General features: G+C 64.5%; 66 protein-coding genes and 1 tRNA gene. 41 read left to right on the top strand and 26 right to left on the bottom strand.

What is annotated here, in order from left to right; translation table 11 throughout:
• From NCT05_RS21435 to xylB, 5 genes are all read left to right on the top strand, one after another.
• The coding region (locus tag NCT05_RS21435; RefSeq protein ID WP_250436093.1) for a hypothetical protein at positions 1-191 on the top strand (191 nt) is incomplete at its 5' end.
• A gap of 50 nt (positions 192-241) precedes the next feature.
• A complete protein-coding gene (locus tag NCT05_RS21430; RefSeq protein ID WP_250503120.1) occupies positions 242-886 on the top strand; it encodes an SEN1982 family lipoprotein in 645 nt (214 codons plus the stop codon).
• A 13-nt stretch (positions 887-899) separates the two neighbouring features.
• Complete coding sequence (locus NCT05_RS21425; protein WP_250503119.1) at positions 900-1,940, top strand: LacI family DNA-binding transcriptional regulator; 1,041 nt, start codon at positions 900-902, stop codon at positions 1,938-1,940.
• Positions 1,941-2,044: 104 nt separating this feature from the next.
• Positions 2,045-3,829, top strand: a complete 1,785-nt coding sequence (locus NCT05_RS21420) for an IlvD/Edd family dehydratase (protein ID WP_008352778.1) — start codon at positions 2,045-2,047, stop codon at positions 3,827-3,829.
• Positions 3,830-3,839: 10 nt separating this feature from the next.
• Entirely contained in the window at positions 3,840-4,607 is a 768-nt protein-coding gene (gene xylB / locus NCT05_RS21415; RefSeq protein ID WP_008352779.1) for a D-xylose 1-dehydrogenase, read from the top strand.
• Positions 4,608-4,634: 27 nt separating this feature from the next.
• On the opposite strand, the gene NCT05_RS21410 is transcribed toward xylB, so the two are convergent.
• Positions 4,635-4,904 carry a hypothetical protein gene (locus NCT05_RS21410; RefSeq protein WP_239294385.1) on the bottom strand — a complete coding sequence of 90 codons (270 nt, stop codon included), beginning with the start codon at positions 4,902-4,904 and terminating at the stop codon, positions 4,635-4,637.
• Positions 4,905-5,234: 330 nt separating this feature from the next.
• Between NCT05_RS21410 and NCT05_RS21405 the strand changes: the two genes are divergently transcribed.
• From NCT05_RS21405 to NCT05_RS21370, 8 genes are all read left to right on the top strand, one after another.
• A complete protein-coding gene (locus NCT05_RS21405; RefSeq protein ID WP_250503118.1) occupies positions 5,235-6,410 on the top strand; it encodes an MBL fold metallo-hydrolase in 1,176 nt (391 codons plus the stop codon).
• Between the two features lie 110 nt (positions 6,411-6,520).
• Entirely contained in the window at positions 6,521-8,146 is a 1,626-nt protein-coding gene (locus tag NCT05_RS21400) for a methyl-accepting chemotaxis protein (protein ID WP_250458043.1), read from the top strand.
• Between the two features lie 12 nt (positions 8,147-8,158).
• Positions 8,159-8,629 (top strand): chemotaxis protein CheW, encoded by a 471-nt coding sequence (locus NCT05_RS21395; protein ID WP_250503117.1) that lies wholly within the window; start codon positions 8,159-8,161, stop codon positions 8,627-8,629.
• Entirely contained in the window at positions 8,626-9,918 is a 1,293-nt protein-coding gene (locus NCT05_RS21390; protein WP_250503116.1) for a CheR family methyltransferase, read from the top strand. Before NCT05_RS21395 ends, NCT05_RS21390 begins: the two co-directional genes overlap by 4 nt.
• Positions 9,915-10,610 (top strand): chemotaxis protein CheW, encoded by a 696-nt coding sequence (locus NCT05_RS21385; protein WP_250503115.1) that lies wholly within the window; start codon positions 9,915-9,917, stop codon positions 10,608-10,610. Before NCT05_RS21390 ends, NCT05_RS21385 begins: the two co-directional genes overlap by 4 nt.
• The gene (locus NCT05_RS21380; RefSeq protein WP_250503114.1) at positions 10,607-12,832 is read left to right on the top strand and encodes a hybrid sensor histidine kinase/response regulator; all 2,226 of its coding nucleotides are present in this window, start codon (positions 10,607-10,609) and stop codon (positions 12,830-12,832) included. The genes NCT05_RS21385 and NCT05_RS21380 overlap by 4 nt, the downstream gene beginning before the upstream one ends.
• The gene (locus NCT05_RS21375; RefSeq protein ID WP_175979552.1) at positions 12,829-13,812 is read left to right on the top strand and encodes a chemotaxis response regulator protein-glutamate methylesterase; all 984 of its coding nucleotides are present in this window, start codon (positions 12,829-12,831) and stop codon (positions 13,810-13,812) included. The genes NCT05_RS21380 and NCT05_RS21375 overlap by 4 nt, the downstream gene beginning before the upstream one ends.
• A gap of 36 nt (positions 13,813-13,848) precedes the next feature.
• Positions 13,849-14,967 carry a diguanylate cyclase gene (locus NCT05_RS21370; RefSeq protein ID WP_008352792.1) on the top strand — a complete coding sequence of 373 codons (1,119 nt, stop codon included), beginning with the start codon at positions 13,849-13,851 and terminating at the stop codon, positions 14,965-14,967.
• Between the two features lie 68 nt (positions 14,968-15,035).
• Here the strand turns inward: NCT05_RS21370 and NCT05_RS21365 are convergent, their stop codons facing one another.
• From NCT05_RS21365 to clcA, 5 genes are all read right to left on the bottom strand, one after another.
• On the bottom strand, positions 15,036-15,197 hold the full coding sequence (locus NCT05_RS21365) for a DUF1328 family protein (RefSeq protein WP_008352793.1): 162 nt from the start codon (positions 15,195-15,197) through the stop codon (positions 15,036-15,038).
• A gap of 220 nt (positions 15,198-15,417) precedes the next feature.
• A complete protein-coding gene (locus NCT05_RS21360; protein WP_160172929.1) occupies positions 15,418-15,585 on the bottom strand; it encodes a hypothetical protein in 168 nt (55 codons plus the stop codon).
• A 284-nt stretch (positions 15,586-15,869) separates the two neighbouring features.
• Positions 15,870-16,484, bottom strand: coding sequence for a LysE family translocator (locus NCT05_RS21355; protein ID WP_250503113.1), 615 nt, complete (start codon positions 16,482-16,484; stop codon positions 15,870-15,872).
• Between the two features lie 134 nt (positions 16,485-16,618).
• Positions 16,619-17,647 (bottom strand): aldo/keto reductase, encoded by a 1,029-nt coding sequence (locus NCT05_RS21350; protein ID WP_008352795.1) that lies wholly within the window; start codon positions 17,645-17,647, stop codon positions 16,619-16,621.
• 68 nt (positions 17,648-17,715) lie between these two features.
• Positions 17,716-19,041, bottom strand: a complete 1,326-nt coding sequence (gene clcA / locus NCT05_RS21345; RefSeq protein ID WP_250503112.1) for a H(+)/Cl(-) exchange transporter ClcA — start codon at positions 19,039-19,041, stop codon at positions 17,716-17,718.
• Positions 19,042-19,175: 134 nt separating this feature from the next.
• On the opposite strand from clcA, the gene NCT05_RS21340 reads away from it, so the two are divergent.
• The 3 genes from NCT05_RS21340 to NCT05_RS21330 all read left to right on the top strand — a co-directional run bounded on the left by NCT05_RS21340 (position 19,176) and on the right by NCT05_RS21330 (position 22,885).
• Entirely contained in the window at positions 19,176-21,461 is a 2,286-nt protein-coding gene (locus NCT05_RS21340; protein ID WP_250497290.1) for a VTT domain-containing protein, read from the top strand.
• On the top strand, positions 21,458-22,225 hold the full coding sequence (locus NCT05_RS21335) for an endonuclease/exonuclease/phosphatase family protein (protein ID WP_250503111.1): 768 nt from the start codon (positions 21,458-21,460) through the stop codon (positions 22,223-22,225). The genes NCT05_RS21340 and NCT05_RS21335 overlap by 4 nt, the downstream gene beginning before the upstream one ends.
• Before the next feature lie 198 nt (positions 22,226-22,423).
• Complete coding sequence (locus tag NCT05_RS21330; protein ID WP_008352802.1) at positions 22,424-22,885, top strand: HU family DNA-binding protein; 462 nt, start codon at positions 22,424-22,426, stop codon at positions 22,883-22,885.
• Positions 22,886-23,026: 141 nt separating this feature from the next.
• On the opposite strand, the gene NCT05_RS21325 is transcribed toward NCT05_RS21330, so the two are convergent.
• Positions 23,027-23,929 (bottom strand): LysR family transcriptional regulator, encoded by a 903-nt coding sequence (locus NCT05_RS21325; protein ID WP_033536698.1) that lies wholly within the window; start codon positions 23,927-23,929, stop codon positions 23,027-23,029.
• Positions 23,930-24,050: 121 nt separating this feature from the next.
• Between NCT05_RS21325 and NCT05_RS21320 the strand changes: the two genes are divergently transcribed.
• Positions 24,051-24,794, top strand: coding sequence for an SDR family oxidoreductase (locus NCT05_RS21320; protein ID WP_008352806.1), 744 nt, complete (start codon positions 24,051-24,053; stop codon positions 24,792-24,794).
• Here the strand turns inward: NCT05_RS21320 and NCT05_RS21315 are convergent.
• Positions 24,791-26,365 (bottom strand): 3'-5' exonuclease family protein, encoded by a 1,575-nt coding sequence (locus NCT05_RS21315; protein WP_250503110.1) that lies wholly within the window; start codon positions 26,363-26,365, stop codon positions 24,791-24,793. The genes NCT05_RS21320 and NCT05_RS21315 overlap by 4 nt on opposite strands.
• Positions 26,366-26,504: 139 nt before the next feature.
• Here NCT05_RS21315 and NCT05_RS21310 point away from each other — a divergent pair, with 139 nt between their 5' ends.
• The 4 genes from NCT05_RS21310 to NCT05_RS21295 all read left to right on the top strand — a co-directional run bounded on the left by NCT05_RS21310 (position 26,505) and on the right by NCT05_RS21295 (position 30,583).
• On the top strand, positions 26,505-27,911 hold the full coding sequence (locus NCT05_RS21310; protein ID WP_033536712.1) for a circularly permuted type 2 ATP-grasp protein: 1,407 nt from the start codon (positions 26,505-26,507) through the stop codon (positions 27,909-27,911).
• Position 27,912: 1 nt separating this feature from the next.
• On the top strand, positions 27,913-28,866 hold the full coding sequence (locus tag NCT05_RS21305) for an alpha-E domain-containing protein (RefSeq protein WP_008352812.1): 954 nt from the start codon (positions 27,913-27,915) through the stop codon (positions 28,864-28,866).
• 3 nt (positions 28,867-28,869) lie between these two features.
• Entirely contained in the window at positions 28,870-29,649 is a 780-nt protein-coding gene (locus NCT05_RS21300; protein ID WP_250503109.1) for a transglutaminase family protein, read from the top strand.
• Between the two features lie 67 nt (positions 29,650-29,716).
• A complete protein-coding gene (locus tag NCT05_RS21295) occupies positions 29,717-30,583 on the top strand; it encodes a proteasome-type protease (protein WP_008352816.1) in 867 nt (288 codons plus the stop codon).
• A 6-nt stretch (positions 30,584-30,589) separates the two neighbouring features.
• Here NCT05_RS21295 and NCT05_RS21290 read toward each other — a convergent pair whose 3' ends face one another.
• The 3 genes from NCT05_RS21290 to NCT05_RS21280 form a co-directional block, all read right to left on the bottom strand.
• Positions 30,590-31,522 carry a glycerophosphodiester phosphodiesterase family protein gene (locus tag NCT05_RS21290; RefSeq protein ID WP_008352817.1) on the bottom strand — a complete coding sequence of 311 codons (933 nt, stop codon included), beginning with the start codon at positions 31,520-31,522 and terminating at the stop codon, positions 30,590-30,592.
• A 241-nt stretch (positions 31,523-31,763) separates the two neighbouring features.
• Positions 31,764-32,927: a porin gene (locus NCT05_RS21285; RefSeq protein ID WP_008352819.1), complete on the bottom strand. Its 1,164-nt coding sequence runs from the start codon at positions 32,925-32,927 to the stop codon at positions 31,764-31,766.
• Between the two features lie 325 nt (positions 32,928-33,252).
• The gene (locus NCT05_RS21280) at positions 33,253-34,587 is read right to left on the bottom strand and encodes a YihY/virulence factor BrkB family protein (protein WP_008352820.1); all 1,335 of its coding nucleotides are present in this window, start codon (positions 34,585-34,587) and stop codon (positions 33,253-33,255) included.
• Positions 34,588-34,837: 250 nt separating this feature from the next.
• Between NCT05_RS21280 and fdnG the strand changes: the two genes are divergently transcribed.
• From fdnG to NCT05_RS21230, 10 genes are all read left to right on the top strand, one after another.
• Complete coding sequence (fdnG, locus tag NCT05_RS21275; protein ID WP_144403755.1) at positions 34,838-37,906, top strand: formate dehydrogenase-N subunit alpha; 3,069 nt, start codon at positions 34,838-34,840, stop codon at positions 37,904-37,906.
• Between the two features lie 10 nt (positions 37,907-37,916).
• Positions 37,917-38,861, top strand: a complete 945-nt coding sequence (gene fdxH, locus NCT05_RS21270; RefSeq protein WP_008352823.1) for a formate dehydrogenase subunit beta — start codon at positions 37,917-37,919, stop codon at positions 38,859-38,861.
• Positions 38,848-39,498, top strand: a complete 651-nt coding sequence (locus tag NCT05_RS21265; protein WP_008352824.1) for a formate dehydrogenase subunit gamma — start codon at positions 38,848-38,850, stop codon at positions 39,496-39,498. The genes fdxH and NCT05_RS21265 overlap by 14 nt, the downstream gene beginning before the upstream one ends.
• Before the next feature lie 103 nt (positions 39,499-39,601).
• Positions 39,602-40,576, top strand: coding sequence for a formate dehydrogenase accessory protein FdhE (fdhE, locus tag NCT05_RS21260; protein WP_250436075.1), 975 nt, complete (start codon positions 39,602-39,604; stop codon positions 40,574-40,576).
• The gene (gene selA / locus NCT05_RS21255; RefSeq protein WP_008352827.1) at positions 40,573-42,018 is read left to right on the top strand and encodes an L-seryl-tRNA(Sec) selenium transferase; all 1,446 of its coding nucleotides are present in this window, start codon (positions 40,573-40,575) and stop codon (positions 42,016-42,018) included. Before fdhE ends, selA begins: the two co-directional genes overlap by 4 nt.
• Positions 42,015-43,922 (top strand): selenocysteine-specific translation elongation factor, encoded by a 1,908-nt coding sequence (gene selB, locus NCT05_RS21250; protein ID WP_250503108.1) that lies wholly within the window; start codon positions 42,015-42,017, stop codon positions 43,920-43,922. Before selA ends, selB begins: the two co-directional genes overlap by 4 nt.
• 27 nt (positions 43,923-43,949) lie before the next feature.
• Positions 43,950-45,953 (top strand): VTT domain-containing protein, encoded by a 2,004-nt coding sequence (locus tag NCT05_RS21245; RefSeq protein WP_008352831.1) that lies wholly within the window; start codon positions 43,950-43,952, stop codon positions 45,951-45,953.
• 22 nt (positions 45,954-45,975) lie between these two features.
• Complete coding sequence (locus NCT05_RS21240) at positions 45,976-46,593, top strand: DedA family protein (protein WP_008352832.1); 618 nt, start codon at positions 45,976-45,978, stop codon at positions 46,591-46,593.
• Positions 46,594-46,660: 67 nt separating this feature from the next.
• Positions 46,661-46,756: transfer RNA gene (locus NCT05_RS21235), tRNA-Sec, on the top strand.
• 70 nt (positions 46,757-46,826) lie between these two features.
• Positions 46,827-48,626: a RecQ family ATP-dependent DNA helicase gene (locus tag NCT05_RS21230; protein ID WP_250503107.1), complete on the top strand. Its 1,800-nt coding sequence runs from the start codon at positions 46,827-46,829 to the stop codon at positions 48,624-48,626.
• Here NCT05_RS21230 and NCT05_RS21225 read toward each other — a convergent pair.
• The 7 genes from NCT05_RS21225 to NCT05_RS21195 all read right to left on the bottom strand — a co-directional run bounded on the left by NCT05_RS21225 (position 48,592) and on the right by NCT05_RS21195 (position 55,531).
• Complete coding sequence (locus NCT05_RS21225) at positions 48,592-49,593, bottom strand: HEAT repeat domain-containing protein (RefSeq protein WP_250503106.1); 1,002 nt, start codon at positions 49,591-49,593, stop codon at positions 48,592-48,594. The two genes, NCT05_RS21230 and NCT05_RS21225, sit on opposite strands and share 35 nt — an antisense overlap.
• Positions 49,590-50,420: an ABC transporter ATP-binding protein gene (locus NCT05_RS21220; RefSeq protein ID WP_175979536.1), complete on the bottom strand. Its 831-nt coding sequence runs from the start codon at positions 50,418-50,420 to the stop codon at positions 49,590-49,592. Before NCT05_RS21220 ends, NCT05_RS21225 begins: the two co-directional genes overlap by 4 nt.
• Positions 50,417-51,235, bottom strand: coding sequence for an ABC transporter permease (locus tag NCT05_RS21215; RefSeq protein WP_208456974.1), 819 nt, complete (start codon positions 51,233-51,235; stop codon positions 50,417-50,419). Before NCT05_RS21215 ends, NCT05_RS21220 begins: the two co-directional genes overlap by 4 nt.
• A 4-nt stretch (positions 51,236-51,239) precedes the next feature.
• Positions 51,240-52,646: an ABC transporter substrate-binding protein gene (locus tag NCT05_RS21210; protein WP_250503105.1), complete on the bottom strand. Its 1,407-nt coding sequence runs from the start codon at positions 52,644-52,646 to the stop codon at positions 51,240-51,242.
• A gap of 17 nt (positions 52,647-52,663) precedes the next feature.
• Entirely contained in the window at positions 52,664-52,909 is a 246-nt protein-coding gene (locus NCT05_RS21205) for a 4Fe-4S dicluster domain-containing protein (RefSeq protein ID WP_008352838.1), read from the bottom strand.
• 10 nt (positions 52,910-52,919) lie between these two features.
• Complete coding sequence (locus NCT05_RS21200; protein WP_250458028.1) at positions 52,920-54,656, bottom strand: fumarate reductase/succinate dehydrogenase flavoprotein subunit; 1,737 nt, start codon at positions 54,654-54,656, stop codon at positions 52,920-52,922.
• Between the two features lie 68 nt (positions 54,657-54,724).
• The gene (locus tag NCT05_RS21195; RefSeq protein WP_250436068.1) at positions 54,725-55,531 is read right to left on the bottom strand and encodes a GntR family transcriptional regulator; all 807 of its coding nucleotides are present in this window, start codon (positions 55,529-55,531) and stop codon (positions 54,725-54,727) included.
• A gap of 159 nt (positions 55,532-55,690) precedes the next feature.
• Between NCT05_RS21195 and NCT05_RS21190 the strand changes: the two genes are divergently transcribed.
• The 3 genes from NCT05_RS21190 (at position 55,691) to NCT05_RS21180 (ending at position 58,771) form a co-directional block, all read left to right on the top strand.
• Complete coding sequence (locus NCT05_RS21190) at positions 55,691-56,290, top strand: RBBP9/YdeN family alpha/beta hydrolase (protein ID WP_250436067.1); 600 nt, start codon at positions 55,691-55,693, stop codon at positions 56,288-56,290.
• Positions 56,291-56,385: 95 nt separating this feature from the next.
• Positions 56,386-57,387 (top strand): sulfate ABC transporter substrate-binding protein, encoded by a 1,002-nt coding sequence (locus NCT05_RS21185; protein ID WP_250503104.1) that lies wholly within the window; start codon positions 56,386-56,388, stop codon positions 57,385-57,387.
• Positions 57,388-57,478: 91 nt separating this feature from the next.
• A complete protein-coding gene (locus NCT05_RS21180; protein WP_250503103.1) occupies positions 57,479-58,771 on the top strand; it encodes a chloride channel protein in 1,293 nt (430 codons plus the stop codon).
• Here the strand turns inward: NCT05_RS21180 and NCT05_RS21175 are convergent.
• From NCT05_RS21175 to NCT05_RS21165, 3 genes are read right to left on the bottom strand one after another with little or no spacing between them, the layout of a single operon-like run.
• Entirely contained in the window at positions 58,696-60,231 is a 1,536-nt protein-coding gene (locus NCT05_RS21175) for an efflux transporter outer membrane subunit (RefSeq protein ID WP_250458026.1), read from the bottom strand. The two genes, NCT05_RS21180 and NCT05_RS21175, sit on opposite strands and share 76 nt — an antisense overlap.
• On the bottom strand, positions 60,228-63,350 hold the full coding sequence (locus NCT05_RS21170; protein ID WP_250503102.1) for an efflux RND transporter permease subunit: 3,123 nt from the start codon (positions 63,348-63,350) through the stop codon (positions 60,228-60,230). The genes NCT05_RS21175 and NCT05_RS21170 overlap by 4 nt, the downstream gene beginning before the upstream one ends.
• A complete protein-coding gene (locus NCT05_RS21165; RefSeq protein ID WP_175979529.1) occupies positions 63,347-64,468 on the bottom strand; it encodes an efflux RND transporter periplasmic adaptor subunit in 1,122 nt (373 codons plus the stop codon). The genes NCT05_RS21170 and NCT05_RS21165 overlap by 4 nt, the downstream gene beginning before the upstream one ends.
• A 272-nt stretch (positions 64,469-64,740) precedes the next feature.
• Between NCT05_RS21165 and NCT05_RS21160 the strand changes: the two genes are divergently transcribed.
• The gene (locus NCT05_RS21160) at positions 64,741-65,364 is read left to right on the top strand and encodes a TetR/AcrR family transcriptional regulator (protein WP_008352853.1); all 624 of its coding nucleotides are present in this window, start codon (positions 64,741-64,743) and stop codon (positions 65,362-65,364) included.
• A gap of 96 nt (positions 65,365-65,460) precedes the next feature.
• On the top strand, positions 65,461-67,767 hold the full coding sequence (locus tag NCT05_RS21155; RefSeq protein WP_250503101.1) for a mechanosensitive ion channel family protein: 2,307 nt from the start codon (positions 65,461-65,463) through the stop codon (positions 67,765-67,767).
• A gap of 1 nt (position 67,768) precedes the next feature.
• Here the strand turns inward: NCT05_RS21155 and NCT05_RS21150 are convergent, their stop codons facing one another.
• Together NCT05_RS21150 and NCT05_RS21145 are read right to left on the bottom strand one after the other, a co-directional pair.
• Positions 67,769-70,165 (bottom strand): phosphoketolase family protein, encoded by a 2,397-nt coding sequence (locus NCT05_RS21150; RefSeq protein ID WP_008352857.1) that lies wholly within the window; start codon positions 70,163-70,165, stop codon positions 67,769-67,771.
• A 76-nt stretch (positions 70,166-70,241) separates the two neighbouring features.
• On the bottom strand, positions 70,242-70,499 hold the full coding sequence (locus NCT05_RS21145; protein ID WP_033536715.1) for a hypothetical protein: 258 nt from the start codon (positions 70,497-70,499) through the stop codon (positions 70,242-70,244).
• A 267-nt stretch (positions 70,500-70,766) separates the two neighbouring features.
• Here NCT05_RS21145 and NCT05_RS21140 point away from each other — a divergent pair, with 267 nt between their 5' ends.
• Positions 70,767-71,174 (top strand): hypothetical protein, encoded by a 408-nt coding sequence (locus NCT05_RS21140; protein ID WP_008352859.1) that lies wholly within the window; start codon positions 70,767-70,769, stop codon positions 71,172-71,174.
• 117 nt (positions 71,175-71,291) lie between these two features.
• A complete protein-coding gene (locus NCT05_RS21135) occupies positions 71,292-72,470 on the top strand; it encodes a porin (RefSeq protein WP_008352860.1) in 1,179 nt (392 codons plus the stop codon).
• On the opposite strand, the gene NCT05_RS21130 is transcribed toward NCT05_RS21135, so the two are convergent.
• Complete coding sequence (locus NCT05_RS21130) at positions 72,406-73,125, bottom strand: hypothetical protein (RefSeq protein ID WP_250503100.1); 720 nt, start codon at positions 73,123-73,125, stop codon at positions 72,406-72,408. The two genes, NCT05_RS21135 and NCT05_RS21130, sit on opposite strands and share 65 nt — an antisense overlap.
• Positions 73,126-73,268: 143 nt before the next feature.
• Between NCT05_RS21130 and NCT05_RS21125 the strand changes: the two genes are divergently transcribed.
• Positions 73,269-74,831 carry an MFS transporter gene (locus NCT05_RS21125; RefSeq protein ID WP_250503099.1) on the top strand — a complete coding sequence of 521 codons (1,563 nt, stop codon included), beginning with the start codon at positions 73,269-73,271 and terminating at the stop codon, positions 74,829-74,831.
• Positions 74,832-74,894: 63 nt separating this feature from the next.
• Here the strand turns inward: NCT05_RS21125 and NCT05_RS21120 are convergent, their stop codons facing one another.
• Together NCT05_RS21120 and NCT05_RS21115 are read right to left on the bottom strand one after the other, a co-directional pair.
• On the bottom strand, positions 74,895-75,818 hold the full coding sequence (locus NCT05_RS21120; protein WP_250503098.1) for a sterol desaturase family protein: 924 nt from the start codon (positions 75,816-75,818) through the stop codon (positions 74,895-74,897).
• Positions 75,819-75,988: 170 nt separating this feature from the next.
• On the bottom strand, positions 75,989-78,154 hold the full coding sequence (locus NCT05_RS21115) for a TonB-dependent siderophore receptor (protein ID WP_502800887.1): 2,166 nt from the start codon (positions 78,152-78,154) through the stop codon (positions 75,989-75,991).
• Between the two features lie 257 nt (positions 78,155-78,411).
• On the opposite strand from NCT05_RS21115, the gene NCT05_RS21110 reads away from it, so the two are divergent.
• Together NCT05_RS21110 and NCT05_RS21105 are read left to right on the top strand one after the other, a co-directional pair.
• Positions 78,412-79,629: a PepSY-associated TM helix domain-containing protein gene (locus tag NCT05_RS21110; RefSeq protein ID WP_175979524.1), complete on the top strand. Its 1,218-nt coding sequence runs from the start codon at positions 78,412-78,414 to the stop codon at positions 79,627-79,629.
• A gap of 241 nt (positions 79,630-79,870) precedes the next feature.
• The gene (locus tag NCT05_RS21105; RefSeq protein WP_250503097.1) at positions 79,871-82,087 is read left to right on the top strand and encodes a TonB-dependent receptor; all 2,217 of its coding nucleotides are present in this window, start codon (positions 79,871-79,873) and stop codon (positions 82,085-82,087) included.
• Positions 82,088-82,226: the final 139 nt, after the last annotated feature.

Here is an 82,226-nt window from a genome sequence, read left to right as displayed (position 1 = left end):
GGACCGTGAAACGACTCCACGCCGATGATAGTGCGGATACCCGTGTGAAAGTAGGTAATCGTCAGGCTCCTCATGCTTCAAACAAAAACCCCACCCCAAAAGGTGGGGTTTTTGCGTTGGGGCGCGGCATTTGCATCAACGAAGTCTGTTCCGGTGCCGTTCCAACTCCGATGCGCTGCTTCAGTCGGTAGAATGGCATCGAAAGGTTGTACCCATCATGCCGACCCATCCCGGAGCGCATATGAGAACGAGCCTGTTGATTGCCGCCGTCAGCGCGACGCTGCTTTTTGCGGCGTGCGGCAAGAAGAACGATGCAAGCGAGTCCAGCCTCGGCGAAGCGATTTCCGCCGACATGAAAACGAATCGCGGCTTGCTATGCCTGAATCGCAGCGGCCGCGGCCCCTACGCGTTCCCATCGGCCTATAGCAATCGGGACCTCAACGAATATTCGGCTGCCGCGCTGCGCGAACAGCTCGCTGCGCTCGAAAAGAGCGGGCTCATCGCGCGAGCGGCCCCGACATCCGCGAACGCTAACGCCAAACAGAACGGCCTCGCGTACAGCCTTACGGGCGAAGGGCAAAAGTACGCGGTCGAAACCAACCGGCCCGCCGGCGATCCAAACGCGACGAGCGATCCGCGCGCCTGGATGCTTTGTTACGCGCACGTCAAGCTGGACAAGGTCGTGAGCTGGACCGAGCCCGATCCCACCGCTCACCGTTCCGACGTTACCTACACCTACAAGCTGGAGAGCGTGGCTCCGTGGGCCGACGATCGCGACATCAAGCGCGCTTTCCCGGAGGTAACCGCCTCAGACCGCGAAGCAGGCGCGACGAAGCTGCATGTCATCCTGGAACAGCGTGAAGACGGCTGGGTCCGCGTCGACTGAGGACCATCGCCGCATGTCCGAGCAAGACTTCGATCCTTCCGCCGGCCCGCCGCGCATGTCCGACGTCGCGCGTCTCGCCGGCGTGTCGAAGATGACCGTATCGCGCGTGCTCGCCGGACATAGCGTTGCGTTGGCGACGCGCGAACGCGTGCAGCAAGCTATCGACGAACTCGGCTACGTCGCCGATGCCGCTGCCGGCGCGTTGTCGTCCGGCCGTTCGGAATTCGTTGCCGTGCTGGTGCCGTCGCTTGCGAGCTCGAATTTCTCCGACACGGTGCGCGGTCTTTCCGCGTCGCTCGAACCGCACGGCCTGCAATTGCTGATCGGCGACACGGACTACCATCTGGATCGCGAGGAACGGCTCGTGCGCTCGATGCTGCGTCATCAGCCGCGCTGCATCGCGTTGACGGGCTCGCGTCACACCGAAGCGACGCGCGCGCTGTTGCGCCGCTCGGGCATTCCTGTCGTGGAGATGTGGGATTCGCCTTCCGATCCGATCGATGCCGCCGTCGGTTTTTCCAACGTCAGCGCCGCGCGCGCAATGGTGCGGTATCTGGCGGACGCAGGCTACCAACGCATCGGCTTCCTTGGCGGGGCGAGCGAGCTCGACCGTCGCGGTCTCGATCGTCTGAAAGGCTTTCGTGCGCAGATGAAGGCGCTCGGCCTCGACGATCGACGCATCATCCGTCTCGGCGATTCGCCCATCACGATGAGTCACGGCGGCCCGGCGATGGCCGCACTGTTCGAAGCATGGCCCGACACGCAGGCCGTGATGTGCGTGAGCGACATGTCCGCGTTCGGCGCGATAATGGAATGTCACCGGCGCGGCCTCACCGTACCGGACGATATCGCCGTCGCGGGCTTCGGCAATTTCGAGGTTGCCGCATGCTGCACGCCATCGATCACGACGGTTTCCGTCGACGCATACGGCATCGGCCTGCGCACCGGAGAGACCTTGCTCGCGGCGCTCGAAGCGCGCGATCAGGGCGTTGCTGCACCGCCGGCCAAGCGCGTGCGCGTGGCCTATTCCGTGATAGCGCGCGAAAGCGCTTAAGCCGAAGCAGTAACGCGATTGCGTGCTAACATTGATCGCGATGTTACCGGTAACACCACTATGAACACAGCGTCGAACGACTGTGAATGATGGAGAGACACCTCATGCCCCAACAGAATCCCAAGCGCCTGCGCAGCCAGGAGTGGTTCGACGATCCCTCGCACGCCGACATGACCGCGCTATACGTCGAGCGCTTCATGAATTACGGCCTGACGCGCGAGGAATTGCAATCGGGCCGCCCGATCATCGGCATTGCGCAGACCGGCAGCGATCTCGCGCCTTGCAACCGCCATCACATCGAACTGGCCGCGCGCACGAAGGCGGGCATTCGCGATGCCGGCGGCATCCCGATGGAGTTCCCCGTGCATCCGCTCGCGGAGCAGAGCAGGCGTCCGACCGCCGCGCTGGATCGCAATCTCGCATATCTCGGTCTCGTCGAAATCCTGCACGGCTTTCCGCTCGATGGCGTCGTGCTCACCACCGGATGCGACAAGACCACGCCCGCATGTCTGATGGCGGCCGCCACCGTCGACATGCCCGCGATCGTCCTCTCGGGCGGTCCGATGCTCGATGGCTGGTACGAAGGCAAGCGGGTCGGTTCGGGCACGGTGATCTGGCACGCGCGCAATCTGCTCGCGGCGGGCGAGATCGATTACGAAGGCTTCATGCGCCTGACGACCGCATCGTCGCCGTCGATCGGACATTGCAACACGATGGGCACCGCGCTCTCGATGAACAGTCTCGCCGAAGCACTCGGCATGTCCTTGCCGACGTGCGCGAGCATTCCCGCCGCGTATCGCGAGCGCGGACAGATGGCGTATGCCACGGGCAAGCGCATCGTCGACATGGTGCGTGAAGAGTTGAGGCCGTCGAAGATCATGACGCGCGAGGCGTTCATTAACGCGATCGTCGTTGCATCCGCGTTGGGTGCATCGACGAATTGCCCGCCGCACTTGATCGCGATCGCGCGGCACATGGGCATCGAACTGAGTCTCGACGACTGGCAGCGCCACGGCGAGCAAGTGCCGCTCATCGTGAACTGCATGCCCGCGGGTGAGTATCTCGGCGAGAGTTTTCATCGCTCGGGCGGAGTGCCTGCGGTCCTTAGGCAACTCGACGAGGCCGGACTCATCGCGCGCGATTGTCTGACGGTGTCGGGCCGCACGATCGGCGAGATCGCGAGCGATGCGCCCGCCGCCGACAACGAGGTCATCCGCACGGCGGACGATCCGCTGAAACACGGCGCGGGTTTCATGGTCCTGTCGGGCAATTTCTTCGATAGCGCCATCATGAAGATGTCGGTCGTCGGCGATGCGTTCAGAAAGACCTATCTGAGCGAGCCGGGCGCGGAGAACACGTTCGAAGCGCGCGCGATCGTCTTCGACGGTCCCGAGGATTACCACGCGCGCATCAACGATCCGTCGCTCGAGATCGACGAGCACTGCATTCTCGTGATTCGCGGCTGCGGCACCGTTGCGTATCCCGGCAGTGCGGAGGTCGTGAACATGGCGCCGCCCGCCGAGCTCATCAAGCGCGGCATCGATTCGCTGCCCTGCATGGGCGACGGCCGGCAAAGCGGCACGTCCGCGAGTCCGTCGATTCTGAACATGTCGCCGGAAGCGGCAATCGGCGGCGGTCTTGCGATGCTGCGCACGAACGACCGGATTCGCGTCGATCTGAACGCCCGCAGCGTGAACGTGCTGCTCGACGAAGCCGAACTCGAAAGCCGTCGCGCGCAATCGTCGTTCGCCGCGCCGGTTGCGCAGACGCCGTGGCAGGAGTTGTATCGGCAGACGGTCGGACAGTTGTCGACGGGCGGATGCCTCGAACCCGCGACGCTGTATCTGAAGGTCATCGAAACGCGCGGCAATCCGCGTCATTCACATTGAGCGAGCCGCCATGTCCTACGCCATCTATCCGAGTCTTGCGGGCAAGCGTGTTGTCGTGACGGGCGGCGGCAGCGGCATCGGCGCGGCGATCGTCGAGGCGTTCGCGAAGCAGGGCGCGCGCGTGTTTTTCATCGATGTCGCCGAGGCCGATTCGCGTCAACTCGAACAGACGCTCGCGAGCGAGCAGCATGCGCCGAAGTTCCTTCGTTGCGATTTGCGCGATGCCGGCGCGATCGAGCAAGCCTTCGATGCCATTGCGAGCGAAGCCGGTTCCATCGACGTGCTGATCAACAATGCCGCGAGCGACGACCGCCATCATTGGGACGATGTGAGCGCTGCGTACTGGGACGAGCGCATGGCCGTGAATCTGCGGCATCAGTTCTTCTGCGCGCAGGCGGCCGCGAAGCGCATGCGCGCGCAGAAGCAAGGCGCGATCGTGAACATGGGCTCGATCTCATGGCATCTCGCGCTGCCCGATCTCACGCTTTACATGACCGCGAAGGCCGCGATCGAAGGGCTCACGCGCGGCCTTGCGCGCGAACTCGGCGAGCATGGCATTCGCGTGAACACGGTGATTCCCGGCGCGGTGCGTACGCCGCGCCAGATGAAGTTGTGGCAGTCGCCGGAGAGCGAGGCGCAGCTGCTTGCGCAGCAATGTCTGCATGAGCGGATCGACCCGGAACACATCGCGCGCATGGTGCTGTTCCTCGCATCCGACGATGCGGCGCGCTGCACCGCGCGCGACTATTACGTCGATGCCGGATGGTTCGGCACCTGACGCGTCGCCCGATGCGTTACCTGATGGTTACGTCACGCGCACGTCGCGACGCCGCACCACTTTCGGCGTTGGCTTGACCGTCGGCATCGTGCCGCTTTCGATGTAGTGCTGCACGGCGTCGGCGGCTTCGTGGTAGTCGCGTTCATCGAGCCAATGCCAGACCGCAGCGAGAAAGAGGCCGAGCCCCGCGTTTCCACAATGGGCGATGACTTCAGTAATGCCCTCCGCGAGCGCTTCGTCGCGGCCTTCGGGCCGCATCGCGCTCGCGATGTGCGATGCCGCGCGGGACACCAGCATGGCGTGCATCGTATGCAATTGCGGGTTGAACGTGTTTGTTGCGTTTCTTCTTTGACTGCCACTCATGACGCCCCCGTCTCTGGCACCGGCCTGCTGCGTGCTGGGATGCGATGTCCGCATCGAAAAAGCAGCACGCGCCGCGATTGGATTTCGAAAACGCCTTGTTTCGGCGCTGGGGCAGTTGAACGCAAGAAGCGGGCCGACTCCGGCTTAGAGCGATGAATTATCTGGCCCGGCCTTGCGGGACGAGGCGCAACGCAATTTTCCGATGATCGGACCAGAGCGCGCACAGCGTGCTCTCCATGCATTCCGTACAATCGACTGCCCGCGATGCGCGCACTTCGTCAAAACATGCATCTCGTCTTCGCTTTTTGCTCCGATGTGTTCGCGCGACGTCCTCATGTCGCGTTGTGCGCGCTCGCGTTGCTCGCGGGTTGCGCATCAGGCACGCCGGCGCGCAGCCAGGAAGCTGCATCGCACGAGCCGCAGCCGCTGCATCACGCAAAACGCACTTCGTCGGGCTACGAGAACAACTATGGAACCTTGCCGCGCGAATCGTTCCTGAAGTGGCGCTGGGAGCGCTTTAAGCAAGGCTTGCCGAAGCCGCCGGCGAACGGCTATCACTTTCCGATGGCGCATCCCGACATCGCCTGGCTCAAGGCCAACCGCACCGCCGACACGCTCACCTGGATCGGTCATGCAAGCGCGCTCGTGCAGATCGACGGCGTGAACATCCTCACCGATCCGGTGTTCTCGGAACGCGCGTCGCCGTTCTCGTTCATCGGCCCGAAGCGCAAGACGCCGCCCGGCCTTACGCTCGACGAGCTGCCGCATATCGACATCGTGCTGATCTCGCACAATCACTACGATCACCTCGACAAGCCGAGCGTCGAAGCGCTCAACCGTCAGGCGGGCGGGCCGCCGCGCTTTCTCGTGCCGCTCGGCATCGAACAGTGGATGAACGCTATCGGCATAACGAATGTGGAAGAGCTCGATTGGAGCGACGAAACGCACGCGGCCGGCCTCGATATCTGGTTCGTGCCGAGCCAGCACTGGTCCGCGCGCACGCCATTCGATCGCGCGGAAACGCTGTGGGGCGGCTGGGTGGTGAAAACGCCGGCAGGCGCGGCGCGTCCGTATTCGTTTTACTTCGCGGGCGATACGGGCTACTCGCCGGACTTCCGCGATATCGCCGCGCGTTTCGGCGGCTTCGATCTCGCGCTCATTCCGATCGGCGCGTACGATCCGCGCTGGTTCATGCAGGCGCAGCACGTCGATCCCGAAGAAGCCGTGCGCATCTTCCAGGACGTGCATGCGAAAAAGGCGATCGGCATTCACTGGGGTTCGTTCGAGCTGACCGACGAACCGCTCGACGAGCCGCCGCGCCGTCTGGCCGAAGCCGTGCGCCGCGCCGGCCTGCCCGCGGACGCGTTCACCGTGCTGAAACACGGTGAAATGATTCATCTCGACACACCGGATTCAAGCGCAGCCACAATCGGCCGTTAACACGGTGTGGCAGCGCGTCTTTCACGCGCGGAAATCCATCTGCATCCGCGACGCCTCGCGTTTCTCGCGCGGCGCGCGGTCGTCCTTTTCCAGTTATAGGGCTCAAACGCGTGAAGCAACTGTCCATCCGGCATCGCATTCTGGCGAGCTTCGGCATCATCCTTACCCTGATGCTCGTCATGGCCGCATTGTCATACACGCTGCTCGGCGGAATCGATCGCGAAGCAAAGAGCCTCGAAGACGATTCGATGATCGGCTTCTCGGTCTCCAACGACCTGCGCGCGGCCTGGATCGAGAACTACACGCTGACGCAGCGGCTCGTCTTCATCGACCGCGACGAAGAGCAGATACGCCGCGACACGCAGCATCTCGCCGAAACGCGGGCGAGCATCGACAAGCTGCTGGAAACGTACGCGCCGACCATCTTCGAAGAAGACGACCGTCGCCTCTTCAACGAATTCAAGCGCCAGCGCGACCTCTACCTTCCGGTACAGGATCAGACGCTGCGAGAGCTCGCGAGTGCGAAGGACGCGGCCGTCGCGACCTTCAATACGCGTCTCACGCCGGCGTGGGAAGCGGGTCAGGCCGCGACGCGCGCGCTCGTCGAGCATAACGAAGTCTTCAACGCGAAATCGGTGCAAAGCATTCGCGGCTCGGTGCAGAAATCGGAAACGACGCTCATCGTCATCATGGTCGTGGCGATCGGGGCGGCGGCGGTGCTCGGCTTCATGCTGATGAAGGCGCTGACGGTGCCGATGCTGCGCATGGTCGACGTCGTCGACAAGATGCGTACCGGCGATCTCACGCAGCGCCTCGCGCTCGCGCGCCGCGACGAGTTCGGCACGCTGGAGGCGGGCTTCAACCGCATGACCGATGAACTCACGGGCCTCGTCGGCCAGGCGCAGAAATCGGCCGTGCAGGTGACGACGTCGGTATCGGAGATCGCCGCGACCGCGCGCGAGCAGCAGGCCACGGCGAGCGAAACGGCCGCGACGACGACGGAAATCGGCGCGACGTCGCGGGAAATTTTCGCGACCGCGCGCGATCTCGTCCGCACGATGAACGAAGTCTCGGGCGTGGCGGAGCAATCGGCGGCGCTCGCGGGCACCGGTCAGGCGGGGCTTACGCGCATGGAGGAAACCATGCGCCTCGTGATGGAAGCGGCAGGCTCGGTGAACGGCAAGCTCGCGATCCTCAACGAGAAGGCGGGCAACATCAATCAGGTCGTCGCGACCATCACGAAAGTTGCGGATCAAACCAATCTGCTTTCGCTGAACGCGGCGATCGAAGCGGAAAAGGCGGGCGAGTACGGGCGCGGCTTCGCGGTGGTCGCGACGGAAATCCGCCGCCTCGCCGATCAGACGGCGGTCGCGACGTTCGACATCGAGCAGATGGTGAAGGAGATTCAATCGGCGGTCGCGGCGGGCGTGATGGGCATGGACAAGTTCTCGGAGGAAGTGCGCCGCGGCATGCTCGACGTGCAGCAGGTAGGCGGACAGCTTTCGCAGATCATCCATCAGGTGCAGACGCTCGCGCCGCGCTTCTCGATGATCAACGAAGGCATGCAGACGCAGGCGACCGGCGCGGACCAGATTTCGCAGGCGCTCTCGCAACTCTCCGAGGCCGCGCAACAGACGGCCGAGTCGCTGCGCCAGTCGTCGCAGGCAATCGACGATCTCACGCACGTCGCGAACGGTCTGCGCACGGGTGTGTCGCGCTTCAGAATCGCCGCTTAAAGGCGCGCCGCGATGCTCTTCGTCCAGTTCACGCTCGACGCCGACCGCTATCTTCTCGACAGCGCGCAGGTCGAGCGCATGCTGCCGCTCGCGCCGCTGAAGACGCTGCCGGGCGCGCCCGCATGGGTCGCGGGCGTGCTCGACTACGAAGGCGCCAACGTGCCCGTCATCGATCTCGCGGCGCTCGCGCTCGCGCGTGCCTCGCACGAGAGAGTGTCGACGCGGCTCGCGCTCGTCGCGTATCCGCGTTGCGGCGACGACGGCGCGATAAAGCATCATCGGCTCGGTCTTCTGCTCGAACAGGCGACGCGCACCGTCACGTTCGATGCCGCTTCGTTCACCGATGCGGGCATCGACACGCCGCACGCGCGCTATCTCGGTCCGCTCGCGCGTGACGAGCGAGGCCTGCTGCAATGGGTTCGCATCGAGCATCTGTTGCCCGATGACGTGCAGACGCTGCTCTTCGCCGGGAGCGAAGCATGAGCGCGCTGCCGAGCGCCTTCGCGGACGAAGCATTCGGCGTCGGCCGCTTCATCGAGCTGTTGCATCGCACGATCGGCCTCGATGCCGAATCGATCGGCGCGAACGCCGTATCGCGCGCGGTGCGCGAACGCTTCCACCTGTGGCGCGACGAGCAAGGCGGCACGCTCGACGATTACTATCGCGCGGTGATGCAGGACGGCGCGCGCATGCAGGAGTTGATCGAAGCGGTGGTCGTGCCGGAGACGTGGTTCTTCCGCGATCCCGAAGCGTTCGCCGCCCTCGCGCGACTTGCGCGCGTGCGTCTGCATGAACGGCCCGCGAAGCCGCTGCGCGTGCTGAGCGCGCCGTGCTCGACCGGCGAGGAAGCCTATACCGTCGCGATGGCGCTGATCGAAGCGGGCATCGCTGCCGAGCGCTTCACCATCGACGCGATCGACGTGAGCGAACGCGCGCTCGCCATGGCGCGCCGCGCGCATTACCGGCGCAACGCGTTTCGCGGACGCGCGCTCGGTTTTCGCGACCGTCATTTCCGCGCGACCGATGGCGGCTGGCAGCTCGATCCCGCCGTCGCACAGAGCGTGCGCTTCTCGCAAGCGAATCTGCTGCAACTCGATACGCATGCGTTCGAGCGCTTCGATTTCATTCTGTGCCGCAACGTGCTGATCTATTTCGATCGCGATACGCAGCGCGCCGTTCTGCGCGTGCTCGATGGCTTGCTCGCAGAAGGCGGCACGCTGTTCGTCGGTCCGGCGGAGACGGGTCTTCTGATGCGCGAGGGCATGAGTTCCGCGAACATTCCGCTCGCCTTCGCGTTCAATCGGCCCGAGCGCGAGCGCGCGAACGTGTTCGATGGTGCATGGCCGAGTCCGCAGATCATCGCGAAGCCGATGAAGCCCGCGTTCGTGTTGCCCGCATGGGCGAGTGCGCCGACCGTCGTTCGTGCGATGCCGGTTGCGAAGCCGCACGCGGAACCGGCGCCGCCGGCAAGTCTTGCGCACGCGCGTCAACTCGCCGATGCCGGCCAGCTCGACACCGCTGCGAATGCCGCGCACGCGTATCTCGACGCGCATCCATCGAACGCGGATGCGTACTATCTGCTTGGCGTGATCGCCGATGCGCGTGGCGAGCATCAGGCATCGCGCGGGCATTATCGTCGTGCGTTGTATCTCGATCCCGCGCATCGCGAGGCGCTCACGCATCTCGCCGCGTGTCTCTCGCTCGACGGCGATGAAAGCGGCGCGCGTCTGCTGCTCGCGCGTGCGCAACGCGTCACGGAGCGCGCGCGATGAACGCACGCGACATCGGCGTCACGAACGATATCGACGATTGCTGGAACCGCATCGGCGTGCGCGGCGATGCGTCATGCCCGAAGCTCGAACGCTACGTGCATTGCCGCAATTGCCCGGTTCATGATGAAGCCGCAGCGCGCGTGCTGGATCGCGTGGAAGCGCGTACGTCGATCGTCGCTTCGGCGGTCGTCGAACGAGGCGACAAGCAAACCGATACGCTCTCATGTCTCGTGTTTCGCATCGGCGGCGAATGGCTCGGCTTGCCGACGAACGTCTGCGCGCAAGTGGCGCAATTGCGCCCGGTGCACTCGCTGCCGCATCGGCGCAATCGCGCGGTGCTGGGCGTCGTGAACGTGCGCGGCAGATTGATCGTGTGCGCTTCGCTGGCGCGGCTGTTCGGCATCGAAGCGGACGAAAGCGCTGCAAAAAAGGTATCGCTCGATGCCCGCGAACTCGGGCGTCTCATCGTCATGCAGTGCGGCAATGGCGATCACGAAGGACCGATCGCTTTTCCCGTCGATGCCGTCGACGGCGTGCATCGCTTCACGCAGGCGCAGCTTCAGCCGGTGCCCGCGACGCTCGCCCAGCGCCTGTCGTCGAACGCGCATGCGGTGGCCGCGTTCAGGCACGCGACCGTCGGCCTGCTCGACGCCGATCGACTCATCGACAGCCTGAACCGGAATCTCACATGACGAGCATCGATGCGGGACGTTCGTCGCTGCTCGACCTCTTTCAGGAAGAAGCGCGCGGGCAGGCGCAGATTCTTTCCGATGGCCTCATCGCGCTCGAACGTGCGCCGCGCGATCCCGTCACGCTCGAAGCGAGCATGCGCGCCGCGCATTCGCTGAAGGGCGCGGCGCGTGTCGTTGGCGTGCCGGTCGGCGTGACGCTCGCGCATGTGATGGAAGATTGTTTCGTCGCAGCGCAGGAAGGGCGCATCGTGCTCGATGCGGGTTACATCGACATGCTGTTGCGCGGTGTCGATCTGATCGTGCAGATCGGCGAGGCGCGCGATATCGATGCACAGACCGCGCTCGAACGCGAAGTCGATGCGTTCGTGGATGGCCTCAGCGCGCATATGGAAGGCGCAACATCCCAACGCGAACTTACACCGACGAAACCGTCCGAGCCAATTCCGGCACCATCGCGCACGAACGAAGCTCGCATGTTGCGCATGCGCGCGGACACGCTCGATCGTCTGCTGAGTCATTCGGGCGAATCGCTCGTCGAATCGCGGTGGCTGAAGCCGTTTTCGCAATCGATGCTGCGCGTGAAGCGCGTGCAGCACGATGCGAGCCGCGCGCTCGAACGCCTGCACGAATCGCTGACCGATTCGAACGCCGCGCAACTCGATGCACGCACACACGCCGCGCTCGACGAAGCGCGTCGTTTGACGGCGGAAGCGCATCGTCAGTTGAGCGAGCGTCTGGCTGAACTGGAAAACTACGACCGGCGTTCGACGCATCTCGCCCAGCAGATCTACGACGAAGCGCTCGCGTGCCGCATGCGTCCCTTCGTCGATGCAACGGGCCGCTTCGCGCGCATGGTGCGCGATGTCGCGCGCGGACTCGGCCGCGACGTGCGTCTCGTCATCGCGGGCGAATCGACGCAGGTCGATCGCGACATTCTCGATCTGCTCGACGCGCCGCTCGGGCATCTGTTGCGCAACGCGGTCGATCACGGCATCGAGCCGCCCTCATTGCGCCGCGCGCTCGGCAAGCCCGAAACCGGCACGATCACGCTCGAAGCGCGCCATAGCGCGGGCTCGCTTTTTATCAGCGTGTCCGACGACGGCGCGGGCGTCGATCTCGATGCGCTTCGCCGCGCGGTCGTGCGCAAGCGTCTCGCGAGCGAAGATACAGCCGCGCGCCTCACCGAAGCGGAACTGCTCGAGTTTCTCTTGCTGCCCGGCTTTTCGATGCGCGATGCCGTCACCGATGTATCCGGCCGCGGCGTCGGCCTCGATGCGGTGCAGGACATCGTGCGGCAAGTGCGCGGCAGCGTGCGCGTGACGCAGGAAACGCATGTGGGCACGCGCATCGCGCTGCAATTGCCGCTGACGTTGTCGGTGATCCGCAGCCTGATCGTCGAAGTGGCGGGCGAGCCCTACGGACTGCCGCTCGCGCATGTCGCGCGCACGCTGGTGCTGCCCGCGAGCGCCATCGACATGCTCGAAGGCCAGCAGCATTTTTCCTTCGACGGCAAGCGCATCGGCCTCGTCACCGCGCATCAGATTCTCGAAACCGCCGCGTTCGAAGCCGCGAGCGAAAGGCTCAACGTCGTCGTCATCGGACAAGGCGCGGCGAGTTACGGCATCGTCGTCGATCGCTTTCTCGGCGAGCGGATGCTCGTGGTGCAACCGCTCGACAAGCGCCTCGGCAAGGTGCGCAACATCGCGGCGGGCGCGCTGATGGAGAACGGCGATCCGCTGCTCATCGCCGATCTCGACGACTGGCTGCGTTCCGTCGAGAAGCTCGTCGGCAGCGGCGAGCTCGGGCGCGTCGGTGCCGGCGCTTCGCGTGCACGCGTGGCGAGCGCGAAGCGCGTGCTCGTCGTCGACGATTCGCTCACCGTGCGCGAACTCGAACGCAAGCTGCTCGCGTCGCGCGGCTACGACGTGTCCGTCGCGGTCGATGGCATGGACGGCTGGAACGCGGTGCGCGGCGCGGACTTCGATCTCGTCATCACCGATATCGACATGCCGCGGCTCGATGGCATCGAGCTCGTCACGCTCGTCAAGCGCGATGCGCAACTCGCCGCCCTGCCGGTGATGATCGTGTCGTACAAGGATCGCGCGGAAGATCGTCAGCGCGGCCTCGACGCGGGCGCGGACTATTACCTCGCGAAAGGCAGCTTTCACGATCAGGCGTTGATCGATGCCGTGCGCGATCTCATCGGCGAGGCGAAGACATGAAGATCGGCATCGTCAACGATGTTGCGCTGGCGGTGGAAGCGTTGCGTCGCGCGCTCGCGTCGCGGCCCGACTTCGACATCGCGTGGATCGCGCACGACGGCCAGCAGGCGATCGACTATTGCGCGGCGCACACGCCCGATGTCGTGCTGATGGATCTCGTGATGCCGAATGTCGATGGCGTGCAGGCGTCGCGGACCATCATGGCGCGTTCGCCGTGCGCGATTCTCGTCGTCACGGTCGATGTCGGCGCGAACGCATGGCGCGTCTATGAAGCGATGGGCGCGGGCGCGCTCGATGCCGTCGATACGCCCGCGCTCGCCGGCGCCGATGCGCGTCGCGGTGCGGCGGCGCTGATCGCGAAGATCGATCAGATCGGCGCGCGGCTCGCATCGTCGAGCGTTTTGCCCGCCATGAAGAGCGGCGATCGTCTCGTCGCGATAGGCGCATCGGCGGGCGGACCGTCCGCGCTCGCGACACTGCTCGGCGCGTTGCCGAAGCATTTCGCGGCGGCGCTCGTCATCGTGCAGCACGTCGATCGCGCGTTCGCCGAAGGCATGGCGCAATGGCTCGATGCGCAATCGGCGCTGCCCGTGCGTATCGCGCGTGAAGGCGACAGGCCCGCGCCCGGCGAAGTGCTGCTCGCCGCGACCAACGATCATCTGCATTTCGCCGACGCCACGCGCCTAGGCTACACCGCGCATCCGGAGCAATTGCCGTATCGCCCGTCCGTCGACGTGTTCTTTCAGAGCGTGACCGAGCGCTGGACCGGACGCGCGGTCGGCGTGCTGCTGACCGGCATGGGCCGCGACGGCGCGATCGGACTGAAGGCGATGCGCGCGAAGGGTTATCACACCATCGCGCAGGACGAGGCGACGAGCGCGGTGTACGGCATGCCGAAGGCGGCGGCCGCGCTCAACGCGGCGGCGTCGATACTGCCGCTGCCGCGCATCGCGGATGCGATCGCCAAGGCGTTCGACTGAGCTCAGCGAAGCACATCAACCAAGGACACACGTTTCATGAAAACTCCTCATCCCGATCCGCTGGCCGAGCGCGCGAAACGGGCCGCGGCCGCCGCGTCGGCGAGCATCGAGCGCGCGGGCTCGCGTGCAATCGCGGACGAGCGCGCCGTGTCCGATCTGCTCGCCGCCGCATTGAACGCGCCGCCCGCCGCCGAGTTGCCGGTGATGGTGCTGCTCGTCGACGATCAGGCGATCATCGCGGAAGCGTTGCGCCGCGCGCTCGCCGAAGAGCGCAACGTCGATCTGCATTACTGCGCGAATCCGGAAGAGGCGTTGCGCACCGCGCAGGAAACGCGGCCGACGGTGATCCTGCAGGATCTCGTGATGCCCGGCGTCGATGGCCTGACGCTCGTGCGTCAGTACCGCGAGCATCCGGCGACGCGCGATATCCCGATCATCGTGCTCTCGACGAAGGAAGAGCCGCGCATCAAGAGCGCGGCATTCGCGGCGGGCGCGAACGACTATCTCGTGAAGCTGCCCGATACCATCGAGCTCGTCGCGCGCGTGCGCTATCACTCGCGTTCGTATCAGAACCTGCTGCAACGCGACGAAGCGTATCGCGCGCTGCGTCAGTCGCAGCAGAAGCTGCTCGAAACGAATCTGGAATTGCAGCGCCTGACGCATTCGGACGGGCTGACGGGTTTGTCGAATCGCCGCCGTCTCGACGATTATCTGAACGCGGAATGGCGGCGCGCCGCTCGCGAGCATGCGTCCATCGGCTTTCTGATGATCGATGTCGATAACTTCAAGTCGTACAACGACACGTATGGCCACGTCGCCGGCGACGATGTGCTGAAGCTCGTCGCGCATACGATCGAATCGAGTCTCGCCAGTCCGACCGATCTCGCCGCGCGCTTCGGCGGCGAGGAATTCGCGGTCGTGCTGCTCTCGACATCGGCGCCGGGCTTGCGTCTGCTCGGCGAGAAAATACGCATCGCGGTCGAGGCGCTGGACGTGCCGCATGCGGGTTCGTCGAGCGGGCGCGTGACGATCAGCGTCGGCGGCGCGATACAGATGGCGATGCACGACGATGCGTCGAAGCAGCTCGTCGAAGCCGCCGATCTCGCGCTGTATCGCGCGAAGAGAGACGGGAAGAACCGGGTGATCGTCACCTGACGAAAAAACGCGCGGCCTTCGTCGAAGCCCGCGCGTTTTGCTTTACGGCGTGTGCTGCGTGAATGGCGTCATCGCCTGAACACGCCGAGCAGCAAGGTCGCCAGAAAGATCACGATAAAGATGAAGAACAGGATCTTGGCGATTTCCGCCGCGCCCGTTGCGATTCCGCCGAAGCCGAAGACGGCCGCGATGATCGCGATGATGAAGAAGATGACAGCGTAACGGAGCATGTTGCCCTCCTTGGTGGATCGGATGATCGGTTGATCGGTCGATATGCAGGCGGATCGATGCCGCCGCTTTCGCTCATCGGTTTTCCCGCGCATCGTTCAAAGCAACGGACGTGCCCAGCGCATCGCCCGCGTGCCGGAGATGCAAAAACGCCGCAATGAAAGGAACATTGCGGCGTCGCGGATCGCGCTTGCCTTCGCGCGATGTGTCCGGCTGTCGAGGCTAACGGCCTAGTGTGCGATCGGAGTCGGTTTCATCGTCGTCGTCTTCGTCGTCGACGCTGTTGAGCGCATCCGGCAGGTTGTTCTCCAGTTCATCGCGTTCGATCTGATCGGCTAGGTCGAGGGATTTGCGCGTGGCGGGACCGGACGGGCGATTGGCTCCAGACATGGCGTACTCCTTGAACAGATTTCAAAGCCGCGCCGACGATTCGGCGCGAACCAACGGACTAGCAAGGCTTGTACGCGCCGGGCTGAATAGTCCGCCTTAAAGGATCGCTTAAGGATCAGTTGAGGATCGTTCGGGCGGAAAGGTGAACAGACCGTGCTGACGATAAAGAAACGCAGTCCCAATCTTGCAAGCAGGACGGCAGATTTTGCGTGCCGGCGCGTAAGGCCAGTATGCACCGGGACGCGCGTCGAGGCAAAGACGACGCGCATGTTTCGGATCGCGCATCAAGCGAAAAAATGGGCGACGATCGGATACAGCGACAACACGAGCAAGACGGCCATCGTGATGTTGAACATGCGCAACCGGCGCGGATCCGCGAGAAAGCGGCGCAGCGACGTGCCGAACGCGGCCCACATCGTGATGCACGGCAAGCCGATCACGACGAGCACGACGGCCATCAGCGCGGCGTTCAGCGAAAGACTCGCGTGCAGGTGGATCGTGCTCGCGGCGGTGAGCACCATCATCCACGCTTTGGGATTGATCCACTGGAACGCGATCGCTTCGTGAAAGCGCATCGGGCGCGCCTTGCTGTCGCGCATCTGCACCGACGACGACGTGCCGATCTTCCACGCCAGATACAGCAGATACGCGACGCTCGCCGCTTCCAGCACCGTGTAGAGGATCGGCAGACGCTCGAACGCCTGCGCGAGCCCGAGGCCGACCGCGATCATCAGGATCGCCATGCCCGCGCTGATGCCGAGCATGTGCGGCAGCGTGCGCCTCAACCCGAAATTGACGCCCGAGGCGAGCAGCATCGTGTTGTTGGGACCGGGCGTGATGGTCGTCACCAGCGCGAACAGCGCGGCGGCTGGAAGGGCGTTCAGAAGTTCGGCGGGCATGGCGCGCTCCGCAATGAAGGATTCGATGAGCGCCAAGTGTACGGAAGGTGTCCGGTACAGTACCGGTACAGATTGTCAGGTGACTTCCTGTACGGTGTCCGGACGCGACGGGCCGTCGCGCCCAGCCAACCTCCTTACACGGGGAACGGATTGCGTTCCGCGAATCCCTGTTGATGCCAGTACGGATACGCGGGCCGCACCGCACTCGCCTCATCGAGCTTCTTCACCTGTTCCGCCGTGAGGTTCCAGCCGACCGCGCCGAGGTTCTGCCGCAGTTGCTCCTCGTTGCGCGCGCCGATCAGCACAGTCGCGACCGTGGGGCGCTGCAGCAGCCAGTTGAGCGCGATCTGCGGCACGGTCTTGCCGGTTTCCTCGGCGATGGCGTCGAGCGCATCGACGACGCGGTACAGATATTCGTCCGGCACCGGCGGCCCCATGTCGGCGGTTTTGTGCAGACGGCTCGTCGCGGGCAGCGGCTGGCCGCGCCGAATCTTGCCGGTGAGGCGTCCCCAGCCGAGCGGGCTCCAGACGATCGCGCCGACGCCCTGATCGATGCCGAGCGGCATCAGCTCCCATTCGTAATCGCGGCCGATCAGCGAGTAGTAAGTCTGATTCGCGACATAGCGCGGATAGCCGTAACGGTCGGCCACATCGAGCGATTTCTGCAAATGCCAGCCCGAGAAATTCGACACGCCCGTATAGCGGATTTTTCCGGCGCGCACGAGATCGTCGAGCGTGGAAAGCGTCTCTTCGACGGGCGTTTTCGCATCGAAGCCATGCAACTGGAACACGTCGATGTAATCCGTTTGCAGGCGTTCCAGTGCCCCGTTCACGGCCTTGATGAGATGAAAGCGCGACGAACCGACGGCGTTCGGGTCGTTGTCGTCGAAGCGGAAGGTCGCCTTGGTCGAGACGATGACCTTGTCGCGCCGGCCCTTGAGCGCCTCGCCGAGTATCGATTCCGACGTGCCGCGCGAGTAGATGTCGGCGGTGTCGAACATCGTCACGCCCGCGTCGAGGCAGATGTCGACGAGCTTGCGCGCTTCGCTCACGTCGGTCTCGCCCCACGCCTGAAAGAGTTCGCCCTTGCCGCCGAAAGTGCCGGTGCCGAAGCTCAGGACGGGAACCTTGAAGCCCGAAGCACCGAGATGTCGATATTCCATTGCGTGTCCTCGTGGATGAAGTCCATCGACGAGACTACCGCAACGGCTCGACGCATGCAGCGTCCGCGTCAGCGATGCCGCGCCGCGCGTTCGCCGAGCGAATCGTAGATCGGCGGCACGCGCAGGAGCATCGGCACGATCATCGCGGTGAAGCAGGCGGTGAGCATCGGCAGAAGCAGCGTGAAGCTCGCCGTCATTTCCGTGACGAGCACGATGCCCGTCACCGGCGCGCGCACCACCGCGACGAAGAACGCCGCCATGCCGACCACCGCGAACGTGGCGGTGTCGCCGGCGGGGTTCGCCATGCCGGGAAACCAGTCGAGACATACGCGGCCGAACACGAGGCCTGTCTGCGCGCCGAGCGCGAGCATCGGCGCGAAAAGGCCGCCTGGCGTGCCCGCCGCATACGACACCGGGCCGAGCACGAAGCGCAACGCGAACATCGCCGTCACGCTCGCGACGGTTCCCGCGCCGAGCAGCGCGCGCTCGGTGAGCGCATCGCCGCCGCCGGCGAGAGCCGGCGCGAACCACGCGAGCAGGCCGACCGCCGCGCCGACCACGGCGGCGCGCGCCGTCGCATGTTTCACCGATGCGGGCGGCGCGATCGAGTCGGCGACATCGATCGTCCAGAGAATCACGCGGCTGTACAGCGCGCCGAGCAGCCCCAGCAACAGGCCGAGCACGAGATGCGCGCCGGTCATCTCGAAGCCGGGAAACGGCTGCGCGGGCAGATGAAAGTCGGGCAGATCGCCATGCAGCAGACGCGCCATCGCGATCGCGCTCGCGGATGCGCCGAGCGCCGCGACCGCCGTGCGGGTATCGAAACGGCGCATCAGTTCTTCGAGCACGAACACTGCGCCCGCGATCGGCGCATTGAACGCCGTGGCGAGCCCCGCGCCCGCGCCGGCCGCGAGCAGCACACGGCAATCGCCGGCATTGCGCCTGAAAGACGTGCCGATGGCATGTGCGATCGATGCACCCATCTGCACGGTCGGACCTTCGCGGCCGAGCGCGAGCCCCGCGCCGATGGCGAGCACGCCGCCCACGAACTTGATCGGGATGAGCACGAGCGGCGCAGGCGGCACGCTGCCGTGCAGTACCGCTTCGACGTGTGGAATGCCGCTGCCGCTCGCCATCGGCGCGAAACGCGCGACGAGCCATGCGGCGAGCGCGGATGCCGCCGTCGCCGCGAGCACGACGAGCACGATCGCCGCATCGTGGCCCGCGTGCGCCCACGCGACGAACGCGTTGCGCCAGATATCGCCGCGTTCGAGCGCGAAGCGAAAGAGCACGCCGATCGCGCCCGTCGCCGCCCCCACGACCACCGATGCCGCCGCGAGCGGAACGAGTCCTGCGCGCTCATCGTCCTGATTGGTGACTTCGTTATCGTTCATCGCGCATGTCGCTCCGGAATCGGCATGTGCAACGAAGCGTAACATCGCGCGGCGCGGCGGGCATGGGGCTTGCAAAACGAAAGTTATTTCGCCGCGAAGCCCGTCGCGGGGTATGCAGAGGCACACAGAGGCACATGAACCACGCAAACGACGAGCCGTTTTTTCAGCCAGGGCGCAATTGCGCGAGCGTGCGTCACGCAGATCGCTTCAGTCTGCTCATCGATGGCGCCGATTATTTCCGCGTGCTGCGCGAGGCGCTCACGCGCGCGGAGCGCACGGTGTTCATCCTCGGCTGGGATATCGATAGCCGCATGAAGCTCACGCCCGAAGGCGCGGACGACGGCTATCCCGAAGCGCTCGGCGATTTTCTGCACGCGCTCGCGGGCGACAAGCGGCGGTTGCGCATCTACATTCTCGCTTGGGATTTCGCGATGCTCTACGCATTCGAGCGCGAATGGCTGCCCGTCTACAAGATGGGCTGGCGCACGCACCGGCGCATCGCGTTCCAGATGGACGGCAAGCATCCGCTCGGCGGATCGCAGCATCAGAAGATCGTCGTGATCGATGATCGCGTGGCATTCGTCGGCGGACTCGATCTCACGCGCTCGCGCTGGGACACGTCCGCGCACGCGCCCGACGAGCCGCTGCGCCGCGATGCGAACGGCGCGGCATATCAGCCGTTTCACGACGTCCACACGATGTTCGATGGCGACGCCGCGCGCGAAATCGGCCAGCTCGCACGCGAACGATGGGCCCGCGCATGCGGCAAGCGCCTCGCGATTCGCGCGCATCGGGCGACGCTGCAGAACGATCCGTGGCCGCCTTCGCGACGCGTCGATCTCGAAGATGTCGATATCGCCATCTCGCTCACCGAGCCGGATTATCTCGGCCGCGAACCGGTGCAGCAGATTCGCACGCAGTATCTCGACGCCATCGCGCGGGCGCGGCGCAGCATCTATATCGAGAACCAGTACTTCACTTCGGGGACGATCGGCGCGGCGCTCGCGGATTCGCTCGCGCGCGAGGACGGACCCGATCTCACGATCGTCGTGCCGCGCAATCAGAGCGGCTGGCTTCAGGAAGTGACGATGGGCGTGCTGCGCGCGCGCCTGCACAGGCTTCTGAAGAGCGCCGACGCGCACGGGCGTTATCGGCTGCTGTGCCCGAGCGTGCCGAAGCTCGGCGACGCGATCGTCAACGTGCACAGCAAGCTGATGATCGTCGACGACGAATTGCTGATCGTCGGTTCGGCCAATCTGAACAATCGCTCGATGGTCCTCGACAGCGAATGCAACGTCTCGATCGATGCGGGCGCGGATGCGCGTATCCGCCGCGCGATCGCGACGATGCGCGACACGCTGCTCGCCGAGCATCTCGGTTGCGATATCGCGGATGTGGTGCGCGAACGAGAGGCGCGCAACGGCACGAATGCGGGAATTCAGGCGCTGTTGCGCGACCGCGACGAACATCGCACGATGGTGCCGCTCGATCCGCAAGTGTCGACGGAGCTCGACCAGCTGATTCCGCCCGAGGCGCTGATCGATCCCGAAACGCCGATCGCCGCCGACGAACTCGTCGATCAGTTCGTGCCTGCGGAAAAGACGCGTCCGCTCATCGGCCGCTTCGCGCTGCTCGGCATGTTCGCGCTGATGGTCGTGGTCGTCGCGGGTCTGTGGCACTGGACGCCGCTCGGCGATTACGTGAACCTGAAGTCGCTCACGAACGCGACGCGCCATATCGATTCGCTGCCGCTCGCGCCGGTCTGGATCGTGCTCGGCTATGTCATCGCGGCCGTCATGGCCGTGCCGATCACGTTGCTGATCGCGACGACGGGCATCGTTTTCGGCGCGTCCTGGGGCGCGGCTTATGCGTTCATCGGCACGACGATTGCAGCGGCGATATCGTATTCCCTTGGCAATTGGCTCGGCCGTGACGCGGTGCGCAAGCTCGCGGGCGCGCGCGTCAACCGGCTGTCCGAACGCGTGGCGAAGCGCGGCATCGTCGCGGTCGTCGTGTTGCGGATCTTGCCCGTTGCACCATTTGCGATCGTCAATCTCGTGGCGGGCGCATCGCATATCCGCATGCGCGACTTCATGATCGGCACGATGCTCGGCATGGGCCCCGGCATCTTTCTGACGGTCGCGTTCGCGCATCAGTTCGTCGCGTCGCTGCATCGGCCGACGGTCGGCTCGTTCGCGGTGCTGATCGGCATCGGCGCGGCGCTGATCGGCGCGTCGCTGCTGCTGCAGCGCTTTCTCGGCGGCAAGAATCGTCACGACGCGCACGAAGGCGCACCGAGCGATGCGGACAAATCGCGCGCCAGCGACGAAGCCAAACGCGCGAGCGAACTGCGCGAGAACGGCACGATGCCGCGCGAATCATCGACGAAAAACGAGCGCCCCGACGAGGTCAACTCATGACGCTGATGCGCGAGACCGTCATCGAACGCGAATATATGAAGGACGCGCGCGCACGCGAGCTGCGCATCGCCACATACAACTTGCATGGCGCGATAGGCATCGACGGCAAGTTCGCGCCGGAACGCATCGGCGCAGTGCTCGCCGAGATCGATGCGGACATCTTCGCGCTGCAGGAAGTGCCGCTCGGCGGCAGCGGCGCGCCCGATGTGCTCGACGTGCTGCAACGCATGACGAACCTGAACGCGGTCGCGGGCCCGACGCTCGACACGCCCGAACGGCGTTACGGCAACGCAGTGCTCACGCGCTATCCGGTGCGCGCGGTCCGCACGCTCGATCTTTCGTTCAGGAGCCGCGAGCCGCGCGGCGCGCTCGATGCCGACATCGATTGCGGCGGCGAACTCTGGCGTGTGGTCGCGACGCATCTCGGGCTTGCATCGAGCGAAAGGCGCGCGCAAGTGGAGCAAGTGCTGCAAAGCTTCGATACGCCCGCGCTGCCCGTGATCCTGCTCGGCGATCTGAACGAATGGTTCGTCTATGGCCGCACGTTGCGGCGGCTCGTCACGCACTTTCATCGCGCGAGTGCGTTACGCACCTTTCCGACGCGCTATCCGCTCTTCGCGCTCGATCGCATCTGGGTGCATCCGGGCGAACGTCTCATGCGTGTCGATGTGCATCGCACGCCGCTTTCGCGTATCGCATCGGATCACTATCCGCTCATCGCGCATATCGCGCATCGCGCATTTGCATCGTCGATGCAGCGATAAAGCGCGCGACGTATGCGATGTAAACGCGGCTCCATGACTTGCGTGTCAGCGCGACGCCACGAAAAACCCCTATAAAAACGATATAAAAGCGCAAAAGACTCGCACGAACTCGCTTGGCCTATGTAGAATCCGGCGTGATACGAACGCATCGGTGCGAACGTATTCGAATATCACTGACCAAAAACAGGTAGGAGAAACATGCCGACTTCCGCTAAAACCGCTGCCAAGAAAGCCCCGGCCAAGAAGGCCACGGCGAAGACCGCTGCCGCACCGGTGAAGAAAGCAGCAGCACCGAAAGTTGCCGCGAAGAAAGTAGCCGCGAAGAAGACCACGAGCGGCGCTCCCACGCCGATCAAGGACACGTTCACGAAGGCATCGCTCGCAACGCATCTCGCAGATCGCGCCGCTGTCGACGTGAAAGCGGTGAAGGCCGTGCTGGTCGCGCTGGAAGACACCATCCTCGGTTCGATCCACAAGAAGGGCGCTGGCGAATTCACGCTGTCGGGCCTGCTGAAGATCACCGCGCAAGCCGTGGCCGCGAAGAAGAAGCGCTTCGGCAAGGACCCGTTCACGGGCGAGGAGCGCTGGTTCCCGGCCAAGCCGGCAAGCGTTCGCATCAAGGCGCGCGCGCTGAAGAAGCTGAAGGACGCAGCGGCTTAAGTCTCTTTCGCCGGCATCACGGCTTCGGTTTCGTTGGCGAAATCGAAGCGCGTCGAACAAGAGGCCAGCTTCCCTTCATTGGGATGCTGGCCTCTTTTGCTTTCTCGTCCCTTGCTTTTGCGTTCCTTGCTTTTGCTTTCCTTATGACGCGCGCGCGTTGAAAGGCGCGAAGATCTCGCTCAACCAATCCGCGAAAACCCGTACGCGCGCGGAGAGCTGCCGGTTATGCGGATACAGCACGGAGATCGGCATCGGTGGTGGCGGAAGGTTGGGAAGCACGAGTCGCAGACGGCCGTTGTTCAAAGCATCGTCGACGTGATAGCGCGGCACCTGCACGATGCCGAGTCCGGCGAGTGCGGCTTGCGTATAGAGTTCGACGCCCGACACCGAAACCGACGCCTGCAATTCGATGGTCTCGATACGCCCGTCGACGCTGAACTCCAGCGGCAATGCACGACCCGTCGCGCTCGATACGAAGTTCACCGCGCGATGCGATGCAAGCGCTTCGAGATCATCCGGCGTGCCTTCACGCGCGAGATACGCGGGACTCGCCACGGTGACTTGTTCGAGCAGCGCGACGCGCCGGCCGATCATCGACGAATCCTGCAACATGCCCGCGCGCAGCACGCAATCGACGCCTTCGCGCACGAGATCGACGAGCCTGTCGTCCTCGCCGATATGCAGTTCGATCTGCGCATGACGCTCGAGAAACGCGGGCAGTCCCGGCATGATGAAATGCCGCGCGAGCGTGCCTTGCAGATTCACGCGCAACAAACCCTTCGGCTCCGCGTGCTTGAACGAGCCTTCCGCTTCTTCCAGATCGGCGATGAGACGCACGCAACGCCGATAGTGCTCTTCGCCATCGGGCGTGAGGCGCACCGTGCGCGTCGTGCGTTCGAGCAGGCGCGCGCCGAGCCGCTCTTCCATGCGCTTCATCAGATTAGTGACGGTGGCGCGCGGTATCTGCAGATCGTCGGCCGCTTGCGTGAAGCTGTGCCGCTCCGCGATACGCACGAAGACCTGCATTTCCTGGAATCGATCCATGGCGAATGGGCGGTGAATTGTTAAAGCTACTGGAACGATGATACTAATCCACGCACGATGATCGCGAAAACGGAATGATTCATCATGCTTCTCATCGAACAGCCACTTTGAGGAGCCCATCATGAGTCAGACTCAATCGAAACGCGTGGCGATCGTCACGGGCGCGTCGCGCGGCATCGGCGCCGAGATCGCGCGGCGTCTTGCACGCGACGGCTTCGCGGTCGCGGTGAACTATGCGTCGAGCGCGAAGGAAGCGGATGCGCTCGTCGTGCAATTGCGCGAAGCGGGAAACACGGCGATCGCCGTAAAAGCGGATGTCGCCAAAGCCGACGACGTGCGCGACATGTTCGAGACCGTCGAAGCGCAGCTAGGCAAAGTCGATGCGCTCGTCAACAACGCGGGCGTTCTGAAGACCGCGCCGCTCGCCGACACAAGCGATGCGCTTTACGACCAGACGTTCGATATCAACGTGCGCGGCACGTTCAACACGCTGCGCGAAGCGGCGGCGCGCATGAAGGGCGGCGGGCGCATCGTGAACTTTTCGAGCACGACGCTCGCGCTCAACATGCCCGGCTACGCGATCTACAACGCGACGAAGTCCGCGGTCGAATCGTTCACGCATGTGTTCGCGAAGGAGTTGCGCGGACGCGGCATCACGGTGAATGCGGTCGCGCCCGGACCGGTGGCGACGTCGCTGTTCCTCGAGGGCAAGACCGACGAGCAGATCGCCACGTTCTCGAAGATGCCGCCACTCGAACGTCTCGGTCAGCCGGACGATATCGCCTCGATCGTCGCGTTTCTCGTCGGGCCCGATGCGGGCTGGGTCAACGGGCAGGTGCTGCGCGCGAACGGCGGCATCGCTTAAAGCATCAGCGCGAACTGGTCGTCGGCGGGTGCGCGGCGCTTCGTCGTCGCGCGTTTCGTCTGCTGTGTGACGGCGGCGCGCGCGGGCGCGTCCTGTACGACGAGTTGGAACGCAGGCCGCGCATCGCATGCGATCCATTGCAGTTGTTCCGGCGCGAGGCGCTTCGCGATCAGGCTGTACACATCCGAGTCGAACGGGCGTAGGTCGGGCGAGTCGGCGAGGAGCGGCGCGATGCCGTCGCGTGTCGGGCATGTGCCGATATAGCACCATCGATCGATTACGTGCCACGCTTCGCGACCCGATGCTTCATCGCGCTCGCAGACGGCGATCGGCCCTTCGTGCGGCCATTTCACGAGGCGCGCGCCTTCGAGCGCATCGAGCGCACGCGAGGCGTGATCCGCGAGCGTTTCGATTCCCGCACACGACCCGAGGCAGCGTTTCACCTGATAGCCGAAGCAGCCGCGCCCCGGCGAAAGCGGCGCTTTTTCGAGGCCGAGCGTCGCGTGACAGAGATTGTGTTCATCCGCCAGATGGCGCATGAACGCATGCGCTTTCGCGCGCGACGCGAACACGCCGAAGAGATGTTCCTCGCGCGACAGATCGCGTTTGTTCGCCTTCACGAGCGTCGGCGCGTGCGCGCCCGGTAGCCACTGCCACGCACACGTTGCCGATGCGCCTTTGAGCAAGCGATTGTGCGTCGGCTTCAGCTCCTTCACGAGCTTCGCTTCGAGCAGCAGCGCGCCGAGCTCTCCGACCGTCTCGCGGCATTCGATGCGACGGATCGCCTGCGAGATCGACAAGTCCTTCTGAAGCCTGTGATCGCCCGAAAAATGCGCCGCAACGCGTTGTTTCAGGTTGATGCTCTTGCCGACATAGAGCGGCACGTCGTCGTCGCCGTGAAAGAGATAGACGCCGGGCGCCGACGGCAACGCATCGAGCGCGCCTTCGGGCAGCGCGGCGGGCAAGCTCGCGCGGCGCACGAGCGTTTTGATGGCTGCGTCGACGAGATCCTGCGAATAGAGCGCGTGAATCTTCTGCCAGAACTGCCAGAGCAGGTCGGCGTCGGCGAGCGCGCGATGGCGTCCTTCGGGCGCGAGGTTCAGCCGCGCGATGAGCGCATCGAGACCATGTCTTTCGACCGACGGAAAGAGCGCGCGCGACAGCCGCACCGTGCACAGCGTATCCGCGCGAAACGCGATGCCCGCGCGGCGAAAGGCGTTCTTGAGGAAGCCGTAATCGAAGCGCGCGTTGTGCGCGACGAAGAGCTTGCCGTGCAGCCGCTCGGCGAGCGCGGGCGCGAGCGATTCGAAGGTGGGCTGGCCGCGCAGCATGGCGTCGTCGATGCCGGTCAGGCGCGCGATGAACGGCGGGACCGGCACGCCCGGATCGACGAGCACGCTCCAGCGCTCGATGCCCGCCGTGCTCGCTTCAACGACGCCGATTTCGGTGATGCGGTCCTCGGTCGCGTTCGAGCCGGTGGTTTCCAGATCGACGAAAACGATCGGGCGCGCGAGTCCTGCGAGAAGGGCATCGGCGAGGGAATCGGCTTCGTCTTCGAAAGCGTCGGACATGATGAAACGTTGAGCGTTGAGCGGGCAGTCTAGCGCGAAACGGCCGTGCACCATGAACGCGCGCTAAAAAAGTGGCGCACGTCGCGCACTTTCGTCCGATACTGCAAGGAAATGCGGTAAAAAAACGAAGGACGCAATGATGCAGATCTACGATGAAATGCGTCAGGACGACACCGTGCGCAGTCACTACGCGCGGTTTTCACGCTGGCTCGCGCAGCAGCGCCCCGAAACCATCGCGAGAAAGCGCGCCGAAGCGGACGTGCTGTTCCGGCGCGTCGGCATCACGTTCGCGGTGAATGGCGATCTGTCCGGCACCGAGCGGCTCATTCCCTTCGACATGATTCCGCGCATCATTCCCGGCGACGAATGGCGCGTGCTCGAAGCCGGTTTGCGGCAGCGCGTGCAGGCGCTCAATCTCTTTCTGCACGATATCTACCACGACGGCGACATCGTGCTCGCCGGGCGCGTTCCGGCCGAACAGGTCTACACGAACGCGCAATATCGGCCGGAAATGCAGGGCGTCGACGTGCCGCTCGACGTCTACGCGCATATCGCGGGCGTCGATGTGGTGCGCGCGGGCGCGGCGGGCGAGTTCTACGTGCTCGAAGACAATTTGCGCGTGCCGTCGGGCGTGTCGTACATGCTCGAAAACCGCAAGATGATGATGCGGCTCTTTCCCGAACTCTTCGTGCAGAACCGCGTCGCGCCGGTCGCGCATTATCCCGACCTGCTGCTGGAAACATTGCGTTCGATCGCGCCTGAAGGCGTCGACGATCCGGCGGTCGTCGTGCTGACGCCCGGCATGTACAACTCGGCGTACTTCGAGCACACCTTCCTCGCGCAGCAGATGGGCGTGGAACTCGTCGAGGGCAAGGATCTTTTCGTCGACGACAACTATGTCTTCATGCGGACGACGCACGGCCCGCGCCGCGTCGACGTGATCTATCGCCGCGTGGACGACGACTTTCTCGATCCGCTCGCGTTTCGCGCCGATTCGGCGCTCGGCATCCCTGGCTTGCTGACGTCGTATCGCGCGGGGCGCGTGACGCTCGCGAACGCGATGGGCACCGGCATCGCCGACGACAAATCGATCTATCCGTTCGTGCCCGACATGATCGAGTTCTATCTCGGCGAGAAGCCGATCCTGAACAACGTGCCGACGTTTCAGTGCCGCAAGCCCGACGATCTCGCGTACACGCTCGCGCATCTGCCGGAGCTCGTCGTGAAGGAAGTGCACGGCGCGGGCGGCTACGGCATGCTCGTCGGGCCGGCATCGACGCAAGAGGAAATCGAAACCTTTCGCGCGTTGCTGCTCGCGCGGCCCGAAGGCTATATCGCGCAGCCGACGCTCGCGCTCTCCGCGTGCCCGACCTTCGTCGAGGCGGGCATCGCGCCGCGTCATATCGATTTGCGGCCGTTCGTGCTGTCGGGCCGCGAAGTGTCGATGTGCGCGGGCGGCCTCACGCGCGTCGCGCTGCGCGAAGGCTCGCTCGTCGTCAATTCGTCGCAAGGCGGCGGGACCAAAGATACGTGGATGGTCGAATGACATGCTGAGCCGAACCGCCGATCACCTGTTCTGGATGGCGCGTTACATGGAGCGCGCCGAGAACACCGCGCGCATGCTCGACATCAACATGGAAGGCGCGCTCCTGCCGCAAACGCCCGAGCAGGAAGCCCGCGCGCAGCGTTCGGTGCTGAAGATATCCGAGCTGGAAGACATGTTCGACGCGCGTCATCCGGGATCGCGCTCGCGCGAGGACATGCTGCACTTCATGGTCGCCGATGCGCGCAATCCGTCGAGCATCCTCTCGTGCCTGCAGGCGACGCGCGAAAATGCGCGCGCGGTGCGCGGCACGCTCACCACCGACGGCTGGGAAACGATCAACTTCACCTGGCTCGAATTCACTCAGCGCCTCGCGAACATGGAACTGCAAACGAGCCCGGATGCACTGTTCGAATGGGTCAAGTACCGCTCGAATCTGTGCCGCGGCGTGATGCAGGGCACCGCGCTGCGCGACGACGCGTTTTTCTTCATGCAGCTCGGCGCGTATCTCGAACGCGCGGACAACACGGCGCGCATTCTCGATGTCCGTTTCGCCGATGCCACGCCGAACTCGCGCGAAGCCGCGCGGCAGCTCGAAGACTTCTACTACTGGACGTCGATACTGAGTTCCGTGTCGGCGCTGGAGATTTATCGCAAGGTGTATCGCGATGTCGTGACGCCCGCGCGCGTCGTCGAACTGCTGATCCTCAACGAGCAGATGCCGCGTTCGCTGCTGGCATCGCTCGACGGCGTCTGCGACACGCTCGCGAAATTGCGCACGGACGCGTCGAAGGAATGCGAGCGTTTCGCGGGCAAGCTGCGCGCCGATGTGCTGTATGCCGACATCCGCCAGATACTCGAAACGGGCGTGCACGCGTGGCTGACGCAGTTTCTCAAGCGTGTCGACGAACTCGGCCTGCGCGTGATGCACACCTTCCTCATGTTGCCGATCGCGTGAATCATGCTGCTGACCATTCGCCACGACATCCGCCATCGCTACGCCACGCCGGTCACGTATTCGATCCAGCAGTTTCGCGTGAGTCCGGCGAGCGGCGCGTCGCAGATCGTGCGGCACTGGCATGTCGAAGCGCCGGGCAAGCTCGACCTCACGCGCGACGCCTACGGCAACGCGCTGCACACGCTCGTGCTGACGAAGCCGCACAGCGAGATTCATGTGAGCGTGGCGGGCGAGATCGAAACGGAGGCTTTATCCGATGGCCGTCTCTTCGATGAAGCCGGTCCGATTCCGCTCGAACATTTCACCTGTCCCACGCGGCTTACCGCGCCCGATGCCGCGATCCGCGAGCTCGCGCACGGCGTCGACGCGCTCGATACGCCCGCGTCGCTCATCGCGCTGACGGAGCGTATCGGCGAGCGCGTGCGGTATCGCAAGGAGCCGGCGTATGCGGCGGGCACGGCGGCGCAGGCGCTCGCGAGCGGCTTCGGCGATGCGCGCGATCTCGCGCATCTGATGCTCGCGTGCTGCCGCGCGCGGGGCGTGCCGGCGCGCTGCGTGAGCGGCTATCTGGATGCGGACGTGCACGCCTGGACCGACGTGTGGATCGAGCACGGCTGGGTGTCGATCGATGCGACCCGGGCGGCGTTCGCGGGCGAGCGTCATTGCCGTCTTGCCGTCGCGCGCGATTACGAATCGGCGGCGCCGGTGCGCGGCTCGCGCGTCGGCGGGAAGGAGGAAACGCTGACGGTGCATGTGAGCATGGATACACAGCCGGATCAGTGAACGCATCGATGCGACGGGCGGTCGCGCTCAGTACAATGTGGGTTTGCTTGTTTCAGGACGGATCGACATGACTTATTGCGTGGGCATGTGCGTGGACGAGGGACTCGTGTTCCTGTCCGACACGCGCACCAACGCCGGCGTGGACCACGTGAGCGCCGCGCGCAAGATGGCTGTTTTCGAACAGCCGGGAGAGCGCGTACTCGTCCTGCTCGCGGCGGGCAATCTCGCCTTGACGCAGGCGGTGACGCATCTGCTCGTGGAGCCCTCCGATCCGAACGCGCCCACGCTGTATAGCGTCCAGACGATGGCGGAAGCCGCGCGCATCGTCGGCGATGCGGTGCGCGAGGTGCATCGGCGCGACGCGCTGTCGCTCGCTGAATTCAGCGTCGACTTCAATTGCAGCTTCATCCTCGGCGGACAGATCTTCGGCCAGCCGCCGCGACTCTTCATGATCTACGCGGCGGGCAATTTCATCGAATCGACGCGTGTGTCGCCGTATTTCCAGATCGGCGAATCGAAGTACGGCAAGCCGATCATCGATCGCGTCATCACGCCGTCGTCGCCGCTCGACGAAGCCGCCAAATGCGCGCTCATTTCGATGGATTCGACGCTGCGCTCGAATCTCTCGGTCGGTCTGCCGCTCGATCTGCTGGTCTACGAGAAGGACTCGCTGCGCGTCACGCGCTTCGCCACGCTCGACAACAACAGCGCGTACTACCAGATGATCAACAAGACCTGGGGCGAGCGTCTGAGGCAGCTTTTCGGCGAGATTCCGAACCCTTCGTGGACCGAGCTCGACAATGTTCCGCTGCGTCCGCGCGAGACGCGCAGCACGGTGCCGCGGCTCGTCATCGGCGATCTGCCGTGCCCGGGCGCGCCCGCGCAGACGCTCGCGCAAGACGTCGAATCGAACGGCAACGCGCCGCATCAGTGAGCGGCTTCAGGGGCACGGCAGCGGCAGCGCAATGCCCGACCTGACCGCTTGCATCTTTCGCGGCGAATCGGTGAGCACGGCCGTCATGCCGATACAGGCGGCGGCGCGATAATCGTCGGCGTTGTCGATGCCGATCGCGAGGATCGGGGTCTCGCCTCTGGTGCGAAAGCACTGCACCGCTGCGGGCGTCCAGAGTCTCGACGTCACCGCCGAGCGCGCTTCCCCGAGCGTGAACGTTTCGACCAATTCCATCTTTCTCGCATACTCGAACGCGGTCCATCTTCCGGGCGACGGTGCGTCCTTGCACGTGGATTCGAGCGCCACGTAGGCGAGGCGGGCGCGTGTCGCATCGCGCGACTCGAACAGCCGCGAACGTGCCTGCGGATAGGCCGAGAAGGCCCGTTGATAGGCGGCATCGGTCGAATAGATCAGCACGCGTGACCACGCGTTTTCCTCGTCCAGCACGCGCGCGACCGCCGCCGTCTGAGGTCCGGCGGGCAATGCCTTCATGTCGAGCATCACGGGTACGTCGGGCGGAATCACGCGCAACGCCTGCGCGAGCGATGGAATACGCAGCGCGTGATCGCGATACGGATAGCGCGTCACGCCGTTTCCATCGGCGAGGGCGAAGTTCCGTCCGGCGTCGAGATGTTGCAGCGCGCCGAAGTCGTGGTCCGCGACCGTTCCGTTGCCATCCGTGTTGGTCGAGAGATCGGCCGGGCGATAGAGCACCGGCACGCCATCGCGGGTGAGTTGCACTGTGAGCCAGATCGCATCGGCGCGATTGTGCAGCGCGCCCTGGATGGCGATCAGCGTGTTCTCCGGGTAATCGGCTGCGCCGCCGCGATGCGCGATGATCATCGGCAAGGCGGACGCGTGCGCAGTATCGGACCGATGCGCGGCTGTCGTGCAGGCGGTTGCGGCGATGCACGCCGCCATTGCAAGCGGAGCCAGAAGTCTTGAGCGAAGCGGCATTCAGCGAACCCCCGGTGCATTGAGATTCGGCCGATTCTGCCGCCGTTGTCCGGGCGGGATGACGCGCACGCGGTTGATTCAACACTTTGTTGCGCTTGCCGCTTTCGGACGCGAAAAAAAAACAGCCATCGGAAAACCGATGGCTGTTCGAGGATGCTGCTGTCCTTCCGGCGCGGCACTCGCGTGCCACGCCAGTCGGTTGTTCTTAGAACTTGTGGCGCAGGCCGATGAGCACCAGTTCCTGGTGGCTGCGGCCGCTTGCGAAACCGAAGTCGCTGATCGAAGCTTGCGCTTCTTGCGTCGAGCCGTCCGCGTTGCGCTGCGTGCCGCTTGCGTGCTGATACGCGCCGACAGCGTAGACGTCCGTGCGCTTCGACAGCGAGTAGTCCGCGCCGATCGAAACCTGGTGGTAGTTGGCCGACGTGTCGCCGCTGCCGTGCGTGTACGTGTAGCCCAGGCCGAGCAGCGTTGCCGGCGTCAGCTGGAAGTTCAGGTACGCGTTGGCGACGTTGAACTTCTCTTGTTCCGTGAACGTCGAGCTGCCGTCGTTCTTGTACTGAGCGAAGCTGTACGAAGCGCCGGCCGTGAACGGACCGAACACGTACTGGCCTGCGCCGCGCGCGATGGCGACTGCGTGGGCCGTCTGGTAGCCGACGTTGATCACCGTGTTGAACAGCGAATCCGACGACGGGCTGTTCCAGCCGGTGGTGCCGGTCGTGCGGCCAGCCGTCGGGTTGTTCACGTACAGGTAGCTGGCGGCCAACGAGAACGGACCGTTGCCGTACGTTGCAGCGGCACCCCAGGTCTGGCCCTGGCCGGTAGCGCCCGCGAGGTTGCTGAAGCCGTAGATGCCTTCGAACTGGAAGCCGGAGAACACCGGCGACACGTACTTGACGGCGTTGCTCACGCGCAGGCTGTTGTCGTAGTTGTCGACGTCGCCCGGCGTTGCGAAGGCAGCGCCCCAGTAGTTGTCGGCCGTGAGGCCCTGAACCATGTCGACCGACGGGTCATACTGACGACCCAACGTGACCGTACCCCACTGGTTGCCGCTCAAACCGACGAACGCTTGACGGCCGAACAGACGACCACCCTGGTTCGACTGACCCGTGCCCGGATCGAAGCCGCTTTCCAACTGGAAGATTGCCTTGAGGCCGCCACCGAGGTCTTCCTGACCCTTCAAGCCCCAACGCGGGCCGGACAGCGTGCCGTTGACCATGCCGAACAGATGGTCGCCGTTTTCGTTGGCGTGGCTCACATATGCGAGACCGGTATCGATCACGCCATAGAGCGTCACGCTCGTTTGTGCTTGCGCCGCGCCTGCTGCGCCGAGCAGCGCCAGCGAGAGGGACGTCAGTGCGATTCGTTTCATCGAATTCTCCACGCGAATGATTAATCGTTGTTGCCGGCGCAGAGAATAACGCAACGTTTCGTAACTTCAGAAACGAAAAAATATTGACTGTCTCGAAAAACACACACTTGGGCGTGAAGCCCGCCTGTCAAGGTTCTCAGGCAGTCGCAAGGGGAATTTTGGGAGACAGGGCTATCGCGGAAAAGTTCCGCGCGCAATCGGACATTTGAATCGGATTTCCCGGACGCCGATATTCGATTACTTGCTTTTCAAATAACAAATCGCTTTCCCGGCGCGCGATCTTTCGGATTCGACGGACAGCCGCGCGACATAGCGCGCAAGCGCCTCAGCCTCGGTCGTTTTCACGCGCGGCATCGCGACGCGAAAGCAATGCGAGCGCCATTCCCGCGCCTGCCGCCACGAGCACCGCGCGCCACGGATGCCGCCGCACCGCAGCATTCGCATGCGATGCCTTGCGGCCAGCGCCGACCATCGCGAGCGCGGTGGCGCGCGTGGCCGTCGATTCGGCGCGCGCGAGCTTGCGCGACAACGCCAGCGCCCGCGCGACGGCGGATACCTTCTTGCGCGCCTGTCCCGTCAGTTGTTGCGCGTGTTGTGCGCGGGCGCCGATCGCGCGGCGCGCGCTCGCGGTGGCGGGGGCATCGTCAGGAGCGCTTGCCGGCGTGAGCGGCGCGGCGGCGGATGCGGCGCCCGCGACCGGCACAGCCGTGCGCGTCGAGGCCGCGAGCAGCGAGCCAATCTTCGCGCGGCTGCCCGGCGGCACGCGGCCATTGTTCTGCTGTCCCCATGCGCCGCGCGGATCGTGCATTCGCGCGCGCGCCGCCGAAAATTCCGCGCCCAGCAGGAGCACGGCGGCGGAGAAGTACAGCCACATCAGCAGCACGGCGAGCGAACCCGCCGCGCCGAACGCGCTCGCGGTGCCCGCGTGGGTCAGATACAAGGCGAACAGCTTCTTGCCCGCCGAGAAAAGCAGCGCGGAGACGAGCCCCCCGACGAGCGCATCGCGCCATTGCACGGGCGCATCGGGGAGGAACTTCATCAATGCGCCGAACGCGGCGGTGAGAATCGCGAGCCCGACCACGAGCTGCACGACGTCGCCGACGATCACGAACGGCGAATTTGCCCACAGCCACATGCCGACCGCCTGAATCGCGGTATCGAGCACGAGCGAGACGATCAGCAGAAAAGCGACGCCGAGCACGAGCCCGAACGACACGAGCCGCACGCGCACCAGCGTCATGATGCTGGAGCGCTGCTCGCCGCTCATCGGCCAGACGATGTTGAGCGCCGTGTTGAGCGATGAAAACGTCGCCGATGCACCGACCGCGAGCAGCACGAACGAGATGATCGCGGCGATGCCGGTCCCGCTGCTGCGATGCGCGTTCTCGACGATGCTCTGCACGCCCGCCGCGGCCTGATCGCCGATGAGTCCGTTCACTTGATGAAAAAGTTGCCCGCGCGCCGCCTCCGGTCCGAAGATCCAGCCCGCGACGGCGATCACCATGACGAGCGTCGGCGCGAGGGAGAACGCCGAGTAGAACGCGATGCTCGCGGCCATCGCGGCGCAGCGGTCTTCCGAGAACTGCTTGAGCGCGCCGAGCGCCCACGAAGCGTCTTTCTTCACCACCGCTTCGATCTTCTGGGTTGAGACGGAACTCATGGCGACCTCTCGGTTCGATGAATGGAGCGCGAATGTTTCACCCCGTCGAGCACGTTCCATTCCAGAACATGCGTGGCCAGGCGCGGCGCTTGCTAAAGCGACAAGGTTGCGTATGAAGTATTCGTTGCATGCAACGCGCGCAAGACCTGTGATTGGTGCAAATACCGTGTCAACCTGTCTGCGGGATGTAATCGGGCACCATATACTTTAGTAACCCAGTAACCCACATTACGACGCGCCGAGGGCAATCATGCTCCAAATGTCACGGCGACAGTTCCTCAAGGTCTCTGCGAGCACGCTCGCCGGTTCGAGCCTGGCGGCAATGGGCTTCTCTCCGGCTCCCGCGCTCGCCGAAGTCCGGCAATACAAACTGTCGCGCACCACGGAAACGCGCAACACCTGTCCGTACTGTTCAGTCGGGTGCGGCATCCTCATGTACGGTCTCGGCGACAACGCCAAGAACGCAAAATCGAGCATCATCCACATCGAAGGCGATCCGGATCATCCGGTCAATCGCGGCACGCTCTGCCCGAAAGGCGCATCGCTCATCGACTTCATACATAGCCCGAGCCGGCTGACGTATCCCGAGCATCGCGCGCCGGGGTCGAACGAGTGGAAACGCATCTCGTGGGAAGAGGCGCTCGATCGCATCGCCGAGTTGTTGAAGGAAGATCGCGATGCGAATTTCGTCGAGAAGACGCCCGACGGCAAGACGGTCAATCGATGGCTGACTTCGGGCTTTCTGGCGGCGTCGGCGGGAAGCAACGAAGTTGGCTATCTGACGCACAAGACGGTGCGCAGTTGGGGAATGCTCGCATTCGATAATCAGGCGCGTGTCTGACATGGCCCGACGGTGGCAGGTCTTGCCCCGACGTTTGGCCGTGGAGCGATGACGAACCATTGGGTCGACATCAAGAACACGGACCTGATTCTCGTGATGGGCGGCAATGCAGCCGAGGCGCATCCGTGCGGCTTCAAGTGGGTGACGGAGGCGAAGGCGCATCGGCGCGCGCGTCTCATCGTCGTGGACCCGCGCTTCACGCGCACGGCATCGGTCGCGGATTTCTACGCGCCGATTCGCACCGGCACGGACATCGCGTTCCTCGGCGGCGTCATCAACTATCTGCTCACGAACGACAAGATCCAGCACGAGTACGTGAAGAACTACACGGACATGTCGTTCATCGTGCGCGAGGACTTCGCGTTCAAGGACGGCGTGTTCTCGGGCTATGACGCGGAACATCGCAAGTACGACAAGACGAGCTGGGATTACGAGCGCGGCGACGACGGCTATGTGAAGACCGATCCGACCTTGCAGCATCCGCGCTGCGTCTACAACCTGTTGAAGCAGCACTACGCCGCCTACACGCCGGAAATGGTGACGAAGGTTTGCGGCACGCCGACCGACAAGTTCCTCAAGGTCTGCGAGATGCTCGCGACGACCGCGGCGCCGAATCGCGCCGGCACGATTCTCTATGCGCTCGGCTGGACGCATCACTCGGTCGGCGCGCAGATGATTCGCACGGGCGCGATGGTGCAGCTTCTGCTCGGCAATATCGGCATCGCGGGCGGCGGCATGAATGCGCTGCGCGGGCACTCGAACATTCAAGGCCTGACCGATCTCGGCCTGATGTCGAATCTGCTGCCCGGCTACATGACCTTGCCGATGGAAGGCGAGCAGGAATACGAGGACTACATCAAGAAGCGCGCGTCGCAGCCGCTGCGGCCGAATCAACTGAGCTACTGGAAGAACTATCGCGCGTTTTACGTGAGCTTCATGAAGTCGTGGTGGGGCGATAACGCGACGGCCGACAACAACTTCGGCTATGACATGCTGCCGAAGCTCGACAAGTCCTACGACATGCTGCAGGTCTTCGAGCTGATGGCGCAGGGCAAGATGAACGGCTACATCTGCCAGGGCTTCAATCCGCTTGCGGCGGCGCCGAACAAGGCGAAGATCGGGCTCGGCCTGTCGAAGCTGAAATGGCTCGTCATCATGGATCCGCTCGCGACCGAGACGTCGGAGTTTTGGAAGAATCACGGCGAATTCAACGATGTCGATTCGTCGAAGATTCAGACCGAAGTGTTCCGTCTGCCGACGAGTTGCTTCGCCGAAGAGCGCGGCTCGCTCGTCAGTTCGTCGCGCGTATTGCAATGGCACTGGCAGGGCACGACGCCGCCGGGCGAAGCGCGAAGCGATCTCGAGATCATGTCGGGATTGTGGCTGCGCATGCGCAAGGCATATCAGGAGAAGGGCGGCAAATATCCCGATCCGATCCTGAAGATGACGTGGCCGTACGCGGACCCGGAAAGCCCGACGCCGGAGGAAATCGCGATGGAGTTCAACGGCCGCGCGCTCGCCGACGTCACCGATCCGACCGATCAGACGAAGGTCCTCGCCAAACGCGGCGAGCAACTGGCGAGCTTCGCGCAACTGCGCGACGACGGCTCGACCGCCAGCGGATGCTGGATCTTCTGCGGATCGTGGACGCAGGCGGGCAACCAGATGGGCCGGCGCGACAACTCCGATCCGACGGGCATCGGGCAGACGCTCGGCTGGGCGTGGGCGTGGCCGGCGAATCGGCGTGTGCTGTACAACCGCGCATCGTGCGATGTGAACGGCAAGCCGTTCGATCCGTCGAGAAAGCTCGTCGCGTGGAACGGGCGCGCGTGGGGCGGTCCGGATGTCCCCGACTTCAAGGTCGACGAACCGCCGGACAAGGGCATGAGTCCGTTCATCATGAATCCGGAGGGCGTGGCGCGATTCTTCGCACGCGACGGCATGAACGAAGGCCCGTTCCCCGCGCACTATGAGCCGTTCGAGACGCCGCTCGGCCATAACCCGTTCTTCCCCGACAACAAGGCGGTGACGAGCAATCCGGCCGCGCGCGTCTTCCCCGACGATCGCGCCGCGTTCGGCACCGCCGACAAGTTCCCGGACACCGCGACCACGTACCGCCTCACCGAGCACTTCCACTACTGGACCAAGCACGCGCGGCTCAACGCGATCGTGCAGCCGCAGCAGTTCGTGGAGATCGGCGAGGAGCATGCGAAGGAAGTCGGCGTCGTCGCGGGGGATCGCGTGAAGGTGTCGAGCAATCGCGGGCATGTCGTCGCGGTGGCGCTCGTCACGAAGCGCATCAAACCACTGACTGTGGAGGGCAAGAAGGTGCACACCGTCGGCCTGCCGCTGCACTGGGGCTTCAAGGGCCTCACGCAGCCGGGCTATCTCGTCAACACGCTCACGCCTTCCGTGGGCGACGGGAACTCGCAGACACCCGAGTTCAAGTCGTTCCTCGTGAAGGTCGAGAAGGCATAGGGAGGACGAGATGGCTCTGCAATCGCTCGATATCAAGCGTCTCTCCGCGACGACCGTGCCGCAGACGCAAATACGCGAGCCGGTGACGGGCACGGTGGCGAAGCTCATCGACGTGTCGAAGTGCATCGGCTGCAAGGCGTGTCAGACGGCGTGCATGGAGTGGAACGACCTGCGCGACGATATCGGTCACACGACCGGCATCTACGACAATCCGCGCGACCTGACGGAGCATTCGTGGACGGTGATGCGCTTCACCGAATACGAGAATCCGAAGGGCGATCTCGAATGGCTGATCCGCAAGGACGGCTGCATGCATTGCGAGGATCCGGGTTGCCTGAAGGCGTGTCCTTCGCCGGGCGCGATCATTCAGTACACGAACGGCATCGTGGATTTTCACGAGGAGAACTGCATCGGCTGCGGCTATTGCATTACCGGCTGCCCGTTCAATATTCCGCGGCTTTCGAAGGAAGATCATCGCGTGTACAAGTGCACGCTATGTTCGGATCGCGTCGCGGTCGGGCAGGAGCCCGCGTGCGTGAAGACGTGCCCGACCGGCGCGATCATGTTCGGCACCAAGGTCGACATGCAGCAGCAGGCGGCCGATCGCGTCGAGGATCTGAAGGAGCGCGGCTTTGCTAACGCGGGCCTCTACGATCCGGCGGGCGTGGGTGGCACGCATGTGATGTACGTGCTGCATCACGCGGATCAGCCGGAGCTGTATCACGGGCTCGCGAAGGATCCGCACATCAGTCCGCTCGTGTCGATATGGAAGGGCGTGACGAAGCCGCTCGCGATGATCGGCATCGCGTTGGCGGCGTTTGCGGGCTTCTTCCATTACACGCGCGTCGGGCCGAACGAAGTCAGCGAGGAAGACGAACTCGAAGCGCATCGCGAAGCGGAAGAAGTGCAGCGTCGGCGTGAAGGCGGACAGGAGCGTACAGATGAAACACGATAGCGAACTGCGTGACGTGAAGGGCCATCGGCTGATCGTGCGCTACACGCCGAACGAGCGCACGAATCACTGGATCACCGCGATCACCTTCGTGCTGCTCGCGCTGTCCGGACTCGCGATGTTTCATCCGTCGATGGCATGGCTCTATGCCGTGTTCGGCGGCGGGCAATGGACGCGCATCCTGCATCCGTTCGTCGGCTGCGTGATGTTCATCTCCTTCATGATCCTTGCGCTGCGCTTCTGGCATCACAACTATCTGGACAAGAACGACGTCCAGTGGATGAAGCAGATGAACGACGTGCTCACCAATCGCGAGGATCGCCTGCCTGAGATCGGCAAGTACAACGCCGGGCAAAAGCTGTTGTTCTTCGTGATGGTGGCGAGTCTCGTGTTGCTGCTCGTGAGCGGCATCGTGATCTGGCGCAGATACTTCGCGTTCTATTTCCCGATTACCGTGATTCGTCTTGCATCCGTCGTGCACGCGGCGACGGCGTTCGTGCTGATCGTGTCGATCATCGTGCATATCTATGCGGCGCTTTGGGTGAAGGGTTCGATCGGCGCGATGACGCGCGGCACTGTCACGTATGGATGGGCGCGCAAGCATCATCCGCGGTGGTTCAGGGAGATGATCGGGAAGTAGAAATCCGGCGCGACGTTGGGCCAATACGTGCGGGGTGCGGTCCATTTCATATCCGTTTTGCTGATATGCTCGGTCGACCGTTCACCCCGCGAGGAAACCTTCCGTGGTCCAACGCATAGTCGAAGCCTCGCGAATCGAATCGCTCGATCCGTCGGCCATTCCGCGTTTGCGCATGCCGGAGCGCGCGACGATATTCGCCACGCGCGCCGCACGTCTTCGGCAACTCGCCGACGCAAGCAATCCCATCTCCGGTTATCTGCGCCTGATGGCCGCGCTCGCCGACGCCCAGCAGCGCGTGCTCGCGCATTTCAATGCGCCGATGCCCTCGCGCGAGTCCATCGAACTGAATCAGCGTCATTCGATGCCGATCGTTCCCGCGCTCACGGATGACCGCGATCCCGCCTGGCGCGACGTACTCTTCATGCTGCTCGACGGCATCGAAGCCGCCGGCGCGCTAACGCCCGCGCTCGCGCAACTCGTCGCCCGTCTGCGCGCGCTCGACGCCGCCGCGCTCGACGACCAAGCCGACGCGATCCTCGCGCTGCGCTTCGCCGAAATCGATCCGGCCGCCGCGCCCCTCATCGCGGCCGCGCTGCAAGTCGTGTGGACCGATCTCGCGAGCCGCATCGACATGCGGGACGTGCCGTATCTCGACACGCCCGGCGTATGTCCCGTCTGCGGCTCGGTGCCGGTCGCGAGCATCGTGCGCGTGGGCGGCGCGTATGAAGGTTATCGCTACGTGCAATGCGGACTGTGCGCGACGGAGCTTCACGTGGTCCGCGCGAAATGCACGAACTGCGATTCGACCAAAGGCATCGCGTATCACGTGATGGGTACGGGCGACGAACCCGAGGAAGAAAAAACGGCGAAGGCGACAAGCGCGCCGCTCAAGGCGGAATCGTGCGACGAATGCGGCACGTATCGCAAGATCGGCTATCAGGAGAAGGCTTACGACTTCGAACCTTACGCCGACGATCTCGCGAGCCTCACGCTCGATCTCCTGATGGGCGATGCGGGTTTTCGGCGCGCGGCGCCGCATCCGTGGCTCTGGCCCGAACAACAGGAAGGCGATCGATGAGCGATGTCACAGGCGACGGCGGCGAGTTGCGCGCATTGATGGCTCGCGTGCCATCGGTCGAGCGCGTGCTGGCATCGGCGGAGTTCGAGGCGGTGATCGCCACGTACGGCCGCACGCAGGCGCTCGCCGCATTGCGCGCGACGCTCGATGCATGGCGCGCCGATGCGCAAGCGGGCCGCGCGTCCGTCGATGCACTGAGCGATGCGCAACTCGCGCTCGCCGTCGACGCGCGGCTCGCGAAACGCGCGCGCAGCAACGTGCGCAGCGTCTTCAACCTGACGGGCACGGTGCTGCATACGAATCTCGGCCGCGCGCTGCTGCCCGACGAAGCGGTGCGCGCGGTCGCCGAAGTGCTCACGCGTCCGGCGAATCTCGAGTTCGATCTCGACACCGGCGCGCGCGGCGATCGCGACGATCTCATCAACGGCCTCATCTGCGAGCTGACGGGCGCCGAAGCCGCGACCGTCGTCAACAACAACGCGGCCGCTGTGCTGCTGACGCTTTCCGCGCTCGCTTCGCGCAAGGAAGTGATCGTGTCGCGCGGCGAACTCGTCGAGATCGGCGGCGCTTTCCGCATTCCCGACATCATGAATCGTGCGGGCGCGAAGCTGCGCGAAGTCGGGACGACGAATCGCACGCATCTGAAAGACTACGACGAAGCGATCAACGCGAAGACCGCGCTCCTGATGAAGGTGCATTGCAGCAACTACGCCGTGAGCGGCTTCACGAAGGAAGTCACCCTCGCCGAACTCGCGCCGCTCGCGAAAGCGCGGAACTTGCCGGTCGCGGTCGATCTCGGCAGCGGCACGCTCGTCGATCTCGCGCAATGGGGCTTGCCGCGCGAAGCGACCGTGCGCGAGACGGTCGCGGCAGGCGCGGATCTCGTCACGTTCAGCGGCGACAAGCTGTTGGGCGGGCCGCAAGCGGGCCTGATCGTCGGGCGCGCGGATCTCATCGCGAAGATCAAGAAGCATCCGCTCAAGCGCGCATTGCGCGTCGGCAAGCTCACGCTCGCGGCGCTCGAAGCCGTGCTGCGTCTCTATCGCGCGCCTGAAACGCTGGCCGAGCGTCTCACGACATTGCGTCTGCTCACGCGTCCCGCCGACGCAATGCGCCTCGCCGCCGAACGCATCGAACCTGCGTTGCAGCGCATGATCGGCGATGCCTTCACGGTCAGCGCCGAACCGATGTTCAGCCAGATCGGCAGCGGCGCATTGCCCGTCGACGTGCTGCCGAGCTACGGCCTCGCGGTGCGTCTCGCGAGCGGCAAACGCGCGGGCGGGCAACTCAATCGCATCGAGAAGCGGCTGCGCGAGTTGCCGCGTCCGGTCATCGGGCGCATCGCCGATGGCGCGCTGCGTCTCGATCTGCGCTGTCTCGAAGAAGCCGATGAAGCCGCGTTCATCGCGCAGTTGGATGCAGGCGAGGACGCACGCGAATGATCGTCGGCACGGCGGGGCATATCGATCATGGCAAGACGACGCTCGTGCGCGCGCTCTCGGGCGTGGACACCGACCGGCTTAAGGAAGAGAAGGCGCGCGGCATCTCGATCGAACTCGGCTACGCGTACGTGCCTTTGGACGACGGCGGCGTGCTCGGCTTCATCGACGTGCCCGGACACGAGAAACTCGTGCACACGATGGCGGCGGGCGCGTGCGGCATCGACTTCGCCTTGCTCGTGATCGCCGCCGACGACGGCGTGATGCCGCAAACGCGCGAACATCTCGCGATCCTCGAACTGCTCGGCGTGACGCGCGGCGCGGTCGCGGTGACGAAGTGCGATCGCGTGGAGGCATCGCGCGTGCGCGACGTGCATGCCGAAATCGCGGCGTTGCTCGCGCGCGGCCCGTTGCACGGTGCGCCCTTGTTCGACACCGATGCGACCCAAGACGATGACGCGGGCGTCGCTTTGTTGCGAGCGTATCTTCACGATGCCGCCGCGCACTGGCGCACGCGCCGCGACGATGGCTTCTTCCGGCTCGCGGTCGATCGCGTGTTCACGCTGACGGGGCAGGGCACGATCGCGACGGGCACGGTGTTCGCGGGCCGCGTGAACGTCGGCGACATGCTGGCGCTCGCGCCGCGCGAATCCGGCGGCGAGCCCGTGCGCGCGCGGAGCATTCACGCGCAGAATCGCGCCGCAGAGACGGGCCGTGCGGGCGAGCGCTGCGCGCTCAATCTCGCGGGCATCGACAAGGATGCGCTCGCACGCGGCGACTGGATCGTGGATGCGCGGCTCGCGCGGGCATCCGAACGGCTCGATGTCGAACTGAGCTTGCTCGGCGATGCGCAACTCACGCTCACACATTGGGCGCCCCTGCATGTGCATCTCGGCACGACGCATCGCGTCGCGCATGTGGCGCTGCTCGAAGCGGATACGCTCGCTGGGGGAAACACGGCGCGCGTGCAGCTCGTCTTCGATCAACCCGTTTGCGCGCTGCCCGGCGACCGCTTCATCGTGCGCAACGCGCAGGCGAACCGGACGGTCGGCGGCGGGCGCGTGCTCGATCCGTTCGCGCCCGCGCGCAAGCGCCGCACGCCGGCGCGCCGCGCGTGGCTCGATGCGCTCGTCGCGATGCTGGATACCGGTCGCGCCGATGCGCTTTTCGACGAAGCGCCGTATGGCTTGCCGCGCTCGCTTGTCGAGCATTTGTACGGGCGCGGCCTGTCGCCCGAAGGCGTGCGCGCCGTGCCCACGCACGATGACATGCTCTACATCGCGGCGCGTCACTGGGATGCGCTCAAGGCGCGCCTGCTCGATGCGCTCGCCGCTTTCCACGAACGCTTTCCCGACGAGCAAGGCCCCGACGCCGCGCGTCTGCGCCGCATGGCCGCGCCGCTGGCGCCGGACGCGCTGTGGCGCGCGCTCGTCGACGATGCGGTGACGAGCTGCGCGATCGCGAAGAGCGGGCCGTGGCTGCATCTGCCGTCGCATGCGGTGACGCTCGACGACAACGAGGAAGCGCTCGCTCGCGCGGTGCTCGCATCGCTCGAAGAAGGGCGTTTCGATCCGCCCTGGGTGCGTGATCTGGCGAAGGCGCAGGGCGTCGGCGAGGACGAGATGCGCAGGCTGCTCAGGAAGCTCGCGCGCCGCGGCGACGTGTATCAGGTGGTGCGCGATCTGTTTTATTGCCGCGCGTCGATCGGCGCGCTGGCGCAACTCGTCGCGCAATCGGCGCAAACGCAGGGCGGCGCGGTCGGTGCGGCCGCTTTCCGCGATGCGAGCGCGCTCGGCCGCAAGCGCGCGATACAGATTTTGGAGTTCTTCGACCGGGTTGGGTACACTCGATTCCACCGCGACCTGCACCTCTTGCGCGCCGATAGCCGCTGGCACGAGTCCGTCTGACGATTGCGCGCTCGTCCTTCCATCACGATGGAGCATCTCTACTTCAGGCTGCTGCATGTCATGTCGAGCCACCCCGAGTGGGCGCTCGCGGTCGTGCTGCTCGCGTCGTTTCTCGAATCGGTCGCGTTCATCGGCACGTTCGTGCCGGGCAGCACGGCCATGTTCATCGCGGGCGCGCTCGTCGGCGCGGGCGCGCTGAATCTCGGCTGGGTATTCGTCTGCGCGATCGCGGGCGCCATTGCGGGAGACGCCGCGAGCTTCTGGTTCGGCCAGCACTACGCGGACCGCATCGCGCAGATGTGGCCGTTCCGCTCGCATCCGGGCGCGCTCGTCGCCGGCAAGAAGTATTTCGACAAGCACGGCGCGAAGAGCGTCGTGCTCGCGCGCTTCGTCGCGCCGATGCGCGCGGTCGTGCCGGTCGTCGCGGGCGTGACCGGCATGACGCCGGCGCGCTTTCTCGTCGTCAACATACTGAGCGCGCTCATCTGGGCGCCGACGCATATCCTGCCGGGCGTCGTGTTCGGCGCGTCGATCGAACTGGCGGGCGCGGTCTCGATCCGGCTCGTCGTGATTCTGATTCTCGTCGCGGCGCTAGCGTGGATCGTGTTCAATCTCGCGCGCGTGATCGTTTCGCACGCGATGCGCTGGACCATCGCGTCGCGCGACGCGCTGCTCTCCTGGGCGCGGAAGGGCAACGGCCTGCCCGCGCGGCTCGTCTCGCGCGCGCTCGATCCGGGCAATCCGGCGACGGGCCTCATCGTCATGATCTCGGTGCTGCTGCTCGCGTCCGCGATCCTCTTTTTCTCGGTGCTCGCGAACGTGGCGCGCGGCGCGTCGATCGTTCAGGTCGATGTGTCGATTTACCGGCTGCTGCAATCGTTCCAGTCGACCTGGACCGATTCGATCCTCGATGTCGCCGCGACGCTCGGCAGCACGCAGACGCTGCTCGCGCTCGGCGCGACGGTCATCGTGTGGATGAGCTTCGAACGGCGTTGGCGCACGGTCACGTACTGGGTCGTGGCCGTGGCGTTTTCGCAATTGCTCGTCGCGGCGATCCGCTTCACCGCGCACGAGCCGGCGCTCGTTTCGTTCGCGCCGTCGGAGCATCGCTTTCCGAACAGCGACGTCGCGGCGACGGTCGTGATCTACGGCTTTCTCGCGTTCCTGCTGCTGCGGCGCGTGGGCATCCTGACGGGCGTGTTCATCGCGACGGCGACCTCGGCCATCGTGACGGCGGTCGGTCTGGCGGGGCTGTACTTCGGCCGCTTCACCATCTCCGATGCGCTCGGCAGCGCGGCGCTCGCCGCCGTCTGGGTCTTCCTGATCGCGCTCACGGCGGTATGGCGCAATCCCGGCAAGCCGCCGCCGCGGCCGCTGATGCCGGTCGCCGTGCTTGCCGTGATCTGCGCGAGCGTCGCGCTGCAAACGAGCGATGAAACGGAGGCGCACAGCGTCGTGCCATCGACCGTCGTCATTACGCCGATTCAGTGGACCGATTCGGTATGGCGCACGTTTTCCTGTTATCGAGCGAGCATGGAGGGCGATCGTCGCGAGCCGATCACCGTGCAATGGGCGGCGACGCCCGAGCAGATTCGCGCGCAACTGGCATCGCGCGGCTGGACGGAGGTGTCGCACGTGAGCCTGAAGAGCGTGATGTCGGTGGTGTTGCCGAATGCGCCCGCCATCGCGTTGCCCGCGTTGCCGCGCCTGAACAACGGCGAGCCGTCGAAGCTCGTGTTCGCGCGTTCCGTGCGCGGCGCCGACGAGCGCGACGTGCTGCGCTTCTGGCCCACGCATTACGAAGTGCGCCAGGACGCAGGCGCGCCGCCCGCGCCGATCTGGCTCGGCTCGGTCGTGCACGAGCGCCTGCGCCGTCCGTCGTGGCCGTTCAACGTGCTGCGCCCGGACCGGCGCGTCGATCCGATGGCCTTCGATCATGGCGAGGGCACGCCCTGGCGCGGTATCGAAATTGCGAGCAGCGCGGGGTGCGGCAACGTGCCGGTGATGCTCGTCGAGTCGAGGTCCGAATGATGTTGCGATCGAGAGGTGCCGGTTGATCCAGATTCCTCCGTCGGCGATCGTGCAATGGGGCGGCGCTGCCGTCTTCGCGAACGTTCTGCTGACGCGCCTCGGCGTGCCGCTGCCGTCCGCGCCTTTGCTCGTGTTCGCGGGCTCGGCCGTGGCGAGCGGACGCCTCTCGTTCGCGCATGTGCTGTTCGCGGCGCTGTGCGGCGCGTTGCTCGGCGACAGCGTGTGGTTCTCGGCGGGGCGCATCTACGGACGTCGGCTCGTCGCGGCGCTCTCGCGCAGATCGTATGCGGTCGACAGCGGGATGCGTACGACCGGCGAACTGTTCGAGCGTCATGGCGCGCCGATCGTCGCGGTATCGAAGTTCGTGCCGGGTCTCGGTCTCGTCACGCCGCCGCTGATGGGCACGACGCACATCGCCGCGCTCGCGTTCTTCTTCTGGGATACGGCTGGAATAGCCGCGTGGGCGTCGTTCTGGGTATTGGGCGGCGCGCTTTTCGAGCGGCAACTGCATGTCGCCGTGCTCGAACTGGAATCGCATGGCGCGACGGTGGTGGATGTGCTCGTCGCGGCGGCGCTCGTCTATTGCGTTTATCGGCTGATGCGGCGGCGACAGCCGCGCTCGCGCGATGGCAACGGCTGAGAACGCGCCGTTATAATCGGACGCCCGGTCGAAATTCGATCGGACGTGCAGCGCCGTGGTTTTCAAAGGAAGGCATCCGTATCCGGTGGTGCGGCCGGGCTTCAAACCCGGTTGGGGATGTCAGACATTCCCAGGTCGGTTCGACTCCGGCTGCCTTCCGCCAAGCAAGCCTGTCTCGCAAGGAACGCCAATTGCGGATGTCATTGCGCATCCACGATCCGCGTTACCTTCGAATGAACGACAGAGCCGACATCCACACGCAATCGCGCAAGCCGCTCGATCGCGAACTCGAAACCGCGCTGCGCAAAGTCTTCGGCTTTCCGCACTTGCGTCCCGGACAAGAAGACGTGATTCGCAGCGTGCTCGACGGCAACGACACGCTCGCCGTCATGCCCACCGGCGCGGGCAAGTCGCTGTGCTATCAATTGCCCGCGCTGCAATTCGATGGCATGACGGTCATCGTGTCGCCGCTGATTTCGCTGATGCGCGATCAGCTCACGAAGCTGGTCGAAGCGGGCATTGCGACTGCCATGCTCAACAGCACGCTCTCCGCGAGTGAACAGCGCGACGCGATGCAGGCCATCGCGCGACACGAAATCCGCATGCTCTTCGTCACGCCCGAGCGTCTCGTCGATGCCGAATTCACCGCCGAACTCACCGCGAAGGACATGCCGCCGATCGCGCTTGCCGTCATCGACGAGGCGCATTGCATCTCGCAATGGGGCCACGATTTCCGGCCGGCATATGTCGAACTGATCCACGCGATCAAGACGCTCGGCCGTCCGCCCGTGCTCGCCCTCACCGCGACGGCGACGCCCGCCGTCATCGTCGATATCGTGCGCGAACTGGAGATGAAGCGCGCGAACGTCATCCATACGGGCGTCTTTCGCGACAACCTGCATTTCAGCGTCGAACAACTCACGAACCCGGATGACCGGCGCCGGCGCGCGATCGAGATCGCGACGGGCGAAGCGGGGAGCGGCATCGTCTATTGCGCGACGGTCGCGGAATGCGAGGCGCTGCATGCCGCGCTCGTCGATGCGGGTGTCGAGGCCGAGCGCTATCACGGCAAGCTGTCGTCGGGCGCCCGCTCGTCATCGCAGGACGCGTTCATGGAGAACCGCGCGCGCGTGATGGTCGCGACCAATGCGTTCGGCATGGGCATCGACAAGCCCGACATCCGCTTCGTCATTCACGCGCAGATGCCCGGCAGTCTCGATGCGTACTATCAGGAAGCGGGGCGCGCCGGCCGCGACGGCGAGACCGCGCGTTGCACGCTGTTGTTCGAAATGAAGGACAAGCAGGTGCAGCAGTTCTTCATGAGCGGCCGATATCCGAGCGCGGAGATGATTGCGCGCGTCGCGGAGAAAGTGCGCGAACTCGCGAGCGACGATGCCGCCCGCACGCTCGACAAGCCGCTTGCGCGTCTGCGCGAAGCGTTGCCGAACATCGGCGCGAACAAGCTGCGCGTGGCGGCGGCGCTGCTCAACGATCTCGGCATGACGCGTCGCACGCGGCGCGGCGGCATGAAGCTCGTCGACGACGATGCGGCCATCGCGAAGCTCGAAGGGGCGTCGCAGGAATACGCGGCGCGCAGCGAACGCGATCGCGCGGTGCTCGAGCGCATGATCGCGTATGCGCAGAGCGCGCAGTGCCGCTGGCGCATGCTGCTCGACTACTTCGCCGACGACATGAACGACGCGCGCACGTCCGCGCCGCTGCGCGCGAGCGATGTGCATTACCGCGCGCCCGACGACGAACTCGACGGCGGCCACTGCGGCGTGTGCGATAACTGCGTGCATCCGCCGGAGGTGATCGAGAGCCCGCGCGAAGTGCGCGAACAGATGCGCGCCAAAGAAGAAGAGCAAGCCGATCGCAAGACGAAGGCGTTCGCGCCGGGCGAGCGCGTGAAAGTGCGTCGTTATGGCGAAGGCATTGTCGAAATGATCAGCGGCGAGCGCGTCGCCGTGCGCTTTCCCGATGACGAGACGCGCACCTTCATCGCGCGCTATGTGAAGCGTGCCGCTCGCTGATCTGCGCAATCGCGATGCGCGCGGCCTTGCGCACTTCCGGATCGCCGTCGTCGAGTGCGGCTTCGAGCACGGCGAGCGCATGCGTATCGCCGAGTTCGCCCAGTGAAAGCGCGGCCTCCTTGCGCACGTTGCTGATCGGAAACGTCAGCAGTTCCGACACGGCATGCGTGCTTGCGACATCGCGCAAACGTCCGAGCGCGCGTGTCGCCTGCAACGTGACTTGCCAATAGTCGTCGGAGAGGGCGTCTTCCAATGCATTGCGCGCGGCGACGAGACGCAGCTTGCCGAGCGTCGCGGCGGCTTCCTCACGCACACGCCACGCTCGATCGGAGAGCGCGTGGATCAACGTTTCGATCACGCCGTCGTCGGTGGCGAAGCCCAATGCGCCGACGGCAGCGTGACGCACTTCCGTCGAAGCATCGGTGCGCGCGATGTGCTTCAACTGCGGCAGCGCATCCACATGACGCAGCCAGCCCAGCACGCCGATGGCCTCGCGCCTCACGAACGGCGACGCATTCGCTAGCGCCGCAAGCGCAGGTCCGGCCGCGCTCGGCAAGCGCAATTCGCGCAACGCGCGCAAAAGGGCCGCGCGCTTGAACGCGTCGGCATCGGTATCGGCATCGGCGAGATGCGGCAGCAGGCGTTCGCCCGCGACGGGATCTTTCAACGCAGCGAGACTGTCGGCGGCGGCTTCGCGCGTATCGGTATCGGCGTCGTCGAGCGCGGCGCATAGCGCATCGACTGCTTCGTCCGTTTCCCACGCGCCGAGACGTTGCGCCGCGGTGCGACGCACGTCGGCATCCGTGTCGTGGCGCAGGGCATCGGCGAGCAGGGGCAGCCAGGCTTCGTCTTCGAGGTCGGCGGCTTCGAGCACGGCGAGACGGCGCACGGCGGCATCGGCATCGTTGAAGCGCGCGGCGAGGGCGGCGTCGGTGACGGTATCGAAAAGTGGATTGGTGTGCGTCATGAGAGAACGGAGTGTGATATGTCGATGCGCGCGGGCGCGTCGTTCGATGCGGCCATCGGGCTCGCAAGCGGATAACGAAGCAACGCGAGACAACGACGCTTCAACGCGACGAATCCGGCTTCCGTGACGAGCTCGCGTTCACGCGGACGCGCAAACGGCACGCGCAGTTCTTCGAGCACCGTGCCCGGGCTATGGCTCATCACGAGAACGCGATCAGCGAGAAAGAGCGCTTCGTCGATGTCGTGCGTGACGAACATGACCGTCGGACGGCGCTCGCTCCATACATCGAGCAGAAGCGCCTGCATCGATGCGCGCGTTTGTGCATCGAGCGCGCCGAAGGGTTCGTCCATCAGCAGCACGCGCGGCTCGTTGAGCATCGCGCGCGCGATCTCCGCGCGTTGCTGCATGCCGCCCGAAAGCTGCGCGGGATAGCGCTCCGCGAACGCGCCCAGCCCGACGCGATCGAGCAACGCCCGCGCGCGCAGATGCCGCTCGCGTTTCTTCACGCCGCGCATCTTCAGTCCGAACGCAACGTTATCGAGCGTCTTGCGCCACGGCAGCAGCGTGTGCTGCTGAAACACCATGCCGCGCTCGGGATGCGGTCCTTCGATGAGCTTGCCATCGAGCGTCGCGCGGCCCGCGTTCGGCGCGACATGTCCCGCGAGCGCGGCAAGCAAGGTCGACTTGCCGCAGCCCGACGGCCCGAGTATGCAGACGAATTCGCCCGGCTCGATGACCGCGTTCACATCGCGCACGGCGGTGAATGCGCTCGCGCCGTCGCCCAACGCAATGCCGAGCGCTTCGAGTTGGATGCGGCCCGCGCTCATCGAATCCTCCCTGCGGCGAGCCACGGCGTGAGCCGCGTGCCCGCGACGCGCACGAGCGCGCTGCTGCCCATGCCGAGCAGGCCGATCAGCAACATGCCGACGACGACATCGGGATAACGCTGCACCGTGTACGACTGCCATGTGTAATAGCCGATGCCGTATTGCCCCGAGATCATCTCGGCGGTGACGAGGCAGAACCACGACGTGCCCATGCCGATGGCAAGGCCGGTGACGATCGCGGGCGCCGCGCCCGGCAGGATCACTTCGCGCAGGATCACGCGATTGCCCGCGCCGAGACTGCGCGCCGACGACACGAGCCGTGGCTCCACGCCTTCGACGCCGTGTATCGTGCCGAGCAGGATCGGAAAGAACGCGCCGGTGAAGGTGATGAAGATCATCGACATTTCGGAGGAAGGAAACATCAGGATCGCGAGCGGAATCCACGCGACGGCGGGAATCGGCCGCAATACTTCGAGCGGCGTGAGCAACGCGAGGCGCGACCATTGCGAGCGGCCGATGGCGATTCCGAGCACCACGCCGCTCGCCGCCGCCGCGACATAACCCGCCGCGATGCGTCTCACGCTGCTCGCGAGGTCGGCCACGAGCTTGGGCGAATGCGCGAGATCGATGATGGCCGCGAGCGTATCGGCGGGCGTCGGCACATTCTCGAACGTGACGATGCCGAGGTTCCAGCGATGCGTCGTCGCCAGATGCCATAACGCGATGCACAGCGCGAGCGACGCCCACTGCACGCCGGCGCGCGCGCCGCGTGAACGCAGCAACGAAGGAGCGGAGTATGCGAGCGTCGCCATCATGGCCTCATCGGTTGGCGAGCGCGGTCGGCTGGCGCGCGGCGGCGAAGTCGAGCACTTGTCCGCCGTGCGCGTTCGCCCAGGCCTCGGCGCGATCCTTCAGCAGGAACGCGTTCAACTGGCCGTCGCCGGTCTTCGCGAACCATGCCTGATTGCCGAGCAGCTTGATGCCGCTCTCACGATCCTGCGCATAGAACGCGCGCACCTGTTTGCCATCGCGTTCGAGCGTGCCGAGCTCGCGCACCGCTTCTTCCGGCGACGCATAGCTGCGCACCTTCGGCTCGCCGCGCACCCAGATCTGCGCGACGCGATCCGTCTTTGCGATGGGCTTGCCCGTCAGCGCATCGTTCGCGACGAGCGGCGCCGGCGCATAGTTCTTCAGTGCCGCTTCGTAGTCGAGATGCTCGGCCTTGAATGCGGCGCGCAAGTAACTATCGTCGATGAAGCTATTGGCGTTCAGATCGCCGTCGGCACGCTTGAGCAGCTTGAGCGTATCGAACGATGTCTGCACGGCCTTGCGATACTCGGGCTTCCATGTGAGATCGCGCGTCTGCAAGCCGAGCGGACCGTGAAAGAGATAGTCGACTTCAGGCTCGATGCCCGTCACCTTCGCAATCAGCTCGCTGTACTTCTCGGGTTCCGCCGTGAGCAGACGATTCGCTTCGATCGCGGCACGCAAGTACGCGACGACAATCTCCGGATACTTCTGCGCATAGTCCTTTTCGACGAGCGTGCCGTGCAGCGTAGGCGATCCCGCCTGCGAGCCGTCGTAGATCTTGCGCGCGAAACCGCGATACGGAAACAGCTCCGCGAAGGGCACGAAGTCCGCGTGCGCGTCGATCTTGCGCGTCTGCAATGCGGGTCCGGCGACTTCGGGCGCCTGCGTGACGATATTCACATCGCGCTCCGGGTCCCATCCTTGCGCCGCGACCGCGCGCAGCAACATGCCGTGCGCGGTCGATGCGAACGGAACGGTGATCGTCTTGCCCTTCAGATCGGCGATGGACTGCGCGGGCGAATCCGTCGGCACGACGATGCCGTTGCCGCTGCCGCGCACGCTGCCCGACAACACGCTGATGAAGATGCTGCTCTTGCCGGCCTTCTGATTCGCGACGCCGTTCAGCACGCCGGGGAAATCCGCCATCGAGCCGAAATCGAGCTTGCCCGCGACCATCTCGTTCGTGATCGGCGCGCCGCTCGTGAAGTTCTTCCATTGAACGTCGTATTGCGCGTCCTTGTATTTGCCATCGTGCGGCAAGTACTTTTCGAGCAGATGCAGTTCGCGGATCAATGCGCCGCCGGCTGCGGTATTGATCGTCGTGTCCTGCGTGCCGATAGCGACGCGGATCGTTTCCGCATGCGCAGCGCCCGCGAACAAGGCGACTGCAAGCGCGATGGATAGCGTTCGTTTCATGAAGCGAGTCCTCGTCATCATCGAAGAAGATAGGGAATGTCGACATGCACGGCATTGGTCGGGCAATCGCGTTCGCAGGGCATGCAGTACCAGCATTCGTCGAACTTCATGAAGGCTTTGCCGGTGTCGGGATCGATTGCGAGCAGGTCCATCGGACAGACATCGATGCAGACCGTGCAACCCTTGTCGGCGATGCACTTGTCTTCGTCGATCATCACGGGAAGGCTCGAGCGCTGGCGCGCTTCGCGGGGCACGAGTGCCATGTTCTCTCTCCTATGCAGCGACGGGCTGCGACGTGCGAGCCACGCGCAGACGCGAATACGCGCCGCGCTCGGACTCGTCGACGGGAACCACGTACGGTTCCACGGGTTTCTTGAAGGACGTCATGCGTCCCGATGCGTCCTTCTTCAGATGCGCGTGGCAGAACCATTCGTCATCGTTGCGCTCAGGAAAATCGACGCGATGGTGATAAAGGCCCCAGCGGCTCTCCGTGCGATACAGCGACGCGCGCGCGGCCATTTCCGCGCAATCGAGGATCGCGGCGACTTCAGCGGCGCGCATCAGCTCGTGCGGATCGGCGGCGCCGAGACGCTCGACGTCCTCGCGAATCTCCGCGAAGCGTTGCAGGCCGATCTCCATGCGACGCGTGACTTTCGGCGGCTGTAGATAGTCGTTCACGAAGCGGCGCAGCTTGTATTCGACTTGCGCGGGCGGCAGGCCATGTTCGCGCGACAGCGGCGCAAAGATGCGGGCACGCTCATGTTCGATCTGCGATGCGTCGAGCGCGGGCAGCGCGCGGCCGGCGACATGCGCGGCGGCATCTTCACCGGCGAACCATCCGTAAGTGAACGCGCCGAGCATGTAGTTGTGCGGCACGGCGGCCATGTCGCCCGCCGCGTAAAGCCCTTGCACCGAAGTGCGCGCGTGCTCGTCGACCCATACGCCCGATGCGCTGTGTCCGCTGCACAGGCCGATCTCCGAGATGTGCATCTCGATCATGCGCGAGCGATAGTCGTTACCGCGCCGCGCATGAAAGCGCCCACGGCTCGGCCGCTCGTTGGTGTGCAGGATCGTTTCGATCGTTTGAATCGTTTCTTCCGCGAGATGATCGAGCTTGAGAAACACCGGCCCGTTGCCGCTCTGGAGTTCCTGATAGAACTCCCACATCATTTGCCCGCTCCAGTAATCGCATTCGATGAAGCGCTCGCCCTTGCCATTCGCCGTATAACCGCCGAGCGGTCCCGTCACATACGCGCATGCCGGGCCGTTGTAATCCTTGATGAGCGGATTGATCTGGAAGCATTCGAGATTGGCGAGTTCCGCGCCTGCGTGGTACGCCATCGCGTAACCGTCGCCGGCGTTGGTCGGATTCTCGTACGTGCCCATCAGATAGCCCGATGCGGGCAGGCCCAATCTGCCGGCCGCGCCGCAGCAGAGAATGACCGCTTTCGCGCGGATCACGTAGAAGTCGGCGGTGCGGCAATCGAAGCCCATGACGCCCGCGATCTCGCCATTCGGGCCATTCAGAAGACGCGTGGCGACGACGCGATTCGTGATCTCCACGCGCGCACGCTTCAATTGCCGGTACAGCACCTTCTTTACGTCGTGACCTTCGGGCATCGGCAAGACATACGCGCCCATGTGATGCACCTTGCGCACGGCATAGTCGCCGGTATGGTCCTTCTCGAACTTCACGCCCCAGCGATCGAGCTCCTCGATGGTCGTGAAGCTGTGGCGCGCATACGCATAAATCGTGGCCTGATTGACGATGCCGTCGTTGGCCACGGTGATTTCCTTCGTGTACTGCTCGGGCGTCGCGTGGCCGGGAATGATCGCGTTGTTCAGGCCGTCCATGCCCATCGAGATCGCGCCGCTGCGTTTCACGTGCGCCTTGTCGATGAGCAGCACGCGCAGATTCGGGTCGCGCTGTTTCGCCTTGACGGCGGCCATCGGCCCAGCCGTGCCGCCGCCAACGACGACGATGTCGTATTCGAGTTCGTGGGTCTGCATGATCTGGTTTCGCCGCTTGTTATGACAAGTCAGGACCAGATTCTAGAAGTGCGCGAACCGCGAGGGAATCAATTGTTTTTGCTTTGCTTGTGCCTGCTTCGAATAACGCGCGATGCGGCGGGCGAGGTCCGTTCGCGATCGATGCGCAGCCGATACTGGAACGTATCGCCTCGGAAATAGAGGTATTCGAAGTCGATGGGCTTGCCGCCGGCATCGTGCGTGAGGCGCTCGATGCGCAGAAGCGGTGCGCCTTTTTTCACGTCGAGCGCATCCGCGATGTCGGGCGCGGCGGCGATGGCGTCGATCGCCAGATCGGCGTGACCGAGCGGCACGGCGCAGTCGTTTTCGAGCATCAGGAAGATATCGCGCGTGGCGAGCTCCGCGCGCTTCAGGCGTTTGCCGATGGCTTCGGGCAGGAACGTCACTTCGTACGAAACGGGCGCGCGATTGAGCAGGCGCACGCGATGAATCTCGGCGACGCTGCTGCCTTCGGCAAGCGCGAGTTGCGCGGCGACTTCGGGCGGCGCGGCCACGACGCGCATCTGCACGACGCGATTGATGATCTCGTGTCCGCTCTCCGACATCGCCTCGGCGAAACCCTGCAGCGACGTCACGTTCTGAAACGCCTTCGGTTGCGATACGAACGAGCCCTTGCCGTGGACCTTGAAGATCAACCCTTCCTTTTGCAGGTCGCCGAGCGCCTGGCGGATCGTGATGCGGCTCACGTCGAACATCGTCATTAGCTCGCTTTCCGAGGGCATGCGGCTCATCGGCGGATAGCGGCCATCGAGAATGCCGGAGCGCAGCACGTCCTTGATCTGCGTGTAGAGCGGTACGTGCGAATCGAGCGAAACGGAAGGGCGACGGGTCGGCATGAGAGCGGGAAGGGGAAGGAAGGCGGGCGCTTCGAGCTGCGATTATAGCGGCGCGCCCCGGCGGCATCGCCATAAACAAATGACGAAATATTGGTTAGCGCCCGCTGCGCGCTGCACGAGAATGGAACCTGTCCAGTTCGAGTCCAGCGAGGATCGAAGATGAATCATCGTAACGCGCCCGATGCACGAAACGCAGGAAACGCGGTCACGCTCGTCACGGTGCCCGGCTTGCACGGCAGCGAGGACGCGCACTGGCAGAGTTGGCTCGAACGCGAGATGCCCGGCACGCGGCGCGTCGAGCAACGCGACTGGAGCACGCCGAATCTCGCGATCTGGAGCGATGCCGTCCTCGACGTCCTCGCGGGCATCGACGGTCCTGTCGTCATCGCGGCGCATAGCTTCGGCTGTCTTGCCACGGGACATGCGCTGAGTCACGCATACTTGCCGAACGTGAAGGGCGTGCTGTTCGTCGCGCCCGCGAGCCCGGCGAAGTTCCGTTTCGCGGGCGCGTTCAACGCGCGCAGGCTCGATACGCTGTCGCTCGTCGTCGGCAGCGAGACCGATCCGTGGATGCCGCTCGACGACGCGCGCACGCTCGCGCAGCGCTGGAACAGCGCGTTCGTCAATCTCGGCGATGCGGGGCATATCAATACATCGGCGGGATTTGGGCCGTGGCCGCTCGCGAAGCATTTCGTCGAAACGCTCGCCCGCCGCGCGTCGCCCGAATACGAAGAGGAGGAACAGCGCGCGTATGGTTGACCCCGCTGTCTGAATTCGTTCAATGCATGCATGGCCGCCCTCGGGCGGCCTTTGTCTGTTGTGCGGTAGACAAACCCCTTGTCTTTGGAGAGAAAATGGCAGTTCACAAGAAGCTGATCGTTACGGTTGCACTCGGCATCGCGGCGAGCTTCGCGCATGCGGACACGACGCTGCTCAACGTCTCGTACGACGTGACGCGCGAGCTGTACAAGGATATCGACGCGGCCTTCGTCGGGGACTACAAAAAGAAGTCGGGCGCGACGGTATCGGTGCGGCAGTCGCATGGCGCATCGAGCGCGCAGGCGTTGTCGGTGACGCAAGGTTTGCAGGCCGATGTCGTCACGATGAATCAACCCAACGACATCGACTTGCTCGCGGAGCGCGGTCAGCTCGTGCCCGCGAACTGGCGCAGCCGTCTGCCGGACGTGAGCGCGCCCTACACGACGACGATGGTTTTCCTCGTCCACAAGGGCAATCCGAAGAACATCAAGGACTGGAGCGATCTCGCGCGGCCCGGCGTGCAAGTGGTGATTGCGAATCCGAAGACATCGGGCAACGGACGCTATGCGTATCTCGCGGCATGGGGCTTCAAGAAGCAGCAAGGCGCAAGCGACGCGCAGGCGCAAGACTTCGAGAAAGCCGTCTTCAAGAACGTGCCCGTGCTCGATACGGGCGGGCGCGGCGCGACGACGACCTTCACGCAGCGCGGCATCGGCGATGTGCTCGTCACCTTCGAAAACGAAGTCGGCCTGATGAGCGCGGGACCGGGCGCGAAGGACTTCGAGGCGGTGTATCCGTCGGTGAGTCTGCTCGCGGAACCGCCTGTGTCGATCGTCGACAAGGTCGTGGACAAGCGCGGCACGCGCAAGGAAGCGCAGGCGTATCTCGACTTTCTGTTCACGCCTGCCGCGCAGGAAATCATCGCGCAGCATCATCTGCGTCCGCGCAACGCCGACGTGCTTGCAAAACACGCGAGCGAGTTCAAGCCGCTGAAAACCTTCACCGTCGAGCAGATGTTCGGAAGCTGGCAGAAGGCGCAGCAGACGCATTTCGCCGATGGCGGCACGTTCGATCAGGTCGTGGCGGACAAGAACTAGCATCGTTCGTATTCGAAACTGCGTGCGCAGCGCGAAGAGCAACTGGGGGACTTGGGATTAAGCTGTACGTTTTCCCCCAACGGTGACTGCGATGCCCTCGTCGAACGCAAGCGCGAAGCTCATCGTCGTTACCGTGCTCGTCGGTCTGGGCGCGGGTCTCGGCGGCATGTCGCTGGCGCTCTTGCTGCATCTGATCCAGCACGTCGCGTTCGGCTACAGCCTCGATGCGTTCACCAGCGGCGAAAGCTTTCTCGAAGGCATATCGGCTGCGTCGCCCGCGCGGCGCTTCATCGTGCTGACGCTTTGCGGTGTCGTCGCGGGCGTCGGCTGGTGGTGCGTGCATCGCTTCGGCAAACCGCTCGTCAGCATCGCGAAGGCCGTCAAGGCCGACGATCCGCGCATGCCGACCGGCAGCACGATCGCGCATGCGCTCCTGCAGATCGTCACGGTCGCGATGGGCTCGCCGCTCGGCCGCGAAGTCGCGCCGCGCGAAATCGGCGCGTTATGGTCCGGCTGGCTCGCGCACTACGCGGGACTCACGCCCGTGCAATCGCGCATCATGGTCGCGTGCGGCGCGGGCGCGGGGCTTGCCGCCGTCTATAACGTGCCGCTCGGCGGCGCCGTGTTCGTGCTGGAAGTGCTGCTCTGCACGTTCGATGGCGCGATCATCGCGGCGGCGTTCGTGACGTCGTCGATCGCGGCAATGGTCGCGTGGATCGGGCTCGGCGACGGGCATCAGTATCATCTGCCGGACTTCACGCTGAACGCGCAACTGCTCGCGTGGGCCGTTGTCATGGCGCCGGTTTTCGGGGCGGCCGCGCGTCTTTTCGCGAAGCTCACGAGCGCCGCACGCGAAAACGCGCCACGCGGCAAGACGTTGCCTGTGCTGACGATCGCGAATTTCGCGCTAGTCGGCGCGCTGGTCATGTATTACCCGCAGCTCGCGGGAAACGGCAAAGGTCCGGCCGGTCTTTCCTTCGAAGATCACGTGAGCTTCGCGCTCGCGGGCGTGCTGCTCGTCCTGAAGGTAACGATCGAAGTGAGCTCGCTGCGCGCGGGCGCGCAAGGCGGCCTGCTCACGCCGGGCCTCACCAACGGCGCGCTGCTCGCCATCGTGCTCGGCAGTCTGTGGAACGGCATCTGGCCGGGCACGCCGCTCGGCGCGTTCGCGGTCATCGGCGCGGGTGCGTTTCTCGGCGCGGCGATGCAGATGCCGCTGACCGCGCTCGTGCTGATGCTCGAATTCACGCGTTTCGATCACGACTTCCTGATTCCGTCGGCGATTGCGATAGCGGGCGCGACGCTCACCTATCGCTGGCTCGCGCAACGTTCGCCCGCGCCTTCGGCCGCGCCGCAGCAAACGTTGCGAGGTCTCTCCGACTGATCGTCCGAACATCGCGTTTGCACGACCGATGCTTCCGGCGCAACCGGCGAACCCATCGCCTGAAAGAGCGCGGCGGTATCGCTCAGACGCGCGCTGCTCGCGCGGATCGTCGCAAGCCGCGCGTTGAGATACTGCTGCTCGCTGCCGCGCGCCGCGCGAGGCGGGATCGCGCCGAGACGCACGCGCGCAGCCGCATCCGCCGATGCATCGCGTGCCGCGTTGCTCGCGCGATCGGCGAAGGCGAGCGTTTCGCTGTCCGTTTCGAGCGACGCCAGCGTGTTCGCGACGTTCTGAAACGCCGCGAGCACGGTCTGCTTGTACTGCGCGACGGCGGCCTCATACGTGGCGATGGCCGCGCGCCGTTGCGCGAGCAGCGCGCCGCCATGAAAGATCGGCTGCGACAGGGATGCGCCCACGCTCCACAACGCGCCCGCGCCCGAGAGCGCGGTCGGCCAGTCGAAGCCGCCTTTGCCCATCGATGCCGATATCGACAAGCTCGGAAACAACTGCGCCGTCGCGACGCCGACTTGCGCCGCCGACGCCTTCAACGCCGAATCGGCGGCCTGGATGTCGGGGCGCGTCTGCAGCAATTCCGACGGCAGCACGACCGGCACATCGGACGGCACGGCGAGGCTCGCGAGATCGAGATCGTCGGGCGCCTGATCGGGCGTGCGTCCGAGCAGGACGGCGAGCGCGTGGCGGGTCGCAAGCCATTGCGCGCGCAAGCCCGGCAATTGCGATGCGAGCGACGCCGCGTTCTGCTGTGCGGCGAGCATGTCGGCGCGCGATGCGGAGCCGAGCGCGTAGCGGCGTTCGGCATCGTGCGCGTCGTCGTTGGCTAGCGCGACGAGACGCGTCGTCACGTCGATCTGCGCATGCAACGCGGCCGCGCCGATCGCACCCGTCACGATGTTCGCAGCAAGCGCACGGCGCGCGGCATCGAGTTGAAAGGCCTGTTGGTCGACCTGCGCGGCAAGCGATGCATTCGCATAGCGCGCCGCGCCGAAGAGATCGAACGTGTATTGCGCCTGAATCTGCCCGACGAAGAGGTTGTAGAGCACGGTCGGCGGGCCGCCCTGCGGAATGCCGAAGCCGCGTTGCCGCGTCGCTTGTCCGCCCGCATCGATCTGCGGCAACAGCGACGAACCCACTTGCGCGCGCAACTGTTCGCGCGCCGCGACGAGGCTCTTGTCGGCTGCCGCGAGATTCGGGCTCGCGCGCAAGCCTTCATCGACGAGTGCATTCAGCGTATCCGACCGATAGCGCTTCCACCATTCGGGCACGGGCTTCGCGCCCACATCGAAACGTTGCGACGCGCCTTCTGCGCTCACGCTCGCCTGCACTTGCGTTTCGGCGCCGTAATGCGCGGGCTGCGGCATCGCGGGCGGCTTGCCATCGGGGCCGAGCGCGCACGCATTCAACGCGACGCACGCGCAAGTCATCAATAGCCGGCGATTCATGACGATGCTCCTTCGCGTTCGTCGAGCTTCACGCGAAACCACGCGGCATAGAGCGCGGGCAGATAGAAAAGCGTGAGCACGGTCGCGCTCGTGATGCCGCCCATGAGCGCGGTGGCCATCGGGCCGAAGAAGTTGCTGCGCAGAAGCGGAATCAGCGCGAGCACGGCGGCGGCTGCGGTCAGCGTGATAGGGCGGAAGCGCCGCACCGTCGCGCCGATGATCGCATCGAATCGCTTGTGCCCCGACGCGATGTCCTGCTCGATCTGATCGACGAGAATCACCGAGTTGCGCATGATGATGCCGAACATCGCTATGACGCCGAGCATCGCGACGAAGCCGAACGGCTTGCCGAATGCGAGCAGCGTGACGACCACGCCGATGAGTCCGAGCGGCGCGGTGAGCACGACCATCATCACGCGCGAGAAGCTCTGCAATTGAATCATCAGCAGCGTGAGCACCACGATCACCATCACCGGCATCTGCGCGTTGATCGACGCCTGACCCTTGCCGCTTTCCTCCACCGATCCGCCCACTTCCACGCGATAACCCACGGGCAACGCGCGGCGAATCTCGTCGAGCTTCTCGTCGATGGCGTGCGTCACGTCGATGCCTTGCGCGTCGCCCTTCACATCCGATTGCACGGTGATGGTCGGCTGGCGGTCGCGTTCCCAGATCACGCCGTATTCGAGCGTATCGACGACGCGGCCGAGCGCCCCCAGCGGCACCGGTCCGTGCGGCGTCGGCATCGCGATCGTCGCGAGCCGCGAAGGATCCACACGCTCGGCGCGCGGCGCGCGCAAGTCGACGCTGATGAGCTTGTCGCGCTCGCGATACTGCGTGACGGTCGTGCCGGTCAGCGTCATCGCGAGAAAGCTCGATATGTCCTGCGACGTGACGCCCGCATCGCGCGCCTTCTGTTGATCGATCTCGAAGCGCACCGAGCGCTCCGATGGCTCGTCCCAGTCGAACTGCACATTCGTCGTGCGCGAGTCGGCGCGCATGTCGCCGGCTACTTGTTCCGCGATATGACGCACCGTGCCGATATCGTCGCCGCTCACGCGAAACTGCACCGGATAGCCGACAGGCGGACCATTCTCCAGACGCGACAGGCGCGTACGCACGGCGGGGAAGCGCTCGCGCAACATCGGATCGAGCCAGCGCGCGAGCTGCTCGCGCGCTTCGACCGACTTCGCGGTGACGACGAACTGCGCGAAGTTGGGCGTCGGCAATTGCTGATCGAGCGGCAGATAAAAACGCGGCGCGCCGGTGCCGACGAAGCTCACCACATGATCGATTTCATCGCGGCCCTTCAACGCTTCTTCGAGACGCTTCGCTTCGCGCAGGGTCGCTTCGAACGATGCGCCTTCCTGCAATCTCACGTCGATCAGAAGTTCGGGTCGATCCGAGCTCGGGAAGAACTGCTGCGGCACGAGCGTGAAGCCGGCCATCGCGATGACGAAGAGCACGACCGTGACTGCGAGCACGACGAAGCGCCGCTTCACGCACCAGCCGACCCATCGGCGCAGGCGTCCGTAGAACTTCGTGTCGTAGATATCGTGTTCGTGATCGTCGGGCAGATGCGCTTCTTTCTTGCGCTCGGGAAGCAGCTTGTAGCCGAGCAGCGGAATCAGCACGACCGCCGCGAGCCACGATGCGATCAACGCGATCGCCGATACTTCGAAGATCGAACGCGTGTACTCGCCGGTACTCGACTTCGCGAGCGCGATCGGCAGAAAGCCCGCGACGGTGACGAGCGTGCCGGTCAGCATGGGAAACGCCGTGCTCGTGTAGGCGAACGCGGCGGCGCGCGTGCGGTTCCAGCCTTGTTCGAGCTTCACGGCCATCATCTCGACGGCGATGATCGCGTCGTCGACGAGCAGACCCAATGCGAGAATCAGCGTGCCGAGCGAAACCTTGTGCAAGCCGATATCGAAGAAATACATGAAGAGCGCGGTGACGGCGAGCACGATGGGAATCGAGATCACGACGACCATGCCCGTTCGCACGCCGAGCGATACGAGGCTCACGATCAGCACGATGACGACCGCTTCGGCGACCGCTTCGAGAAAGTCGTCGACGGAATGCGAAACCGCTCGCGGCATGCTCGACACTTCCGTCAGCTTCAAACCCGCGGGTAGTTGCGCACGCAACTTGATCATCGTTTCATCGAGCGATTTGCCGAGACGCACGACGTCTTCGCCCGGCTGCATCGTGATGCCGATGCCGAGCACGGGCACGGCCGCCGAACGCATCTGCGTGACGGGCGGATCGATGTAGCCGCGCTTGATCGTCGCGATATCGCCGAGCCGGAACGAACGCCCGTTCACGTTGATGAGCGTATCGGCGAGCGCGTCCACGCTCTTGAACTGGCCGCTCGGACGCACGAATACGCGATCGTTCGGCGTGGTCAGCACGCCCGCGCTCGACACGGCGTTCTGTCCGTCGATGGCCTGCGCGATCTGCTGCGGCGAGATGTTCAGACGCGTGAGCGTCGTATTGGGGATCTCGACATAGATGCGCTCTTCCTGATCGCTGAAGTAATCGACTTTCGCGACGCCCGGCACGCGCAACAGAACCGTGCGCAGCGAATCGGCGTAATCGTGCAGTTGCGCGGGCGAGAAGCCGTCGCCTTCGAGCGCGTAGATGTTGGTGTAGACATCGCCGAACTCGTCGTTGAAGAAAGGGCCTTGCGTGCCGGGCGGCAAGGTCGCGGCGATATCGCCCACTTTCTTGCGGATCTGATACCACTCCTCGGGCACGTCTTTCGCGGGCGCGGAATCTTTCATCTGAAAGAAGATCAGCGATTCGCCGGGACGCGAATAGCTGCGCATGAAATCCGTGTAGGGCGTTTCCTGCAGCTTGCGCGCGATGCGGTCGGTCACTTCCTCCTGCACCTGTCGCGCGGTCGCGCCGGGCCAGAACGTGCGGATCACCATCACGCGGAACGTGAAAGGCGGGTCTTCGGACTGCGCGAGCCGCGTGTACGCGAGGATGCCGAAGATCGTCGCCATCGCGATGAGAAACACGACGAGCGCGCGATGCCGCAGCGCCCACGCGGAGAGATTGAAGCGGCCTTCTTCGTGGCGATAGGCGTCGTTGTCTTCGCGTGTATCGCTCATGACGCGAAGTCCTCGGGATGCAGCGGCGCGACGACGCGCACTTTCTCGCCCGCGGACACCGTATGCACGCCTTGCCACACGATGCGCTCGCCCGCCGCGATGCCGCCCGCGAGCGTCACCGTGCGCTCGCCATAGCGCGCGACTTCGACGCGCCGCAGTTCGAGCGCATCGCCCGGTTGCTTCACGATCCACACGGCGGGATGGCCGTTGTCGTGAAAGAGCGCCGTCGATGGAATCGTGAACGCGCCTTTCGCGTCGCTGGCTGCCGCGAACGCGATGTCCGCCGTCATGCCGAGCCGCACATCGGGCGTCGGCGCTTCGAGCGTGAGCTTCGCGCGCCAGGTGCGGCTTTGCGTGTCGGCGGCGGGCGACAGTTCGCGCACGCGCGCCTTGAAGGTCTTGCCGGGCAGTGCGGCGAGCTTCACGTTCGCTTCGCGTCCGACGGCGAACGCGGCGAGCGCGGCTTCGGGCACGTCGCAGATCACGTCGATATCGCCGCTCCATGCAAGCGTATAAACGGCCTGGCCCGCCGTGACGTTCTGGCCGGTGTCGGCTTGCTCTGCGGTGATGACGCCCGCGTGATCGGCGGCGAGCGTCGCGTAGCGCAGTTGATCGGCGGAGAGCCCCGCTTGCTGCTGCGCCTGATTGCGCTGCGCGAGCGCCGACGCATACGCGTTCTGCGTCTGTTCGAGCTGCGCGGGCGCGATGAGATTTTCGGCGGCCTGCGCGCGATCGCGATCGAGTTGCTGCTTTGCATAGACGAGCTGATGCTCGGCCGCATCGAGCTGCGCGCGGGCGCTGGCACTGTTCTTCTCGGCATCGGCGGGATCGAGCCGGGCGACGACTTGCCCCGCCTTCACGCTATCGCCGAGGCGCACGCGCCGTTCGAGAATCTTGCCGTTGATGCGAAACGAGAGCGGCGTCGAATAACGCGATTGCACCTGACCGGGCAGGCTCGACGCGGTCGCGTGGCCGTCGGCTTGTGCCGCGACGGCGACGACCGGACGCGGTGCGGGCGCAGGCGCTTCATGCCGCTTGCAGGCGACGAGCGCAACACAGACGATCGGGACGAATGCCGCGCGCGCCACGACCGACGCGGGTGAGTGCAAGAGCTTCACAGGAACCTCGGCGCCCGCAAGGGCATGGTGCCGCGCGCCGCGAAGACGTGACGCGCCGCTCGTGGGCAAAGCAGGGGAAATGGGTTGTCCGGGGCTGTCCGGCAGCAATTTCGAGAAACGAGCCTGAATGGGGCGGATTGATGCATCGACCTGAAAGCCCCGTCCGGCAAGGGTTTCGACGACCCGGACGCAAATACGAAGTGAATTCTAATACACACTTGTATCTGAATGCAAAGACGGATTCGTAAGCCCTGCGGTGCTACACTGCGCGCATGAAACCAGTCCGTCTCACCCGCGAGCAGAGCCGTGACCAGACGCGTCAGCGTCTGCTCGACGCTGCGCAAGCGGTTTTCACGAAGAAAGGATTCGGCGCATCGAGCGTCGAAGATGTAGCCGCCGACGCGGGCTACACGCGCGGTGCGTTCTATTCGAACTTTTCTAGCAAGGCCGAGTTGCTGCTCGAAGTGCTCAAGCGCGATCACGACACGATCATGCAGCGCCTCTCCACGATTTTCGAAGATGGCGAGGCGTCGCGCGCCGACATGGAAGCGCGCGTGCTGCAGTACTACAGCGAGTGCTATCAGAACAACGCGTGCTTTCTTCTGTGGGTCGAAGCGAAGCTGCACGCGAGCCGCGACGCGAGGTTCCGCGCGAGCTTCAATGCGCTGATGCGCGAACTGCGTCAGACCACGACCGATTACATCCGCGCTTTTTCCGAACGCGTGGGCACGCCGCTCACCATGCCGCCCGAACAGATGGCGCTCGGCCTCATCGCGCTGTGCGACGGCGTGCAGTTCTTCTATTCGTCGGACCCGCAGTCGGTGCCGGCGCAATTCGCCGAGGACGTCCTCGCGCAATTCTTCCGGCGTGTCGTGCTGAGCGGCGCCGCCGAATAGGACAGCCTGATGGCACGCCTGAATTCGATACGCTAATCTTTGCGCGAGAGCCGTTCGCGATCTCGCGCAACGGCGATGATCCTGGAGGGCGACTCCATGAGCGCATTCACGCGGCACATCGATGCGAGGCGTGTCCTGATGGCACTCGGTGTCTTGATCGGATGTGCGTGCGTGTTTCCGGCGATGGCCGCGCCGCTGACCGGTGCGATGCAGAAGTTCATCGCGCCGCAGACGCCCGCCGATGCGACCGCGGCGTCCGCGCCGTCGTCCGCGAGTCAGGCCGAAATGGTGCGTTCGCTGAACAGCCTCATCGGCACGCTCGACAACGACGCGCAACGCAGCGCGCTCGTCACGCAATTGAAAGCGTTACGCGATGCGACGCAGAGCGCCGCGCCCGCCACGCCCGCGCCTGCCAATGCCGATCTTCTTGGCGCGATCGCATCGGGCATTGCATCCGTCGAAACGAATCTCAGCGAAGGGCTCACGCCGATGCGTTTTTGGACCGCGCGCGGCAGTGCGGCCGCGGGCGAATTGCAGGCCGTCGTCACGGGCGCGAAAGGCGAATCGTTCGGCAGGATCGTCAGCGGCATGGGCGCGACGCTCGCGGGATGGGGCCTGTGCGCGTTCTTGCTGATCCGCGTGCAGCGGCGCATCTTCGCGCGCTATGGCCGCGACGTCGCGCTCGCGCCGAATCCGACATCGACGCAATTGCTCGCGTTCGCGCTGCGTCAGACGGGGCCGTGGGTGGTCGCGTTCATCGCGGTGCTGCTCTTCGTGCGCGCGATGCCCGATGCGCTCGGCCGCACGCTCGGGCTCGTCATTGCTTATGCGATCGTCGCGGGCTCGATCTTCTCGGCCATCTGCATGATCGTGTTTTCGGTGTTCAGCACGGCGCATCGGCGCGTGGCCGTGCAGCAACTGCTGACGCGCACGCTCTGGCCGCTCTTTGCGATCGGCGCATCCGGCGCGCTCGGCGATGCCACTGCCAACGCCGATGTCACACGGCAGCTCGGCCCCAATCTCGCGGGCATCATCTCGACCTTCGCGGGGCTCGCCGCCGCGTTGCTGTGCGGCTATTTCGCGCTCGCTTACCGGCGGCCCGTGACGCATCTGATCCGCAATCGGCCGTATGCGCGCAGGCGCGATCATCAGTTCGCGACGGAAGCGCTCGATATCCTCGCGTCGCTATGGCATATCCCGATACTGCTGATCGCGGTGGCATCGGTGGTCGCGATCATCGACGGGCGCGGCGCGGAAGGCGACGTGCTGCGGCCGTCGTTATTGAGCGCGGCGCTGCTCGTGCTTACGCTGTTCGCGTCCGCGCTGCTGCTGCATTTGACGCGCCGGCGCGACACGCGCGCGCAGCGCCGCGCGCCGCATCTCACGCGCCTGTTGCGCTTCGGATGCACGCTGATCGTATTGTTGATCTGGCTGGCTTATCTGCGCTTCGAGCTCGAGCTATGGAGCGGACCGATCGCGCGGCTCATCAGGCACAGCGCGATGACGCCCGGCTTCAGGCACGCGCTGATCGCGGTCGTCGCGACGGTGTTCGGCGCGTGGTTCATCTGGATCGTGCTCGATACCGTGATACTCGAAGCGCTCGGCCAGAACAGTTCGCGCAACAAGGCGCTGAGTCCCGGCGTGCGCGCCCGCACGATGTTGCCGCTCGTGCGCAATGGCATCTTCGTGACGGTCGCGAGCCTCGCGGCCATCGTCGCGTGCGCGAGTCTCGGCATCAACCTGACGCCGCTGCTCGCGGGCGCCGGCGTGATCGGCCTGGCGGTCGGCTTCGGCGCGAAATCGCTCGTCACCGATCTGATCACGGGGCTGTTCATCATCGTCGAGGAGACGATTTCGGTCGGCGACTGGATCGACATCGACGGCGGACACGCGGGCACCGTGATGGACCTGACGATCCGCACGGTGCGCCTGCGCGACGGACAAGGCGCGGTTCACACGATTCCGTTTTCGCAGATCAAGATCGTGAAGAACCTGTCGCGGGATTTCGCGAATGCAGTGTTCGAAGTGCGCGTGCCGTTCTCGGCGAAGCTCGACGACATCACGCGCATGATCAACGAAGTGGGCGCCGACATGATGGCCGACTTTCGCTTTCGCAACGAAATAATCGGGCCGGTCGAAGTGTGGGGACTCGATCGCTTCGAGTCGAACTGCATCGTCGTGAAAGGGCAGATCAAGACGAAACCGCTCCAGCAATGGAGCGTCGCGCGCGCCTTCAATGCGAGGCTCAAACTCAAGATGGATGAAGCGGGCATCGAGATGATGTTGCCGCAGATGCGCATCCAGACATCGAAGGAGAGCGACGAACGCTCGCAGGCTCAGACCCGGCATGCAGCGGATGGCGCCGTGCAGCCGGATCTTCGCGTGCTCAAGGAATCTCCGTGATTCAGAAGGGCCATACCCAGTCGGCGATTTCCGGCTTGTCGGTGCCGTGCGTATGCGCGTAATCGAGGTGACGGATGATCGCGTTCTTCATGTCCTCCCTCAAGTGCGCGGTCCTTGCCTGCAGGCGCGGCACGCGATCGAGCACATCGATGACGAGATTGAAACGATCGACCTGATTGAGTATCGCCAGTTCGAGCGGCGTGTTGATGTTGCCTTTTTCCTTATAGCCGCGAACGTGCAGATTCTCGTGATTGTGAAAGCGATAAGCGAGCTTGTGAATCAGCCACGGATAACCGTGGAAGTTGAAGATCACAGGCTTGTCGAGCGTGAAGAGGCTATCGAATTCACGCGCGCTCGATCCGTGCGGATGCTCGGTGTCGGGCTGCATCTTGAAGAGATCGACTACGTTCACGAAGCGCAATTTCAATTCGGGCAACTGCTCGCGCAGGATCGCCGCGGCGGCTAGCGCTTCTTGCGTCGCGACATCGCCGCAAGAGGCGAGCACGACGTCGGGCTCCTCGCCTTCATCGGTGCTCGCGCGCCGCCATATGCCGATGCCTTTGGCGCAATGAACGATCGCTTCGTCGATGGTCGCGAATTGCAGATGCTTCTGCTTGTCCGCGACGATGATGTTGATGCAGTCGGTCGAGCGCAGACATTGATCGGCCACGACGAGCAGTGTGTTGGCATCGGGCGGCAGATACACGCGCGTGACCGAAGGGCTCTTGTTCGTGACGAGATCGATGAAGCCCGGGTCCTGATGCGAGAAGCCGTTGTGATCCTGCCGCCATACCGTCGATGAAAGCAGAATCGTTTCCGACGAAACCGATGCGCGCCAGGGCACATGGTTCTTGCAGATGTCGAGCCACTTCGCATGTTGATTGAACATCGAATCGATGACATGCGCGAACGCTTCGTACGTGTGGAAGAAACCGTGCCGCCCTGAAAGCAGATAACCTTCGAGCCAGCCGAGCAATGTGTGCTCGGAAAGCATTTCCATCACGCGGCCGTCGCGGGACAACTCCCCGCCGTCTTCGTCTTCGGGCAGAAGGTCGGCCATCCAGACTTTCTTGCTGACTTCATAGATCGCCTGAAGCCGATTCGAGGCCGTTTCATCGGGGCCGAACACGCGGAACCGGTCCATGTTGCAGCGCATGACGTCGCGCAGGAATGCGCCGAGCGGACGGGTATTTTCGTGCAGGAGCTTGCCGGCCTGACCGACATCGACGGCATAGTCGCGGAAATCGGGCAGCTTGAGTTCCTTGCGCAACGTGCCGCCATTCGCATGCGGATTCGCGCTCATGCGCCGTGTGCCAACGGGCGCGATCGATCTGATCTCTTCACGCAGGCGGCCGGTTTCATCGAAGAGTTCTTCGGGCTTATAGCTTTGCATCCAGCGTTCGAGCACGGCGAGATTCGCGGGATTGTTATGCACGTCGGAGAACGGCACCTGATGGGCGCGCCATGAACCTTCGACCTTATGTCCGTTGATTTCCTTCGGACCGGTCCAGCCTTTCGGCGTGCGCAAAACGATCATCGGCCAGCGCGGCCGTTTCACATGGCCATCGTTGCGCGCCTTGTCCCAGATCGCGCGGATGTCGGCGGTCGCGGCATCGAGCGTTTCCGCCATCTTCTTATGCATCTCGTTGTGATCCGATCCCTCGACGAAATAAGGCCGATAACCATAACCGACGAACAAGGCCTCCAGCTCGTCATGACCGATGCGCGCGAGGATCGTCGGATTCGCGATCTTATAGCCGTTGAGATTGAGGATCGGCAGCACCGCGCCATCGCGCGCGGGATTGATGAACTTGTTCGAGTGCCACGCCGTTGCGAGCGGACCGGTTTCCGCTTCGCCGTCGCCGACGACGCACGCGACGATCAACTCCGGATTGTCCAGTGCCGCGCCATAAGCGTGCGAAAGGCTATAGCCGAGTTCGCCTCCTTCATGGATCGATCCCGGCGTTTCGGGCGTCACATGCGAGCCGATATGCCCCGGAAAGGAAAACTGCTTGAAGAACTTCTGCATGCCTTCGGCATCTTCGCTCTTGTCCGGATAGACCTCCGAATACGTGCCTTCGAGATACGCGGGACCGAGCACGCCGGGCGCGCCGTGACCGGGGCCGGCCATGAAGATCACGTCGATGTCGTCGCGCCTGATGACGCGGTTCAGATGCGCCCATACGAACGACAGTGCGGGACTCGCGCCCCAGTGCCCGAGCAGCCGGTGTTTGACGTGTTCGGCCTTCAGCGGTTCGCGTAGCAGCGGGTTATCGGCGAGAAAGATCATGCCTGCCGAAAGATAATTGCACGCGCGCCACCACGCATCGACGAGGCGAAGTTCATCGCCTTCGAGAGCAGAAGAATGCGACGCGCCATTTCTGGAGTGCTTGCTCATCACGAGGTCTCCTTTCATTGAACGTTCATCGGCGATTGCGGGAATGCGATAGACAGGAAACAACCTGTCCCGCACATCAATACTTGATATTGCGTGCTGCCTGTCGTCCCTGTTGCTTCGTGTCGCGTTTGTCGTGACGGCAACTCGCGTTCGATTGCTGATTCGCCGCGCGGCAATCCTGTTTCGTATGGCGTGCGTGCTGTCGCGTGTCCTGGCGGACGTCGCGTCCCGCGCGGCGTTGTTGTGCCTGTTCCGTTGCGAAAGAGGCATTCGGTATGGCGCAGACGAGTATTGCAGTGGACAAGGCAATGAGTCGGAGCTTGCGCGCAAACATGATGTGGTCTCCGGAAGATGCGTGATCGGAGTCGATCCGCTCTTCAAGATAGATGCTGCGCGCAGAGTTGTGAAACCCGTCATGCAATTCGAGAATCACATTTCGATTCGTTGCACAATTCGTGATTACGATTCGATGGCGTCATCGTCAGGAAACGCACCGCCAAATGAATTAAAATGATTTAAGAGCGCTGAATTTCATTCGACCGTAGCGTCTTTCGGGCATTCGATGACACGTCTTATCCGAAGGTATTGGGTCGCCGGCATCATGGCTTTTGTTGTCGGCAGCTTCGCATCAGCCAGCGAACAGGCTCGCCTGATCCCCAATCAGCGCGTGGCGGCGAATGTGCTGTTCTTTCCCGCGCCAGCCATTGTCTCGACCGAAAGCGTGTCTCGCGTCGGGCCTCGTCATCCGCGATATGCATTCAAGGGCACGATGGACGCGCTCGACGCCATCGCATTGTCGAAGTACGAAAGAAATGTTCATCCCGATCTGAGCCAGCTCGCGCGGGCTTATCCCTTGCCGCTATCGCCCAATTCGGCGCCCGTTCGGGTGCAGCCGCGCGACGACATCACGAACGACACGGACGATTGGCATTTCTCTGCCAATCCGCAGCTCGGCGTGAATCACGAGCATGAAAAGGGCATGACATTCTCGGTGCGCCACGACTTTTAAGCGGACGCCCGAGCCCGTGCTCGCGCGCGATATTTTCAGGTTGCCGGTTATCGTTTCGGTCGCATAAAGTGGATGAGGCATGCGTGTCTTTACCCGACATCGATGGAGCCTCGGCAAATGAAAAAGTTGCTTATGAGCGGTGCGGCCACGATGATCGCTTGCGCGGGCGCGGCCCACGCGCAAAGCAGCGTGACGCTCTACGGCCTCATCGACGCCGGCATCACGTATTCGAACAATCAGATCACGCCGACCGGCGGCGGCCACAGCAATTGGGAACTGAAAAGCGGCCCAGTCCAATACAGCCGATGGGGCTTGCGCGGCGCTGAAGATCTCGGCGGGGGATTGAAAGCTATCTTCAATCTGGAAAGCGGCTTCAATCTGAACAATGGACAATCGTCGGTGAATAACCGCCTCTTCAACCGGCAGGCGTATGTCGGCTTGTCGAGCCGCGATTACGGCGTTATCACGTTCGGCCGTCAGACCGACGACATGGTGGATTTCGTCGCGCCACTATCATTGACGGGCACGGAGTATGGCGGCACGCATTTCGCACATCCATTCGATATCGATAACCTCAACGATTCGTTCCAGATCAACAACGCCGTGAAGTATCAGAGCCCGGACTTCGCGGGATTCAAGCTCGGTGCGTTATATGGTTTCTCGAACCAGGCCGGCGGATTTTCGAACAATCGTGCGTACAGCTTCGGCATGTCGTATATGTGGGGACCGCTTAGTTTCGGCGCGGGCTTCCTGCAATTGAACAGCGACGCCGCGACGCCGGGGCAATTGAACACCAACGGCGCCGTCACCGATACGACCGGCTCTTCGCTACAGGGCGTGCTCACGACGACGGCCGTTCCGCTAGGCGCGCTGGCGGGCCGTCAGCAGACGTGGGGCGCGGGCGTGAGCTACGCGATCGGCCCGGCGGTGGCGGGCCTCGTCTATACCCAGACGAATCTGACGGAGCTGTTCCAGACCGGCTCTTCGACGCATGTCCAGAACTTCGAAGGCAACGTGCGCTACGCGCTGACGCCCGCCGTCGAACTTTCGGCCGCGTACACGTATTCGCGCGCGGGCGGGCTCGCGGGCGCGGGCAATCCGCACTGGAATCAAGTCAGCGCGATGGCCGGCTATGCCTTCTCGCGGCGCACCGATGTCTACATCCAGGGCGTATGGCAAGGCGTGAGCGCCAGCGCCAATTCGCCATTGGGTGTGGCGTGGATCAACGGCCTCACGGCGCCATCGTCGACGAGCAATCAGGTCGAAGCGACGGTCGGCTTGCGGCATCGGTTCTGACTTGGAACGCACGAGGCATCGGCAATGCGTTTGCCCGATGCCGATACTTGCGGCCCCAGCCGGTCACGGGCGGCGCATCTTCATCGGAACAGAAGTTCTCGAACTCGCGCCATGTCTCTTCGTAATCGCCTGCGCGCGCGAGCTCGAACTGATGCCCGTCCGTCGCGCACGACGCGAGATTCATGAACTGCTTCAATATCGGCCGGCAGGCGTGGCTGATGTACGGATCGGCTTCCTCGCGCGGCCACTCGTTCGCGGCGATGAGCATCTGACGCCACGCGAGAATGGTTTCGCGGCAGGCGGTGCATTGCGCATCGCCCTGAATGAGCGCGCTCGCTTCGAGCACGGCGATCGCGTGCTCTTCGAACTTCGACAGCTTGATCCACGCGGCGCGCGCGAGCGAATCGGCCTTCCCTTCGCAGAACTCGATGAGCGCGCTGTCGACCTCCGGCGGCGGCTCGAGCTTCATGACGACGCCTTCCTCACGCAGCATCACGCGCACGCCGAAATCCGCGACGAGCATCGCGAGACGGCAACCCCAGCGCATGCTCATGTCGTGAAGCCAGGCTTCGTCGGAAGTCCGAAGCGCGGCGGCGATTTCCTCGCGCGCATCTACGAGCCATCGGCTTTGCGCGACTCCGTCTGTTCGACTCATGGCGGCATCTCGATGCGAGTGAAGCAATTAGCTTAACCCGCCGGGCCGGGGCGTGCGCGCGAGCGTGCCAACCACGTCGCGGGCGTGAAAATGCAGAACCGGTTAGCCTCTTCTATCCGCGGATTCGTCGACCAGGAGCGCCATTGAACAACCCGCAACGCGTGCACGCCGTCGCCTCGCCCGCGAGTCCTTGCGACGAACTCGCGATCCGCGCGCAACCCGTCGCCGCCGATCAGCCGTGCCATCGCAAGCGCCTCGCGCTGTCCGCGACGATTCTCGGATCGAGCATGGCGTTCATCGACGGCTCGGTCGTCAACGTCGCGCTGCCGTCGATCCAGAGCGAGCTCGGCGCGAGCATTGCGGCGATGCAGTGGGTCGTCAACGCGTATCTGCTGTTTCTGGGCGCGCTCGTGCTGGTCGGCGGCGCGATGGGCGACAAGCTCGGACGGCGCAAGGTGTTCGTCGCGGGCGTCGCGATCTTCACGGTCGCGTCGGCGGCGTGCGGCTTCGCGCCGGGCACGGGCTGGCTGATCGCGGCGCGCGCATTGCAGGGCATCGGCGCGGCGCTGCTCGTGCCGGGCAGCCTTGCGATCATCGGCGCGATATTCGACGGCGAGGCGCGCGGGCGCGCGATCGGCACGTGGGCGGGCGTCGGCGCGATCACGTCGTCGGTCGGTCCGGCGGCGGGCGGCTGGCTCGTCGATGCAATTTCGTGGCGCGCGATTTTTTTCCTCAACGTGCCGCTCGCGGCCGCGACGATCGCGCTGGCGATGGCTTCCGTGCCCGACAGCCACGACGCCGACGCGCCGCCAACCCTCGACTGGCCCGGCGCGGCGAGCACGGCGGCGGGCCTCGCGATGCTGACCTACGGTCTCACGGAAGCGCCGTCGCGCGGTTTCGCCGATCCGCTCGTGCTCGGGATGATCGGCGCGGGCATCGTGCTGCTCGCCGCGTTCATCGCGATCGAAGCCAAATCGCGCGATCCGATGGTCCCGCTCGACATCTTCCGTTCGCGCGATTTCAGCGGCGCGAATATCGTCACGCTGCTGCTGTACTTCGGGCTCGGCGGCGTGCTGTTTTTCCTGCCGTACACGCTGATTCGCGCATACGGTTTCACCGCGACGGAAGCGGGCGCGGCGGTGTTGCCGATGCCGCTCATCATCGGTTTGCTGTCGCGTTTCACGGGCGGGCTGACGAGCCGCTTCGGCGCGCGTGCGCTCCTGATCGCCGGTCCGTGCGTGGCGGGTCTGGGCTTCGCGATGCTCGCGCTGCCGTTCGTCGCGGGCAGCTACTGGATGGGCTTTCTGCCAGCGCTCGTCGTGCTCGGGCTCGGCATGACGATCACCGTCGCGCCGCTGACGACGACCGTGATGGCATCGGCGGGAAGCGAGCGCGCGGGCATCGCGTCGGGCATCAACAACGCGGTCGCGCGCGTGGCGAGTCTGCTCGCGATCGCGGTGCTCGGCATCGTGTTCGTGTGGTCGCACGACGCGGCTTTGTCGGCGCGGCTCGATCGGCTGCATGTGCCGCGCGACAGCATGCGCGCGCTGGACGCCCAGCCGACGTCCGAAGCGTCATCGGCGCCGCTCGCCCGCGCGCAAGCCGATGCCATCGCCGATGCGTTGCGCGCCGTCGCCGCGCTCTCCGCCGCGTGCGCGTTTGCGGCGGCGGGCGCGGCGGCTGCGACGATCCAGCGCCGCAAATGAAAAAACCCGATGCCGGCGCTGAACCGGACATCGGGATTCGAAAGTACCGCTGCGAGGCTTTCGTTATCGGCCCGCGTGGGCCGGTTGTTGTTCGATCGACTTGGCGCGCTTCTGCAATTCTTCGGTGGTGTCGCCTTCGCCGTTCGGCAGCCAGCCCGGAGGACGCAGCAGGAAGCCGACCGCATCCGACACGCTCTTCGCGTTGTACATGTCCTTCGCGAGGCTGGCCCAGTGCTGCATCTCGACGACGATCGGGTTATGCGACGTCACCGGCGTCGTCAGGCCGTAGACACACGGCTCATCGGCGCGCTCTTCCACGTACGTTCCGAACAGGCGATCGAAGATCACGAGCACGCCGCCGAAGTTCGCATCGAGATATGTCGCGTTCGATGCATGGTGCACACGATGCGCCGACGGCGTGTTGAACACATATTCGAGCCAGCCGAGCTTCGGAATCCACGTTGCGTGCAGCCAGAACTGATAGAGGAGGTTGATCGACACGACCGCGAGCACCACGTCGGGCTTCACGCCGAACCACACGAGCGGAGTGAAAAAGATGGCCGAGCCCGCGATCTTGGTGGTCCAGCCCAACCGATACGCCGACGACAGCGTCAACTGGTTCGGCGAATGATGTACCGCGTGATTCGCCCAGAAGAAGCGGATCGTGTGCGACGCGCGGTGATACCAGTAGTAGCAGAACTCCTGTCCGATGAAGAGCAGGAACAGCGTGAGCGCCGTGTTCGTCGTGACCGTGTGGATGCGATGCTCCCACGCGAAGTTGAAGACGGGCGTCGCGAGCGAGAGCGGCAGGAACGCGAGGAGCTTGCGGCCGACGAGATCGACGAGCGAGATCCAGGTCTCGTGCCAGTCGAACGCCTTGTCGGTGCCCTTGTACTTGAAATGCAGGACGACGGCCTCGAGCAGCGACGCGGTGAGGACGATGCCCATCACGTACATCGAGATTTTTCCGAGCAGTTCCAGTTCCATGATTGTTCGCCTTGGTGGGTGGTTGCGAATGAACCCATTGTGGCGATCGGCCCGGTTAAAAACCACGCGCAAACTATTTCACGGAATGTCACGGCCCGCCCGCCAAGCCTTGCGGCACAAGGGGCGGGCCTCTCGGACCAGTTATTTCAAGGCATGTCGCGCGGCAAGGATCAGAATTCGACGCGCGCGTTGAGTGAGAGCGTGCGCGGCTCGCCCGGCTGGATGTAATCGGCGTACTGGAATTCCCAGTAACGGCGATTCGTCAGATTGTCGATGGCCGCGCGCAGCCCGACGTTATGTCCGGCGATGCGCGTCGTGTAGGTCGCGCCGAGGTTCATCACCAGATAGCCCGGCACCTTGATGTCGCCGGACGGACTGAGGCTCGTGTTGCCGGTGAACTTCGCATCGGCGCCGAGCGTCAGGCCCGGAACGACGGGCACCGCGTAATTCACGTGCGCCGCCGCGACGAATCCCGGCGCGCCCGCGACGCGATTGCCGTTGTTGGTCGAGCCTTTCTCGTAGTGCGTCGCGATCCACATCAGATCGGCGCCGACGGTCCAGTCCCGGCCGAGACGCACGTCCGCGCCCGCTTCGGCACCCTGAAAGATCGACTCGCCGTCCTCGACGAAGACGTTGTCGCTGTTGGCATACTGCGCGCCGCGCTCGATGCGGAACAACGCGGCCGTCGCGCTCCAGCGTGCGTTCTGGCTCTTCACGCCGACTTCGTATTGCTTGCTGCGCAGCGGCTTGAGCAATTGCCCGGCGTTCGCATAGGTGTCGCCGACGACGTTGCCCGCTTCGAGCGATTCGACATAGCTCGCATAGAGCGTCGTGCCCGGCGTGAGTTTGTACATCAGCGCGACGGTTGGCGTGAGCACGCCGTTTTGCGTGTACGTCGACGACGTGCTGCCGTCGAGGCCGTAACCGTGCTGCTCGTAGTTCGTGTAGCGCAGGCCGCCGAGCACGGACCAGCGCTCGGTCAGCGCGATCGTGTCGCTCGCGAACAGCGCCTTCTGCGTGACGTCGGCGGCGCGATAGGTGTAGAAGCCGGAGCTGTCGTAACGATTCACGTTCGGCTGATAGAGGTTGCCCGTGCCGAGCTGCGCATAGAAGGAGTTCGCGCCGTAGTCGGTCGTCTGCTTCTGGTAATCAGCGCCGAACACGAGCTGATGCCTGAGCGGTCCCGTCTTCACGAGACCTTCGGCCATCACGCGGAACGTGTTCAGCTGATGCCCTTCCTTGCCTTCGAAGCGATAGTCGTCGTAATCGCCTGCCTGATCGAGCAGATACCAAGTGCCTTCGTTGCGATAGCGCGTGCTCTTGCTGAAGCTGTACGTCGCCGAGAGCGTCCAGTCCGGGCTCAGGTTGTAATGCAGGCCGGCGGTGTAGATCTGCAGGTTGGTGTTCAGATGCTGATCGGGCGTCTGCAGCGTGCTGCTGCCGCCGGACAGCGTCGCCGGCAGCGACGTGCCGGTATATCGCGCGGTCGAAATCGCCGTCGTGATGCCGGACGCATGCCGCTCCTGATACAGCGCGCCGAAGGTCGCGGTGAGATCGCGGGTCAGGCGCGCGTCGGCGGCGAGCGAGAAGGAATCGCGCCGCACGTTGCCGTCGTTGTACGTCTTGCCTTCCTCGTGCGTCGCGTTGAAGCGGTAGCCGACCATGCTGTCCGGGCCGACGCGCCCGCCGAGATCCAGATGCTCGGTCCAGACCGACGTCGAGCGATAGCCGACATCGACGCTCGCGATCTGCCTGTCGGTCGCGGGCGGCTTTTTCGTCACGTAGTTCACGACGCCACCCGGCGCGCCGAAGCCGTACATAAAGCCCGACAGCCCTTTCAGCAGTTCGACGCTTTCGAGCTGCTCGTAAGGCATCGTGATGCCGTAGCCGTTGTACGGCTGGCCGTCGAGCCTGAAGCCGTTCTGCCAGTCGAGCTGCATGCCGCGCACGGTGATGTAGCTCGCCCACGCGTTGTACGGATTGCTGTTGTCCGACACGGAAGCGTCCTGCGCGAAGACGTCGCCGAGCTTGTTGGCCTGCCGGTCGGCGAGCTCCTCGCCGGTGACGATCGTCGTCGAGAAGGGCGTCTCCAGTTGCGTGCGCGAGCCGAGCGCGCCGCTCGACACGTCGTCGCGCAGATGCTGCAGCGTGTCCTGCGACGCGGTGACGGACACCGCCGGCAGCGACGCCTCGTGGGGTTGATCGGCGGCTTGCGCGCCGTCGCTGCCTTGCGCCATCGCGGACTGGCTCATCGCGAAGAGCAGCAGGGCGGCGAGGGTCGAAGGCCGCATCGTCGATGTGGCCGGGAATGCGCGCGAGCGCGTCGCTGATTTCATGGTCTGTCCGTCGTCGGTTGGAGTTGTTTTAAATGCGAATCGTTCGCATTATCGGGCGACGGCATTCTGCCCTGAACATCGCGAGCTTGTAAACTTTTGCTCCACTGTCGGCACGGATTCGTGACAAAAAATGGTAAGCAGCTTACGAGAAGCTTGTGTGGCCGATCAGTCGTCGATAGAATTGCGAACAATTCCTATTTACATCACGTCGAAAAGATGATCGCCGTCGCGCACGACTATCGCTCCGAGGAGCGGGCATGAGGCCGGTTCTGGTTCGCCTGCATCGCTGGCTCGGCGTCGCGACCGCGCTCTTTCTCTTCGTCTCGGGTCTGACCGGCGCGATCATCGCGTGGGATCACGAGATCGACGCGCTGCTGAATCCGTCGTTCTTCAACGCGCGCACCGATGCGCCCGCGCTTCCGCCGCTCGAACTCGCGCGGCGCGTCGAAGCGGCCGATCCGCGCGTCGAGGTGACGTACCTGCCGCTCGGCATCGAGCCGGGGCACACCGCGCAGATGATGGTGATGCCGCGCACGAATCCGGCGACGAACGCGCCGTTCGACGTGCCGTACAACCAGATCGCCGTCGATCCCGCGACGGGGCAGGTGCAGGCGCAGCGCATGTGGGGCGCGGTGTCGCTCGCGCGCATCGATCTGATGCCGTTCCTCTACAAGCTGCACTACACGCTGCATTTGCCGGTCGTCGGCGGCTTCGATATCGGCACGTGGCTCATCGGCATCGTGGGCATTCTCTGGTTCTTCGATAGCGGCATCGCGCTGATTCTGTCGTTTCCGAGCGTGAAGGCGTGGCGCAAGTCGTTCGCGTTCCGCGTGAAGCGCGGCGGCTACGCGCTGACGTTCGACCTGCATCGCTCCGGCGGCGTGTGGATCTGGGGCCTTCTGCTCGTCATGGCGCTCACCTCGATCTCGATGAATCTTTCCGAACCCGTGATGCGCCCGGTCGTATCGATGTTCTCGAAGCTTTCGCCTTCTTTCCTCGACAACCCCGAACTCGTGCGCGCCGGCCCGCCGGGCAAGGCGCCAGCGACGCGCGAGCAGATTCTGGAGATGGCCGCCCGCGACGCGAAACGCGAGAACCTGACCGAACCGCCGGGCGCGCTCTACTACGCGCCGATGTTCAAGGCTTACGGCGTCGGTTTCTTCGCGCCGGGGCACGATCACGGCGACGTTGGTCTCGGCAACGCCTGGCTGTACTACAACGCCCAGACGGGCGCGCTCGCGGGATCGACGATTCCGGGCCGCGGCTCGGCCGGCGACATCTTCATGCAGGCGCAGTTTCCGCTGCACTCGGGGCGCATCGTCGGCCTCGGCGGACGGATTCTCGTGAGCGCCGTGGGCATCGCGGTCGCGGTGCTCAGCGCGACGGGGCTCATCATCTGGTTCAGGAAGCGCGCGGCGCGCCGTCATTCGGCCGCCGTCGCCGATGCGCGGTCGGCACGTTCAATGACTTCGTAAATCCGAGGATCCTCGCATAAAGCGCGATTCAAAAGCCTGACGCGCGTCAGACGTTGCGTTACGACAAATCTCTCGTTATCGGAATGATAACGACTCTTATTTGCAATATAATGCGGCGCACAACGGCCTCGGGCTGCCGCGCGCTTGCGCGGCTTGCTTCGACGCTCAGAACAATGCCGCCCGGATTCCATTCGCGCCCCGGGACGGAAGACCGACCAACTTCGACGTTCCTCTCTGATTCATGCCCGTTTCCCGTGTTTCCACCTTGCAGGCCACGCCTGCGAAGGCGCTCGTCCGTCGCGCGTCGAGCGTAGCCATCGTCGCGGCTGTCGCGGCGGTGTTTTCCTTGTCCGCTCACGCGCAATCGTCCGGCGCAAGCAACGCTGAAGGCGCGAATTCGCCCGCCGAGAGCACGCTGCCCGCCGTCAAGGTTCAGGCGTCGAAGGAACAGTTGCCCGGCGATCTCGCGCCGACCTATGCTGGCGGCCAGGTCGCGCGCGGCGCGGATTTCGGGGTGCTCGGCCAGCAAAAGATGATCGACGTGCCGTTCAGCATGACGACGTACACGTCGAAGCTGATCGAGGACCAGCAGGCGCGCACGCTTTCGGACGTGCTCGCGAACGATCCGGCGGTGCGTACGGCGTTCGGCTTCGGCAACTTCTCCGAGGTGTACATCATTCGCGGGTTCGAGCTGCAAGGCGATGACGTCTCGCTCAACGGTCTCTACGGCATCACGCCGCGTCAGCTCGTCTCGACGGATGCGCTCGAACGCGTCGATGTGTTCAAGGGCGCGAACGCGTTTCTGAACGGCGCATCGCCGAACGGCTCGGCGGTGGGCGGCGGGCTGAATCTGCAACTCAAGCGCGCCGACGACAAGCCGCTCACGCGCGTGACGATCGATGGCGAGACGTCCGGTACGATCGGCGCGCATGTCGATGTCGGCCGCAGATTTGGCAGCGAAGGGCAGTTCGGCATCCGCGTGAATCAGGCGAATCACGACGGCGAGACGTCGATCGACAACGAACATCGGCGGGATAACACGACCGCCGTGGCGCTCGACTGGCGCGGCGACAAACTGCGTCTGTACGCCGATTTCCTGTATCAGCGCCAGCGCGTGAACGGCGGCCGCTCGACGGTCTACGACTACGCCAACTACATTCCCGAACCGCCGTCGGCGTCGTACAACTACGGGCAGTCGTGGACCTACAGTTCGATCGAAGACACGGTCGGCATCCTGCGCGCCGAATACGATTTCCTGCCCGGCTGGACGGCTTACGTGACGGGCGGCGCGCGTCATACGGACGAGCACGGCGAGTATTCGTCGCCGAGCATCAATACGACGGGCGTCACGCAATCGCGTCTCGGCGTGCCGCACAAGGAAGACGGCACTTCCGCCGAAGCCGGCGTGCGCGGTCACTTCAACACCGGCCCGGTGTCGCACTTCGTGACGGCGGGCGCGTCGATCGTGCGCGTCGATTCGAGGTCGGCGTACACGTACAGCGGCTCTTGGGCGTCGAGCATCTACGACACGCCGCAGGTTCCGTATCCGGCGACGATCGGGCAGGCGGGCAATCTCGCCGATCCGCAAACCACGTCGCTCAGCCTGCTGCGCAGCGTCTCGATCTCCGACACGCTCGGCTTCCTCAACGACCGCGTGCTGTTCACGGTCGGCGTGCGTCACCAGGACATCCACGCGAACAACTTCGACTACACGGGCGTTCAGACCGAGGCCTACAACGACTCGGTGACGACGCCGCTGTTCGGTCTCGTCGTGAAGCCGTGGCAGAACGTGTCGTTCTTCGCGAACCATAGCGAAGCGCTGACGATCGGCGAGGCGGCGCCGTCAACCGCGGTCAACACCGGGCAACTGCTGCCGCCGGAGAAGTCGAAGCAATGGGAAGTCGGCGCAAAGTATGACAACGGCCAGTACGGCGCGTCGATCGCGGCGTTCCAGATCGAAAAGCCGTTGACCTACACGAACACGTCGAACGTTTTTGTCTCGGACGGCACGCAGCGCCATCGCGGTATCGAGGCGTCGGTGTTCGGCGAGCCGGTGCGCGGCGTGCGCCTGATCGCGGGCGCGACGTATATCCACGCGACGCAATACGGTCTCGGCGACGCCTCCCTGGACGGCAATAAGCCGATCGGCGTGCCGACGTTCATGTTCAACGTGAACGCGGAGTACGACGTGCCGATGCTCAACGGCCTCACGCTGACGGCGCGCTGGATCTATACCGGGTCGCAGTATCTGAACACGACCAACACGCTGTCGATTCCGCACTGGAACCGCTTCGACCTCGGCGCGCGTTACGCGACCGTGATCTATGGCAAGCCGACGACGTTCCGCGCGAGCGTGCTCAACGTCGCGAACAAGTCGTATTGGGCTTCGACGATCGGCGGTTATCTGACGCAAGGCGCGCCGCGCACGGTGCTGCTGTCGGTGACAACGGATTTCTGATCGCGTCGATAGCAAGCGAAAAACGCCGCGCGCTCGTGAGGACGCGCGGCGTTTCCATTTTGGGGGCCGAGGCAATAAATACTCGGGAGCCGGCCGTTTACCGAGCGCAGTTCAAAACGGGGTCACATAAGTTGTTGAT

Origin of the sequence: Caballeronia sp. AZ7_KS35, from assembly GCF_023631045.1 — a bacterium.
In the GTDB taxonomy this organism is placed as follows: Bacteria; Pseudomonadota; Gammaproteobacteria; order Burkholderiales; family Burkholderiaceae; genus Caballeronia; species Caballeronia zhejiangensis.
Note: the sequence above shows the minus strand (reverse complement) of the source record. Positions and strands in the feature narration are given on the sequence as shown.

Coding starts and splice junctions, on each gene's coding strand:
- NCT05_RS21430 (WP_250503120.1), top strand. CDS start 242: ATGAGAACGAGCCTGTTGATTGCCGCCGTCAGCGCGACGCTGCTTTTT.
- NCT05_RS21425 (WP_250503119.1), top strand. CDS start 900: ATGTCCGAGCAAGACTTCGATCCTTCCGCCGGCCCGCCGCGCATGTCC.
- NCT05_RS21420 (WP_008352778.1), top strand. CDS start 2,045: ATGCCCCAACAGAATCCCAAGCGCCTGCGCAGCCAGGAGTGGTTCGAC.
- xylB (WP_008352779.1), top strand. CDS start 3,840: ATGTCCTACGCCATCTATCCGAGTCTTGCGGGCAAGCGTGTTGTCGTG.
- NCT05_RS21410 (WP_239294385.1), bottom strand. CDS start 4,904: ATGCTGGTGTCCCGCGCGGCATCGCACATCGCGAGCGCGATGCGGCCC.
- NCT05_RS21405 (WP_250503118.1), top strand. CDS start 5,235: ATGCGCGCACTTCGTCAAAACATGCATCTCGTCTTCGCTTTTTGCTCC.
- NCT05_RS21395 (WP_250503117.1), top strand. CDS start 8,159: ATGCTCTTCGTCCAGTTCACGCTCGACGCCGACCGCTATCTTCTCGAC.
- NCT05_RS21390 (WP_250503116.1), top strand. CDS start 8,626: ATGAGCGCGCTGCCGAGCGCCTTCGCGGACGAAGCATTCGGCGTCGGC.
- NCT05_RS21385 (WP_250503115.1), top strand. CDS start 9,915: ATGAACGCACGCGACATCGGCGTCACGAACGATATCGACGATTGCTGG.
- NCT05_RS21380 (WP_250503114.1), top strand. CDS start 10,607: ATGACGAGCATCGATGCGGGACGTTCGTCGCTGCTCGACCTCTTTCAG.
- NCT05_RS21375 (WP_175979552.1), top strand. CDS start 12,829: ATGAAGATCGGCATCGTCAACGATGTTGCGCTGGCGGTGGAAGCGTTG.
- NCT05_RS21370 (WP_008352792.1), top strand. CDS start 13,849: ATGAAAACTCCTCATCCCGATCCGCTGGCCGAGCGCGCGAAACGGGCC.
- NCT05_RS21365 (WP_008352793.1), bottom strand. CDS start 15,197: ATGCTCCGTTACGCTGTCATCTTCTTCATCATCGCGATCATCGCGGCC.
- NCT05_RS21360 (WP_160172929.1), bottom strand. CDS start 15,585: ATGTCTGGAGCCAATCGCCCGTCCGGTCCCGCCACGCGCAAATCCCTC.
- NCT05_RS21355 (WP_250503113.1), bottom strand. CDS start 16,484: ATGCCCGCCGAACTTCTGAACGCCCTTCCAGCCGCCGCGCTGTTCGCG.
- NCT05_RS21350 (WP_008352795.1), bottom strand. CDS start 17,647: ATGGAATATCGACATCTCGGTGCTTCGGGCTTCAAGGTTCCCGTCCTG.
- clcA (WP_250503112.1), bottom strand. CDS start 19,041: ATGAACGATAACGAAGTCACCAATCAGGACGATGAGCGCGCAGGACTC.
- NCT05_RS21340 (WP_250497290.1), top strand. CDS start 19,176: ATGAACCACGCAAACGACGAGCCGTTTTTTCAGCCAGGGCGCAATTGC.
- NCT05_RS21335 (WP_250503111.1), top strand. CDS start 21,458: ATGACGCTGATGCGCGAGACCGTCATCGAACGCGAATATATGAAGGAC.
- NCT05_RS21330 (WP_008352802.1), top strand. CDS start 22,424: ATGCCGACTTCCGCTAAAACCGCTGCCAAGAAAGCCCCGGCCAAGAAG.
- NCT05_RS21325 (WP_033536698.1), bottom strand. CDS start 23,929: ATGGATCGATTCCAGGAAATGCAGGTCTTCGTGCGTATCGCGGAGCGG.
- NCT05_RS21320 (WP_008352806.1), top strand. CDS start 24,051: ATGAGTCAGACTCAATCGAAACGCGTGGCGATCGTCACGGGCGCGTCG.
- NCT05_RS21315 (WP_250503110.1), bottom strand. CDS start 26,365: ATGTCCGACGCTTTCGAAGACGAAGCCGATTCCCTCGCCGATGCCCTT.
- NCT05_RS21310 (WP_033536712.1), top strand. CDS start 26,505: ATGCAGATCTACGATGAAATGCGTCAGGACGACACCGTGCGCAGTCAC.
- NCT05_RS21305 (WP_008352812.1), top strand. CDS start 27,913: ATGCTGAGCCGAACCGCCGATCACCTGTTCTGGATGGCGCGTTACATG.
- NCT05_RS21300 (WP_250503109.1), top strand. CDS start 28,870: ATGCTGCTGACCATTCGCCACGACATCCGCCATCGCTACGCCACGCCG.
- NCT05_RS21295 (WP_008352816.1), top strand. CDS start 29,717: ATGACTTATTGCGTGGGCATGTGCGTGGACGAGGGACTCGTGTTCCTG.
- NCT05_RS21290 (WP_008352817.1), bottom strand. CDS start 31,522: ATGGCGGCGTGCATCGCCGCAACCGCCTGCACGACAGCCGCGCATCGG.
- NCT05_RS21285 (WP_008352819.1), bottom strand. CDS start 32,927: ATGAAACGAATCGCACTGACGTCCCTCTCGCTGGCGCTGCTCGGCGCA.
- NCT05_RS21280 (WP_008352820.1), bottom strand. CDS start 34,587: ATGAGTTCCGTCTCAACCCAGAAGATCGAAGCGGTGGTGAAGAAAGAC.
- fdxH (WP_008352823.1), top strand. CDS start 37,917: ATGGCTCTGCAATCGCTCGATATCAAGCGTCTCTCCGCGACGACCGTG.
- NCT05_RS21265 (WP_008352824.1), top strand. CDS start 38,848: ATGAAACACGATAGCGAACTGCGTGACGTGAAGGGCCATCGGCTGATC.
- selA (WP_008352827.1), top strand. CDS start 40,573: ATGAGCGATGTCACAGGCGACGGCGGCGAGTTGCGCGCATTGATGGCT.
- selB (WP_250503108.1), top strand. CDS start 42,015: ATGATCGTCGGCACGGCGGGGCATATCGATCATGGCAAGACGACGCTC.
- NCT05_RS21245 (WP_008352831.1), top strand. CDS start 43,950: ATGGAGCATCTCTACTTCAGGCTGCTGCATGTCATGTCGAGCCACCCC.
- NCT05_RS21230 (WP_250503107.1), top strand. CDS start 46,827: ATGAACGACAGAGCCGACATCCACACGCAATCGCGCAAGCCGCTCGAT.
- NCT05_RS21225 (WP_250503106.1), bottom strand. CDS start 49,593: ATGACGCACACCAATCCACTTTTCGATACCGTCACCGACGCCGCCCTC.
- NCT05_RS21220 (WP_175979536.1), bottom strand. CDS start 50,420: ATGAGCGCGGGCCGCATCCAACTCGAAGCGCTCGGCATTGCGTTGGGC.
- NCT05_RS21215 (WP_208456974.1), bottom strand. CDS start 51,235: ATGATGGCGACGCTCGCATACTCCGCTCCTTCGTTGCTGCGTTCACGC.
- NCT05_RS21210 (WP_250503105.1), bottom strand. CDS start 52,646: ATGAAACGAACGCTATCCATCGCGCTTGCAGTCGCCTTGTTCGCGGGC.
- NCT05_RS21205 (WP_008352838.1), bottom strand. CDS start 52,909: ATGGCACTCGTGCCCCGCGAAGCGCGCCAGCGCTCGAGCCTTCCCGTG.
- NCT05_RS21200 (WP_250458028.1), bottom strand. CDS start 54,656: ATGCAGACCCACGAACTCGAATACGACATCGTCGTCGTTGGCGGCGGC.
- NCT05_RS21195 (WP_250436068.1), bottom strand. CDS start 55,531: ATGCCGACCCGTCGCCCTTCCGTTTCGCTCGATTCGCACGTACCGCTC.
- NCT05_RS21190 (WP_250436067.1), top strand. CDS start 55,691: ATGAATCATCGTAACGCGCCCGATGCACGAAACGCAGGAAACGCGGTC.
- NCT05_RS21185 (WP_250503104.1), top strand. CDS start 56,386: ATGGCAGTTCACAAGAAGCTGATCGTTACGGTTGCACTCGGCATCGCG.
- NCT05_RS21180 (WP_250503103.1), top strand. CDS start 57,479: ATGCCCTCGTCGAACGCAAGCGCGAAGCTCATCGTCGTTACCGTGCTC.
- NCT05_RS21175 (WP_250458026.1), bottom strand. CDS start 60,231: ATGAATCGCCGGCTATTGATGACTTGCGCGTGCGTCGCGTTGAATGCG.
- NCT05_RS21170 (WP_250503102.1), bottom strand. CDS start 63,350: ATGAGCGATACACGCGAAGACAACGACGCCTATCGCCACGAAGAAGGC.
- NCT05_RS21160 (WP_008352853.1), top strand. CDS start 64,741: ATGAAACCAGTCCGTCTCACCCGCGAGCAGAGCCGTGACCAGACGCGT.
- NCT05_RS21155 (WP_250503101.1), top strand. CDS start 65,461: ATGAGCGCATTCACGCGGCACATCGATGCGAGGCGTGTCCTGATGGCA.
- NCT05_RS21150 (WP_008352857.1), bottom strand. CDS start 70,165: ATGAGCAAGCACTCCAGAAATGGCGCGTCGCATTCTTCTGCTCTCGAA.
- NCT05_RS21145 (WP_033536715.1), bottom strand. CDS start 70,499: ATGTTTGCGCGCAAGCTCCGACTCATTGCCTTGTCCACTGCAATACTC.
- NCT05_RS21140 (WP_008352859.1), top strand. CDS start 70,767: ATGGCTTTTGTTGTCGGCAGCTTCGCATCAGCCAGCGAACAGGCTCGC.
- NCT05_RS21135 (WP_008352860.1), top strand. CDS start 71,292: ATGAAAAAGTTGCTTATGAGCGGTGCGGCCACGATGATCGCTTGCGCG.
- NCT05_RS21130 (WP_250503100.1), bottom strand. CDS start 73,125: ATGAGTCGAACAGACGGAGTCGCGCAAAGCCGATGGCTCGTAGATGCG.
- NCT05_RS21120 (WP_250503098.1), bottom strand. CDS start 75,818: ATGGAACTGGAACTGCTCGGAAAAATCTCGATGTACGTGATGGGCATC.
- NCT05_RS21115 (WP_502800887.1), bottom strand. CDS start 78,154: ATGAAATCAGCGACGCGCTCGCGCGCATTCCCGGCCACATCGACGATG.
- NCT05_RS21110 (WP_175979524.1), top strand. CDS start 78,412: ATGAGGCCGGTTCTGGTTCGCCTGCATCGCTGGCTCGGCGTCGCGACC.
- NCT05_RS21105 (WP_250503097.1), top strand. CDS start 79,871: ATGCCCGTTTCCCGTGTTTCCACCTTGCAGGCCACGCCTGCGAAGGCG.